Here is a 112,721-nt window from a genome sequence, read left to right as displayed (position 1 = left end):
GCCCTGATGAAACGCCAAGCTACTATCAGAACTTAGAGAGCCACTCTGCGCAGATTGATGCGAGTGTTGTGGCTTCAATGATCTCCAGCTATCGTTCTCAGTCAGATTTATCGCCGGTTACGGTTGATCCAGCTTTGATGCGCGTTGCTCAGGCACAGGCAGATGGAATGGCCCGTGCAGAGGATGTCAACGCTGCGCGCAAGGGTGATCTTAAGCTCGCCGTCTTGATGAAGGGGGCTGGGCAGGGCGATGCTCATGCGGTGGGCAATCTCAGTGCTGGTTATCGTCGATGGGCCGAAGCCTTTTCTGGCTGGCGTGACTCGCCAAAACATAATGCAGTGATGCTGGATGCAAATGGTACGCGTATTGGTGTTGCGACGGCTTATGCGCCTCGGTCAAAATACAAGGTTTTCTGGAGCCTTGTTGTAGCTGGACCGCGTTAACCCACTTTCCTTTGGAGGCTAAAAGAGCGACCAAAGGCCAGTATCTCGTTGTGCGCTGCAGCGATAAACTCTCTTCACTAATGAATTTGGGTTTAGGGGATTTCTGGTGTGCTGCCACCACTGACTTCATACGAGGAATTGCGAGCTGAGTTTCGCTGGAGTATTCCTGCGCGCTATAACATTGCGCATGATGCTTGTGATCGTTGGGCGGATATTGAGCCTAAGCGCACAGCTTTGCTGCATGTGCTGTCTTCCGGCGGTGTTGAAGCGTGGAGCTATGGTCAGCTCAAAGGAAATTCCTGCCAGCTTGCAAACTCGCTGCAGTCTTTGGGTGTAGCCCCGCGCGACCGCGTAGCTTTGTTACTGCCTCAAGCACCTGAAACTGCTATCTCTCATCTTGCGATTTATCGGCTCGGAGCTATCGCAGTTCCATTGGCTGCTTTGTTTGGTCCAGATGCGCTACGATACCGGCTGGAGAACGCTGGTGCGAAAGCGGTGATTACCAATCAGGCTGGACTTGAGAAACTTTCTACACTTCGTGAGCAACTCCCGCTTCTTGAGCATGTTATTTGTGTCGATGGTGCAGGAGATGGAGCTCTTGGCTTCTGGAGCTTGCTTGAGCAAGGCTCTGACAGCTTTGAGAGCTATGCGACAGGCCCTGATGATCCAGCTTTGATGGTTTATACCTCAGGCACAACAGGGCAGCCTAAAGGAGCGCTGCTGGCGCACCGTGTGTTGTTTGGGCATTTGCCGGGCATACAAATGGCACATGAGATGTTGCCGCAGGCTGGCGATGTATTCTGGACTCCGGCTGATTGGGCCTGGGCGGGTGGTTTGCTGAATGCACTGCTGCCTTCGCTGAAGTTTGGTGTGCCTGTGGTGACTGCCCGGATCGACAAGTTTGATCCGGAAGGTGCATTTGACTTGATGGCTCGGCATGGTGTTCGCAACGCGTTCATTCCGCCCACCGCACTCAAGATGATGCGCAGTGTTGATCATCGTAAGTATTCTGAAAAACTTCGGTTACGCTCTGTTTGTTCGGCAGGTGAGGCATTGGGGCGTGAAGCATTTGCCTGGTGCCACGAAGCGCTCGGTGTTGCGCCAAACGAGATGTTTGGACAGACGGAATGTAATCTCGTGCTCGGGTCAGGAGTAGGGATGGGAGTTTCCCGTGCCGGGGCAATTGGCAAAGCTGTACCTGGGCATGACGTTGCTGTTATCCGACCAGATGGATCTGTTTGCGAACGAGAAGAGCAAGGCGAGATTGCAGTTCGTCGTGGTACGCCTGTTATGTTCCTGGGGTATTGGCGAAAGCCTGAGGCAGATCAGAGCAAATTCCTTGGTGATTGGATGCTGACAGGTGACCAAGGTGTTGTTGATATGGATGGATATGTCCACTTCGTCGGTCGCAATGATGATGTCATTACTTCAGCTGGTTATCGCATTGGGCCAACTGAGATTGAGGATTGTCTGATCAAGCATGAGGCGGTTGGATTGGCTGCTGTGGTCGGCAAACCTGATCCCGTGCGGACGGAGATCGTAAAGGCTTATGTTGTGCTGAAAGATGGCTTCGAACCAAGTGAGGGCTTGGTTGATGATATTCGCCAATATGTGCGCGTGAGTCTTTCTGCTCATGAATATCCGCGGGAAATTGAGTTTGTCTCTGAAATGCCTTTGACGACCAGCGGAAAGGTTATTCGCCGGATTTTACGGAATAGAGCGCAGGAAGAAGCTGAATTGGTTGAAAGTTAGATTGCTATTTTCGACCAAGCAATTTCTTTATTTTGCTCTTTAATGCCGACTTTGCACGAGCACCTGCTTGCGCCTCCCACATTGCAAAGCGCGCTATTGAACCTTTGCCAATAAAAACCGTGGCATATGGGAACCTTGAGGTCCAGGCCTTGTTTGCCATCTCATTGTCTGGTGTCGAGAGGGAATCAGCACCTGAGAACTCAGGGTCATCGAGGAGTTTTTGGGTGCTGAAATAGATGAGCAGTTGACCGGGTGAGAATTTTGCGAGGTTCTCGTCGAAGGTTGTTTTCCAGCCAAATATGCGGCCTTGCTTGCGGAGCAGGATGTTGGTCGCAATCAGCTTATCGTCGAGCCACAACTGACCAATGCGAATGTTATCTGCTTCGCCTGACTTTGATACCAGCTCACGCGTGAAAGCGGCATCAGACGCTCTGGAAAGGAGTGCCGTGCCTTGCTTGCCTTTCCAGCCAGCTGCCTCGAGTTTCAGAAAGTCTTCAAGGCCTGCCTGAATGTCCTCTGAAGTTTCCAGCATACTAAAGGAAAGAGATCCTTCTTTTTCCAGCCGGCGCTGGTTTTTAAAGGCACCTTTCCATGAGGACCGTTTTTTGAGAGCGTCAAAGTCGGCGCGACCTTCACTGCCAGATAGTTGGAAGGCGCGATCTTCTTTAGAAGTAACTTGTTTATCCCATCCGTGGGCTTTAAGCGCGCGCTCAAGGCATTCATAGGTGGGGCCATCGCTTCCATGGAAAGGGAGAATTAGCGTCTTAGTCCAGCTTAAGTTACAGGCGGTTTCGAGCAGTTTGTTGAGTGTTGCTGGCGTCGCTTCCTCAGAAAGCAGCAGAGTGCCGAGTGGCCCATAATCGCCTGCTAAAGTGCTTGGCAGCTTGAAGAGTAGGCCGCGTCTTACCCTTATGACCGGCAGTGCCGCGAGCGCTTTTGTGCCGGAAGGATCGAGTGCCAATAACAGCTTGATTGAGCCGTTTGCCTTGTGTGCGTTGAATGCACTCACGAAGCTGCTGGAGAAGAACGGGTTGGGCTGCAGTGCCTGTTGAGACAGTTGTCGCCACAGGTGTTCCGCTGTTTTGTCTTTGCCGGGTGTCAGCAGTTTAATCGTGGTGCTATCCTGCTTCATTGACTGGAGTTTCCCGTCTCTTCAATGGCAATATGAATGTGTGCAGGCCAAGGCGCTTGTAGGCGCTGCGATAAAGAATGCATGCTTCAAAAAAGATGACTGATGTGGTCGCCAGAGCAGCTCCATACAGGCCGAAGGCTGGAATAAGTGCTGTGTTGAGAATGAGGTTTACGACAAAGACACTGGCATAGATCTTGGCGCAGGTGTTTTGGTGCCCTGAGAGGGTCAGCAATGCGTCAACCGGACCAACGGATGCACGGGCTAATACACCAATGACAAGGATGTAGAGGATTGGTGTACCTTGAGCAAAATCCTCTCCAAACAATGAGAGGAGGAATGGTCCGACTGCCATGACAAAGCCGCCCATGAGTAGTGTCGGCCAGAAGGTCATTTTAGCAGCACTTGCCACGAAATCCTTGAGACCATCTCTGTCACCAGAGTGGTAAAGACGTGCCATGCGTGGTGCGCTTGCTGCGCGTACTGCGTAATAAACAAAATGCATCAGTGCGAGGGTGCGTGATGCAGCAAAATAAATGCCGACTTGATCTGGTGGGAGCCAGAGGCCGATTAAGATGACATCAGAGCTGGTGATGAGTTGGAAGAAGCCATCAACTGCCAGCATGGGAACTGACACAAGCAGCCATGACTTTATCTGAAGTCTACGTGGAGTAGGATGGCGGACTTTGTTCAGCGAAACTTCCATCATGATCGTCTGAACGAAGGTGATGGTCCAGACGGCTGCGATGGTGACGATGCAAGCTGTGACGGCTGTTGGCGGATAGCCCAGCAACAGCGCGATCAACATGAATGCGAGCACTAGAAGGGGGCGGCCAATAAAATCTGGCAGCATTGCTTTGAGTTGCCAGTCTTGCGCACGGGCAATGCCTTCCAGCATACCGGTGTAGGTGTGCATGGGCAGGCAGATTGCGATGAGGTAAAGCGGCAGGATGTATGCGTTGCCAATGAAATCAGAGAAGGCCCAGGCAATGGCTACACTGATTACTGCAATGGTTGTTGAGCTGAGCAATACAAGGAAACGGGCACTGAAGAGCAAGCCATTGAGAAGCTCGTGTTGCTTCTTCTCCAGATACTCTGGAATGAAACGCAGAAGGGAAACAGAAAACCCGAGCCCTGAAAATACGCTCAGTATGATGACGACCGTCCAGACAACAATGAAGATGCCGTATTCAGAGGCGCCCATCCAACGAGCCAGAAAGACCTGCATGATGTAGGCGAGTGCTGCGCTCCCGATGCGTAAGGCAAAAACGATCAATGCTGAGCGTCGTGCTCCTCCAGCCTCGCCTTTGCTGAAGAGAGTGCCGAGTATTTTTCCAAGAAGCGGCAGCAGTTTTGCATGAGTGCTGCGAGGTAAAAGCACTGCTGACCATTTGAGGAGGAGTTCTTGCACGCGATACGCCTTAATTATTTCTGGTCAATTATTACTAGTATGAAAATTAATATTTTCGGAATGCTGTTTTGTGGTGTTGTCGTGTTGATTGGTCCTTGAGTTAAAACAGAGGCTTAGCTGGGCCTTGAAGGCTCAGAAGCTTTTGTTCTGATACTCTCGCAGTTTTTGATGCTTGACTCCTGTGCGATTTGACGGAATCAATATTAGAACATATAGAGAACAAAATGAAATTTACCGAGAGTGATATGAACGCGAAAACATCGCAAATTGCAGAGCTGCGCCACCGCCTCGCGGTGTTAGAGGGACGCCTCCCTTCTACCGTGCAGCTTGCGCCGGTCCCTGCATCCGCCCAAACTGAGCAGGGACCGGCTCCTCTTGGTGAGGTGCTGAACGCGCACGCTATTCAAAATGATGTAACTGCTCAGAGAATTTTACTAGGCATTCCTAAGTTGGATGGATTATTTGGAAGAAAAGGTCTTCAGTGCGCTTCATTGCATGAATTTTATGCCAGTGAAATGAGACTTTCCGGGGCATTATCCGGTTTTTTGTGTGCTCTCCTGAGTTTGATGAGCAGGCAAAGAGATGGTGCTGTGCTGTGGGTTATTGATAGGGCTGTTCAACGAGAAACTGGTATTCCACACGCTCCGGGACTTGCTCAATTTGGTGTTGACCCAGCTCGTATTGTCTTTGTGCGCCCCAGAAAAACTGAAGAAGTTTTATGGGCGATGGAAGAAGGGGCGCAGTGCTCAACGCTGTGTGCTGTGGTTGGAGAGGTTGCAGGTTCTTTTAGGAGTTTTGATCTGACGGTTACGCGGAGGTTGGTTCTACGTGCAGAACAAACTGGCGTGCCTGTGTTTTGGGTGCGGCATGGTGCCCAAGCTGACCCAAGTGCTGCTTTAAGTCGTTGGCATATTGCGCCTATAGCCTCTCGTTTCTCAGGGGCAGTTCGTGCTCGGAAGGTTATGCCTTCTCGTGCTTTTGTTGGTAATCCAGGCTGGCGGGTGACCTTGGAGAAAAACAGAGATGGCCAATTAGGCTTCTGTGACTTGGAGTGGAACCATGCAAAACGCTGTTTTAATGAAGCGTCAACGTATTCTATGCCTGTGGTTCGCCGAATTAGCAACAGACCGAATTTGTCGGAGAGAGATAGGCGAGTTATGGCTTTGCGAACATGCAGCTAAGCCAATTGTCGCTTACCACAAAATTAAAAATGGTTACCGGCTGAGCTGCGTGAATATTGCAGCGGCGCAGGCTGGTTTGTCTGTGGGAGAGGCGCTTAGTGATGCGAGGGCGCGTGTTTCCGATGTGCAATGTGAAGAGGATATTCCAGAAGCGAATGAAGCGTTACTATCAGCATTGGCTGACTGGTGTGATCGCTATACGCCATTCGTGGCTACTACTGATCCAGATACGTTGTTGCTAGACATTTCCGGCTGCTCCCATCTCTTCAATGGAGAAGAGGCAATGCTCGAAGATTGCTTTAGTAGACTGAGAGTAAAAGGCTTTACTGTGTCTGGCGCAATTGCTGATACTGTTGGCGTTGCATGGGCTATTGCCAGAAATGGGGGAGGTGTTATCGAGCCTGGAGGACAACGGAATGCTTTGGAAACTCTGAGTGTTGAGTTGTTAAGAGTGGAAGAAAGTGTTGTGGCTGCTCTTTCACGTGTAGGTTTAACTGTAATTGGTGATTTATTAGGCAGGCCGCGAGCGCCTTTAGCAAGTCGTTTTGGTACAGACTTGGTTAAGCGATTAGATCAAGCTCTGGGGATGGAAGGGGAGCCAATCTCTCCCAGGCTCTTTACGCCGGACCTTGTTGTTGAAAGACGGCTTTTGGAGCCGATTGGACAGGAAGACAATGTCATTGCCGTTATTCAGTCACTCTCAGAGAACCTGCAGAAGGCCTTAGAGAAGCGTGAAGAAGGAGGACGGGCCTTTGAGCTGGTGTTGTTTCGAGTAGATGGTGTCGTAAACCGTCTTTCTGTTGGAACAAGTGGTCCGATACGTGCACCTGCTCTTATTCTGCGCCTTTTTAAAGAAAAACTGAAGACGGTTGGTGATGAGTTAGATGCCGGATTTGGTTATGATCTTATTCGATTGAGTGTCTTGGAAGCCCAATCATGTTCTGCCGCACAACTGAATTTAGAAGGCCGAAGTAATCAAGACGATGATCTTGCTGAGTTAGTTGATCGACTTAGTGCGCGTTTGGGCATAACTCAAGTTAGCTGTTTCTTACCATGCAACGAACACTTGCCTGAGGTGCAAAGCGCCTTGGTACCTGCGGCTACCGTCTGTGAAAGTGCTCTTTATTGGGCTGAAGCTGAAAATGACTCGAATAGTGACGTTCCGCTAGAGCATCCTTTGAGGATGTTGCCTCATCGGGAGCCTGTCGAGGCTGTTGCTATGGTTCCAGAAGGCCCTCCATTGCGCTTTCGTTGGCGTAAAGCTTCCTATGAAATTTCTCAGAGTGAAGGACCGCAAAGGATTGCTCCTCCTTGGTGGCGTAGTGAAGCAGGCATTCGTGATTACTATCGCGTCGAAGATCGAGAAGGTCGTCGTTTCTGGCTTTACAGAGAAGGTTTGTATGGCGAGCAGAATGAAGTACCTCGCTGGTATCTACAAGGTTTGTATGCCTGAGATGTGAGGCTGTTGAACTGTCATCTTTTGAAGCTAACTTTATATGGTGTCATCATGAGATCTCCCTTGATGCGCAGTTCCGGATATGCGGAGCTTTGCTGCGTGACGAATTTTTCATTTCTACGAGGTGCCTCACAACCTGAAGAGCTTGTTTTTACCGCTAAAAATATAGGCTTAACAGCTCTTGGTGTGTGTGACCGTAACTCATTGGCTGGTGTTGTGCGGGCTCATGTGGCTGCTGATACTGCAAAACTTCGTATGGTTACCGGAGTGCGCCTGTGTTTTGTTGATGGCTCTCCTGAAATTCTGTGTTGGCCAGTTGATCGTCAAGCTTACGGCCGTCTGACTAAATTGCTGACTGTCGGCAAACGCAGAGCTCCGAAGGGAGAATGTTATTTGCGCCTTGAGGATCTTCTGGCTCAGGGAGCGGGTTTTGTTATTGCTCCTATTGTGAAACAGCTGAAAAATGAAGCCAATCTTTTGAAGCTTAGAGCAGTATTGAAAGCATTATTCTCTGTTTTCGGGGAACAGGTTCGTCTCGCCGTTGCATTGACATACGGTGCGAGTGATAGGCGGTTTTTGTTGCAAATGATGGAGCTTGCTAATGAATGTAACATCCACATTCTTGCAGTGAATGATGTACTTTACCATGAAGCTGACCGACGTCCATTACAAGACATTGTGAGCTGTATTCGCCTGCACGAAACGCTGGGGAGTGCTGGTCAAAAATTAGAATCTAACGCTGAGAGATATCTGAAAACTTATGAGGAGATGACATATTTGTTTCAGGATTGTCCTGAAGCTCTAACGGAGTCTTCGAGAATTCTAGATGAGATAGATTTTAGTCTTTCAGAGTTGCGATATGACTACCCCAAGGAAGAAATAGCTTCAGGATTATCTTCTCAAGGAGAACTTGCGCGCTTAGCGGAGGAAGGTGCGCAGAAGCGATATCCTGATGGCATTCCTAAAAGTATAAGAGAGTCAATCGATTATGAGCTGAACTTGATCGATGATCTTGATTATGCCCCATATTTTCTGACAGTTCATGATATTGTAGAGTTTGCTCGCTCTAGGGGTATCTTATGTCAAGGGCGAGGTTCGGCAGCAAATTCTGTGGTGTGCTTTTGCATTGGAATTACAGAGGTCGATCCTAAGCGAGCTGGCTTATTATTTGAACGATTTATCTCTCCGGAACGTAGAGAGCCTCCTGATATTGACGTTGATTTTGAGCATGAGCGACGCGAAGAGGTCATTCAATATATTTATCAGAAATATGGGAGAGAGCGAGCAGGGCTTGCAGCGACTGTGATTACATACCGATCTCGTTCTGCTTTACGGGAAGTCGCTAAGGTTTTTGGCTTGTCAGAGGATGTGGCAGGAACTTTGTCCGGCACGATCTGGGGACGCTCATCTGGGGGCGGTAAAGAAGAGCAAGTGCGTGAGGCTGGTCTCGATCCTCAAGAAGCCGTTGTTGCTCAAGTGCTTAAATATGCCAAAGAATTGATTGGTTTTCCGCGTCATCTTTCTCAGCATGTTGGTGGCTTTGTTATTACTCACGGGCGGTTGGATGAGGTCGTTCCGGTGATGAATGCGGCAATGGAAGATCGGACTACCATTGAATGGGATAAGGATGATCTTGAAGCTCTTAGACTTTTGAAGATTGATGTGCTCGCTCTTGGAATGTTGACTGCTATCCGTAAGGCACTGGATTTATTGAAGGAAAAATATAATCGAGATCTAACAATAGCGACTCTCCCTCCTGAAGAGACAGATGTTTATGATATGATTTGTCGAGCAGATACCCTAGGGGTATTTCAGATTGAGAGCCGGGCTCAAATGAGCATGTTACCTAGGTTAAGGCCGCGTTCGTTTTATGATCTGGTAATCGAGGTTGCAATTGTACGACCTGGCCCAATTCAGGGTGATATGGTGCATCCATATTTGCGGCGAAGGCAAAAGAAAGAAGCAGTTAACTACCCCAAGGAAGAGCTACGAGATGTATTAGATAAGACACTTGGAGTTCCGTTGTTTCAAGAGCAGGCAATGAAAATTGCTATCGTTGCTGCTGGATTTACCCCAGGGGAAGCAGATCGCTTGCGACGCGCTATGGCAACATTCCGCCGTGTCGGAACTATTCAGACGTTTCAAGACAAGATGGTCGATGGAATGGTTGCTCGAGGCTATGAAAAAGATTTTGCAGAACGATGTTTTAAACAGATTGAGGGATTTGGTGAATATGGTTTTCCTGAGAGCCATGCGGCCAGCTTTGCGCTGCTGGTTTATGCCTCTTGCTGGTTAAAAGCGCGATATCCTGATGTGTTTTGTGCTGCCCTGCTTAATTCTCAACCATTGGGATTTTATGCCCCGGCACAATTGGTGCGAGATGCACGTGAGCATGGTGTCGATGTGCGTGAGGTGGATGTCAATCTCTCTGACTGGGATGTTGTTTTGGAGCCTGATGTGCAGGCATGGAGGCGTTTGCATCCGCGACATAAAGAGATGCAGGGCACTATTAAATCTGATCACGCAGTGCGGTTAGGTTTTAGAAATGTCAAAGGCTTAGCCGAAGCTGATATGAAGAAGCTTGTAGCTGCACGAGGTCGTGGATATGATTCTGTGCGAGATCTCTGGTTGAGGACTGATTTGTCGCGTTCCGTCATTGCCAAGCTTGCTGAGGCGGATGCGTTTCGGTCGTTGGGCTTGGATCGACGAGATGCTCTGTGGGCTGCGCAAGGGCTAGAAGCTGGTGGAGCAGCTGAAAGATTGCCTCTTTTTGATCGTGCCGACCTGCATGAATTGCGGCTGGAACCCGATGTTCATTTGCCGCCGATGCTGCTGGGAGAGCACGTTATGGCTGACTATCAAAGCCTTACGCTCTCCTTAAAAGGTCATCCGGTCGGTTTCGTACGGAAGTCGCTTGTGCAGTCTTGCGTTATTTTGTGCGATGAATTGAAAGATTTACGTGCTGGATGCAAGGTTTCTGTAGCTGGGCTCGTTCTTGTGCGACAGCGTCCGGGATCAGCGAAAGGAGTGACCTTCATGACGCTGGAGGATGAGAGCGGCATTGCTAATGTGATTGTCTGGCCTAAATGTTTTGAGAAGTATCGTGCATTAATATTGGGAACGCGATTTATAAAAGTCACGGGCCGACTTCAAAATTCAGAAGGCGTCATTCATGTAGTCGCGGAGCATCTAGAAGACATGACAGATTTGCTTGGGCAACTTTCAGCTGCAAAGTTTGACGATGCTGGCCTTGCTCATGCAGATGAAGTTCGTCGTCCAGTGATTGAGCTTGCTGCGAAAATCCAACCTGGACGAGGTTTGGCGGAGCTGGTGCGGGAAGTGCCTGAAGTGGCAAAAGATTATGCTGAACTTGCGCAAAAAGTGCGACGTACTTTGCCGAAAGGTCGAAACTTTCACTAAGCTACTTATCCTCTTCGCTGAAAAAGGGGGTATTTATGGAGTGAGAGGATCTGACTGCTTAATATTTTAGGGATGAGCCAAGTCGTTATTCAGGAGTAGAAATCTAGTGGCTTATGATGAGGAACTTGGTGATCGGCTTCGTGAGGAGTTGGAAGGCATTATGGGGATTTCGGAGAAGTGGATGATGGGTGGCCTGTGCTTTTTTCTGGATGGAAACATGCTGGCCGGGGCGCATCGTATTAAGAGTGAAGAGGCTCGCTTCATGTTTCGTGTTGGAAAAGACAATGAGGCTGAAGCGCTCGGCCGAGAGGGGGCTGAGATTGTTGAGCTTGGTGGTCGCCGAATGGGGGGATTGGTGTTTGTGGCTGCTGAGGTGTGTGATCAGGCGGCGCTTAGAGAATGGATTTCGCTCTGTATGAGTTTTGTCGCTGGACTGCCAGCCAAACAGTTGAAAGGAAAAGGCTGACGCAGGTTGATCATAATCTGATCGCCTTCAATGTCAGCGCCTTCATATGAGCGTCACAGCTTTGTCGGTTGCTGTTCTTATAGACGCGGGTCTTCGCAAATTTGGACGTCGCCTTTTAGTACTTTTTTGATTTCGTTGAAGGCTCGTTTCATGGTTGTGCCCTTGATCCAGCCAACGACCAACAACCGTAACCCAGGGTTCTTAGGGTGCTTTCCTGCGATGACTTTAACAGCCCAATATCGCCGTCCTGCAAAGCCAGGTTCAACGAGTTTGTAGGCGCGGAACTGTAAGTACTGGATTTCTGATAGGTTTTTTTTAGAAAAACTTTGTAATAGTGTTGTGCAATCTTGATTGGGCTTGCTAATTAGGACTAAAGATCCATCGTTTAAGTGTAGCTCCTTAGTAGATTCATAAATTTCACATCCGGATCCTACAGTATTAGGTGTGTTTTGTATTAGTGATCTCCACTTCATAAACTCCATTCTGTTTGCGTGAACTACGTTCATTTAGATGTTTCCTGATCGATACTCATATTTGTGTGACATACACATATGTACCGATAGTTTGAAATAGTTTTTTTTCTAATTTTAATAAGTTTGGATGTAACGAGGCTTGTCTGAACCTTATCGGCGTTCCGCTAACCCGTTACGCGAAGGCGCCTTTTCCCTACGGAATGTGATTGTTAATGAAGCAACTTAAAGATGTGGGAAACTCGTGCTGACATACCGGGAGTATCGCAGGAATATATGGAAACGATGTTTTCTTGTGTTGGCATCTTATGCTGCTAGCTGATGCAAAATATCTTGGTAAGCCTCAGGTTAGGTTCAATCATTGGTATGATGAGCTGAAAAGGGCTTGTGTGCAGTCGGTGAATGATAAGTCTGAGATCTCTGCTTTTAGACTTTCACGGAGAAGTTTGCCGACCTGGGTGAGGATCGGAACTTGCTTGTAGGGGGAGGTAAAGCCTTATCTGCATCGTGATATGGTTGTTACTGATGTAAGGCGCAGAGAAGTTGACTGTTGCTCTCGCAGCAAGACTGTTTTTACGCTCAGTCGATTTTGGATCAGGCTGTGAGGTTTAGAGGCGGCTGCCTTCTGCCATCGGTTCAACATAATACCAGCGGCCCTTGCGTTTTTTGAAGAGGCTCAGTTCTCTCTGTTCTCCGACTTGGCCATGGGCGAGGTATTTGGCGCAGAAGAGGACGCTGCCTTTTGCATCACCTAGTTGCCCCTTATCGGTGCCCAGAATCTCAAGCCCTATCCATTGAGTTTGGGCAGCATATTCTGCGACCTCAATTGAACTGAAGGTTTTTTGGTAGCGGGGCCACAATGTGTCTTTCAGGTAATCAATGTTTTTTGTGGCATAAGCGCTGTAACGTGAGCGCATGAGCTGCTCTGCAGTCTCGGGTAGGGCCTTGCCTTCCAGAAAAGGCTGGCAACAGATTTCAAAGTCTCTTCCTGATTTGCAAGGGCAAGGTGTTGTCATTGAATACCATCCTTTAGAGCTTGGAAGGCAGCTAAACGACAATTTTAAAGCCAGGTCAAGAAGGGCAAACAAGCTCCTCCAAGAGTGATTAAAGTTCGCCTTACTGGTTCAACGCTCCAACAGCGTCTTTTGCATAAGCTTGCAACAACAAGCCCTGTGTACGGTAGGATGGTAATGCAAAGAGGACGCACTCTGATTGTTGGGGCAGGGCCCAGTGGGTTGACTGCCGCAATTGAGCTGAAGCGACGCGGCTTTACGCCTCGTATCATTGATAAGAACTCGCGCCCTCACGCTCAATCTCGTGCCCTTGCCATTAATCCCCGCACCCTCCAAATCCTGCAGCCATCTGGTGTGGCAGACAAACTGCTGCAAAAGGGATGGCGGATGAATCATGTCCACTTTTGTGGACCAAGTGATGAGCTTTTAGAAGTTGATCTCTCAGACTTAGATGGGCCTTATAATTTTATGCTGGCCCTGCCGCAATATGAGACTGAAACTGTTCTTGAACGACATCTGACAGAGCTGGGAATACCGGTCGAGCGGGAGTGTGAACTCGTCAAGCTAGAGCAGAAGGATGAGGTCGTCACTGCAGTTATACAAACCAGTAGCGGTGACGAAGAGGTACTTCACCCACCCATGGTGATTGGGGCAGATGGTGCACACTCAATTGTGCGTTCGCAAATGGGGTTCACCTTTTCAGGCAGTTCGTATCCGCAAGATTGGGGGCTGGCAGATGTGGAGTTGGAACCGACGCTGACGATGGATGGGCCGACGATGTTTGACAGGTCACCAAATATCTTCGGTGTCATTCCCTTTTCTGCGACACGGGCGCGCATTGTTGCCGATCACTCTGATCCACTTGAGACTATGCCGCCGATTTTGAAAGTTATCAAAGTCAATTGGAAGTCGTCTTTCCGGATCTCTCACCGATTGGCCAATCTCTATCAGAAAGGGCGGGTCTTTCTGGTGGGAGATGCTGCGCATGTGCACTCTCCCTTTGGAGGCAGAGGGATGAACTTAGGGATTGAGGATGCTGCGTGGCTGGCGTGGCAAGTTTCTACCGGGCATACGCATCAATATATGTTGGATCGACGACCCGTTGCTGCGGAAGTTTTGAAGACGGTTGATACCGGCACACGGTTTTTAGCGTCAAACAACACAGCGATCCGTCTGTTCAGGCAAAAGTTTCTGCCGGTGTTGGGACGCACGGATTATTTCCAGGCCCGGTTCATGAATATTATGTCTGCTGAGAACACACCATTTCCTCCTTGGCTTGAAGAGGAATAGTTCGCCTAAAGCTCTGATAGAAATGAAGAACTGCAGATAACAAAAAACCGCCTTGCGGCGGTTGTTTTGTTTTTTTGGAGCGGGCGAGGCGATTCGAACGCCCGACCCTAACCTTGGCAAGGTTATGCTCTACCCCTGAGCTACGCCCGCATATCCAAAAAATTCCAACTTCGCGAAAACTCAGTTTCTTAGAGAAACTGGAGCGGGCGATGAGATTCGAACTCACGACCCTAACCTTGGCAAGGTTATGCTCTACCCCTGAGCTACGCCCGCATCTGTTTCGCTAGAGCCGTTTGTTGCGGCCCCGTCGGTGAGGTGGGAGCTATATGACAAAAGCTCGGGGTGAATGCAACAAGGAATTTGAAATTCATTGTGGGGTTTCTCAGAGCTTGTGGATGTGGAGGTCGTGAAGTTCCTCATAAAAAATATTATATAACAATAAGATAGATGGTTTTTTAGAGTTGTTTGATCGTTGTGGAAATAATTGCACTCGAGTAAAATAACCTATGTGATTTACTCCGAGGTCGTGGATGGGCTGCATGAAACAGAAACAGGTTCCCTCATATATCTCAATAAGATCAGGAATTTTTTTAATCACATTCAGAATGAGCATTAGCGAGCGTGGCTAAGAACAACATCCAGACGTCGTCAAGATCACAATTTGTAATTGGGGGCAGTATGTCGCAGTCGTGTATTAGTATATTCTAAGAGAATGTTTTGAGGGTGAAGTACATGCCCTTGAGAAACGTAAGTTGCACGCGGTCAAAGCTCTCAATTTTTTGTCTATATTAGAGTTATTCTAAGTGTATGGAGGGACGCTTCGTGTATGTCTTGTGATTATAATTCTCGATATTTGTAGTATTAGTAAGTATCGGTGGAATTCGTATTTCAAGTATTTTTTGTATATCTCAATATATTAGATGATGACTTTGCGTTTTAAGCTGATGAAATTTTTGATATTACCATAGTAAATGTCAAGCGGTTGCATCAATGTGCTTTTGTTTGTAGTGATTCTAAACTCCATTATCTCGTGATGATGGAGGATTTCATGCGAGCAATAATTAAGACATTGATTGGCGCATCTGTTTTCAGCATGGCTGTTCAGGGAGGAGCTTTTGCTCAATCTGAGTTGCTGGAAGAGGCGCGTTCTTACTTCAAGCCGATCCCGCACGCTGTACCCAGTGTTAAAGACAACACGATTACCCGCGAAAAAATTGATCTTGGGCGACAGCTCTTCTTTGATCCGCGATTGTCGCTTTCGGGATTGCTGTCGTGCAACAGTTGCCACAATCTCGGCATGGGTGGGGATGATAATCTGGAAACATCCATCGGCCATGGATGGCAAAAGGGGCCTCGTAACGCACCCACCGTGTTGAATGCTGTGTTCAACCTTGCCCAGTTCTGGGATGGTCGTGCAGAGGATCTGAAAGAGCAAGCCAAAGGCCCGGTGCAAGCTGGTGTTGAAATGGCTAGCACGCCAGAGCGGGTTGAAGCTGTTCTGAACAGTATGCCGGGATACACTGAGCAGTTTTCAAGAGCATTCCCAGGTGAGGAGTTACCAGCGAACTTCGACAATATGGCGAAGGCAATTGAAGCGTATGAGGCAACTTTGATTACGCCTGCTTCCAAGTTTGATCTGTTCCTTGAGGGTAATGAAAATGCTCTCAATGCGCAGGAAAAGCAGGGACTGCAGGTGTTTATGGATACCGGGTGTGCCGCTTGTCATGGCGGTGTGAACATTGGTGGTGAGGGGTACTATCCATTCGGCGTGGTTGAAAAGCCGGGTGCAGATATTCTTCCAGTCAATGACAAAGGCCGGTTTGCTGTTACTCAAACTGCCGAGGAAGAATACGTTTTCCGTGCTTCACCGCTCCGCAATATTGATCTGACAGCTCCTTACTTCCATTCTGGCAAGGTTTGGGATTTGAAGCAGGCGGTTTCTATTATGGCCAGCTCTCAGCTTGGTGCTGAGCTGAGTGAAGAAGATATTGATGCAATTACTGTTTTCCTGAAGACCCTTACCGGAGAACAGCCAAGCGTTGAGTACCCAATTCTGCCAGTTCGGACCAACACCACACCACTCCCTGATCCGTCAGTCATGACGGCTCACTAAGCAAACTATTCGCCCTCGGTTTGCTAGAGGCAGGCGGTTCTTATGGACCGCTTGCCTTTTTCTATAGGTGGCTTAAAACGGTGCAGCATTTATGTGGCAAACACTTGGTTTGCCTCAGAGACTTGGGAGAGGTCGTTCTACATGCCAGCAAGCCGTTCACAACTGATATCTTTCTTGGAAGACTTGAACATTCCGGTTTCTACTATTGATCATGAACCGGTTTTTACGGTTGCTGAATCTGCTGATCTGCATGAGCGTATTCCAGGTGGGCACACCAAGAATCTCTTCCTTAAAGACAAAAAGAGTAATCTCTTTTTGGTCGTGGCCCTTCATGATGCTACGATAGATCTCAAGAAGATTTCGAGCATCATTGGTGCATCTGGTCGTGTTTCTTTCGGCAAAGCTGATCTTCTTGAAGAGGTGCTGGGTGTTACTCCAGGGTCCGTCACGCCGTTCTCTCTGATCAATGATCGGGAAGCACAACGCGTGTCCGTGGTGTTTGATGCAGATATGATGGAGCAGGAGGTTCTGAACTTCCATCCATTGCTAAATAACGCTTCAACGGCGATTTCAGCGGAAGGTCTGATGGTGTTTGCCAAGGCATGTGGGCATGATGCCAATGTGCTTGCGGTTTCTGCAGAGGCGCAGAAAGTCACTGAAGATCTATAAAAACTGGGTGATCGCCAATTGTAATTGGTCTCATCTAAGACCATTTTAGGCAGCAGTTAGAGATTTTGATATGAGGAGCGCTGGTATGAGCAGCTCCCGGTTCAGTAAAGGGTCAAAATAATGAGTGGATCCGGTTATTCCGTAGGTGGCAGCTTTGGTGGCTCCCTTGGCGGTGGATATGGCGGCGGTTATCAGACCAACACACAGGCTGGCGCGGCATCTCCATCTGCAGCTCCGGCAGCCAATGCTGCTGACTTGATTGTTGATACGACCACTCAAACCTTTGTGCAGGACGTAATTGAGGGCTCCCGTAATCAGGTGGTCCTCGTTGATTTCTGGGCGCCTTGGTGTGGTCCTTGTAAGCAGCTTACGCCGACGCTTGAGAAAGTCGTCAAGGAAGCGAATGGTGCTCTCAAGCTGGTGAAGATGAACATCGAAGATTATCCGGAAGTTGCCGGTCAGATGGGTGTTCAGTCGATCCCGGCAGTGTTTGCGTTTAAAGGTGGCCAGCCTGTTGACGGGTTTATGGGTGTGCAGACCGAAGGTGAAATCAAAAAGTTTCTCGATCGTATTGGCGTAAACATTGGTCCAAGTGATCTGGAAGTGATGCTTGAGAAGGCTGATGAGCTTCGTGATGCTGAAGGGTATCCAGAAGCTGCACAGCTTTACGGTAGCGCGCTTTCTATCGACGCTGGCAACGTGCAGGCGTTGTGTGGGCTTGCTATGTGCTATCTGGCGCTTGGTGAGAAAGACCATGCAAAACAGATGCTCGATATGATTCCGGAAGATGAGCAGAACTCCCAGCATTTTGCAGCAGCCAAGGCTGCGCTTGAACTCGCTGAGCAATCTGAAGGGCTTGATGACCTTGCAGAGTTGCGTGAGCGTGTAGAAGCCAATGCAGATGATCATCAGGCTCGTTTTGACCTTGCGCTCGCTTTGGGTGGCAAAGGGGATAAAACTGGTGCTGTTGATGAGCTGATTGAGATTATTCGCCGTGACCGTGAGTGGAATGAAGATGGCGCGCGCAAGCAGTTGCTGCAGTTTTTTGAAGCCTGGGGCTTCAAAGATGCAGGTTCTGCTTATGGTCGCCGTAAACTCTCCTCAATTTTATTCTCGTAATCTAGGCCTAATGATAAGAGCGGAGAGCACTTAAGTGGCCTCGATGACTGTTGGAAATGCGACCTACGCAGGTCTGGATGATCTGCCGCAGGTTGTGCCGTTGTTTGTTTTGCCGGGAGCTATCTTGCTCCCGCGCTCCCACATGCCTCTCAATGTTTTTGAGCCGCGCTATACGTCGATGATCGACAGTGCTTTGCGTACTGATCGCATGATTGGGGTAATTCAGCCGCAGTTTGAAACCAGTGATGATGAATTGGCCGGTAGGCCAAAACTTTGCACTGTTGGCTGTATGGGGCGCATTACAGGGTTTCAGGAAAGTGGCGATGGCCGCTATCTGATTACGTTGTCTGGCGTTTCTCGCTTTGTGCTTCGTGGTGAACTGGAAGAGCGTGCCCCGTTCCGTCGTGGTCACGTTGATGCGACCCGCTTTGCTGGTGATTTGACGACCGGTATCGGAGAAGATGATGTCGATCGAGATCTGCTGCTTTCAACGCTCAAAGAATATTTGAGTGTGAATGACCTTGAAGCGGACTGGGATAGCGTCAATTCTGCCTCGACCGAGGTATTGGTCAATGCGTTGTGCATGATGAGTCCTTATGGACCGAAAGAGAAGCAGGCTCTGTTGGAAACAGAGAATCTGAAAGTGCGCGCGGATACGCTCATTGCGCTGGCTGAAGTTGAGCTGGCACGTGGCAATGGTGGTACTGGCAGCACGCTTCAGTGATGCAGGTAACGACAAAAGATGAATGAGGGCTCTATGAGCGAATTTGAAGCGCCACAGCTGGACCGTCGGCTTTTGGAGCTGTTGGTTTGTCCTGTGACGAAGACAACGCTTGAGTACAATCCTGAGAATCAGGAGCTGGTCTCCCGCGCTGCAAAGCTGGCCTACCCAATTCGGAATGGAATTCCGATTATGTTGGAAGAAGAAGCGCGCAAGCTTGAAGACTAAAACGTATCCATGAGAACTGATGTGGGTTCTCTGATCGGGGTTACGTACAGAACTTATCTTTGAAGGCTAGGAGAGATGATCTTCTAGCCTTTTTTGCAGCTCTTGTGGTTCGCCGTGAACACGTAGTGTTTTTATGCGGGCGGTGGAACCTGCAATCACTTCTGCCGATGATTTGGGAACAGAGAGTGCTTTCGCAAAAAGGGTAGCAACGGCTTTGTTTGCAGCGCCTTTTTCTGGCACTGCGCGAACGCGCGCCATCACGAGTGGTCGGCCATCGGACTGCTCGCCTATCTTTTCAATTTGATCTTTGGAGGATCTGGGGGTGAGGCGGACGGTAATGAGAATTCCGTCAGCCTGCAGTTTCCAAGGGCGTTCTTGTTCAGCCACTACTTAAAATACGTAGGGATAAACGTAGAGGCCGATGATGCGCTCAATAAGGAAAATGCCGAGCAGCAGCACAATCGGAGAAAGATCCAATCCACCCATTGCTGGTAGGAACCGGCGGATAGGGCGCAGGAGCGGTTCGGTCAGATTGTAAAGTGTCTGACCGATCATCGCGATGAACTGATTGTTTGAGTTCACCACGTTGAACGCATAGAGCCAGGAGAAGATCACATTCGCAATAATGACCCACGTGTAAAGATTTAGGATGATGAAAACGACATCAAGAATAGCGCGCATGGACTGGTTAAACTCCAAGTTTGCGAAGATGAACTAGCTGAATTGCTTCCCTGAAGACAGAGCTTGGGAAACAGAGTTGTTCCTCATGTAACTTTGAACTGAGGCACCTGCAAGGTCCAGCATGCCTCATTTTTCTATATTTTGAGCTAATTTCACGAAGCGGTACCTGAAAAAGTACCAATTAGCAGGGGGCGTTTGCCCTGAAACTGATAGGGCAAACAATTTTTGTTCTTATCTCGCATGCTCTAGCCAAAATGGAAGGCTGGCTTAAAGCTCTCTGGCAAGTGGATTGTCTGGTCTTGTTCAGGGAACATTTCCTGCATGAGGCAGGCGGCTATGCGGTGAGAAATGGCATAGGAAATTTTGAAGCCACCAGTTGCCACCCATGTTTTGTCTTTGCCTGGAATGAGGCCGACCAAAGGGTCCCGTTTTTTACATTTTGGACGGATCCCTGCCCAACGGGTGAGGATTGGCGCGTCTTTCAATGAAGGGCAAAAGCCAACTGCCTTGGAGAGCATGGTTTGAATGTCTGCCTCTACTGGTTCTTTACTGGTCCACTCCTGCTCGGAGGTGGAGCCGATAGCAACAGTGCCATTGGCATGTGAGACAACATAAATTCCGTTGTCATAGATAACCGGGAGAGGTTTGTCGGCCTTATATTCGAGCAAAAGGGATTGACCTTTCACACCCATGCCGATGGGTTTACCTGCGATCTTACTGAGTGGTTCGAAACCTTCATAACCTGCTGACAAGACAACGCGATCAGCACTCAGGCTTTCACCATTGCCGAGTGAAACGGTGCCTGTAGTCTCATCAAAGCCGAGATACTCGGTGTGTTCCATGATGTCGATGCGTGTTTCCAGAAGGGTTTTGAGAGCTGCAGAGACAAGACGCGGATTGGCCCGTGCTGCCAAGGTGTCCCAGATGATGCCAAGTGGAGCGGCTTCTGGTGTGAGCCAGTCATTGAACGGTGTTTCTTTCACCACATTGAAGGTGAAGCCAGTTTCATCGCTTCTCCAGCGCTGCTTGCTTTCTTCAACGCGGGAGAGAGCATGTTCGAGCTTGGGTTCGGTGTAAAGCGGGATCAGGCGACCAGCACGGCTGTAGCCAACAGAAAGGCCCGTAGCCTCTTCCAGCTCTTCCACGATATCGGAGAGTTCGATCAGTGCATCCAGCTGGAACTGCTTCTTGTCATTCCATTTACTCGGTACATGGGGCATCAACGCACCAACAAGGCCAGCGCTGGCGCCCGATGCGATGGTGTTTTTTTCCAGAAGAGCGACTTTCAAGCCTTTTCCGAGTGCGGCTTTGGCGACGCTAAGTCCGAAAATTCCCCCTCCAACAACAACTATATCGTAGGTCATGTTTTTTTATTTCCCAGGTTGGGGTATAAGCCCAGACCGATTTTTACGTTAGAGATTTGGCTTAGACATATGACAGAGCGCCCAAAATTGGAATGGGATGATGCGAATGTGCCTTATGCGTCGCAGTTTGGAGATACTTATTACTCCAAAGCCGGTGGATTAGGCGAAACGCGCTACGTATTTCTGCAGGGTAATCAACTCCCTGAACGCTGGGTGGGTGCACAGTCTTTTACTATTGCTGAACTGGGATTTGGAACCGGGCTTAATTTTCTCGCCACGTTGGAATTACTTCTGAGTTTGCCGGAAGCAGAGCGGACCAAGCTGACTTACGTTTCGTTTGAGCTGTATCCGATGGAAGCTGCGGAGATTGAGAAAGCGCTGTCGCCATGGCCCGAGCTCAAAGGGCTTAAAGACAAGCTGTTGGCTGCATGGAAGCCTCAGCCGGGTTGGAATCCAATCACCATTGATGGTGTGCGACTGCTGCTGGGTGTTGGGGATGCTCGTGAGATGTTGCCAACCCTGTCTATACCCGTTGATGCCTGGTTCCTTGATGGCTTTAATCCGGCACGGAACCCAGAGCTTTGGGGGCGAGATCTTATGCTTGCTGTTGGAGAGAAAACCGCTATTGGCGGGACTTTCGGGACATACACCGCGGCAGGTTGGGTGCGCCGCAACCTGCAAACGGCAGGTTTTGAGGTTGAGCGTATCAAAGGCTATGGCACAAAACGCCAGATGATGGTGGGGCAGAAAACTGCCACCACCGCAACCTGAGTAATCAGCATTCTGGCAGGTTGACTGCCAGACCACCTTTGCTGGTTTCTTTGTATTTGTCGTTCATCTCCACGCCAGTCTGGCGCATGGCTTCAACGCAGTTGTCCAGCGGCATGTAGTGGGAGCCATCTCCACGCAGAGCGAGTGAAGCTGCTGAGACTGCCTTGATAGCGCCGAGGCCATTGCGCTCGATGCATGGCACCTGAACGAGGCCTCCGACCGGATCACAGGTCATGCCAAGGTGATGCTCCAGAGCGATTTCAGCGGCGTTTTCAATTTGCTCGTTGGTGCCGCCAAGAGCTGCGCAGAGACCTGCTGCTGCCATTGCTGCGGCGGAGCCAACTTCGCCCTGACAACCAACTTCAGCGCCGGAAATAGAAGCATTGTGCTTGATTATGCCACCAACAGCTGCTGACGTGAGCAGGAAGGTTTTGATGCCTTCATCGTTGCTGCCCGGACAATGCTCGCGGTAATACTTGACGGTTGCCGGGATAACACCTGCTGCACCGTTTGTTGGTGCAGTGACAACTTTGCCGCCCGCTGCGTTTTCTTCGTTTACGGCCATTGCATAGACTGAGAGCCAGTCGTTGGCGACGTGCGGCATGCTCATGTTATTGCCGCGTTCGTCTTCCAGCTGTTGTTTGATTGCAGCTGCGCGACGCTTGACTGTAAGGCCACCTGGTAGCTCGCCTTCAGTATTCAGGCCGCGCTCCATGCATGCGTTCATCACATCCCAGATCTGCCAGAGCTTGCTGTCCAGTTCTTGTGGATCCAGAGAGGTGATTTCGTTGGCGCGCTTCATCTCAGCAATGGTTTTGCCGGATTTTTGTCCCATCTCCAGCATTTCTTGCGCTGTAGCAAATGGATAAGGCATGCCTTTAATTTCGTCGGGAGCCTGATCACCTGACGCTTCTGCTGCTTTCAGGCGGTCCAGTTCTTCTTCGGTCAATACGAACCCGCCACCGATGGAATAGAATGTTTCCTGAAGGTGCAGGCGGTCTTGGGCATCGTAAGCTTCGATCACCATACCATTTGCGTGGCCTGGCAGGTTTTTCTCGAAATCGAAGATAACGTCTTTATCGGGATCGAAATCCAACTCTGGCAGGTCAGCAAGATGGAGCTTCTTTTCTGTTGCGATCTGTTTTTCGAGCGCCTCTGCTTCATCCGGGTCCAGAGTTTCAGGCGTGCAGCCTGCAAGTCCCAGAATAACAGCTCTGTCTGTGGCATGGCCTTTGCCTGTCCAGGCGAGTGAGCCATGAAGAGTGCAGCGCAATCTCTTAGGTGCACCTGCGCCGGGCCATATGCGCCGGCCGTCTCTCAATTCATCCAGGAAACGTGCGGCGGCGGTCATCGGTCCCATTGTGTGGGACGAAGACGGACCTATACCGATCTTGAAAATTTCAAAGACGCTGAGAAACATGTGTTTGGCACCTTTCAGATGGCTGGGGCGTTGTTTTTGTTTCATTAGGATAGAGAACAGCCACTATCACTGAATTTTCTAGGAATAATCGTCATAGCCTCTGAAACCAAGAGGATTATTTTTCCGGATATTTGAAATTGACGTTGCGTTTGTCCCGATACTGCAGAATTTATCTGTTCTGCTCGGAGGCTTATTGATTCAAAAAGATTTTTTTGGCACCGATTTACTGAAAGGATTGAAGAAAACGCTTTGGTTTCACGGGGAATTGATGGACTTGTTTTACTCAGTCAATGTGAATTGAGATGAAAAAACTACTAGTTGTTGAGTTTTATGATGCCAATGGGCAACAGTCTGTAGAAAACTCCTGAAACTGCAGGTCTCCAAAGTGACTTAAAACGTATATCATAGGTGGTAATTGCTTTTTCCCGATCAAGGCTGCACCTATGACCGCCTCTCTTCGTATTCTCGCAGGCTTAGCGCTTGCTTCCGTTTCCAGTCATGCGCTGGCAGAAGATAGTTTTACGCCTGGTGATTTGACTGAGGAGCAAGCCAGCAAGAGATATGTCGTTGATATTGGCGTGGCTGGTTTTGTGAATCCCAAGTATGACGGTGCGGATGAATACATAATCTATCCGCTGCCACTGATTGCGTTTTCGCGGTTTTACCTGCCGGGCTTCGGTCAGGTGAAAGAGGGCGAAACACAGGGCCTCTTCATCTATCCGTCTTTTGGTTTTGTGGGTGAGCGTAATCCTTCAGATTCTTCCTCTTTGACAGGGACAACTCGTGTGCCTTGGGCTGGTGAGGTTGGTCTTGGTGGTGGCTTCCGTCATGATTGGTTCCGTGCATTCATCGAAGTGCGCCACGGTTTTAACGGTCACCGCGGCTTTGTTGGGCGCGCTGGAATTGACGTGATCACCGAAGTTACAGATCGCTTGACGTTTGTATTCGGTCCGCGCGTTGATGCTGCTGATGGTTCATACATGAACACCTATTTCAGCGTTGCAGCAGGCACTCCATTCGGTCCATACACCGCAGAAGGTGGTTTCAAGAGCGTTGGTGGTGTTGCGCGTGCGAGTTATGCGCTGACTGACAGCATTGGGCTGCACCTACAAGGTGGCTATGACCGTCTGATTGGTGAAGCTGCAGATAGCCCGATTACGCAGAACGACAATATGTGGTCTGTTGGATTTGGTGCGACCTATCGGTTTGCTTGGGATATGTTCTAGGTAACCAGAGCATCGAATAGACTTGATGAATGAAGCCCGGAAGGATCTCCGGGCTTTTTTATTTGCTGCATGCACTGTGAGTTCTCATTGACTGTGCCGTGAATAAAGCAATGTTTGAAGTGAAGCTTTGTGTATATTCATGAATAACAAAGTATGCACGATGTATTGGTATTGAGAGTTATATTACCTCAGTATTGAAGTATCCCTTCTGTGAGATCGTTAATAATACCCTTAGAATAAGTCGATGACAGACTCCTGCGGGTGCGCATGCTAATTCACCTAAAGTATTGCGTTGAGTGAGGGGGCTTCAGTATGCGTACAATAATTACTATATCAGGACTTCTGTTTATCTGTTTATTGCTTATGGTTCCGGCCAAGGCATCCTCCACTAAAGTGTTGGCTAAGATTGATATTTCCGAGCAAAGGATGCGGATCTTCGTGGATGGGAAGGTTCAGCATTCGTGGCCTGTTTCGACGGCCCGGCGGGGATACAGAACGCCAGTGGGCACCTTTAAGCCAACGCGAATGCACAAACGGTATTTCTCCCGTAAGTATAACGGGGCACCGATGCCTTACTCTGTGTTTTTCTATAAGGGGTATGCCATTCATGGAACGGATGTGGTTAAGCGCTTGGGTGCGCCTGCCTCACACGGTTGCGTGCGGTTACATCCGAAAAACGCCAAGAGATTGTTCAGTTTGATTCAGGCAAATGGCCGATCAAACGCAAGGATTGTAATTGTGAATTAGTGAACACGCTTTACGTGCAGCGCTGAACATGATGTGATATCGGTCAAATAAGGCCCTTTACCCTTGCGAGCGCGTGGGTTCCTTACTAAATCAAGGGCTAAGAGATGTGCTTGAAGGCTTGTGAGCGGAAGAAGCAAGTCGGGTCGCAAACGCCTGCTCCTTCCGCTGTAGCGCTGAATACGCATAACTCAACAATCAGCGTGTCTTTCCTAACGCTAAAATCTTGCCAAAAGGTTGGCACGCTGATTTTTTTGAAAGACTTTTTTAGGGATAAAACGATTTTTTCTGAGAGTTGTGTGTCGGGAGGATGCATTGCCCAAAGAAAAAGAGGGCTTTGAATACACGCTCAAAAACCCTCTTTATATTCTCTAAAGCTGATTACGCAGTACCTTGATATCAGCTGCTTATTTAAAAGCAAAAGCTGTGCCAGTTTTGCGATAAATTTTTGGCACAATATCTGGGGTGGCTGCGCTTCGTCTCTCCAACATGCGGGTTAATTTAACAGGTTGCTTACCTATGCTGCGTCGCAATTTGCAATGCGGTTTGGGAGTGTTAACCTTTGCGTTCAGGTCTAGTTAAACTCGTGGTCCAGGTTCAGCGTGCTTCGTTTGCCAATGCTGTCGTAATTGTCGTGCGCCCACTTCTTTGCAGCCTGGCGCCCAATGTCGTGCAAAAGTTCTACAAATTCCCACTGGGCGTTTACCTTGGATGAAGCTCCGAAAGGGGCGAGATCTTTTGTTGCTTCTATTCTGTGCATGTAAACGCGGGTGTATTCGTTCGAATCAAGACGACCTTCATCAATGAGCCGTGTCACAAACTCAATTGCGCGAAGCTCGCGCAGCAGAGTTGAGTTGAAGGTGATCTCATTCATGCGCTCTGAGATTTCCTGAGCGGTGTGCGGAAGTTCAACTCTCTCAACCGGATTGACCTGAATAAGAAGTACGTCGGTAGAGCCACCGTGTTGGAATAGTGGAAACAAAGGCGGGTTGCCCATAAAGCCGCCGTCCCAATAGGCCTCGTCGCCAATTTCTACCGCTTGATACATATGCGGCAAGCAGCCTGACGCCATGAGTGAATCAAGGGTGAGTTCTTCCTTTGCAAAAACTTTGATTTTTCCGGTTCGAACATTGGTCGCGGCGACATAGACCTGCATCTGGTCGCAACTTCGCACACGTTCGAAGTTGATTTGCTCAGCAACGAGGTCGCGGAGTGGATTATAGTTGATTGGGTTTAGTTGGTAGGGAGACATGACGCGAGAAAGCAGGTCCCATGCCAGATATGTCGGAGAATTGTCCATGCTCCAATTGCCACAATAAACATCCATTGGGCTGCGTTGGAACGGACTGGTCTCTGCAGCTGCGCTGACGGATTTCCAAAAGCGGGCGAGGGCATCTCTTGCGCCTTGCTGCCCGCCTTCAACGAGGCCATCGGCCATGACGGCTGCATTCATGGCACCTGCGCTTGTGCCTGAGATGCCAGTGATCTCCCAATCTTCGTTTTCAAGGAGCCAATCCAGAACGCCCCAGGTAAAGGCGCCGTGTGCGCCTCCACCTTGTAAGGCCAGATTGATTTTCTTTCGTTCTTTTTTCGCTGTCTTCCGAGTAGTCGCCATATGGACCTCCATGGGCCGCTTGGAAAAGAAAACTCCGGGAAATCATCTGAGCGTTATTGTGCTGTCCAGCCGCCGTCCATTGGCAAGAGAGTGCCGGTGATTGAAGCGGCTGTATCAGAGCACAAGAACACGGCTAGGCCGGCAACCTGATCGACTGTCACGAACTCTTTGGTTGGCTGAGCAGCGAGCAGGACTTCTTTTTTCACCTGCTCCTCAGTCATATTACGAGCTTTCATGGTGTCAGGGATTTGCTTTTCGACGAGCGGTGTCCAGACATAGCCGGGGCAAATGGCGTTCACTGTGATGTTGTTTTCTGCAACTTCCAGTGCAACGGTTTTGGTTAAGCCAGCGATGCCGTGCTTTGCAGAAACGTATGCCGACTTGAATGGAGATGCTACCAATGCGTGAGCGGACGCGGTGTTGATGATGCGACCCCAGCCTGCTTTGCGCATGTAAGGCACGGCGGTGCGGATTGTGTGGAATGCGGAGGACAGGTTGATCGCGATGATGGCATCCCATTTGTCGACCGGGAAATGCTCAATGGCTTCAACATGCTGAATGCCTGCATTGTTGACGAGGACATCGACTGAACCGAGGGATTTAACCGCATCGTGGATCATTGCGTGAATTTCATCAGGCTTGGTCATGTCGGCTGATGAGTACACGCATTTTACACCGAAGTCGGATTCGATTGCAGCGCGCTCTTTCTCAATGGCATCGGCATCGCCAAACCCATTGATCATGATGTTGGCACCTTGCTCTGCCATTGCGCGAGCGTAAGCAAGGCCGATGCCTGATGTGGACCCAGTGATTACAGCGGTTTTTCCTGAGAGCATTTCGAGTCTCCTGCCCAAATGTATTGAAAAAAGAGTTGGTGTGAGCTTGCGCCACTTTTTAGTCTGGTTGCATTAGCAAAAAGCATAGTTGTTTAGCGTGCAGTGCAAAAAGGTCAAAACTGACCGCCGATCTGTCTTTTGTCCTTAATGGAAGGTTAGAGATGAATGCATTGCGTCAAAAGTCGCTGGCTATTTTCAGTAGGCTGATGATGGAGTGGACCTAGCATCATTCTGAGGAGAGGTTTATTGTGAAATCTTGGGGTGCATGATGGCATCTTGAGATGACATCAAACTGAATTGAGCGTGCGCTAAAAAGTTGACAGCGCGGGCTGCATGCTGCACTTGCTTGCCTAAAGATTTATCCCAGTGGAATGATCATGACTGACAAGAGCCAAACCTATATTTCTTCCCCGTTTCCGCGCCGTCGTTCTGTGGCTGTAGACGTTGGTGGGGTTATTGTTGGCGGCGAAGCGCCTGTTGTTGTGCAGTCCATGACGAACACCGACACCGCTGACATAGATTCAACGGTTGCGCAGGTTTCTGCTCTGGCGCGTGCCGGGTCCGAGCTGGTTCGTATTACGGTTGATCGTGATGAAGCTGCTGCAGCTGTTCCACGTATCAAAGAGCGTCTGGACCGGATTGGGGTCAATGTTCCGCTCGTCGGAGATTTTCACTACATCGGACACAAGCTGCTGGCAGATCATCCTGATTGTGCTGAAGCGCTTGATAAGTACCGGATTAATCCGGGAAATGTTGGCTTTAAAACTAAAAAAGACAAGCAGTTTGGCCAGATCATCGAAATGGCGATGAAGCACAATAAGCCTGTGCGTATTGGTGTAAACTGGGGCTCTCTGGATCAGGAACTGCTGACACACCTGATGGATAAAAACCAGGAGGAAGGCTCTCCGCTGACCGCGCAACAAGTGATGCGCGAAGCGATTTGCCAATCTGGTTTGTTGTCTGCTCAGCGTGCTGAGGAATTGGGGCTTGGTCGCGACAAAATCATTTTGTCTGCGAAAGTCTCACAGGTTCAGGATTTGATTGCCGTTTATACGGATCTGGCACAGCGTTGCGATTATGCCCTTCACCTTGGTTTGACTGAAGCTGGTATGGGCACAAAGGGCATCGTGGCGTCCTCTGCTTCCATGGGTATTCTGCTTCAGCAGGGCATCGGCGACACCATTCGTATTTCGCTGACACCTGAGCCGGGTGGGGACCGCACGCGTGAAGTGCAGGTTTCTCAGGAACTGCTGCAGACAATGGGTTTCCGCAGTTTTGTGCCTATTGTTGCTGCGTGTCCGGGGTGTGGACGTACGACCTCCACAGTCTTTCAGGAACTGGCTCAGGACATTCAGGCGCATATCCGCGAGAGTATGCCGAAGTGGCGTGAGCAATATCCGGGTGTTGAAGAACTCAACGTTGCTGTCATGGGCTGCATCGTGAACGGTCCTGGTGAGTCCAAGCATGCTGACATCGGTATATCTTTGCCCGGTACTGGTGAAACACCTGCTGCACCTGTGTTTGTTGATGGTGCTAAAACTGTTACTCTGCGTGGGCCGAACATTGCTGATGAGTTTAAGGCGATGGTTCTGGATTATATCGAGAAACGTTTTGGTACTGGCGTTTCATCTGAACACGAGATTTCCTAGATGTCGCTTGAGCGGTTTGTCAAAAAAGTAGAACACAAAATCAGAGAAAGCGCTCCGAAGGAAAAGCCTTCGGTTCTGGTGATCTCTTCACAGGTTGTCAGCGGATGTGTTGGCATGCGCAGTGCTGTTTTTGCACTGGAGCGCATGGGCTTTAATGTCTGGATGCTGCCTACGATTGTTCTGCCATGGCATCCGGGACAAGGTGCTGGTGAACGTATTTCGGCCAGTGAGGAAGCTTTCGAGCATATCGTTGAACAGATTTGCGCTAGTGATCGTTTGAGCACTGTGAAGGGTGTTATTTCTGGCTACATGGCAAATGCGGCTCAGGTTTCTGATGTTGCGAAGATTGTGCAGGAAGTGAAGGCTCGTAATGATGATGCGGTCTATCTGTGCGACCCGGTCATTGGTGACAAAGGTGGTCTTTATGTTGCCGAGCCGATTGCTGAAGCTATTCGTGACCAACTGTTACCGCTTGCTGACGTGATTACGCCAAACCGTTTTGAGCTCGCTTGGCTCAGCGGGTTTGGTACTGAAATGGAAAATGAAGCTGTTGCGGCAGCGCGGACGCTGCAAGTGGAGCGGACGATCATTACATCGTCGCCAGCAATCCGGCGTAATTCCATTTCCAATTTGCTGGTTGGGCCGCGTGGTAGCCTTGCGATTGAACATGCGGAAGTGCAGGGCGCACCGCATGGCACTGGTGACTTGTTGGCAGCGCTTTATCTGGCTCGCAGCCTGAGTGGGCAGAGTGATGAAGAGGCATTGAAGAAAGCGACAGCTTCAACGTTTGAGTTGGTCGCGCGCTCTGTCAAAGTTGGTTCTGATGATTTGCTTTATGCTGAGCACCAAGATCCGCTTATCCAACCTATGGCGCTTGTGAACACTCGCCGCGTGGTAGAGGCGCCTGAACGTGCCTGAAGCAGTGGCAGTTGATCCCGTCTGTGTGGCTGGGGTTGACGGTTGCAAAGCAGGTTGGATTGCCGTTTTCCGCTGGGTTGGCTCAAACCGTGCAGCTGAAGTGCAGATCTTTCCTCATTTTGCAGATTTGCTGGCCTCTGAGCATGAGCCGCATAAAATTGCGGTCGATATGCCGATCGGGCTGCCGGAGAAGATTGGCAGCAATGGTCGTGGGCCTGAGAAAGCAGTTCGTCCTCTTTTGGGTATGAGGCAATCAACGGTGTTTTCCATTCCCGCCCGGGCTGCGATCTATTGTGAGGATTATCGCGAGGCTTGCTCTGCTGCACTGGCGCATTCAACACCACCCAAAAAAGTATCCAAGCAAGCGTTCCATATCTTCCCAAAAATTCGGGAGATTGATCAGCTCATGACGCCTGAGTTGGAAGCGCGGGTGTATGAAGTTCATCCTGAGGTGGCATTCTGGCGCTTAAACGGGCAGGAGCCCATTGCTATTCCTAAGAAGGTCAAGGGAAGCAGCTATCCTGCGGGCTTAGATGCGCGGAGAGATTTGCTTGTGCAGTTTGGCTATGTAGCGAGCTTTTTGGACCAAAAACCGCCCAAAGGTGCCGCTCGGGATGATTTGATGGATGCTTCTGTGAATGCAGTTATTGCTGAGCGGTTGCTGTATGGCCATGCAGAGCCATTTCCGGCTGACTTCGGGCGAGATGAACGCGGTCTGCGCATGGCAATCTGGGCTTAGGTGTCGTCAGGTTCACGGCTTGCCAGTACGTCCAAACGTGGTTCATGGCCAACTCTCTTAAAGCTTTTGAACCCTTGCTCCTCCAGAAGGTTTTTGAGCATGTTTGGATCAGACCATCTGACATCTCTCTCATAGAAAATTGATTGAACTCGAGGAAAGAAGCTTGTCTTGATGAGCTCTTTAATCACGGTTTCTTCATGCCCTTCAGCATTGAGTTTGACCACGATGTCGATTTCATCGGTGATCATCTCATCTAACTGCTGGGCAGAGATGGTTTGAATTTCTTCGGTTTTTTCGTCTGAATGCACGGTGTTCTGGCTGAGGGATGCGCCGCCGCTATGGGTTTTGCTGAGGAATATCTTAGCTTGGCCAGTGTGGTCGGAGACTGCTGCCTGCACTGCCTTTATGCGAGATGTAGCAAGGTTTAGCTCAATGTTTTGTTCCAGTAATTGGAATGTGCTGGCAACAGGCTCGAAAGCTATGACTTGCTTGCAGTTCGTATTTTGAGCTGCAAGCAGGCTGAAGAGGCCTTGATTTGCGCCGATATCCAGCATGATGAAAGGTTTTTCATAGTCGACAAGATAGCTGGTGAGGAATGTGCCGTAACCACCTTCGCAGCACATGCGGAATGTGGCGTCGAAGACATTGGGTGTGAGTTCAACACCATACCTTGTCAGAATGCCAGAGGAGAGGCCTAGTCGCACACCCCAGGACATTGGAATGTACTTTATGTAATAGCCAAGGAGCCCACGTAAGTGGCGGCGTTCGTTGATGTACTCTTTGCTGTGGTACTTTCCAAAGAAGGTTTTTGAGCCTGGCATTTGCCTAACCTGACTTGTTGATCTTCATTGAGACCAGCGTACATAAGTCAGGCTAGGTTTCGATTAACACAACGTCACAATTGCGGTTTGATGCGTGGTGCAGGGGCGGCTGGGTATGGATTTACGACCTCTGCAACGATCTTCTTCTCTTCACCAACACGACTGTTAGAGAACAGGGATGTGAAGTAGCTGAAAGCACGTTCTGATTCAGAAGCTTTTTGCGGTGCTGGGGATGGTTCCTCAGATGCCAGCGCTAAAACTTTTGCAGCTTCTACATTCACAGGCGTTGCGTTTGGTGCTTCTGCTTTTGCGACGTCAGTTGTTGAGGTGCCACCAAAGAACGCTGCAATCTTTTCTTTGCGGCGTTTACTGCTTTCCATAGCGATCTGGATCTCAGCGGTTTCGCGTGCATCCCGGGTTTGCTTTTCTGCTACTGCCACCGCGATGTGCTCAGGCACTGTGTAGGCAGGGCAAGCGCCGCGTGCATTGAATTTGGTTCCGCGTGTGTCTGCCTTCGCGTTGAAGACATATTCTTTTTCACATACTTCAATGGATGGTGGGCGTTTGGTGACTTCAAAGTGATCATAGCCACGCTTCAGCATACGCCAGAATTCATAATGCTTGGAACTTGCGTTCTTGGCCATGTTGTCCGGTGTCATGCGGAATGGGAAGGCCTGAACCTGAAACTTTCTCTGACCGCCAAGGAAGCTATCGCGACCAAGAGAGTAGATATCTGCAATCTGCTCGTCCGTCATGGCGTAACACCCGCGAGAAGAGCAGGCACCATGGACCATCAAGTTTGAGCCTGTGCGGTCATGCGCGCGGTCAAACTTGTTTGGAAAGCCAAGATTGAATGCGAGATAGTAAGAGGAAAACGGGTTCATCAGGCCCGGAGTGACTTCGTAGAAGCCTTCTGGTGCCTGCCGGTCGCCTTCCTTAATCTTCGGGCCGAGTTTGCCAGACCATTTGCAGATCTCATAGGTTTCCAGCAAAGCATACTGGCCTGATTTGGTCTGTTTCCAGATCTCCAATTCAGACTCTTGCTTGAACAGACGAACCATGATTGGAGACTTGAGCTCCATGTCTTTGGATTTCATTCTGTTGGAAAGGCTTTTGCTCACAGGTTGCTGGTGCTTCTCAGCGCCAAACTCTGTTCCCTGACAAGCGGCTAGCGTTAAAGCCAGCGCAAGCGCAGCAGCACGCTTTACGTTCTTGCCAGTCTCTCCCTGAAACACTCTAATCATGTGCTTGACCCACCATGCTGGGGCTAGTTTGCCCGAACCCCAATCTCGACTCGATACTAAGACTATCTGGGTTAAGGTTGATCGAATCTTACCACAGATCATTCTCTCTGAGATTGTGGGGTATTCCCCAAGATGCACTTTCCCCCGAGTTTGATTGGATCAAACAAAAAAGGCATCAGATATACTTCTGATGCCTTTTATAAAAAATTTAGTGGATACCCACAATAAATCCTAGGTTCGAATCAGCCGAGTTCACGACCTATGCGTAAGAACTTCTCTCGACGCTGCTTCTTGAGCTCGTCTGCAGAGAGACCGGCCATCTTACTCAAAGCGGTTTCAATCGAGTTGCCAGCGCGATCAATTACGATCTCTTTTGCGCGGTGAGCACCACCGATTGGCTCTTTGATGATCTCATCAATGACGCGGAAGCTGGAAAGGTCTTCTGCAGTGATCTTCATGTTGGTTGCCGCGTCTTGCGCGCGGGTGCTGTCGCGCCACAAAATGGACGCGCCTGCTTCCGGTGAGATCACGGAATAGATGGAGTGTTCCATCATTGCTACGTGGTTGGTGGTTGCAATTGCAATCGCACCGCCTGAGCCACCTTCACCAATGACGATGGAGATGTTTGGAACGCCAAGGCCGAGGCACATGTCAGTTGAGCGTGCGATTGCTTCTGCCTGACCGCGCTCTTCTGCGCCGATACCTGGGTACGCACCTGCTGTGTCCACAAAAGAGACAACAGGGATGTTGAAACGGTTTGCCAGTTCCATGATGCGGACGGCTTTACGATAACCTTCCGGACGTGCCATACCGAAGTTATGCTTCAGGCGGCTTTCGGTGTTGTTACCTTTTTCTTGACCAAGAATAGCGACTGATTGTCCACGAAAACGACCAAAGCCTGCGATAATGGCGCAATCCTCGGAGAATTTGCGGTCGCCGGCAAGAGGCGTAAAATCTGAGATCAGGGTATTGATGTAGTCCAGTGAATGCGGACGGTCTGGATGGCGGGCCACCAGAGTTTTCTGCCAAGGCGTCAAGCGAGAATAAATGTCGCTGAGTGCTTGATCTGCTTTTTCCTGAAGACGGGCAATCTCGTCTTCCACATCAACCGCTTCCCCACCTTCAGCCAGGATTTTCAATTCCTGTACTTTACCTTCAAGGTCAGCAACTGGTTTTTCGAATTCGAGGTAACTGCGCATATTGGATATTCACTCGTAACAATCAGCGGGCTTGACCCGCCGACTAAAAGGCGTTGGACCGCGCTATAATTTTGGCGCGACACTGGCGACAGCTGGGTCATCTGTCAAGGCTTTGCATCACAAATGTGGGTGTTTGAACCCCTTCAGACAAGAAGGTTTGGGATTAAAGTGCAAATCCTATCTGGAAGCTGTTTTTTTGCGAAGTCCTGACGTTTGCGGCATATTGAGTTCTGCTGCTTCCAGAACAAGTGTACCTGTCGATGTCGGAATGGAGACCTTGTAAGGAATAAGAATACGGGTGTTTCCGATCGGTGCGAGCCATGTCTCAATGTTTGCGTTTTTGGCCAGATACTGAACAGCCTTTTTCTCTGGACGATGTCCCGCAACAGGCTCCCAGCGTGCGGTACAGACGACAACCGGACCGTTGTAGCCTTTGCCTGAGACTTCACGCACTTCTTTGAACTTCATATTGATATTGAAGCGCGCCCAACCATCATAAATTGGCAGTTTGCGATTACATACTGATGGATCAAGCACTTTTGAGCGGGACGGTGCGCGTACAATCGCTGCACTTAACGGGTCCATCGCATTGAGCTTGTGCTTGCCAGTGACCTTAACGCGTGTCTTGGACGGTTTGTATTTTGGAGTGACCTGGGTTGTACGGACATGGCCAGATCCCTGACCTAGATTGACATAGAAATCTCGGTTGGATGCACGAGAGGCCATGGTGTAAGTGCTTGGAAGGACTTTTGCGCCTTTCATCCACCCGGTCGCGTGTGCGCCGCCTTTGCCTGTGGAGAAGAGGGTTCCAATGCCAGCTGGCTCCATACCCACTTTTGCGGAATAGGCGTTTTCTCTGAGGATAAGCGATAAGGAGCCTTTTGCCACAGTGAAGCCTGCATAAGAAATATTGTAGACACCGCCTAGGCGCTCTGTTTTCCCCAGCGCAGCTGTGGATAGTGTGCTAAATGAAAGTGCTGCGACGGCTATTACGCTCGATTTGCCAAGAAAATTGCAAACCTTAGAAACTGTTACTCGCACGATACTGTACCTCCGCAGCCGCAGACATTCGCGCCTGACAGCCTGAGAACTCAGGAAACTGAACAAAAAATTCAAACTCATTGAAATATGAAACTACCTAAACATGGTAACACGGTGGTTAAGAGATGTGAGTTTGTTCGAGTTTTGATTGAAAAATGGGCTTCGAACAGGCAAATAGGCAGCAAAGCCTTGACGAATTCTGCTGTACTAATTATAGCAAGCCAACTTTTCCGTACAGGGCCGGAGGTGGTTCCGCGTGACCGTGGTGTCCGCGACCTGCCGGTTTTAACAGAATGCGCCCAAAAATGAGGGCGCCTACAAATTAAAAGGGTGACCCTCATGGCACGCCGCTGCGAACTTACCGGTAAAGACGTGATGACCGGCAACAACGTGTCTCACGCAAAAAACAGGAGCCGTCGTCGGTTCTTGCCAAACCTTTGCAATGTTTCCCTGATGAGTGAAACTCTCGGCGAAACTTACAAACTGCGTATCTCTGCACACGCTCTGCGTTCTGTTGAGCACCGCGGTGGTTTGGACGCATTCTTGGCGAAAGCAGTTGAAGCTGAGCTTTCTCCTAAAGCGCGTTTGCTGAAGACCGAAATCAAGCGTCGTCAGGCAGCTGCTTAATCACATCATTCTTGAAAGGGATTGAACGTGACTAAGTCGAATACTGCTCGACCACTGGCTCTTGCCATTATGGCAATGACCACAGTGGTCGTTGCTTCGAATTACCTTGTTCAATTCCCTGTTCAGGGAATGTTCGGGGCTGTTAATCTAGCAGACCTGCTTACTTGGGGTGCATTCACTTATCCAGTGGCATTCCTTGTAACTGATTTGATTAACCGACAGTTTGGTCCTGCTGCTGCACGCAAAGTTGTGTACGCTGGCTTTGCTGTTGCAGTTGCTCTTTCTATTGTTTTGGCAACACCACGTATCGCAATTGCGTCAGGAAGTGCATTCCTGATTGCTCAGTTGCTGGACGTGACTGTGTTCCATCGTCTTCGTGATGGTCGTTGGTGGAAGGCGCCTGTCGTCTCTTCTACACTCGGCACCATGCTCGATACTGCGCTGTTCTTTAGCCTTGCTTTTGCTACACAGTTTGCGTTCTTGGGTTATCACGATGCGTTTGCGGTAGAAGTTGCACCATTGTTTGGTGTGTTTGCTCTGGAAGTTCCTCGTTGGGTTTCCTGGGCGATTGGTGACTTCAGCGTAAAGATCATCGTCGCGATGAGCATGCTTGTTCCATACCGCATCGCATTGGGAGTAATCGGCGCGGTACCTGCTTCGCAGCGCGGATAAGCTGTTCGTTTGAAAAGAATTTTAAAAGGCATCGGATTTGGTTCCGGTGCCTTTTTTTGTTTTTGGGATTGAATGTCGGTGCAGTTCACAAAGATAGTCGTCGTTTACCGAGGCTTCGGTTTTGGCGCTGGGACGATCTTTGCCTCTTTGGGCGCACGAACGAATGGCTCTCTGAAAGGTTCGTTGTCCGTCAGGATGAAGCGCAGCAGCAAGGTGCGCTGTAGGAATGAGCGGTTATCATCTGACATGAGGGACAGGACTGTCTCTCCAAAAGCGTTCATGTGAACGCTCAGAGCTTCCATATTATCAATCTGATAACTGAAATCAGCGGTCAGGAGCGTTTTGCCTGTATGGAGATGATCTGGTCGCAGGTTGGAGCCATCCAGCTGCCTGATGCGCATCCCAAGGCCTTCTGAGAGGTTGAATAAACGCTCCAGGATCAAGAGATCGCCATTGGGAAGGAAGGCAGCATCCGTAACATCGTAGTTGCCTTGTTTTCCTATCCAGAACTTCCCCGGTCGCGGGCCACCGATGATCCACGCTGGTCTGTTGTGCTTCAGAGACTTCCCGCGTTCGGCAATAGTTATGATAGCGCCGGAGAGTGGAGAATTGGGAGGGGCGACGGCAACAGATTCAAGGCTCTTGTTCTTTGCCAAACCTCGGATCTCTTTGGGGATCAGAAGGTGCTTAGCGCGTTCTTCGCCTGTTTTCAGGTTAAGCGGGTATGTCATGATCCCGCCTTTTCCTTCATGGCTGACGAAAATGCGAGGTGTGTTGGCTGAGCCGCCAATGCTCAGACCTTCTGTGTCGGCCCTGTAGGTGCGTTTGAGCTTTCTGCCCTTGCTATCCAGCAGGGTTGCGGTTTCTGCGCCCAGCAGCTTGAGAGGCTTTCCTCGGCTGGTCTGGGATAGTTCGCCGCGCAGCCAATGGCCGCGATCTGAGATAGCAATGATGCCTGAGCCACTGTTGAGCGTCAGCAAGCCGGAATAGCCGCCGAAGCGACCGTTTGAGCTGCTGAGTTCAAGGCCACCAAGAAACATGAGGGGGCCGTATTGCTCTGCTCGGGTACCAGAGAACTTGAAGCGGTTGATTTCCTTGGAGCGGACTTTCATTGGCTGAAAGCCGCTCTGCTGTGCGGTGCTCTCGCTGAAAGGCAAAGAAGCAGCGACTGCGGTTGTTACCGCTGCCGCTGCTCCTGTTAGCAAAATGCGTCGTGTTAATTTCATCGGCGTCCGTGACGTCTACCGCGATCCTGACCGCTGTTTTCATCAAACAAATCAGCAAGCTGATCAGTCATCGCGCCAGCCAGTTCTTCGGCATCTACAATTGTTACCGCACGTTTATAGTAGCGGGTCACATCGTGGCCGATACCGATTGCGATCAACTCGACCGGAGATCTGTTTTCAATCTCAGCAATCACGCTGCGCAGGTGTTTCTCCAGATAGTTGCCTGGGTTCACTGAAAGCGTGCAGTCATCTACTGGTGCGCCATCGGAGATCATCATCAGGATGCGACGACGTTCCGGACGTGCAAGCAAACGCTTGTGTGCCCAGTCTAAAGCCTCTCCGTCGATGTTTTCCTTTAGCAGGCCTTCGCGCATCATCAGGCCGAGATTGCGTTTGGCGCGGCGCCAAGGGGCATCTGCGGATTTGTAGATGATGTGGCGCAGATCGTTCAGGCGTCCCGGATTAGACGGTTTGCCATCCTTGAGCCAAGCTTCACGAGATTGGCCGCCTTTCCACGCTTTGGTGGTAAATCCGAGGATCTCCACCTTCACGCCGCAACGCTCAAGTGTACGTGCCAGAATGTCGGCACATGTGGCTGCCACGGTGATCGGACGACCGCGCATAGAGCCGGAATTGTCGATCACCAGAGTGACTACGGTATCGCGGAACTCGGTGTCGTTTTCCCATTTGAACGCAAGCGGCTGTAGTGGATCTATGACTACGCGATGGAGGCGGGCACTGTCGATAATGCCTTCTTCCAAATCAAAATCCCATGACCGGCTCTGCTGCGCCATCAGTTTACGCTGCAGGCGGTTGGCTAGTCGGGACACCGCACCAGACAGAGAGGCCAGCTGCTTATCGAGGAAGCCGCGGAGACGATCCAGCTCTTCCTGATCGCAGAGGTCTTCTGCTGCAATGATCTCGTCGAAAGCTTGTGTGAAGATGTGATAGGCATCAGCAGACGGCTGATTGCTGAAGGGATGGTCCCGGCGTTCCTGTTCGCCCGGCTCTTCAGCCTGATCGGACATATCCTCTTCGGACATATCCTGCATCTCGCTGTCGACGCCTTCGGTTTCGCCGCTTTCCTGCTCTTCGCCGGAAAGTTCCATCTCTTCAGGAGCGCCTTCTTGCTCACCCTGATCTTCCTGCATGTCACCAGAGTTATCAGAGCGATCATCCTGGTCCTGCTGGCTTTCGTCGTTGTTCTCGTCGTCGTCCTCTGGTTCTTCTCCCAGCTCATCAGCCATATCGAGAGAGGTGAGAAGATCACGCATCTGCTTGGCGAACGCGATCTGGTCATCCATGCGGGTGACGAGTTTGTTCAGATCATGATCAGCTTTTTCTTCAACGAAAGGTCTCCAGAGGTCCACCATGCGCTGTGCGCTTTTGGGGATCTCGCGGCCCGTCAGACGTTCGCGTACCAACAAAGCGATGGCATCCTGCATCGGAGCTTCGTCTTTGGTGGTGACTTCTGCGAAGTTAGCTTTGAAGTAACGATCCTCAAGCATGGCGTCGATGTTGTCGCCAGCGCCCGGCATACGGACAGCACCAAGGGCTTCAACGCGGGCTTGTTCGACCGAGTTGAAGATAGCGCGTGCGTTTTCGCCTTGAGGAATGTGCTTGGTGTGAACAGCTGGATCATGACAAGCAAGGCGCAGAGCCATGGAGTCACCCAAACCGCGGGTAACGGCGACTTCTTCCTTTGTCATCGTGCGGGAAGGTTCCGGCAGACGGATGCGTCCGCTGGTCATTCCCGGTTTATCCGGTGAAAAAACAACCTCCAGCTCAGGCTCGCCTGCGATGGCTCTGACTGTAGAGCCCATCGCTTGCTTGAATGGCTGGCTGGCAGGTTTGTTCTTGGCTGAGGAGTTGCTGGTACCTGCCATGTAACTCCCCTTAACTCATGACGATGTTTGCCGCTGATTCAGGAAGATCTTCCCCGAAACAACGCTGGTAGAACTCAGAAACCAGCGCTTGCTCGGTATCGTCACACTTGTTCAGGAAGGTCAGGCGGAATGAGAAACCGATATCGCCAAAGATTTCAGCGTTTTCTGACCATGTGATCACTGTACGTGGGCTCATCACAGTGGAGAGCTCGCCGTTCATGAAAGCGCTACGGGTCATGTCTGCAACACGAACCATCTTGGAAACGATAGAGCGACCTTCTGCACCACTGTAGTGTGGAGACTTCGCCAGAACGATCTCAACTTCGTTGTCGTGAGGCAGATAGTTTAGCGTGGTCACGATAGACCAGCGGTCCATCTGGCCCTGGTTGATCTGCTGCGTACCATGGTAGAGGCCGGATGTATCACCAAGACCGACGGTGTTCGCGGTTGCGAACAGGCGGAATGCCGGATGTGGATTGATCACGCGGTTCTGATCGAGGAGGGTCAAGCGCCCGGAAACCTCAAGAACACGCTGGATCACGAACATCACGTCTGGACGGCCTGCGTCGTACTCATCGAAGACAAGCGCGACATTGTTTTGAAGGGCCCAAGGAAGGATGCCGTCCTTGAACTCGGTGACGGTGTGACCGTCCTTCACAACGATTGCGTCTTTACCAACAAGGTCGATACGAGAGATGTGGCTGTCGAGGTTTACGCGCACACAAGGCCAGTTCAGGCGGGCTGCGACTTGCTCGATATGAGTCGATTTACCAGTACCGTGGTAGCCGGAGACCATCACACGGCGGTTCTTTGCAAAACCTGCCAAGATTGCGAGAGTTGTTGCGCGATCAAACAGATAGTCTGGATCGATATCAGGAACATGTTCGTTTGCTTCAGCGAAGGCTTGTACTTCCATGTCGCTGTCGATGCCAAATGTCTCACGTACAGAAATTGTTTCGGTCGGCAGGGTTTGAGCGGTTTGCATCGTATCTATCATTTTTCCTCCGCGGCCCCACGTCGAAATCGGGGTAATGAAAATCTAAAAAATTCTAAGAGATCCGGGAACTGGTCAAACGTATGACCTAGCAATAACCGGATTTCTTGAGCACGTTGTAGGCCTGAATAATCTCGCGCAAGCGGTCTTCCGAAGAGCGGTCGCCACCATTGGCATCAGGGTGATGAATCTTTACCAGCTCTTTATAGCGAGTTTTTATCTCGGCGCCACGGGCGGTTACCCGAAGGTTCAATGTTTCAAATGACCTTTTCTCAAGTGCCAGTACCTTACGTTGCGGTTCCTGAGGTTGGCTGCGTGCTCCGGTGGCGCCAGCGAAGATGTTGTGCGGGTCGTTTACGTCTTCGCCACCGATGTTTGTACGGCTTCCATCGCGGGCATTCGCGGCGTCTGCCTGCGAGTTTACGCCCATTTTCCAGGTGGGGCGATGTCCTGTCATGCTATCGCGCTGGTAGCTGCGAACACTGTCATCGTCCATGCCGGAAAAATAATTATACGATTTGTTGTAGGCCTTTACGTGGTCTACGCAAAAATGAAAGTACTGGCCTTCCCGATCGCGACCTTTCGGTGCTTTATGGGTGCCGGGCTGGTCGCAACCGTCCCATTCGCACTTTGGGCCTTTTGAGCTTGTTGTGCGTTCTTTGCCGGGTTTTACGCGAATGCTGTCGAAAATGGAGGATGCTTGCTTCATTTTTCGGTTTTCAGTTGCCTTGCGATTGGGTTAGCACCTGCCATAAAGCAGGTAGCCGACATAAATAGAAAAAAGTGACCCTGTTAGGCAAGGCCTTGACGACGGTTTCCTACGTGAGAGATATAGAAAACATGAGCACAAGAGACATCATGATCACTAAACTGGAAGCCGCGTTTAAGCCGCAGCTTCTTGAAGTCACCGACGAATCCGAGAGCCACCGCGGTCACGGCGGCTGGCGCGAGGGTGGACAAACCCACTTCCGGATCAAGATCATATCCACAGCCTTTGAGGGTATGTCCCGCGTCGCTATGCATCGTGCAGTAAACGAATGCGTGGCTGAAGAGATCGCCGGAGGCATTCACGCGCTTGCCATTGAAGCCAAATCTCACACGTAATTGGTTCTTACAGTAATTGGTACATTGGCACAGCTAAATCAATGCGGCAAATGGCTAGTACGTTGCAGGCGCTCGTGTTTTACCCGTTTGCGTTGTTATGTGCGTTGATTTGAGCGTTTTACGATAATTTTGCGTTCTTTAAGGGACTGCAGAAAAGGAAATGGGCCCGGCTGGGCCCATTTTTATTTGCTGGCTTTTTTCGCATCCTGAAGCGGGCTGAGCGCCATCATGCGCAAGCGCGTGATGCGGTTCTTTTCCCGGCTCAGGACCGTGAAGCGGAATCCGTGGAAGGTGAAGATCTGTCGTTCCTCGGGGATCATTTTTGCTTCGTGAATAACGAGACCGGCGATGGTTGTCGCTTCGTCGTCTGGCAGGTTCCAATCAGTCGCTCTGTTGAGGTCGCGAATCGGTACGGAGCCTTCGACGATCACGGAACCGTCTGCCTGTGGTTTGAGGCCGGGCAGTTCGATGTCGTGTTCGTCTGCAATCTCACCGACGATCTCTTCCAGAATGTCTTCCAGCGTGACGAGACCCATCACTTCGCCGTACTCGTCTACCACGAGAGCGAAATGGGTTTTGCGCTTCAGGAAGGCGTTGAGCTGGTTCTGAAGGCTGGTGGTGTCCGGTACGAACCAAAGCGGGCTCATAACCTTATCCAGCTCGAACTTCTCCATATCGCCTTTGAGGTTTGCGATTGCACGCAGAACATCCTTGGCGTGGAGCAGGCCGACCATATTGTCGGGATCATCACGCCATAGCGGAATACGGGTGAACGGGCTGGCCAACACTTCTTCCACCAGCTCTTCCGGTGGCAGGTCGGCATTGAGTGCGAACAGCTTGGTGCGATGAACCATCACGTCAGACACTTCAAGCTCAACCAGATCCAGCAGGCCGCCAATACGGTCTTTATCCGCTTTGATCAGGCCGCCTTCTTTATGCTGAAGGTCCAGAGTGCCGCGCAGCTCTTCGTGTGCTGACAGGACGGCTGTGGAGTCATCAATGCGAATGCCGAAGATGCGCAGGACGAGGCGTACAATTACCTCGATGGCGGCAACGATCGGTCCAAAGACAATCACCAGTACGCGAACAACAGGTGCAACGCTGAGTGCGAATTTTTCTGCGTTTGCGATCGCCCATGTTTTTGGCAGCACTTCAGAGAAGATCAGGACCAGAAGAGTCATGACCAGTGTTGCGTAGGCGACGCCTGCGTCTCCGAAGAGCTTCAGGAACAAGGATGTTGCGAGTGCAGAGGCCAGAATGTTGACAAGGTTATTGCCGAGCAGCAGTGCGCCGATGAGGCGCTCTCTGAACTCGATCAGTCTTGCAACAATTAGCGCTCTTTTATTACCGGATTTGACCAGCGCATGCATACGGGCGCGTGATGCTGCTGTCAGGGCAGTCTCCGACCCGGAAAAAAAGCCCGAAAGAACGAGCAAAATTACAATAGCGACAACGGAAGCCCAGAAAGCGTAGTCCGTCATTTGCCGAGTTTCTCCTCAAGAAACGCGCGGAGGGGTTCCGCGCTTACAGTTTTATCGACATAGGAAGTGCCGATGCCTTTTGTAAGGATAAAAGTGAGCTGACCACGACTTACTTTTTTGTCCTGTGCAATCAAGTCCATAAAAGTGCCGATTGGTGGCAGCTGGCCGGGGATCTGATCAATACGCGTTGGCAGGCCGACGGCTTCCAAATGCGTGATAACACGTTTGGTGTCTTCCGCCGGGCACAGGCCAAGCTGCTCAGAAAATTCATGGGCCAATACCATGCCGATGGAAACGCCTTCTCCGTGCACCAGTCGTTCAGTCTCATAGGCAACAGCACCTTCCAGCGAATGGCCGAAGGTGTGACCGAGATTGAGCAGTGCGCGGTTGCCGGATTCCAGCTCGTCTGCAGCAACAACAGCTGCTTTGGCGCGACAGGAATGGGCGACTGCGTGTTCTCGTTCAGGCCCGCCAGCGAAGATACCTTCCCAATTGGCTTCCAGCCATTCGAAGAAGTCCGGATCATTGATCAGGCCGTATTTGGCAACTTCTGCATAGCCAGCGCGGAAGTCACGCGGGCTGAGCGTATCCAGAACGGATGTATCTGCCAGTACCAAGGCAGGCTGATGGAACACACCGAGCAGGTTTTTGCCATGGCGGGAGTTGATGCCGGTTTTGCCGCCGACAGAACTGTCGACCTGAGCGAGTAGGGTGGTTGGGATCTGAACGAACTTCATGCCACGGCGAACGACACCAGAAACGAAACCGGAGAGATCACCAACAACGCCGCCACCTAAGGCAACAACAGCATCGCCGCGCTCGAGGCGCAGGGCGAGGATATCATCGCAGAGGCGCTCGAAGATTTCGAAGCGTTTGGTTTTTTCGCCTGCTGGCACAACAAGTGTGCTGAACTCAACACCTGCGGACTGGAAGCTTTCTTCCAGTGCCTTCAAATGGAGTTTCTTGACGGTCTCATCTGTGATGATGACTGTTTTGGCACCTGGGAGGCGGGTGGAGACTTCTTCTCCAGCGCGTTTGATCAGGTTGCGGCCAATGAGGATTGGATAGCTACGGTCGCCCAGATCGACATTGACGAGCGTGGCGTTATTTTCTTCTGTCACTTTCCAACCTCGTTATTTTCAGATGCCTCATCAGAGAGAGGCGGTAGTCCTTTTTCCAGAGCGATCAGGATTTCTTCCATAACTGCTTCATGGGTCACATCACGCGACCAGATTGCCATGTCCGCTTCTTCATAGATCGGATAGCGCTCATCCATCAGCTTTTGCATGGTTGCCTCAGGATCCGCAGTCTGCAGCAATGGCCGGGTAGGGCGCTTGCGCACGCGGGTCATGATGACAGACAGCTCAGCCTTCATCCAGATGGAGATGCCCTTTTCCTTGATGCGGGAGCGTGTCTCTTCATTGATGAAGGCACCGCCACCTGTTGCGAGGACTTGTGGTCCTTCGTCCAACAGGCGTGCAATGACACGCTTTTCACCTTGCCGGAAATAGCTTTCACCGTGTTCAGCGAATATCTCTGAGATAGAACGATCTGCTGCTTTTTCAATCTCTGAGTCTGCATCAATAAAATTGAGAGCGAGATATTGAGCCAAACGGCGACCTACTGTGGATTTGCCACAGCCCATAATGCCAACAAGTACAATTGGCTTAGTGCCGAGGCGCTTCAAAATATCTTGCTGTCGTTGACGTTTTTTGTCTGACTTTGTGTCGTTTGCAGTCACGCCACGCCCTCGCCGATTCATCTACTCTTACTTACGCTTTGACATTATCACACCTTGTCCTGTCAAGGTTCTAGACCAAGAGTGTTTGCCAGCATTTAACTGCTAATTTTCTACAGAAACCGTAGGTGCCCCTTCACAGGCCTGGAGGATATCGCAAAATACGCGGTACACTGGGTGCCTTCGGGTTGAACCTTCACAGTGAAACGGTCTATTTTTGATTGTGAAGTATACTGCTACACCCCACCATCTGCGGGTGATTTAGGGGTATCCAGATTTATACGGGAGCATCCGGTTCTGCCATGCCAACATTGATGCGATTGCTGTCTATCATAGGTTTGATCGTTACTGGCGCTGTGCTGAGCATGTATCTGCTTGTCAGCTACGTTGAGCCGGAGCCACGCGAAATTATCGTCGAAATCCAAAAGGAAGGCTTCGAATAGGCTTTTTATGCGTCGAACTCTTGAGACTGAACGCTTTTTTGAAATGTTAAGCGTTGAGCGCGTCAGTGCGTTCAATACGTTGGAAAGCTACCGAACTGACCTGGAAGATTTTGATAGTTTCCTGAGTACGCAAGGTGTGGATCTGCTTGCTGTGCAGGTTACAGATGTCCGTGCCTATCTCTCTGACCTTACTGACCGCGGGTTTGCGGCCTCCTCTCAGGCACGGCGACTTTCGGCTCTTCGGCAGTTCTACCAGTTCTGTTATGCCGAGGATATTCGTGATGATGATCCAACCCGAACCGTTGCTTCTCCGCGTAAAGCCTCAACTCTTCCCGGTGTGTTGAGTGAGGAAGAGGTGGATCGGCTGATCGGCAAGGCAGAACAATTGGCTACTATCACGCATGATAGTGATGCAAAGCAGATCAGAGCTGCGCGTGTCTACACATTGCTGGAGGTGCTTTATGCGACGGGTCTGCGTGTTTCCGAACTTGTTTCCCTGCCAGTGTCAGCGGCTATTCGTGACAGCCGTCTTATCACCGTGAAAGGGAAGGGCGGTAAGGAACGGGCTGTTCCACTGTCTCCCCGCTCACAGAAGGCCATGGTTGAGTATGTGCGGCTGCGTGCATCTTTAGGGGCTTATGCGGACAGTGTTTGGCTGTTTCCCTCTCACGGCGAGAGCGGGCACTTTACGCGTCAGGCGTTTGGGCGAGACTTGAAGGCGCTTGCGTTGGAAGCGGATATTGACCGCAACAAGGTTTCTCCGCACGTGCTCCGCCACGCCTTCGCCTCGCACCTGTTGCAAAATGGCGCTGACCTGCGTGTGGTGCAGCAGCTGCTGGGGCATGCGGACATCTCAACAACACAGATTTATACCCACGTGCTGGAAGAGCGCCTGCAGAAGCTGGTAGAAGACCATCACCCGCTGGCGTGAGCTTCGCAGATAGCTCAAGACGCACGTGTAGCCTTGGATGAAAGCGCTTAAATTTTGGGGAAGAGAAGAGTGGTGCCCCCGGCCAGACTCGAACTGGCACTTCCGAAGAAACCGGATTTTGAATCCGGCGCGTCTACCAGTTCCGCCACGGGGGCAACGGTTGGTAAGGGCGGAATATATCGAGATGGGGTGCGACGTCAATATTTTGATTCAGCTAACCACAGCATTTGTCAGCCTATGCTTATATATATTTACGGGGGATAAGGGGGGTGAGGTCATATTTCCGGCCATAATCCTGTGATTGCTGCTGATGATTGAGGTAGGACTCCAGCGTGGGGCTGTTATTGAATGTTACCGCATTGCGAAATGAACCATATTCTTCGCTTGAATGAATGATTGTTTGGAGCATCGCTGACTTATGTTGCGTCGCCTTTATGACTGGACACTTTCCCTTGCTGCGGGACCACGTGCACCCCATGCGCTGAGCGCTGTCGCCTTTGTGGAAAGCTCTGTCTTTCCGCTTCCGCCTGACCTGCTTCTCATCCCGATGTGTGTGAGCAAACGTCAGCGATCCTGGTTTTATGCTGCGCTGTGTACTGTGGCTTCTGTTCTGGGTGGTTTGCTGGGGTATCTCATTGGTGCCGTCTTGTTTGAGGAAGTGGCGAAACCAATCCTCGCGTTTTACGGTTACATGGATAAGTTTGACCAGTTTAAGCAAATCTTTGAGGACTGGGGCTGGTGGTTTGTGTTTATCGCTGGTTTGACGCCATTTCCGTACAAAGTAATAACTATTGCGAGTGGTGTTTTTGCTCTGAATCTCCCAGTATTCATTGCGGCGAGCATCGTCTCCCGTGGAATTCGGTTTTTTGCGGTCGCAGGGCTTTTGTACCTGTTTGGACCAGTAATTCGGGATTTCATCGAAAAGCGGCTGGGGCTGGTGTTCACTGTGTTTGTGGTGCTGCTGGTTGGTGGTTTCGCTCTGATCAAGTTTCTTTAAAGCGGCTGTCGTTTCTTTGAGAATGGGACAGTTGCTTTAATCTGTTTTGTGGCGCGTGTTCTTTGGAGTGCTGGTTTGGAGCCTCGGGAATGCGCAGGAGAGGTTAACTGGAAATGCTAGGACGCTTTTTTGCGCTGCTTCTGAAAGATCCGCTCACCTCTGGTGCTGCGCTGGTGACACTGGGTAGTGCCACAGCGTTGGCGACCGCGTGGGGTTTTGAGCTTATTGGTGGTTTTAAGCCATGCCCACTGTGTCTCATTCAGCGTAATCCGTACTACGCTGGTCTGGTGCTGGGTATTCTGGCGCTGATCTTTACCCGGACCGAGAAGCTGCGCTGGGTTTCTGTGCTGGCACTGCTGGGTGCGGCTGGTGGTTTTCTGTATGGCGGCGGTGTTGGCATCTATCAGGCTGGCGCAGAGTGGGAACTCTGGCTTGGGCCGAATGATTGTGCCGCTGGTGGCAGCATGGAGCTGGGATCTGCTTCCAACATGCTGCAGAGCCTTGCGACCACTAAAGTTGTGAGCTGCTCTGTTGCACAGTTCCGCATCTTTGGTCTGTCGTTTGCCGGATTGAATGCGATTTATGCGAGTGTGATGGTGTTTATTACGTTGTGCGGTCTGGTGCTTCCCCGCAAGAGCTGAGGTTTCAGCGCTTTGTTTTGATATGAAAAAAGCCCGGGGCTCTACGCAGCTCCGGGCTTTTTTGTGTCAGTCACAAAGAGAGGGGTTTAGCCTTCTTCTTTGTTGTAGCGCTCGATGCTTTCTACGATCAGACGCTTAGCTTCGTCCGCACCATGAATGCCGGTGATCTTTACCCATTTGTTTGGCTCAAGATCTTTGTAGTGCTCGAAGAAGTGCTCAATCTGCTTGATGGTGATTTCAGGCAGGTCTTCGATGTTGTGTACGGATTCGTAACGACGGGTCAGCTTGCTGCTTGGGACAGCGATGATTTTCTCATCCTGACCGGACTCGTCTTCCATGACCAGAACGCCGATCGGACGGCAGCTCATGACGGCGCCTGGAACGATTGGGCGCTGGTTCACAACAACTACGTCGATTGGGTCGCCATCACCGCACAGGGTGTGTGGAACGAAGCCGTAGTTGCCCGGGTAACGCATAGGGGTGTAGAGGAAGCGATCGACGTACATTGCGCCGGATTCTTTTTCCATCTCGTATTTGATCGGCTCACCGCCAACTGGAACTTCAATAATGACATTGACGTCCTCAGGTGGGTTCTTACCGACAGGAATACGATCGATACGCATTTATGTATACTCCAATTTCATTTGCTGCCTGTATTACAGGGGCATCGGCCTGTTGCAAGATATATTTCGCAGTCGAGCTTGCGTAATTCGTTCAAGTAATTCCTGACGAATAACTCTGGGATAAGTGGGTGCTTAATGTTGAAGAATTTTCAGTTCCTCATTGTTGCCATGACCGGAATTTTTGTTTGCACCACCGCTTTGGCCGAGAGTGTTTATTCCACGCTGGATTTAAACGAGACATGTGAGCTTCAAGACACCCCCGAAAATGCAGTGGGCTCTGCTGTGTGGATGTGTCAGGGGTATAACGGTATCCCCGTTTACGTGGCTGAGGGTGATTTGCGGTTCTTCGTCAGTTATGGCGAGCAGGCGCGCGATGAACCTGCGGCGACACAAGGTCTGAGTCCGTGGAACCGGCTTGGCTCCACTATTGAGTGGGTGCTGGAAGGTGGTGAGCCTGTGGCGACCATTCTGCGGTGGCATACGGACATTCCAGCGGATGTTGCGGGGGATGATAAAGCGGATGCGGACGGGTTTTATCGTGGGCAGGTGCTGGTGATCACTCAGCTGGGGCAGGGTAAGACTTGTCACGTCGGTTACGTGGATGCCCGTGCGACCAAGAATGCCAATAAGCTGGCGCGGGATGCTGCGGGGCTTTTGGCTGGAATATGGGATTGTACCAGCCAGCCGAAACTACTTGGAGGTGGTGGCCTGTCCCTTGGTCTCACTGATTAAGAGCCAACGGTTTATCGCAGCGATAAGTTGTAGGGGGAAGCGGTTCGGTTCTCCTTCAGCACTGTGACGAGTGGGTCAACGGGGGGTAGGGGTGAGAGTCTTCACCACAGCTCCACAGAACCGAACCTGCTTGGGCAACAACGATAATTTGGCTGGCATTCGTGGCTCCTCAATGACCCAATTGGGGCGAAATAGAGAAACTACTGTGACAATTTTAGCGTGTACTCTTAATTCTCACGGGGTCCTTTGCCGGGCAGCAAAAGGAGGTTCCCTTGCGTTCTTTCAGGCTTTGCCGCAGGATGGGCGGATTATGTGGTAAAATGGGGTTGCCGATGGCTTAGCGTGCGTCGCGGATTTTCAAATTCACGCTGCGTGCTCAACCAGATTGCCTCGGCGCATTCGCGATGCGAGAGCCGATATTCTGCTTTCTCCGGGATGCCCAACCACAGGATCTGAACGCAGGAGGCCTTCATGAGTGAAGGGGATGATATTGCAATAGTGTCCGGGAGCGTTCGCTCTCTTGATGGTGGCGCCAACAGCGCAGCCGTTCAACAAAAACCGAACCTCCCGAAACCGATAGTTGCTTTTCATCGAACGGAACTCGATCAGATCCTCAGGCTGTACGGACGCATGGTTGCCAGCGGCGAGTGGCGTGATTACGCCATCGGCCATGGCACAGACAAAGCGATCTTTGCCATTTTCCGCCGTGCCAGCGAAATGCCGCTCTACCGTATTGAAAAAGACCCCAAGCTTGCCCGTAAACAAGGCGCCTACTGCGTCGTTGGCACCGGCGGCATGATCCTCAAACGCGGCCACGACCTAGCCAACGTGCTGAAGGTGCTTGAAAAGAAGAAGCACCTGCGCGTGGTGGAGTGAGTTGGCGGACGGTTGGTCCGCTGCTGGATAGCTCTGGTGAGTATCTGATGAATTTCAGAATGATGCTTTGCTGAATTGAAGCGCGAAAGGCGTGAAACGATGGGTTGGTCTCGAATTGCATTGCTTCTCCTTGTCCTTGTGGATGTTATGGGGCAAGGGCTGATTTTTCCGATCGTCAATAGCCTTGTGATGGTGCCTGGCAGCACCTTTGTTCCGCTTGGAGATTCTCTTGCAATCCGGGAGATTGATTTCAGCCTCTTGACCGGAGCGTTCTACATCAGCTGGTTTTTTGGTGGCGCCTATATCTCCAAGCTTTCAGATTACATCGGGCGCAAGAAGGCCATCCTTATTTGCCTGTTTGGTGCCTTGTTCGGATATGGGCTGGCAGTTGTTGCGCTGCTTTGGTCAAATCTGGCTTTGCTGGTGCTCGCGCGCGCAATTACCGGGTTCGCCGCAGGCAATCAGCCAATCGCACAAGCTGCTCTTGTTGATCTCAGCTGTACGGGCGCAGAAAGAAACCGGAATATGGGGTATGTGACAGCAGCCATTGCCATTGGCTTGATTGTTGGGCCGCTATTTGCGGGAGTGCTCAGTGATCCCTCCATCATGGGCAGTTATGCTTCGCTTGAACTGCCTTTTTATGCAGCGCTGGTGCTGATCCTGATCAACATTGTTCTGATCATTGTTTTCTTTGAGGAAACAAACCAGACACGCCGCAAGATAGATTTTGGCCTGTCAGAGGTTTTTCTCGTTCTTTGGCGGGCACATTCAAGGCCTACAATTTTGAAGCTGTGTGCTGTTTTCCTCTTTATAGAGGTCGGGCTGAGCGCCTTTTATATTTATCTCAATAACTACATGGTGTTGCGCTTTGGGTTCGATACGCTTCAAAACAGCATTCTCCTGATCATTTTTGGATCGGTTCTGGCTCTTGTAAGTGCGCTTCTGGTGGGGCCAATATCCCAACGATTTTCTAAGGTGGCGACGATTGCTGTGAGTGTGACTGTGATGGGAGTTGGGCTCCTGGCCTTTACGGTGAATGATGTGGCCTGGCTCTCCTATCTCCTGACAGTGCCAATCGTAGCGGCCTTTGCGCTTACCCTGCCTCTCATGTTTTCCTTGTTTTCTGCTGCTGTTGATGAGAGCGAACAAGGCTGGATCATGGGGATCACCATATCGAGCTCGACGGGAGCTCAGTTCCTGCTTGCTATTGCTGGTGCTTCTTTAATGACCGCTAACATTCATGGCGTGTTTATCGCGGGCATCGCCTGCTTTGCCATTGCGCTGGGGCTTATTTTCGTTCTGTGGCGCCAACCGGATATTCGAGCTTTGGATTAGGGATAGATGTTGGAATGGATTGAGAGGGAGGCGAGGATTGTGATGAGGATGGGGGAGACGGGCAGTCTGAGAAACTGCCCGTCGTGGATTGAATTCGTCTCTTAAGAGACCTGCTCCAGGGCTTCTGAGAAGGCCTGCCAGAGTTCCTCTACCGGCTCGCATCCCACAGATAAGCGGATGAAGGCAGGATCTACTGCGTCTCCCCATCGGGCGCGGCGTTCTGCTGAGCTATGAACGCCGCCAAATGAGGTGGCAGGGCGCAAGAGGGTGCATGAATTGATGAACTGTTCAGCCTGGGCTTCTGTTTCAAGCGTGAGGGAGATCAAGAACCCAAACCGTGTTTGTTGCGCTTTGGCCAATGCATGGGCTGGGTCCGTTTCCAAGCCCGGAAAACGAATAGACTTTACGGCTGGATGATTTGCAAAACGCTCTGCGAGCAGAGCTGCGGACGTACACATCCGATCATAGCGCACATCCAGCGTTTCGAGGCCTCGATGCAACAGCCATGCTTCTTGTGGGCCGGGGATGCAGCCGGAAAACTTTCGCCACTCTTCGACAGCTTTTAAAATCTCAGTGTTTCGGCTGGCGACATGACCCATAAGGGCGTCGGAATGGCCTGCCATGGATTTAGTGTCTGAGGAGACGACAAGGTCTACACCAAAATCTAATGGTCGCTGACCAAGCGGTGTCAGGGTTGTGTTGTCGCAAATCGTGATACCACCTGCGGCGCGTACAGCAGACGCAATTGCTGTTAGATCCAGCAGGTCGAGGCCCGGATTTGAAGGTGTTTCCAAGAACACAACGCTGAACCCATCAAAGCCGCCTGTGGTAAACTCAGCGGTGTCGCGCTCAACGACTTCAACGCCGAACTTAGCCAGAAACTGGCTGGAGAGGATGCGGGTTACATAATACCCGTCTGCTGGGACCAGCAGTCGATCACCGGCTTTAAGCGTTGCGAAGAGGGCTGCTGAAATTGCCGCCATTCCGGATGGAAAGCAAAGGCAAGGCGCTGCTTCGAGATGAGCGAGCGCATGTTCAAGCTGGGTCCATGTCGGGTTGCTGACACGACCATAGTTTGGAAAGTCCTCAGGTAATCCTGGAAGATGGTACATTGAGCTCTGCACCAAAGGTAACGCAATCGGTTCACCCTTAGACAGGTTCTGACCACGTAGATGCAGGAACTCGCCCATGTTTGGTGAAGTGCGTTGTGTCATGCGGAATCTCCCATTGGATCGTATCAGCGCGCGCTCCGCACTGAGATGTTGTTTATGCTGGCCTTTATGAGGGGGCTCAACGGTCATTACAGTGATGGTAATGTACGCGTAACGGAGATGTCTATCTTCCTATCAAATAGGAGAAAGTATCCTTTTGATGAGCAGCGTATTTTCAGCTTAACACATTACTTTTTGCATTAGAGGGCTCGCTTAAACACGAGGTGCTGAACGTTATGCCAAAGCGTTCTGCAGCCGTGTTGTAGCGATGAGTTTTGGCAGACGCCAGATGATTGGGAGGGAGATGAGGACTGCGATGAGGATGTAGTAGACGGGGGCGTAGTCTTTGCCGGTCTGGGTTACCAGATATGTGGCGACGATTGGGGTCGTGCCGCCGAAGAGGGCCATGCTTAGATTGTATCCGAGCGCGACAACGCTGCAGCGTAAGTGATCCGGCGCCATTAGGGTGAGGGCTGTGATGGAGAGCGCCCATCCGACTGTGCTTGTTAAGGTGAGACCGAACTGTCCAAGAAAAACGGATGTGATGTCCTCCTGGAGCATAAGCCACCAGCAAGGGCCCGCGAGGATGAAGGTTGCCAAAGCTCCAGCGAGAAAAGCTGGCCGCAACCCAAACCGGTCCGCAGCTAGTCCGCAAACCGGAATAAACAGAGCCATAACAATCAGGTTGAGTGTTGTGACATTGAGAGCCGTGGATGCGCCAAAGCCTGGCTCCGCGCTTAAATATGAGACCGCATAGACGTAAATTACAAAGTAAATCACAGCAGTTGGAATGAGCAGCAAAATCATTTGCCCGATCAAACCAGAATGATCCCGCAGGCTTTGCCAGACAGGTGATGAGTTATCTGCCGGGTCTTCGTCCAGCACTGTATCGGTGATGTTTCGCCTGATGACCGCGCTGAAGATTGCGACCAGCGTGCCGAAACCGAAAGCCAGACGCCATCCCCAATCCGCCATCTGTTCGGCTGAAAGAAGGAGGCTGATACCGGCTGGAACAGCCGAGCCGACGAGGCAGCCGGAGATCATTGCGCATGCAATCCATGCTCCCGTTAATGCCCGGCGTTCCGGCTCTGCTTGCTCCACCAGGAGGACACCGGAGGCGGTGTATTCTCCGGCGACAGCAATACCCTGAATGATCCTTACCAGAACCAGAAGTATGGCTGCGGCGATCCCAATCTGACCATATGTGGGTAGCAGGGCAATCGCGAGTGAACCTCCGCCCATCAACAGGACGGAGATCATCATGGCGGCCTTGCGGCCCACACGATCTCCAATATGACCAAAGATTACACTGCCGATAGGGCGCGCTGCATAGCCGACAGCCAGCACGGCGAATGCAGAAAGCAGTGAAGCCACTCTGTTTTCTAACGGGAAAAATTGGGTGGCAATTGTTGCCGTGAGAAAGCTGTAAACGGTGAAGTCATACCATTCCAGAACGTTTCCACTCGTCGCAGCGATGATTGAACGTGGTGTTAGCCTCGTTTGCGATCTGGACATTCAGCCACCCTTTGTTCCGAGAGCTCGAGGCCTTGAAGTGCGAGCACGTGACAGAGCAATGATTAGCAGCATTCTCTTACGGAAAAGGTATCGTGGGTGGTTGCCTGCCTTACTTCGCCAACATGGGGTAGGTGAAGAAGAAGATATGGGTGAGGTTGACGAGGAAGTGGACGCCTATGGCGGCTTCTACACGACCTGATTTCCAGAAGGTGGCGCCGTAGAACAGCCCGGCGACGAAGGCAAAGGCTGCGTAAGGCAGGCCGCCATCCAGATGGTAGTAGGCGAAGTGGAGTGAGGAGATTACGAGTGCCGCGGTGCCTGCCCAAAAGCTGCGCCCGAGCTTTTCCATCAGCTGGCCCATGATGAACTGGCGAAAGAAGACCTCTTCTGCCACGCAGGTGAACAGCAGGTTCGCAAAGATCCAGATTGGTAAGAAGGGCACCAGTTTCGGGTCGAACACCACTAGCCCTGCGGCGTAGGTTGCGCCGATCAGTACTGCCGCTGCCGGAATGAAGAACAGCAGTGTTATACGCAGGCTGCGGAGCCAATCTTTGGCTGTGCGGATGCGGGGGGCTGCGAAGAGAAACAGCAGGAAGCCCAAAGCTGCCTTATCGAAATTGAGGTAAAGCGAGTATGGCACAGCATCCGGGCTGGTTTTTGCACCAGACAGGACCTGAAGATTGTGAAAGCCGGGAGCTTCATGCGTCATCACCAGATGCCCTGCCAGCAACAGCTGACCAACCATCACATAATAAAGCCAGACAGGGTGCTTTTGCTGGAAGAGGACCGCACAGACCACAGCCCAGCTGAGAACGAGCAGGAGCCCGGTTGCATTCAGTACGCCTGCGGTGACTGCAAGAACCAGCGAGAGAGCGAATAAGGTGAGCGGCACCCATCGCTGTGTGATGAGCGGGACGCTTGCAATAGCTAACCCGAGACTAAGATAGGCACTCAATGAAAGCGGCATGATGAAACTTTGTGGGTGTCGCAATGGGCAGAAAAATGAACTCTCTGAAACTGTGAGGTAAAGCTGCCGCTAAGTCAAATGTGCAATGGTTGGGTTGCGCGTAAGGAAGCATCACCCGGCCTGAACTCAGCGGCCAGATACCGGGGGATGCGCGTTTAAATGCTCTGGAAAATAATCGGGGTGCTAAACCAGAATTTCCTCTTTCAGGCTGCTCACGAAACCAACGGTGTCGTTGAACTCAGCTTCTGGCAGGCTGAAAGCTTCCAGAGTGGCTTTCAGGTGGGCTAAAAATACGTCCCAATCTGCTTCGGTGATGCCCATGCCAGTGTGTGTGATCACCATGTCGCGGCCTGTGTAATACAAAGGTCCGCCGGCGCTGTTTGCCAGATAATCGATCAGGAGCTGCTTTTCTCTGGCAATCCCATCATCACCGCGGTTCTGCCAGAAGCGTCCAAGCAGCTCATCGCTCTGTAGGCGTGGGAGGAGGTTGTTGACGACTGCAGAAATCGCGTCATAGCCGCCGAGGCGTTCGTATAAAGTTTTTTCGCTCATAATTCAGACCTTTTGTCCTAGGGGGTTAAAGGGCTGAGGCTAAACAGCATTTAGGTAAATCTACTTGATGAATGTTAAGTCTGCATATTTCATGGATAAACAGGCTAAGGTCACTCATTTGGTTAGAGTAGATAGTATTAACCTATTGAAAATAAAGATGTTTTGTGTGTGAAAGAAGGGTGTTTTGAGGTGATATGAGCACCGATTAGGAAACAGTGGGCTCTTCACGCTATTTCGCAGTGTTTTGAGATTTTGGGATTGATTACAATGAGGTAGCTTTGTTGCCATCCTCATATGTGGTTGCTAGACACTTTGATGTGATCGCTTTTATGATCATAATGATTTTGACCTTGTAAACCGAGAGAACTCCTATGATCCGTTTTGTTGCATTGCTCGTTTCGCACACCATAGTGCTTGTTGTTGGCTTTGCGCTTGGGATCTACTTCCTGCCTATCCTGACTGCACCGGATTCTCCTGAGACCGCCGTACTGGAGCAGAAAGCTCAGAACGCGCAATATTCTGCGGAGTTTAACCGCGACCTGCGTGGCAGTGACTTCCTGCATTGGGGTGAGGGCAAGGTGAGTATCTCTCCAGAGATGATCGTTCATCAGGGGCGTCTCGCACCGGGTCCGGATTACAAGGTTTATCTGGTCCCTGAGTTCGTTGAGCATGAAGATGAGTTCCTACCAATCAAAGACAACTCGGTTCTGATCGGTGACGTCAAAACCTTCGACGGCTTCCTGCTGAATGTGCCTGAGGGCGTTGACATTGAGACCTACAACACCGTGCTGGTGTGGTGCGAAACCTTTGGTGAGTTTATCTCTGCTGCGAAGTATCGGTGAGACGGAGTGAGGCCGTGCGCCTTAAGGGCCATGGTAAGATTTTGTGCTCGAGCAGCAGATAAGCCTTGCGTGCTTGCTTCAGACCGGTAGAGATTAGGAAAGACCTCTCAAATCCCTTTAGGTAAGTGCTGCTGCTCATGACCCTCGCGCAAGATATTGTTGCCTCGCCACATGATGTTCTGAAAAAAATATTTGGCTATGACGCGTTTCGCGGCAATCAGCAGGTTGTGATTGATAGCGTAATGGCTGGTGAGAGCTGCTGTGTTCTTATGCCGACGGGGGCGGGTAAGTCGCTGTGCTATCAGGTGCCTGCCTTGTGCCGCCGTGGGGTGGGTGTTGTCGTTTCTCCGCTGATTGCGCTGATGCAGGACCAAATTGCGACACTGCGCGAGCTTGGGGTGCGAGCGACGTCTATCAACTCCGCGCTTTCTCGTGAGGACATTCAGGCCGCTTATCGGGATCTTCGGGCTGGGGAGCTGGATCTGCTTTATGTGGCGCCGGAACGGTTGGTGCGGCCTGAGTTTGTTGGTTTGCTGGAAGAGCTGAACCAGCGCGGATTGATTGCGCTGCTGGCGATTGATGAAGCGCACTGTATCAGCCAGTGGGGCCATGATTTCCGCCCTGAGTATCGTGAGCTGACCAATGTGCGGGCGAAGCTTGAGGGTGTGCCTTGTCTGGCAGTGACCGCAACGGCGGATGAACCGACGCGGAAGGACATTCAAGAGCGCCTCAATCTGCCGCGCCTGATTTCCTCCGGGTTTGACCGGCCCAACATCACCTACACCGTGGGCATCAAGAGTAATCCGAGGCAGCAGTTGCGGCGTTTCCTGAAAGATCGGCCAGCTGGCGAAAGTGGCATCATCTACTGCCTGTCGCGCAAGAAGGTGGAGGAGACGGCTGCTTGGCTGGTTGATGAGGGCTTTGATGCGCTGCCTTATCATGCGGGTTTCGACAGTTCGGTACGTGAGGCCAATCAGGATCGCTTCATCAAGGAAGAAGGCATGATCATGGTTGCCACGGTCGCGTTTGGGATGGGCATTGATAAGCCCAACGTGCGGTTTGTGGCGCATTTGGACCTTCCGAAGAACATTGAGGCTTATTATCAGGAGACGGGCCGCGCTGGGCGTGATGGCCTGCCGTCTGAGGCGTGGCTGGTTTATGGTATGCAGGATGTTGTGTTCCTGAACCAGATGATTGACCGAAGTGAAGCGCCAGAGAGCCAGAAGCAGATTGAACGGCAGAAGCTGCGGTCTTTCCTCGCTTACTGTGAGACGGCGACCTGTCGGCGCTCTGTTCTGCTGCGCTACTTTGGCGATGAGTGCGAGCCTTGTGGTAACTGCGATACCTGTTTGAATCCGCCGAAGACTATGGATGGGACTATTGCCGCGCAGAAGCTGCTCTCCTGCATTTTGCGCACGGGGCAGAGCTTTGGGGCGAACTACGTGATTGATGTTCTGCTTGGTAATGCGAGTGAGCGGATCATCTCACGTGGGCATGACCAGCTGTCGACGTTCAACATTGGCGGTGAGTTCGACAAGATCAAGTGGAACGCCATTGCCCGGCAGCTGCTGGCTGCTGGCCTGATCTATGCTGATCACGATGCTCATGGGGCTTTGAAGATGACGGCGCTGGGCATGGAGTTCTTGAAGGAACGCCGGACCATTGAGTTGAAGGTGGACCAGCTTGCCAACTCTGCGAAGATGGAGCGCCGGACTAAGACGCCAGCGCGGGATCAGATTGATGACATTGCGGATCAGGAGCTGTTTGAGAAACTTCGAGCGCGGCGGATGGAACTGGCGCGAGAGCGGAATGTGCCTCCTTATGTGATCTTCAATGATAAGACCCTGATTGAAATGGCCGTTGAACGTCCTCAGCGGCTTGAAGAGATGCTGGAGATTTCTGGTGTTGGTGAGTCCAAACTAGAACGGTTTGGCCCAGACTTCCTGGAGATCATTCGAGATTAGAAATCAGCCGCTACTTGTTGCGACTTGAGATTACCTCGATTATCAGCTCAAGTTAATTGAGACTCTGCTGAGACTGGACATAACGCTGAGAGAATGAGCTGACCAGTTACGGGCATTTCTGATAAATGCCCAAATAGTACGCTACGCTAGAATGATCTCGACATCTTTTGCCAGAATCGAAGTATCTATCCTTCACCATGCATGATGTTATCATGCCCTACTGGTTGCTCGGCAGGCTTTAAAATGGTTTTCACAGGATGGCGATAATGTATTTTTTGAGAACTGATGGCAAAATTAAAAATGGTGCTAGGAAAATTTTAATAGCACTTGTCATCGGTGCTAGTTTTGTAGGTGCCCGCGGACTAGTTAAACAGTTTTGGGCAAATAGCTCAGACCAACAGTTAGAAGCGGCCATTTTGAAAAGTCTACAGCCCGCATTTGAACAAATGCCTATGAAGGTTGATGAATATACCATGTGGGTGGGCGCTGATGTAAACGCAGCCAAAAAAACGCTGACATACAGATACACGCTGGATACAGGTGGCGAATGGTTTGTGCTGACAGAGGAGGACAAAAACTCTTTAAAACAGCCGATTGTACAAGTCATGTGTAGCCAGCCCATTGTCCAAAAAGCCAAGTTCACCTTAATCTATCATTACACAGATCTGAAAGATAACTTCATGGGTGATTTCACTATGAATCGTCACGACTGCCAGTAAACGAGACCCCACTGTGGCTCTACTTAGGTGCAAGGCAAGATCGTACGCAATCGACCAAGGAAGTTTGCTCGTAAGAAGCGTGGTAAGGGAATGGGGAGACAACCCATGCCCCTTACAAGAAAATATTAGATATATGAAACAATCTCGCGATGATTTTCTCAACGGGTTTTCTTATGCTTAGCCAGCATTGTTCAGGCGTGTTTCTCGATCGCAAGAATAATGTAGGTTTGTCTTGTCAGCGTGCTCCTGATTTGCGCTGTATGTCATCGGTGGCTTAATTTAAGTTTCTAATCTTGAGGGCGAAAATTTGTGCGGCTTCTAATCTTAAGCCCCCCACTAACCTGATTGTTAGTAGGGTCTGATCTGCGTGAGTTGCAGGGTTTTTGAGGTTTCTAGGGTCAAAAGATCAGCGAATAGAGTACGCCTGCGCTGACGGCCATTCCCAGGATCACGACCAGGAAGGCGGCGATCATCTGGTTTTTGAAGAGGGATTTCAGCAAGATTACCTCTGTCAGGCTGGCACCTGCGCTGCCGATGATGAGAGCCATGATTGCGCCGAGGCCCATGCCTTTGCCTGCAAGTGCTGCGGTGAGGGGGATCACGGCTTCTGCTCTGATGTAGAGCGGGATGCCGATGATAGCGGCCACAGGGATTGCGAGTGGATTGTTTTCACCTGCCCAAGAGGACACCAGATCTGTTGGCATGAAGCCATAGATCATTGAGCCGATGGCGATGCCGCCGATGAGGTATGGCAGGACTTTTTTGAAGTCTGCCCATGTTGAGTTCCATACCCTTGCCCATTTGCTTTGAACTGGCGCACTTCCGCTGCAGCTGCTGCCGCATGAAGAGGTGGATGGGGCAGCGTAGGCTTCTGGTTTCACAAACCTCTCGAAGCCAAGCTTTTCAAGCGTGTAACCTGCGATGATGGAAACCGCCAATGCGATGGTGAAGTAGAACACTGTGACACCCAGACCGAAAGTCACCGCGAACAGGCCGATGATAATCGGGTTAAGCAGTGGGCTGGCGAATAGGAACACCATCATGGTTCCAAAGCCAGCGCGGGCACGGAGCAGGCCTTTCAGGAACGGGATGGTGGAGCAGGAGCAGAATGGGGTGATGACGCCAAGCGCTGCTGCTGTGACATAGCCTTTGCCGTTTTGACTGCTGAGGATCTTCTGCACGCGGCTTGGCGGAATGTATTCCTGCAAGATGCCGACGAAGTAACTGATCGCCAGAAAGAGGATCGTCAGTTCCACAGCAAGCACTGCGAACATTTCCAGGCTGCTTATGAGCATTTCAGAGGACAGTGACATTGGGTATGATCCTTATTACGACATTTCCGGATTTGTCGAAATAATAGAATAATAGGTTTTCATGTCAAGATATTTCTAGTAATGTCGAAATATAGAAAATTCTGGTGAATGAGATGGATATCGAAAAAACTGCTAAGGCCTTGAAAGAGCTTGGACATGTAACGCGTCTTGCAATTTATAAGCGGCTTGTAAAAGCTGGCTATAAAGGCCTTGCCGTGGGTACATTGCAGGAAGAACTGGAGATTCCGGGCTCAACACTGTCGCATCATTTGTCTGGTTTGGCCTCTGCAGGCTTGATCAAACAGCGGCGCGAGGGGCGGGTGCTTTACTGTGTTGCTCAGTTTGAGCAGTTGGATGAAGTTCTGCAGTTTTTGCGAGCTGAGTGCTGTATCGACGACAAGTTCTATACGGATGACGATGGCCTTAAAGAGCTGAAGCGTGGCTGATCTTTGAAAGAGGCATAGTTGAGTTTCTCTGACTTGATGGTCAGCGCGGAGGAGTTACAGTATCTGCATTTCACAATTGCAGGCATTTGAAGTGGTTGATCAGATTGAGTTTGTGCAGGCTGTAGCGGAGAGCTCCAGCTTGCAGGAGGCCGCACAGAAAGCGGGCGTGTTGTTCTCCAAGTTTCCCGGTTACAAGTTGTTTACGCTTACGGTGACGCATCCTGACGGGAGCCATGTGGTGCGGTTGTTTTCCAGCGCGGAAGGCTCTTATGGCACCTCTGGCACCAAGCCGATTGAAAAAGAAGGTGGCTGGTATGAGCGCGTGCTTGTGCAGCAGAAGCCGTTTCTTGGGTACACCATTGAAGATGTGAAGGACTACTTTCCCGATCATGAGAAGATCGCGGCCATGGGGCTTGGTGCAACGCTAAACCTGCCTGTGGTGGTATCTGGCGAGGTGATTGGCACGGTGAACCTGCTGGATGCAGACCATGCCTACACGGAAGCAGATGCGGAGAAGAGCTTTGCGTTGTCGCAGGCGCTGGCGCCGCTCTTTTTGAAGGCACGGGAAGAGCTGGCTGCGGTTTGATTTCAATTCATCTGTTTTCGCTTAGTGGGCCTTTACCTTAAGGCTCGAAACCTTCCATTTTCGCCGAGTTTCTCCCGATTTGTTTCTCTCAGGGTAACCATGAATGGGGCATGAAAGATGCTCCATTCCGTCCGCGTTCTGCGCTGGCACCATGCAACCCCTGAGAGACGAGCGGTACAGGCTATGGCTTCTGGTGGCGAACATGAGCAATTCGCTGGGCATCTTCCTATCTTCATCACTGCACCGGGCAGTACAGATGTTTTGATGGTGGTCACCATCTTCATCGCCATTGGTGCGGTGTTGCTGGCGGGTGTCTTTTACTTTTCCCTGCATGCCCTGCCAGAGAAGATGGCGCACAAGTATGGGCGGTCGCATATGCAGATCGTGGCCCTACTGGCGGTGTTGGCGTTGTTCACGCACAACAACTACTTCTGGATTGCAGCGCTGCTGCTGGCTGCGATTAACCTGCCGGATTACGAGACGCCGCTGAACACCATCGCCAACTCTTTGCGCAAGACGATAAAGGGGAAGAAACAGAATGATTGAGTTTCTTCTTTGCTCGCTCGTGACGATCCTGCCGGACTACCTGTTTCGTCGCTACAAGCAGGGTAAGCGGATCGGGCACGAGATTACGTTTTTTACGGTGTGGTATGAACTGCGCTGGGGGATTACCGGGGCGCTGATGCTGACCATTGCGCTGATCACGCTGGTTTTCTTCTATCACCCAACCACGTCCAACGTGCTGTCGCTGTATCGCACCGTTTCCATCCTGCCGGAAACGGCGGGGCGGGTTGATCTGGTGGTGGTGGAGAACAACCAGCATGTGAAGGCCGGGCAACTGCTGTTTACGCTGGATTCCTCTACTGAGAAAGCTCAGGTGGATACGGCGCAGAGTGAAGTGGATGAAATTGATGCTGAGATTCAGCTGGCGAACTCTGAGCTGATCAGTGCGGAAGCCATGATCTCTCAGGCGCAGGGCGCCTATAATCAATCCGTCAGTGAGTTGGAGCGGACGCTGGACCTGCAACGGCGTAATTCTGATGTGGTGACGCAGAAAGAAATTGATACGCGCGAAAATCAGGTGGTTGTGCGCAAAGGGCAGCTGGATGCGGCTGTTGCTAACCGGGATATCGTGCAGACGAAGATCACCGTGAGCCTGCCTGCACAGCGGACCAGTGCGATTGCGCGGCTGCATCAGGCGGAGTCCGCCTATCACAAGAAGTTTGTTTATGCTGGCGTTGATGGTGTGATCACGCAGTTCATTCTTCAGCCGGGTGATATTGTAAGCCCGATCCTACGTCCTGCTGGTATTCTCGTGCCTTCTACGACGGGGTATGGGCGGTTTCAGGCGGGCTTTGGGCAGATTACTGCTACTGTGATCAAGGTTGGCATGGCGGCAGAGATCACCTGTGCGTCGCGACCGTTTGAGGTTATTCCGATGGTCGTGGTGGATACACAGGACTTTATCTCCTCAGGTCAGTTTCGCCCGACGGATCAGCTGGTGGATGCGCAGGATGTTGCGCGTCCGGGAACCTTGCTGGTGATCATGGAGCCGCTTTATCCCGGTGATACGAATGGTATTCCTCCCGGCAGCAAGTGCATTGCCAATGCCTACAGCAATTATGGTGAGCAGATTGCAGCGGGTGAGTTTGGGTTCTGGGGCGGCCTTTACTATCACATGGTGGATGCGACCTCGATCATGCACGCGTTGATCTTGCGGTTCCAGGCGTTGGCTTTCCCAGTCAAGGTGTTGGTGTTATCCGGTCATTAAAGCAGTTCGCATTTAAGTTGAAACACCTGAACTGCTTTAGTCTTTGTTTTTGCGTATCTTTATCCGAAAATCGGTTTCCATTTTTCGGAGATACGCTGTAGAGCGTGTGGGGCGCTATTTTCGAGCGCCCACAAAGATGCCGGTGAGCACCATGCCGACCAGGCCGATGACGGTGGTTGCAGTGCTGCCTACGAGGAACTCCAGTACGCTGTCGGCCAGATTGAACGAGTTGCCATAGACATTTTTGAAGCCTGCCAGCACGAGGATGAGGGCAACTGTGCCGCAATACACGCACATGAACCAGTAGGCTTTGCCTGCGTAGGGTTTGATGAGGGCGTCCAGCTCCTGCTTGGTCGCGAGCCGTGACTTAAGCTCCATCAGCTCGTTCTGAAGCAGGGTGTTGTCGTCAGAAAGGGCCTGACGGTCTTTCAGCAGCTGCTCGAACCCGATCTTGGCGGGAGGATCCACCTCAATAGGGAGCTTGGAGACGGCTGCGTCAATGTCATCCACAGTGAGTGGCTTTTCGAGTGTGTCCTCGAATGTATCGTTAGGCGGCATTGATCCGACCCGCTGTTTGTATGGACTGCTCTTCTTCTGCGTGAGAGCGGCCCGCTAAGGCGAGTTTGATGTAATATTGTCGGGTGCGTTCTGTATCGATTTCTGCGTTTCTCCCTTTTTCGAAGTAGGCATGGGCCCATGGAGAATTCGCTTGATGGGTGAGATCTGACAGTTGCTGTGGTGTGTAGTTACGGTACTTCTTCCAGACGTGATCAATGATGTCTTGCTCACTACCATTGATGCGACCAGTGACGATCTGGCCGGTGACGGGATCTGCAATTTCACAATTGGGGCCTTTGTGCCCACCTTCCTTTATGAAATCCCATATCTGCCGAAATACTGGGCCATTTTTCCAAGCTTGGGGAGCTGAGTTCACTAATGGCTCGCCGTTGATTGCGAGGTTCCAGCCGTTGGCGATGGCAACGAGTTTTTGAATGTACATCTGAGATGGGTATTCAGAGCTGCCTCGGCGTCTCAGAAATTCATTGGCGATGGCACAAGGCGAGTGTCTTGGCATTTTTTGCCCCTACAAATGCTGTTGGAACAAGCAGAAAATTGCTTAGAAAAACATATGGTACGCTACGTTAAGAAAATAAAACCTCTTATTGATCTTGGCTAGTGAAATTTGGTTGTACCCCTGAAAACTAAGCGGTTACGTTGTGGTTATCTGTGCGTGTTGGATGCATTTAACTGGCTATAAATCAGGGAATACAGCTTTTACGACTGCGAATTGTAGCTGGTGATGTTTCCAGTGATTTGAGTCGGCGTACCATCGCTTACTCGGGAATGCGGAGTTGTAAACGTCGTTTCGTTTCTCTTTGGCCCGATTGATTATGTAGCTAAGTGGGGACTGCAAAACATAGGCAGTTCCTGCAGGTATCAGCAGAACTGGCAGGTAGATGGCGGCGGCGATAGTGGCGATGACAGCCACAATGCTTGCGATCATATGGTAGCGCTCGGCCATGGTTGGGTGGGCTTTGTGAAAGTCCCTGAACTGGAAAACCTTGCGTTCATACCAATGGAACAGTGAGAGCGGTCCGTACATTTGGTGTCCTGCAGTGTGACTATGTTTCTGATGCCAGCTTGAAGCCTATATCTGCAGTGTCACTTGGCCAAGAAAAAAGCCCGGGGCGGGTGCCTCGGGCTTTTTCTGATTTGTATGCCTGATGGCTGCTGCGATTACTCGCGGTTGCCGAACAGGGACAGAAGCATCATGAACAGGTTGATGAAGTCCAGGTACAGACGCAGCGCGCCCATAATGGCTTTCTTGCCTGCTACTTCGCTGTCATCAACAGCTGCATACATTTCCTTGATCTGCTGGGTGTCGTAGGCGGTGAGGCCTGCGAATACCAGAACGCCAACCACGGAGATTGCGAACTGCAGAGCAGAAGACGCAAGGAAGAGGTTGACCACAGACGCGATGATGATGCCGATCAGGCCCATGAACAAGAAGGAACCCCAAGCGGAGAGGTCTTTCTTGGTGGTGTAGCCGAACAGGCTCAGCGCGCCAAAGGAAGCTGCAGAGATGAAGAATACACGAGCAATGGAGTTGCCAGTGTAAACGATGAAGATCGATGAGAGAGAAACACCCATCAAAGCTGCAAATGCCCAGAAGGTCATTTGTGCGGCGGATGCGCTCATCTTATTGATCCGTGCGCTCAGGAAGAACACGAAACCAAGTGGAGCAAGCATAACAACCCACTTCAGCGGGCTACCATACAGTGCAACACCAAGGCTGGTGAGCAAAGTATTACCCATCTGAGCTGCTGCCATAGATGGATCAGTCGTCGTCGCCATCATTGAGGTGAGCAGTGCGAGCACACCGGTGATTGCAACACCGACTGCCATGTAGTTGTAAACGCGAAGCATGTAGGCGCGCAGACCAGCGTCAAATGCGGCTGCATTGGCATGAGAGCCAGCCATTCCATACCGCGTAGAATTATTGCGGTCGAAGGTCGCCATGTGGATCCTCTCTCTTGTTAAACACGTGTTTGCTGTTGGTCATACCAAACAGCACGGGTGACTGACCCGAGTTACATATCAGCAAATATGGTGGGAAAAAGGGCGTAAGACAAGAGTGCACCCTGCCGATTTTTGTAAAATCGCCCCTTAAAGCAAGGTCTTTTGGTATAAACTTGGTAAAACCGGACCCTATTATTAACCAGTTGTAATGTTGCTGGCGGTGCAAGACCTTAGCCGGAAAATAGAAGAGTTGGTCTGTTAACTCATAATTCTGAGAGATGTGGACTGCATCTGCGTTGATCAACGCTTTTTTACTTGATGCAGTCCACGGAGTTTTACAGATTTCGTAAAACGGGTGCAGGTTTTTCTCCCAACACTCTCCAAGTGCCCAGTAAACCGAAGCCTACTGTGAAGATGAGAGCGCCGATAATGGCGGTGATGGCCGTTACGGGCAGAAGGGTGAAGCTGCCTTCCATCACACCTGTGATGATGAAGTAAGCCGCCAGTGAGCCTGTAAAGAGGGCGAAGATTGCGGTGGTGCCACCAAGGATCAGGTATTCCAGAATGTATGCCTTGATGAGACGTCCGCGTGTGGCGCCCAGTGTTTTCAGGATAACTGCATCATAGATGCGGCTTTGATGGCCTGCTGCCAATGCACCTGCCAAAACCAGCACACTTGCGAGGAGTGTGATGGAGGAGGCGCCACGGATGGCCCATGCCAGCTGACCGACAAGGTCATTTACCTGTGCGATTGCATCTTTCACTCTGATTGAGGTGATCGTCGGGAAGGCTTGTGTGACTTCCTTCAGTAGATCAAGCTCTTGTTGCAAGGTGGCTTCGCCTGGCCATCCAACGGTGGCCAGATGGGTGTGCGGTGCGCCTGCGAAAGTGTTTGGTGAGAAGATCATCACGAAGTTGATGGACATGCTTTCCCAGTCCACCGTGCGGAAGTTCGCAATTTTCGCGGAGATCTGACGCCCAAGCACGTTGACGGTGATCTTATCGCCAACACTCAAGCCCAGCTCGCGGGCGTTGTCGTCAGAGAAGGATACGAGCGGTTCACCGGTGTAATCCTTCGGCCACCATTCGCCTGCTGTCACAACGGAGTTTTCAGGCAAGGTTTCAGAATATGTGATGCCACGGTCACCGCGCAGGATCCACTCCGCTTCTGGTGGAGCGGGATAGTCTGAGGCAGGGATGCCTTTCAGTGCGACGATGTTTCCGCGCAGCATTGGAACTGCGTTGAACTCTGTGCCCGCAGCTTTTTCAATAACGAGAGCTTCGAAGGCGTCTTTTTCGTGGTTTTGAATATCGACGAAGAAGAAGCTTGGAGCCTGTTCCTGAGCGGCCTGATTGAGCTCACGGCGTAGGTTGCCATCAATCAGTGCCAAAGCAACCAGCAGTGACAAGCCGAGGCCGAGTGAGAGCACGACGGATGGTGTTAAGGCGCCGGGGCGGTAGATGTTGGTGATCGCCAGACGCAGCTCTGTAGAGCGGACTGTTGGCACCTTCCGCGCTGCGGCCATGATGAGGCGGGCCACGACGAGCAATAGCAGATATGTGCCGGTACATGCGCCGATGAAGATGATGGCGATGGTTTTGTCGTAGGCCATGACAAGGGCAAGGCCAGCAAGCAGAACCAGTGTCACCGCAGCACCTGCGATATACAGCGGCTTTGGATAGCGGCTGCGGGTGCTGACTTCATCCCGGAACAAGACGGTTGGTGCGATGTCATGTGCTCTGCCGAGTGGCCAAAGGGCAAAGGCGAGGGCGGTGAGATAGCCGTACGCCATGCCAAGCAGCAGCTGAAGCGGATAGACCGCCTGTACTGCGTTGATTGGCAGGATGGATTGCAAGGCTGCCATGGCGACAAGTGGAATCAAGGCGCCCAGTGCCATGCCGATGATAATGCCGATAGTGGCCAGCACCATCATCTGAATAAGGTAGACCTTGAAGACAAAGCCACCTGATGCGCCGAGGCATTTGAAGCTGGCAATGACTTCCCGGCGGGTATCCATGTAACTGCGCACAGCGTTTGCCACGCCAACACCGCCCACCACGAGGGACGTGATACCGATGAGCGTGAGGAACTGGGCGAAGCGCTGAATGTTCCGTTGCAGGCTTGGGGCTGCTTCCAACTTGGAGCGGATACGCCAACCAGCATCAGGGAACTGACTGTTTGTCCGGTCAATGGCTTGCTGGAGCTGATCTTCCGGCACGTTGTCGCCCATGCGGACGCGGTACGTGTAGTTGACCAATGAGCCGGGGCGGATCAGGCCAGTGTCTTGCAATGCTTCCTGAGAGATGAGGAGGCGAGGACCGACTGTCATGCCAGACGAGAGTTTGTCCGGTTCCAGCTCAATTGTATCGGCGATGCGGAACTCGGTTTTGCCGACGGCAATCTGGTCACCAACTTCCAGACCAAGGCGTGCCAGTAGGGCAACTTCAGCCACAGCATTGCGCAGGCCTTCTGTTCTGCCGTTGATGGTCGCTTGCAGGTCCTTGCCAGAGGAGAGGTCGAACTCACCAATCAACGGGTAAGGATTATCAACTGCCTTTAGCTCAACCAGTGTCTGGTTACCTGCGGTGTCGGTACGGGCCATCGCGCGCAGGCTGGAGATTCTGGAGATGTCGCCCATACTTTGCAGGTGGGCGAGCTGATCTGGTGTTGCTTCTCGGTGAATGAGAGAGAATGCGAGGTCGCCGCCAAGGATGGCCTGACCTTCTGCTGAAATGCCTTCTGTCAGCGCACGGGAAAAGGAGGCAACGCCAGCAATGGCGGCCACGCCCAGTGCGATACAGGCGATGAAAACGTAAAACCCTTTGAGGCCGCCCCGCATTTCACGCAGGGCAAAACGGGCAGCAAGGCCAAAGCCGGGCTGGAAACCGTTTGAGTTGCTTTGGCTCATTGGGCGCGTACCTCACGCACAGCAGGTGTTTCTTCCTCAACGGTGCCGGAATGCACCCGGATCTTGCGTTGACAACGGTCTGCCAGAGACGGATCGTGGGTGACGAGAACCAGTGTGGTGCTCTTGCGCTCCTGCGCATTAAACATCAGCTCGATGATTTGCTCACCAGTAGTTTCGTCCAGATTGCCTGTTGGCTCATCTGCGATCAGAATTTCAGGGTTGGTGACGAGGGCACGGGCGACGGCAACGCGTTGCTGTTCACCGCCAGAAAGCTGAGTTGGGTAGTGATTGAGGCGGTGGCCAAGGCCAACGGCTTCCAGCTCTTCCTTCGCACGATCAAATGCTTTGAGGTCACCAGAAAGCTCAAGAGGTACAGCGACATTTTCCAGAGCGGTCATGTTTGGGACCAGGTGGAAGGATTGGAAGATGATGCCGACGTTCTGACCACGGAAACGGGCGAGTTGATCCTCGCTCATTGCGCCGAGTTCCTGCCCTGCGGCTTTGACGGTGCCTTTGTCTGCGCGTTCCAGACCTGCCATTACCATGAGCAAAGTAGATTTGCCTGAGCCGGATGGTCCAACGAGGCCGACGCTTTCGCCGGTGCTGATAGAAAGATCAATACCTTTGAGAATATGGGTGCGGCCTGCGCCATGGCCCAGGCTGAGGTGAACGCCGTTTAAGTCTAATGCGGGATTACCTGTCATTCTTCTACCTTGATGTGCAGGCGATGCAAATCTCTGAATTACATCTTATAATAAATTTGTTGGCGGCTCTTGTCGCAGCCGCACTTGGGAAGCATATGGGTAGGGTGGATTGCATCGTCCAGCTCGGTTTGAAAAAATCTAAGGTATTTGAATGTCTGGATCACGAAAAGTTGAAGCTAAATCTGGTGTGCTGCGTTTTTTCAGTGGTGCTGTCGTTGCGCTGGGCCTTGTGTTTGCAAGTGCCTCAAGCGGAATGGCGCAGGATGGAGCCGAGCCGGTGAAGCTGGTTGCCTTCGGTGATAGCCTGACGGCTGGTTATCAATTGCCACCTGAAGATGCCTTTCCCGTAAAGCTGGAGAAGGCTTTGCAAGAGCGGGGCTATAACATCACCGTGGTCAATGCTGGCGTATCTGGTGATACCAGCTCTGGTGGCCTTTCGCGGCTCGACTGGTCCGTGGGCGATGACGTAGACGGAGTGATCCTTGAACTGGGTGCAAACGATGCGTTGCGCGGGCTGGATCCGTCAATAACGCGCAAAAACCTGGATGCAATGCTGGAACGGTTGGGATCACGCGATATTCCGGTGCTGCTTGCTGGTATGATGGCGCCGCCTAATCTGGGTGATCAGTATGGTCAGGAGTTCAACTCCATCTATGGTGATCTTGCGCAGAAGCATGATGCGTTGCTTTACCCGTTTTTTCTGGACGGTGTGGCAGCGGAACCTGAGCTAAACCTTGGTGATGGCATGCATCCAACGGGTAAAGGTGTTTCGATCATTGTCGAAAAAATTCTGCCTTCTGTTGAACTGCTCATCGAACAGGCTAAATCATAAGAGCTGATACTCTTCCTTTTCAGGCTGGAACGCAGAGTCTGCTTTAAAGTATTGACTTACTGCGCCTTCCTGTCGGAAAAACACATCCTACTTTTCTAAGATGTGCTTGGTATGCTTACCAGACCACTTCCTCTGCCCACCTCCATCCATGAGGCAGATTTAGCAAAACAGAATTCGGGGCATGATCCGTTGTCTTTGGACGAGGCTGGATCTTTGTCCTTTATGTCCAATTAGGGCGTGAGAATGAAAAGCAGCTTGGGGCTGCAAATGGGGAATACATGGAATTTCGTAAATTGGGGCGTACAGACCTCAACGTTTCCAGCATCTGTCTTGGTACGATGACATGGGGTGAACAAAATACCGAAGCTGAAGGCCATGCTCAAATGGATTATTCCTTAGAGCAGGGCATCAACTTCTTCGATACTGCAGAGCTTTATGCTGTGCCGCCGAAGCCAGAGACCAAAGGCCGTACTGAAGAAATTATCGGAACATGGTTCAAGAAATCCGGTAACCGCGACAAGGTTGTTCTGGCAACCAAGGTTGTTGGCCGTTCTGCTCAGGACTGGCATCGTGAAGATGGTTCCACAAGCCAGCTCTCCCGTGCGCAGATCATGGAAGCAGTGGATGCCAGCCTGAAGCGTTTGCAGACAGACTATATCGACCTTTACCAGTTGCATTGGCCAGATCGTAATGTGTCCGGCTTTGGTTCTGTCAGCACCATCTGGCAGGATGCGGACCCGGCAGAAGACGAAAATGCGATCCATGAGACTCTTGAAGTTATGCAGGAGCTCGTGAAAGCAGGCAAAATCCGTCATTTCGGTCTTTCCAACGAAAGCCCTTGGGGCACCATGAAATTTGTGCAGGAATCTGAAGCGCGTGGATTGCCACGGGTTCAGTCTATCCAGAATGCTTACTCTCTGGTGAACCGCTTGTTTGAAGTGGGTGGCGCCGAGATTGCACAGCGGGAGAATGTTGGTCTGCTGGCATACTCTTCTCTGGCACAGGGGTATCTGACTGGTAAGTACCGGAATGGTGCGTTGCCAGCTGGTGCGCGTAAAACACTGTTCAAGCGCCTTGGCCGTTATGAGAACCCGTTTGGTCAGAAAGCTATTGATGCGTATTGCGACCTGGCAGAAGAGTTGGGTGTTGATCCAGCAGTTATGGCGCTTTCGTTTGCTCATTCCCGTTCATTCGTGACCTCTGTGATCATTGGTGCGACGAACATGGAGCAGCTGGCGACAGATATTCGTGCAACAGACTTTGAGATGACTGACGAGGTTGTGGCACGGATTAATGATATCCATCTGCAGTACTCCAATCCATGTCCGTGATTGGCAGATAGTTCTCTTTTATCTGTAGAGACAGAATTGTGCCGGAGCCTTGTGTGGGCTTCGGCATTTTTTGTTTTAAGGGATGGAAAGAAAATCCCCAGATGTTCGTAGAGCTGTGATTTTCTGCTTGTACTCTGGCGTTAAACGTGAGCTAATTTATCATCTGCATTAGTGGAGGGTCCTGATATGCCTCGCCTTTTCACTGGCCTAGAGCTGCCTTCGGGCACAGGGATGATGTTGAGCCTTATGCGCGGAGGGCTGCGCGGCGCTCGATGGATCGACCCAGAAAACTACCACATCACATTACGGTTTATAGGCGATATTGATGATCGCATTGCTGACGAAGTTGCCTATGAGCTGGCACGGGTGAATCGTGCTCCGTTGACGATCAAGCTGACCGGGCTGGGATCGTTTGGGGGAGCCAAACCACATGCGCTTTGGGCACGTGTTGAGCCCACTCAGGAGCTAGCTGAGCTTCAAGCTGAGCAAGAGCGCATCTTGCAGCGGCTCGGCCTGCAAGCAGCTCGGCGCAAATATACGCCGCATGTGACATTGGCTCGGTTGAGGGGGACATCCCCTGCAGAGTTGGCACATTGGCTCGAGATGCGTGGTGAATTCTCAGCGCCTGCATTCACCGCTGGGCGGTTTGTGCTCTTCTCAGCAAAAGCGGCAGTGGGCGGCGGACCGTATTTGGTGGAAGAAAGCTATCCGCTGGCTGCCTGACGTGATGAGTTGATTGGGAGAGAGATGCCGTACTGGTGCACGCGTCTCTGCGGGTAGGACCGCTTAGGGCAGGTAGGAGGAGACGTTCTCTACTATCTGACTGCTCTGTCTCTCCAGCCGCCATGAGGTTTGGTGTACTAAGCCTGCTGCTGAGTGGGTTCCTGTCAGCTGATAGATGTCCTTGTTCAGGAAGGCGAGCAGTTCGTCTAGTTCCTGACGCGGGACATAACTGAGGGCGCCAGTTACATGCGCGTAGGCCAATGATGCTGGTTTAGTTGGAATAGTGTTAGCCGCTGTTTTCACTCGATATCGGATCAGCTTTGATTTGGGCTCAAGCCGTACAAGCTTTGATTTTGCTTTGAGCGGTTTCAGAGAGGACTTTGCTGGATAGCGTATGAGTTTGCTGGTGGTGGAAATTGGTTTCAACGCATTTTTAGAGGGGGCATTGATTTGGGTAAGGCCCGGGCCAACGGCGCGGGTCTGGGTTAGTGCCCAGGTGCTACCAGCTAATGCCAGTGCTGAGCCCACGATAAGACTTGCAAAAATAAGAGGCCGCAACATCGCGCTCTCCAGTTCGGTATAAATTAAATAAAAATTTAACTAAAATGTACCGTGCAAATTGCATAATGCAACCGGAGATGGTGAATTTGTTACTGTAAAGTTAAAATCGATAATTTGGTCCGATTGTAAGTTAATTGTATTCAGCAAAAAAATTTAGAAAAATTGCATATGAACATGTTGCAGCCACAGTCATCAGAGAAATTGATCTAAGAAAAACAAAGGATAGAGGTCTGTTTATGGGAATGGATCGACTAATCGAGCAACAAATTCGCCGATCACAGATGAATGGTTCTATGGATCACCTTGAAGGTGCGGGAAAACCTATCCCCAGAAGGTCCGGGACAAATTTCGCTCAGAGCGCACAAATGAGTGTGGTGAATGGAGCTGGTGGTAGCATTCAGGGAGAACTGACTCTGCGCCGCGAGATCTCCACATTGGAAGATCAGCTTAAAGCTGCGACCAAGACTGACGAGCGATTTGAAATAAGAAAGACGCTTATGGATAAGCGCCTTGAACTCTCAGTTTATGAAGAAGCGCGACGGAAATAGTCGCGCTTCCTGTTCTTTTCGGGAAAACGCTTTACAGCTCGGTTTCATCCAGCAAACGGCGTGCGATAACTTGCGCCTGAATTTCTGCTGCCCCCTCAAAGATTGAGAGAATACGTGCATCGCAGAGTACGCGAGAGATCGGGTATTCCTGTGCAAAGCCGTTGCCGCCATGGATCTGCAATGCGTTGTCTGCTGCAGCCCAGGCCACGCGTGCGCCCAGTAGTTTCGCCATGCCTGCTTCCAGATCACAACGTCGGCCACTGTCTTTCTCCCAAGCAGAGAAGTAGGTGAGCTGGCGGGCGATCATGGTTTCGCAGGCGATGATGGCGAGCTTGTCAGATACACGCGGGAAGTTGATGAGTGACTTGCCAAACTGGACACGCTCTTGCGCATAACGCAGGCCAAGGTCCAGAGCACATTGAGCGACGCCAATTGCACGGGCGGCAGTTTGAATGCGGGCGGACTCGAAGGTTTGCATGAGTTGTTTGAAGCCCTGACCTTCCACCTGACCCAGCAGGTTCTCGTCTTTGACTTCAAAACCGTCAAACGCGATTTCGTATTCCTTCATTCCGCGATAGCCGAGAACTTCAATCTCGCCACCTGACATGCCTTCAGCCGGGAATGGGTCTGCATCTGTTCCGCGAGGCTTTTCCGCGATGAACATGGACAGGCCTTTGTAACCAGGCTCTTCCGGTTTGGTGCGGGTGAGCAGGGTCATGATGTCGGCACGGACCGGGTGGGTGATCCATGTTTTGTTGCCGGAGACCTTCCATGTGTCGCCGTCTTTAACTGCGCGTGTTTTTAGTGATGCGAGATCTGAGCCGGTGTTTGGCTCGGTGAAGACTGCGGTTGGCAGAGTTTCACCAGAGGCGATGCGTGGGAGCCACTTGGCTTTCTGTTCTTCCGTACCGCCGCCGAGAATGAGTTCTGCTGCAATTTCGGAGCGGGTGCCAAGGGAGCCAACACCGATATAGGCGCGGGAGAGTTCCTCTGAGACCACGCACATGGATTCTTTGCCAAGACCCATGCCGCCGAACTCTTCAGGAATCGTCAGGCCGAATACGCCCATCTCTGCCATCTCATTGATGATCTCAAGAGGGATGTATTCGTTTTTCAGGTGCCATTCGTGAGCAAACGGAGTGACCTTTGCTTCGGCAAACTTTCGCATCTCTTCGCGAATTTGCTCGTAGGTCTCGTCCAGTCCAGTTGCGCCAATGGTGGATTGACCTTCTGCGTGCTGCATGAGTTCTGCAAGACGCGTGCGCAGAGCTGGTTGGGTGCCGTCTGCAATGACTGCTTCAACAGCTTCTGTGTGATGGCTGTTTGCTTCACTGCGGCTGATGCCCAAATCAGAGAGACGAAGGATTTCGCCCTGACTCATTGGCAACCCGCCAAAGACTTGTGCGGTGTATTCTGCAAGGCCAATGCGCAGGATCAGGCTTTCCACTTCGCCGAAAGTGCCTTCGGTTTCCAGCCGTTCGCCATATGCGTTCAGCTGCTTGAGGGCTTCCACATAAGTTGCAAGCCAGGCAAGACCGTGGGTGGCGCGCTGTTCCTGCTCCATGAGAGCGGAGGCGATGCGGCCATCTTTCAATACGCGCAGTTTTACGTTTTTGCGCGCGATGCCAAGCAGAGCTTCAAGAGATTTTAGCGCCTGAGCACGTGTTTCTTTCGATGGTGCGACTGCTTGTTCTATTGTATTCACCGTTTCCGACACGGCTTGCCTCCCTCAATCCACTCGGTCATTGTGCACTGCAAACTTAAATGGGATGTGTATTTGTGCAATGCCCTAAAGGTGGGAGCTTTCTTCATGAATATTTCTTGAAGTCCCGTCTATTATCTAACTTGAAACTTACAGAGAGACAGACCAGATCAGTTTTATGAAGAAACGTGGCCTTTGGGGAAAATTGTATCAGGTGCTTGCAGATGCTCTCGGGCATTTCAACTCTGATGATGGCTATGCAGTGGCGAGCCATGTGGCTTTGTCATCGTTGATGGCTCTGTTTCCATTTTTGATATTTGTGGCGGCGTTCTCTGGTTTTCTTGGTCTGAACTCGGTTGCACAAAGTGCGACGGAGTTGATCTTTGATGTCTGGCCCGAACGCGTGGCTGGTCCGGTTTCCGGCGAAATCAAAGCTGTTCTCACTCAGCCGCGTGGTGATTTGCTTACCTTTGGTGTGGTCGTCACGCTGTGGTTCTCGTCCAATGGAGTTGAGGCCATGCGAGTCGGGTTGAACCGTGCTTATCGTGTTCGAGATAATCGCAGTTGGTTCTTCTGCCGAACACAATCCATTCTGGCGGTTCTGATTGGAACAGCTGTTTTGATGGTTTCAACGTTCCTGATCGTGTTTGGTCCGCTGGCTTGGGAATGGGCTGTTCATCTGGCACCGGTTATGGAGCAGTTTAGCTACAAGGCGAATATTGTCCGTTATGGCATCACATCTTTGTTGCTGATGTTTGCACTGCTGGCAGCTCATATGTATCTGCCGGCTGGCCGTCGTAGCTTCTTTGAAGTGTTGCCTGGTATTATACTGACCATGATCCTTTGGATTATCGCTGGTACAGCTTTTGGTGCTTATTTGGCGCGGTGGGCGAACTATGTGTCTTTGTATGCTGGTCTAGCTGGTATCATGACGGCCATCATCTTTATGTATCTGACAGCCGTCATCTTTATTTTGGGCGGCGAGTTTAATGCGGCGCTTATGCGTGTTCGCCGCGTGAACCAGCGTGTTGAGGCTGGTCCTTGTTCTGATGCAGAAGGCTGAGCTTAAGCTTTCTGCTTTGGCCGACAAACTGCGATTGCTACCACAACGATTGCCATGCCAATCAGCTGAATGAAGTTGAGCGTCTCTCCGAAAAGGAAGTAGCTTTCGATAGCCGCTGCGACGGGTGTCAGGTAGAACAGCGTTGCTGTTGTTGACGCGGCTCCATGCTGGAGCAGGTACATGAGCAGCAGGACTGCCCCCACAGACAACACAATGACCAGCCATGCCAGCGCGAAGATCAAATCCCCTGACCAGGTGATGACCCAGCTTTCTGTCATGGACAACGGCAGCGTTATGAGCAAGGCGCCGAAATACTGGTAGAAGATGCCTGTAACCAGATCAGTATTCAATGGCTGACGCTTTTGCCATGTGGTGCCGAAGGCGATGCCAAGGGTTGCCACAAAGGCGGCTGCTACAGTCCAAAGAGGGATCTGCGCAACGCCGCTTCCCATCTTAGGCAGGATCACCAGCACGATACCAACAAACCCGGCGGCCAGGCCGATCCATTGGCGCGGCGTCACATCTTCTTTCAGTAGGAAATATGCAAGTGTGCCGGTGATGAAAGGCTGCAAACCAGTGATGAGAGCGGTTACGCCTGCTGGCATCCCGTTGTCGATGGCCCAGAAGACCCCCGAGAGATAGATGCCATGGACCAGCATGCCTGTGATGACGGCATGGAGGACCTGCTGGCGCGTTAAAGCAAAGCTTCTGCCAGACAACCAGATGATGATGCCCATCAACGGCAGGACGAGCAAAAAGCGGAGACTCAAGAACGCAAAAGGCTCTGAGTAGGGCGCTCCAAGGCGGGCACCGATGAAACCGGTGGACCAGAGCAAAACGAAGATAATGGGAACTAATTTGGTAAGCGAGAGCAATGGTGTGTCTTATTTTTATGCGTCCTTAGCACATGACGCTGGGTGGGGTGAGCAACAAAATCATTTGTGCGATGCATTATTTGTAATCTTTAAACGATTTGAACCTATACCTGTGAGGAATAATTAAAAATACTATTAGTAATTTTATCGGTCTAGGGGTCTCCGATGCGAGTAAATTGGAAGCAGGCTATTTCTTCTACGGGAAATAAAGTTTTCTCGTTAACTCGAAATGTAAGTATTCGGTTTCGGGCAATTGCTCTTGGTATTCTGACACTTATCGGATTTGGTGGTGTTGGCTTTGTTTATCTTTGGAGCCAACAGCAAACGGAGGCTGCCTTTCTGCAGTCGAAAGAATACACCGAACTTGCTGAGCTGAGCCAGACAATTGCAATTACCGCAGGTGTGCTGCAATCGACTCAGAAAGATTATGAAAATGTGCCGAGTGACAGTCTGAAAAGTCGATTCGACACGTTGGTTGGTGAAGCGCAGACTGAATTGCAGGAGTTAAATGCGCTCCCGGTTGCCATGGATTATTTCCTTGAGATCTCTGATGCACGGGACACGATTGATGCAATCAGTGGTGCCTTTGAGATGTTGCATGGCTACCAGTCCACGCTTGGATATGATGCGGACCGTGGCTTGCAGAAAGAGCTGTCCGCCGCGCTTTCTCAGGCAGAATCCGCTGTTAAACAAAAGCACAGACGTAGCAAAGACCCTAATACGCTGAAGCTGATGCATACGTTTAGTGATCTGGCGCGTGCGCAACTGGACTATGCGCTTACGGGTAGCCAAAATTCTCTGGGTGCGTTTGAAGTTGCATTCTCCCGTTATGAGCGCACCGTGCCGCGAGCACAAATTGACCCGGCTGTTGCTGAGAAGGTCAAAACCAATATGCTGGCCTACAAGAAGGCGTTTGAGGCTTACTCTAAGGCCTTTGATAAGCGGGCGACGAGTTCTGAGCTGCTGGCGAATCTGTTTGACCTTCTACCGCCACGGCTTGATGAGCTGAAAAACTCTGCAGTGCAGGGCGCGAATGATGCGCAGGCGCGTCTGACAGAGACCACACAGCAGACAAACCTTTATCTGGGTATTGCAGTTGGTGGTATTGCACTAACGCTGTTCATTCTTGGCTCTCTCCTGATCTTCGGTATTTTGCGTAATCTGAATGCGTTGCGTAATGCTATGGCATTGCTGGCGAAGAATGATTTGTCAGCTGTGATCCCTCTCAATAAAGGCGGTAAAGAAATTTCCGCGATGGCGCAGACACTTCAGGTGTTCCGCGACAATATTGAGGAGCGCCGGATGCTACAGGATCAGCAAGATCATGAAAATGCTGAGAAACAGGCCCGTGCCGAGCAAGTCGACAATCTCATTGTTGGTTTTGAGCAGACCGTTGCTGAGGCTTTGAATAGTCTGCACAGCGCTGCAGATGGGCTTGGGAAAGCCTCTAATGATGTGGGATCTGCTGCAGACAACGTATCGAAAGAAGCCGTATCTGCTGGTCGTGCCGTTGAGAGTGCTGCTGAGAATGTTTCCAGTGCATCTGCTGCAACGGAAGAGCTGGCCATGTCTATCAACGAGATTGCTGGACAGGCTGAGCAATCAACGAGTGTTGCAGACCGTGCGGTTGAAGGTTCCAAGGCAACTGCTGAAACCATGAATCTGTTAAGTGATGCCGCAAACCGTATTGGTGAAGCTGTTGGGCTCATTCGTGATATTGCGAACCAGACCAACCTGCTTGCTTTGAACGCGACCATTGAAGCGGCCCGTGCAGGTGAGCACGGCAAAGGCTTTGCTGTGGTGGCATCGGAAGTGAAGATGCTGGCAAACCAGACTTCTCAGGCAACCGAAGAAATTGCACAACAGGTTGGTTCCATTCAGGAGGCCTCAGCGGAAGCGGTTGGTGCTATTGGTGATGTGAGTGATGTTATTCACGAAATGAGCCAGATCGCAGCGGCTGTTGCGGCATCTGTTGAGCAGCAGAACGCAGCTATTCAGTCGATTACTGAGAATGTGGCGAATGCGACGCAGAGCTCTCAGGAAGGGGCGAGTGCAATGCAGATGGTTGAAAATGCATCCAGCAATGCACGTAGCACTGGCGGGACAGTGTCTGATCTTGCCGACGCGCTTTCTCGTCAGGCAGATCACATCAACAATACTGTTGGTGCATTCCTTGAAAAAGTGCGTGCTGCCTAAAGCAGTTTGCTTTCGTTTCGACGGCTTCAAACTGCTTTAGGGATTTGCCTGGCGTATCTTTTTCTGAAAACCGCGAGGCACTTTTCAGAGATACGACCTTAAGATCTTCACAAATTTTCATTTTAAATGTGGCGCTTGCTCTGGTTTTTGCCAGAGCTAAGCGCCACATTGCTTTTGCGGTACGGGTTTGTTGAGCAAAGCAGACAGCACGGATCTGTTGTGGTGTTTTTCTGCGGCTAATACGGGTTTTGAGAATGATAAATAAGATTGTTGTGGTGGGTGCTGGACAAGCAGGTGTGCAGGCCGCGCAAACTCTTCGGCAAAAGGGATATGAAGGTGAGCTTGTGATGCTTGGAAACGAGCCTCAGCCGCCTTATCAACGCCCACCGCTCTCCAAGAAGTTTCTGAGTGGAGATGTGGAGCCGGATGCGCTGTTTATTCGTCCTGAAGCGTTTTATGAAACCAACAATATCGATCTGAAAGTCAATGCGCATGTCGAAAGCATTGATCTGGAAAAGAAAAGTGTCACGCTGGCAAGCGGTGAAGAGCTAAGCTGGGACAAGTTGCTGCTTGCAACCGGAACCCGCGCTCGCGACCTGCCATTGCCGGGTGCTGAGCTGGAAGGCGTTGTGACGCTTCGCTCTATTGGTGATGTTGAGCTCATCAAGCAACTCTTTGTACCGGGCAAGAAACTGGTTGTTATCGGTGGTGGTTATATCGGTCTGGAGGTGACGGCTGTTGCAAAAAACATGGGGCTTGATGTTGTTGTGCTGGAAGCGCAGGAACGCCTGCTGAAACGTGTGGTTTCGCCTGACATCTCATCGTTCTTCCATGGTTTGCATTCCGGCAACGGAGCAGAGCTTTTTTGCGGGACCGGCGTGACCAGTATTGAAGGGGCTGACGGCAAGGTTTCTTCCGTGAAACTTGCTGATGGCAGTGTAATTCCCTGTGATTTGGTGCTTTCTGCTGTTGGCGCCGTGCCGAATGCGGAGCTTGCTGAAGCAGCTGGCCTGGATGTGGATGACGGTATTCTGGTTGATGGAGCAGGGCAGACCTCCCACGAGGATGTTTATGCCTGTGGTGATTGTGTTCGCTTCTTCTCAGAGCGCTATGGACGTAGCATTCGTCTGGAGAGCGTTCAAAATGCGATTGATCAGGCAAAAGCAGTTGCTGTTGCATTGACTGATCCAGACCATGATCACAGTCATGATTATGATCCTCTGCCGTGGTTCTGGTCTGACCAGCACCATATCAAACTGCAGATTGCCGGATTGTCTAATGGATACGATGAGGCTGTGCTTGTTGGGGATACAAGTTCCGACAGCTTCTATGTCGCGTATCTGGAAAAGGGCAAGCTGATTGCGGTTGATAGTATCAACCATCCGCGTTCTCACATGATGGCGCGTCGGGTGATTGGGCAGGAGTGGAAAGACGGACTGCTTCCACCAGCTTAATCCAGTGATTTTAAAAGCGTGCCAGAGAGATCTCCGGCACGCTCTTTTTGTCAAAGCCCAGCACTAAGGTGGGATGTTGGCTTTAACGGGTGTTCTCCAGAATTAGCCGGATCACTTCCTGTGGGATCTCCATGTGAACCATGTGGCCGACACGATCGAAAACGTGGCAGGCGATTGGTCCTGGCAGTTTATGGCATTGGCGGGTTGGCAAGATCTTGTCCTGCGTGCCCCAGACCACCTTGATTGGCATTGGCATTTCGCCGAGTTTGCCAGTTGGCAGTACGCCCTGACTTTCGCCTTCCAGAATAAGTCCTGATACAGCTTTGAGTGCTTCAGCAGCGCCCGGAGTGGAACGCTGTGTGGCAACATACTCTGCCAGTTTTCTTGGAAGTTCGAATTCAAGACCGACAAACTGTTCCAGCAGGACCTGTTGTTCTACTTCGGTTTGGCCAACTGCGTAACGGCGCAGAAGCTTTGCATTGATCTCTGGACCGAATCCGCCCGGAGCAAGCAAAGTGAGGCTTGCGATACGTTCTGGACTGCGCATGGCGATCAGTGTTGCAATTGCACCGCCCATGCTGTGACCGACTAGGTGGACGCGATCAAGTTTCAACGCATCGAGAGATTTCACCACGGCTTTTGCTGAGCCCACAGCATTGCATGGCTCAAAATCGGCCAGTGCACGTCCGTGAGCAGGAAGGTCAAACGCTATTGTGCGACGTTTGTTTTCTAACTGGACTTGAATATTGCGCCATGTGCTGGCGTCGCCGCCAAAGCCATGGATGAAAATAATTGGTTCTGCGCTTTCAGGGCCAAAGGCGGTGAAAGGCAGGCAGGTTACATCTTGGATACTATCGATATTCATATAAGGCCTCCCATTGGCCGTATTATATGCCCCTTTCATTCAGAGGTTTACCTGTGACTTAGGCTAAGGCAGGATTTTTTTTATCAGCGGACGAACCGATAGAATTGAGCGAAAATTTTGCTTGGCATGAGGAAAATTGAAAAAAGTGAAACAAATGACCCGCGGAAGTGAGGTTTTGCTTGGATATCGATTATCAGATGTTGATAATCAGTCTCAATTTGAAACATATGGAAACTCAGAGGTCCGAGAATTTTTTTTGGTAGAGTTTGTTCTTTCTCGGCGCTGACTTATTTTTAAAATTCGACAGGTCCCGCAGGGTCAGGGGCTATCGCCAATTTCAGGGGGTGACGATGCGAGGACATCTTCGCAAGGGAATATTTGCTGTCATTTGTACGTTGGTTAGCTTTGTGTTTGTAGCACCGGCAAGCGCGGGCAAGCTGTGGAATCCAGACACACGCCAATGGGACATCTTCCCAGATTCTCCTGCTATGGCATCCAACTCAGCTCGCCGTAAGTTCAAGCGTAAGCTGATCACGTACCGCACTAATGAGAAGCCAGGTACCATCATCATTGATACCGAAGAACGCTATCTCTACCACGTGCAGGAAAGCGGCAAAGCGATGCGTTATGGCATCGGTGTTGGCCGTGAAGGTTTTGAGTGGAATGGTACCGAGCGTATCACTCGCAAAGCAAAATGGCCGGGTTGGACACCGCCGGAAGAAATGCGCCGTCGTGAAGCGAAAAAAGGCCGTACTCTTCCACGTTACATGAAGGGTGGTCCAGACAACCCATTGGGTGCGCGTGCGCTGTATCTGGGTGCTACCATCTACCGTATCCACGGTACCACTGAGGACTGGAGCATCGGTCGTGCTGTTTCATCCGGATGTATCCGCATGTTCAACGAAGATGTTTCCTATCTTTATGACCATGTTGATATTGGTGCCAAGGTTGTCGTGAACTAAGTCACGAATGACAGGCTAAGAGCATTAAACCCGGGGTGACCCGGGTTTTTTATTGGGCAGCTGGATGCGGTTTAGCGATAGCCATCTGAGACTGGCCTGCAGCACCCTTTGAGGGTCACTGGTTTTTGTCCAGGCTGTGTGATGGTGGCGACGGCCTCTCCCCAGACGAAAGAGTCCAATGGGGTGAAAGTGCATTGCTTCTCGGAGATAGTCATTTTTAGATCGATGCTTTCATTCCCTGCCTGAAGTAATGTGGCGTTCTTGTCTGTCTCAGCCTTTACTGACTGAAACGGGACGCGATGGAGCAGTCCGGTGATGTTCGAGTAAGTTACGACGCTGGAGTTCCACTCAATGCTCCAAGACGGCTCAGTTCCTCCGCAGACACCCAGAACTGGCAGATTTGTCCCGGTGAATGGGACGGGTATGGCGGCTTTCAGCTTTTGGGCTTCAACCCAACCCTCTATCTCTCCGAGGCTGACATGTTGCCAGCGTAGATCGTCAACCTGCTTTTGTTCACCGTCGGAGTTGAGGATTGTATCTCCCGGCAGTTGAACAATAACAGCTGCATCGTCTGATGGTGCATCGTAGATGGAGAGTAGAACGCCGAGGCTTTGGTCTACCTGACTGTAATAGCCGGGGGGCACTTTGAGTGCCTGGGGAGTGGCTGGTTGCTCAGAGGCCGTGCCTGAGACTGGTGCCTTATCTTTTTGCGAAGAGGGTGGGGTTTCTGATTGTGCCGTGGCTGGCCGTGAGAGCATTCCCATTGAAATGCTGCTCACTAACATCAATGTTAGAAACTTATGAAATGCATTCCCAGAGAAATCTGAGGTCATCTTTTGCTCCTGAGACGCGGATGCTAACATCTCCGCTGCCGCTCGTTTTGTTTTCTCAGGATAGTAGCGGAGTATCGCCTAGGAATTCTTAAGTTGTAAGGTGCTGTTGTTTCTCGTCTTTTGGTTTAATGATGCTTGCAATTCTTTGTCGAGCCCGAGATGGAAGTTTGAAACAGCACCTAGATCACAGGTTGCCTGATGACCGTTTTTCTCTTTTCCGGTGCTGTTCGGGTTGGGTCATTAAGGTAGATTTCGTGATGATGTCCGTTAGGTTTCAGAGAATGTTCCGGGAGAAACTCCTGATGAAGTTTTGCGCAAACATTGCGAAGATCCTCATAAGGACCCTTGTGAAGGATCTGGACTGAACGGCCTTCTGTCAGAATACCTCTTTGCAATGATGCTGGTTTTTCTCCGAGACGCTCTATTGCAGTTTCCACGCCTTGAGCGAAGAGGGTGTCATCGGTCCAGTGAGGCAGGACAATCATCAAACGCCACTTCAACTTATCTTTGTTGCCGGCGACGAGATCGATCATATCGTCGGCCCACCACAGACACTCCAAAGGTGGTTCCACAAAGCGCTTGCCAAGTCGTTTCTTTGTGTCGAGCTTGATGGGGTAGATCACGGTGAAAAGCCATTTGATCGCCTGGGCGAATGCTTCTCCTTCCGGATTGCCATGTCCATCAATCATAGCGAATTGCATGTCGGGAACATCGACAAATGTAAAACGGTCGCTTGGTGGTCGATATAACTCATAGAGTCTGTCTCTGAAATCGGTTGTCGTCATAGCTATGTCCTCATGTGTTCCATGGTTTGCAGGTCATGTAGTCCAGAGTTTTCTGAAGCCAGTCGGCCTCTGATTTGAGCTGAGCGATGGAGTAGTCAAAGAGGGCTTCGACGTGATCAGGCAAAGGTTGTTGGTCTAATTGGATGTTTCCAATTCGGGAGATGTCTTTTTGTATTGCTTCGGCACGCTCGCTTAAAGCGTTAAGGGCTTGGTCTCGTTGCAGCGTCGGCCAATGGATCATGCCCAAGAGGAGGGATGAGTATGTTGGACGAACTGTTGTGATAGCTGAGAGGGTTTGTGCGATGAGAGCTTGGTGGCCTGCCTCTGTCATGAGGAAGCTCTTCTTAGCTTTGGCACCAGTGGGCTTCTCTGAGGTGACGAGGCCTTTCTTTTCCAACTTGCCCAGCACGAAGTAGATGGAAGAGAACCCGATTTGCGTCCACTCGCGCATGCCTCGCTGCTCTATGACCTGCTCCAGCTCATAGCCATGGCGGGGCATCTCGGAGACAAGGCCGAGGACGAGCAGTTCGCTGTCAGTGAGGCTTTCAGACATACTATTCTAGCCTTAGAATAAAATTATATTCTAGTACTAGAATAGGTAGTGTTGAGTCGTCAACGTCTGGCTTTTCAGAGGATGATGCGTGGGGAGGGTTATTGTTTGCGGGTGATCATGACGAGCATGTTGTCGCGTAGGCTGACATGCTGGCGATAGAGCAGGAGGCAGCGGCAGCTGAATTCACTTTCCCGCTTTTGGAAATACTCGGCATAGCGATGAATGTCGTGCCGGTTCACATCCTCGATCATGTAAACGCCATTGCTTGCGAGCAGGTCTACAATGTTCTCGAAGAAGGCAATCCCCGCTTCGTAATGGTGGAGGCCATCATCGATGATCAGGTCGTAGGGCTCTGGCTTTGCGGTGGTTTTGAAGCTTGAGATGCTTTCCGGGCTGGTCTGATCCACCTGATATGTCTGAATGCGAGAATCAGAGAACAAGCATTTTTCGTCGATGTCGAGGCCGGTTATCACAGCATTGGGGAAATAGTCTCTCCAGACGCGAAGGGAGGCGCCGGGCTTACCTTCTTTGCCCATGTTCGAAAGACAGCTGGTGTCATTCGTACCGATGCCGCATTCGAGCACGTTTGCGATCTTGTCGCGACAATGATCGAAAATCATGCTGTAGAAATCGGTGTAGGTGTGAGGCTCCCAGTTGAACTGGGTGGTTTCCGGGCAGTTGGTGCCTTTATCGCTGCCGTACGCATCGCAGAGTTGAGCCAGATAGCTGTTTTTTGTAGGTGCGTAGAACGCTTCAATACGCTGTCCGAGATGCACTTCAACGGATGCTCGTGTTCTTTCCAGTTTGGTTTTTGGGGTGAGCTGTCGGAGGACCTTGTTAAAATCGAGCGTGCTTGAAGTGTTCATGTTTTGCCGCTTCTTACAAATTAGAGCTGAAAGAAGCGTAGATTAACATTCTCAGGTTCTGGGAATACTCCCGCCTTTCTGGTGCAGATTTCCTTGGTGTGAAGCGGGAGGTCGTCTGTAATAAAAAAGGGCCGCCGAAGCAGCCCTTTCTTGAACTTGATTAATGCCGGATCAGACAAGTGCACCGTGGCAATGCTTGTACTTTTTGCCAGATCCACATGGACAAGGCTCATTCCGACCTACACGACCCCATGTTTCGGGATCATCTGACTCACGACCGTCTGGTGCAGATGCTGCACGTGCTTCAGCCAGTTGGCGGTCCGCTTCCATCATCTCGTCTTCACCAGTCATAGGATTGGTGTGATGTGCTTCCATGTGGGAAGGCATCTGCGGTGTTTCCGGAGCCTGCTGCTGAACCAATTCAACCATCATCAACTGTGATGTGGTGGTCTGGCGCAGGGTGCTCAGCATGTTTTCAAAGAGAGTGAAGGACTCCGTTTTGTATTCCTGAAGTGGATCACGCTGTGCGTAGCCACGCAGACCAACTGCAGAACGCAGGTGATCAAGGTTCGCCAGATGCTCACGCCACAGGTTGTCGATGGTTTGCAGAAGAACTGCACGCTCGATCTGACGCATAACGTCTGGACCGTAGTTTGCAGCCTTACTCGCCATAACCTGATTGGCTTCCTTCTTCAGGCGCGCGGTGACTTCTTCGTCTGCAATGCCTTCCTCGTTTGCCCACTCAATAATTGGCAGATCGAGGTTCAGCTTTGTGCGTGCTTCTTCCTGAAGGCCTTCTGTGTCCCACTGCTCAGGGTAAGCGCGTTCTGGAATGTGTGCTGCGACGAGATCTTCGACGAACTCTTCGCGCATTTCCACAACAGCTTCCTGAGTAACTTCAGGGTCCATCATTTCGAGGCGCTGATCGAAGACGACTTTACGCTGGTCGTTCATCACGTCATCGAACTTCAGCAGGTTCTTACGAATGTCGAAGTTGCGAGCTTCCACTTTCTGCTGAGCTTTTTCCAGTGCTTTGTTGATCCAAGGGTGAACGATTGCTTCACCGTCCTGCAGACCAAGCTTCTGAAGCATGGAGTCCATGCGCTCAGAACCGAATATGCGCATCAGATCATCCTGAAGAGACAGGAAGAACTTGGAGTGACCAGGGTCACCCTGACGGCCAGAACGACCGCGCAGCTGGTTGTCAATGCGGCGGCTTTCGTGGCGCTCGGTTGCGACAACGTAAAGGCCACCAGCCTGAAGAGCTTTTTGCTTGAGCGCCTCAACTTCTTTTTTGATGGCGTCTTCTTTTGCAGTACGCTCAGCGCCCTCAGGCATGTCGCCCAGTTCGTTCGCGATACGCATTTCAACGTTACCACCGAGCTGGATATCTGTACCACGGCCAGCCATGTTGGTTGCAATGGTCACAGCACCAGGCACACCTGCCTGCGCGATGATGCTTGCTTCCTGCTCATGGTAACGTGCGTTCAGAACTGCAAAGACCTTCTTTTTACCTGCATCCTTGCCGGTGTACATGCTTGCAAAGCCGAGCGGGTCTGACACATCGATCTGAGTGTAGCCGTTCTTGATGAGCAGATCGGCGAGCATCTCGGATTTTTCAATGGATGTTGTGCCTACCAGAACAGGCTGACCGCGTTCATGGCAGTCATCTACGAGTACCTGAATGGCGTCGTACTTTTCGGCAACTGTGCGGTACACTTCATCGTCGTCATCGACACGCTGAACAGCAACGTTGGTTGGAATATCCACCACGTCTAGGCTGTAGATGTCCATGAACTCTTCAGCTTCCGTCATTGCTGTACCGGTCATACCAGCCAGCTTGTCGTACATGCGGAAGTAGTTCTGGAATGTGATGGACGCGAGTGTCTGGTTCTCTGGCTGGATAGCAGCTTTTTCTTTTGCTTCCAAAGCCTGGTGGAGGCCCTCAGAGAAGCGACGGCCCGGCATCATACGGCCAGTGAATTCGTCAATAATAACGACTTCGTCGTTGCGGACGATGTAATCTTTATCGCGTTGGAAAAGCTTATGCGCTTTCAGACCCTGCTGAAGATGGTGAACAGCTGTCACGTTCTCCACGTCATAAAGCGATTCGCCCTTTAGAAGATCTGCTTCTGTCAAGAGTTGCTCAAGCTTCTCGTTACCTGCTTCGGTGAAGGTTGCGGAGCGAGCTTTCTCGTCGAGTTCAAAGTCCTCTTCAGTCAACTGAGGAATAAATGTATCGATGAGATTGTAGAAGTCTGTGCGATCTTCCAGCGGGCCGGAAATAATCAGAGGGGTACGAGCTTCATCCACGAGAATGGAGTCGACTTCATCCACGATTGCATAATGATGCGGGCGCTGGCACATGGACTCGCGATCATACTTCATGTTGTCACGAAGATAATCGAAGCCAAATTCGTTGTTGGTGCCGTATGTGACGTCTGCTGCATAGGCGGCTTTGCGCTCTTCATCAGAGATGCCGTGGACAATCAAACCAGTTGTCAAACCGAGGAACCGGTAAACCTGACCCATCCATTCGATATCACGTGTTGCCAGGTAGTCGTTCACAGTCACAACGTGAACGCCCTTACTTGTCAATGCGTTAAGGTATACTGGAGCCGTCGCAACAAGGGTCTTACCTTCACCGGTGCGCATTTCGGTGATTTCTCCAGCATGGAGAACCATACCACCGATGAGCTGCACGTCGTAGTGACGAAGACCAAGGACGCGGCGGGAAGCTTCCCGCACGACTGCAAATGCCGGGACCAAGAGGTCGTCCAGCTTAGCGCCGTTTGCCAGTTGCTCGCGGAACTCGTCAGTTTTGGCTCTCAGCTGTTCATCTGTCAGAGCTTCCATTTCCGGCTCCAAAGCAGAAATAGCGTCTACTGTGGGCTTGAGTGTCTTAATCCGACGGTCATTTGCTGAACCAAATATCTTACGAGCGAGTGCGCCGAGCCCCACCATGTGGCGGTCCTTCCTACTTTGGGCGCGCCGGTTTTTTCACGTCGCGGTCGGGCCCTAAAAATCTTCACATTCGTGATCTAACCAGTCAAAACTCTGTGAGTCTGATCTGGGTCACAGCATATTAAACACCTGCGAGTAAAAAAGCAGGCGACAGAGAGATAAGAGTGGGCCGAAAGGTTGTCAACGGCAGTTGCCGTCGCAATATAGTGCTTTGTTGTTTTGCAACTCTTTTTAAACTCTCCATAAACAGGAAAGAAAGTGATCTTATGCTTCGTAAATTTACAGGGATCCTAGGTAGTTCAGTTGCTGTTGCTGCTCTGGTTATTGGGCTGAGTGCAGCGCAGGCACAGGATGCTGATGCGGCTCCAGATCTGGACAAGCCAGTTGCGAAGGTTGGCCAGAGCGTTATTACCGAAGCTGATCTTGCTTATGCAGCTCAAGATTACGCGCAGCAGCTGCAGCGTGTTCCACCAACCGAATGGCGCAAGGTTTTGACCGATGTGTTGGTTGAGATGAACCTGCTTGCAGAAGCCGGCGCAGAAGAAAAACTTGCAGAAACTGATGATTTTAAACGCTTAATGGCATTTGAGCGCACGCGTGCACTTCGCAATGCGTATTTCCAGAAGTACATTCAGAGCGCTATCACCGAAGACGAAGTTAAGGCTGCTTACGAGGCTGAGTATGCCAACTATCAGGGTGCTCCAGAGATCAATGCAGCGCACATCCTTGTAGAGAAGGAAGATGAGGCGAAGGACATCATTAAGCAGCTCGAAGGTGGTGCAGACTTTGCTGAGCTTGCAAAGGAAAAGTCCACTGGTCCTTCCGGCCCTAGCGGTGGTGACCTTGGTTTCTTCGGAAAAGGCCAGATGGTCCCTGAGTTTGAAACAGCTGCTTTTGCTCTGAAACCGGGTGAGTTTACAAAAGAGCCTGTGCAAACACAGTTCGGTTATCACGTAATCCTGAACAAGGAAGCACGCACACAGTCCGCTCCAGCCTTTGAAACGGCTGAAGGTCAGATCCGTCAGGAGCTGGTTCTGACGAAATTCCGTGAAGTGCTTGAAGAGCTGAAAGCCAAGAACACTGTGGAAATCATCGGTGCCGATGCTGATGAAGCGAAAGCTGAAGAAAGCAAATAATAGGCTCGTTCTTATTAGCTCTGCTGATTATTGAAATAAAACATCTTGTTTTTGTAGCCTCGGATGGCTTAGGCCTTCCGGGGCTACTTTTTTGCAGTACAGACACAGTTTTCTTCGGGAGGTTTTCATGTCCGCGACCATTTCTCCACTCGCACCCAAGTCCTATCCAGAACTTCCGGAAGTTAAGGGCGTTCGAATGGCAACTGCTGCAGCTGGTCTGAAGTATGAAGGACGTACTGACGTTCTCCTGGCTGTGTTTGATGAGCCTGCTCAGATTGCTGGTGTGTTCACGACATCTAAATGCACGAGTGCTCCGGTTGACTGGTGTAAGCAGAACCTTTCCAAGGGTGTTGCGCGTGCAATTATGGTCAACTCCGGGAATGCGAATGCGTTTACGGGCAAGAAGGGGCTCGCATCTGTGGAGCTTTCAGCGGACATCCTTTCAAAGGCGAGCGGGTTTGCTGCGGATGAGCTTTATCTGGCGTCTACCGGGGTGATTGGCGAGCCGCTGCCGGCTGAGAAATTTGCTGGTGTGGCTGGTGGCCTGGTGGCTGATGCTGTCGCTGACAAGTGGATGGACGCAGCCAAAGCGATCATGACCACGGATACCTATCCTAAGATGAGCACACGTCGTGTGAAGTTGGGTGATGTGACGGTTACGTTGAATGGTATTGCAAAAGGTGCCGGTATGATTGCGCCTGATATGGCGACCATGCTTGGCTTCTTGTTCACTGACGCTCCGATTAAAGCGCCTGCTTTGCAGAGCTTGCTTTTTGAGTGTGTGGGCGGCTCTTTTAATTCCATCACGGTTGATAGTGATACGTCCACCTCAGACACTGTGCTGTTGGCAGCTACTGGGTCTGCTGGGGGTGACTGGATTGAAAGTGCTGCGGATCCGCGTCTCGCGGAGTTCCGTGAAGCTCTCTCCAGCATGATGCTTGAGCTGGCTCAGATGATCGTTCGTGATGGGGAAGGTGCGACCAAGTTTGTTGAAGTGCGAGTGGAAGGTGCTGAGAGCGATACTTCTGCAAAGCGGATTGCTATGGCGATTGCAAACTCTCCATTGATGAAAACTGCATTTGCTGGCGAAGATGCGAACTGGGGCCGTGTCGTGATGGCTGTTGGCAAGGCGGGTGAGCCTGCTGACCGTGATAAGCTTGCGATCTGGTTTGGCGACATCCGTGTTGCGGTTGAGGGAGAGCGTGATCCTGACTACAGCGAAGAAGAAGCGTCTGCTGTCATGAAAGAAGACGAGATCATCCTGAAGGTTGATCTTGGTATTGGAAGTGGCGGTGCGACTGTCTGGACTTGTGATCTCACCAAGGAATATGTGGCAATCAATGGTGACTACAGAAGCTAAGCGAGTTCAACCTCGCCAACCGAACTGCGATCTGGAAACGGTGTTGAAGCTGGAGCAGGCAAATCTGAATTGCTTTCCCAGCCTCATGGCGCATCATGATGGGAGCTGGATTTCCCGTCTCTCACCGGGGGGCAGTGCGCGCCGTAATAACTCTCTGAATTTTTATGATGCCCAAGACGGTGATGAAGCCGAGAGCCGATTGGATTCTGCGCGAGCACGCTTCAAACGGCTTGAGACGACGTTCCATGTTCGCTGGACACCTTTGGTTCCCACAGATGTGGATCAGGTGCTGACCTCTCAGAAGTATGCTCGTGTTGATGAGACTCTGGTGCTGTCACGATCCATCTGGGGGCTTGGCGATACTGATGTGCCTAAAGGGTACAAGCTCTCCGAAGTCTCACTGAATGAATGGATTTCTAGTTACGCGCAGGTTGACGGTGCAAAGCGTGGGGAGCCTCTGAGTGAAACAGAGCAGGCACTTCATGATGTGCTTTCAAGAGTGACTGTCGAACTGATCGCGCTGGTGCTTGAAACTGAAGATGGTGTCCCAGCAGCTGTTCTGCTTGGTGTGGTGGATGGCGATCTACTCGGCATCTTTAGTGTGAAGACGGCTGAAGCGTTTCGTCGTCAGGGGCTGGCTTACGCTTTGATGTGCGAAGTACAGAGTCTTGGGGCTAAGCGCGGTGCGGAAACTGCCTGGTTGCAAGTGGTGGCAGATAATACTGCTGCTGTAGAGCTCTACGATTCCCTCGGGTATCGAGAAGCCTATGCTTATCACTATTGCAAAGATGCCCAGCCTTAAGAAAATCAGTAAAATTTCACTCGGGACCTTTGGTATGGTTTCCAAAAGGTTTTCAGAGTGGTCCTTTGTGAAACGGGAAAATAAATGAAAATTGTGATGGTTGCGGCGTGCGCCTTGATTGATGCTGATAACCGCATTCTGCTTGCTCAGCGTCCTGAGGGCAAATCAATGGCAGGTTTCTGGGAGTTTCCGGGTGGAAAGATCGAAGCTGGTGAGACCCCAGAGGACTGTTTGATCCGTGAATTATCTGAGGAACTGGGAATTACAGTTAAAAAAGAGTGCCTTGCTCCCCTAAGTTTCGCGAGCCACACTTACGAAGATTTTCATCTGCTGATGCCACTTTACGTTTGTAGGCGCTGGTCGGGCACACCTCACGGGGCAGAGGGGCAAAACCTGAAATGGGTACGGGCAGTGCGTTTACGTGATTATGAAATGCCACCAGCAGATGAGCCGCTGATCCCGCATCTAATCGACCTTGTGTCTTATTAGCGGGAGATCACGGAGAACAAGAGGCAGTAATGGCGTTGAATGAGAAAGCGTATCACAATCAGAAATGTGGATTTACGATTGCTCATATGACCGAAGACGAGCGCGGAGCCGCTGCAGTTGAATACGCCATTCTTGCCGCTTTGATTGTTCTTGCCATTGCCGCTAGCTTGACTGCAATTAGCAGCACGATCTCGGATAACTTCCAATTCATCTCAGATACTTTGCTTGCCGCGATTTCTGGCTAATCAGGACTTAATTTCTTTTGTTCCAAGAGCTTCGGCCAGACTGTGCTTTGCAGAGCCGGGCTTTAGAGGTTTTTGCTGAGATTCATGTGGTGCCCAGCCGGACAGGGATGCGAAAGTGAAGGTTGCACGGATGCGTCCATCTGCATCTGAGTAATCCTGTGCATAGATCTCTGCCGCTTTCATGAAGACCTTCTTGCTTGTCGGTGACTTCAAGCGATCTTTCAAAGGGTTCGTTGCGCCCATTGCGCGCAGATCTCTGATCAAGTCAAACATGGTGTCGTATCTAACGGTTAACCGATCTATGTCGGTTACTGGGAGTGCGAAACCTGCGCGTTGGAGAAGGCCGCCAAGATCTCTGGTATCTGCAAATGGGATAACGCGTGGTGATACGCCTTCACTAACTTCCATCTCGGCGCGCATCAGACAGTCTCTTAACTCCGCAAGGGTATCAGTCCCTAATAAGAGGCCGAGGAAAAGGCCATCTGGTTTCAATGCACGTTTGATCTGGACAAGTGTTCCTGGAAGATCGTCGAGCATCTGCAAGTTAAGTGAAGAGACAATTAGGTCCAGACTTTCCGGTGCGAAAGGCAGGACGGCATCATCTACAATCAAATCAGGATCAGACAGGTTTGAGTCTGCACCGAACAGATCGGCTCGCAGCAGGTGTTTGACTTTTCCTGACGTCTTTAGTGCTTCAAAGATGTGGCCGGTGTGACCGCCGAGATCTACTCCGCAGTCAAACTCTCTGCTGATGAGTTCCAGACGATCTTGCAAATCTGCGGCAGCTGCCTTCATCAGGAAGTCAGCGCCGTCTTGCGCTCTCTTCAATGCAGTCATGCGACGTTGTGCAATGAGTTTACGATCAAAGAGAGTGTGTTCGCTCATGAGGGCGCCTTTGGCCAGATTGTGCTGTGTGTGCACTATTGGAAATTATAACCCCATTGAACATGGAGTGATGTTCGACGGAGGCTTTGTTAGCTTATTTCTTCTGCAGATATATACGGTGAGCACAGATGAGCGACAAGTTTTCTTCTCTGGAGTGGTTGCCTGATGCAGTGGATAGAGCTGAGCAACCGCTTAAACCCAGCTTTCTTGATATGAAGGTGGCCTCTCATTTAAGGCGAGGACTGAACTTTGCTCTGGATGCTCTGTTTCCTCATAGCTGTCCGATTTGTAACGATTTGGTTCAAGGTGAAGGTGGTTTGTGTCTGCCTTGTTGGCAGACACTGGAACTGATATCGGCGCCTTATTGTGAGCGGCTTGGTGTTCCTCTGCATTATGAATTGGGACCGAACGCCTGGAGCGCTGCTGCTCTTGTTAATCCGCCTGATTATGACCGAGCCCGGGCCGCAGCCCTCTACAACGGGCCCGCGCGCGAGCTGGTGAAGCGGTTTAAGTTTTATGGAGAGATCCGGTTATCGAAGTTTCTTGCCAGGTGCATGCTCAATGCAGCGGCAGAACTTGTCGCTTCTGAGAGTTTTCTTATTCCAGTTCCTCTCCACAAGTCGCGCTTACGTGAGCGCACCTATAATCAGTCTGCTTTGCTGGCGAACGACGTTGGGCGTCATTTAGAGGGGCAAGTGCTTCTTGATGGCTTGGTTCGAACTCGGCGTACTAACCAACAAGTCGGCCTCAAGCGAGGGGCACGGACAGCTAATGTGAAAGGTGCCTTTGCAGTTGCGGATCATTTCCTGTCAGAGGTATCTGGTGCTCATGTGGTGCTGGTTGATGATGTGCTGACGACAGGGGCAACTGTTGAAGAATGTGCGCGGGTTTTGAAGGCTGCGGGTGCGGAACAGGTTGATGTACTTGTTTTTGCTCTGGTCGATCCTGAAAATATGTCTGATGATAGTGATTGAGTGTTGTTGAGGGACTGTCTTAGCCTATGCGATATAACGAAGTGATCAACTTGAGTTGAGGTGGACTTGCGGTTTACTTGGACGTGAGCCATATAGACTTCAGTTTTGATGGCTGAATTTCTATTGGCCTTCGCTGTGTATCCAAAGGACAAGAATATGGCTCAAGTTACTATCTACACCCGTGATATGTGCGGTTTCTGTGCTCGCGCAAAAAGACTTCTTGATGAGAAGGGTGTTGATTATAAAGAATTTAACTACAGCGAAGATCCAACGATCCGTAAGGAAATGATTGCCAAAGCAAATGGTGCAAACACATTCCCGCAGATCTTTATCGGATCTGAGCATATTGGTGGTTGTGATGACCTGTTTGCATTGGAGCGCCGCGGACACCTTGATGGTCTGCTGAGCGTTGGTCTTTAAAGAAGCTTAGGAGGCGTATTGCAAACTACGCTTTGAAAGTGAGAATTGATGACAAGTTTTGTGGCTGCATGTGTCCAGATGAGAACGGGACGAAACCCGCTCGAAAATCTTGATGTCTGTGAGGCGTTGATAAGAGAAGCTGCTGCTGAAGGCGCGGTTTATGTGCAAACGCCTGAGATGACCAATGTGCTGGAACGTAGCCGCAAAGCGCAGCTTGCTGCCTCCAGTTTCGAAAATGATGATCCGTTTTTGAAACAACTGGGTTTGCTTGCTGATGAGTTGAATATCTGGGTCCATATCGGATCTCTGGCAATTCGGCTTGAAGGTGACAAGCTGGCCAACCGCGGCTTTATGATTTCTCCTCAAGGAGAGATCACCGCTCGTTATGACAAAATCCATATGTTTGATGTGGATTTGCCAAATGGAGAAAGCTGGCGCGAGTCTGAAAGCTACAGTGCAGGCAATGTGTCTCCTGTTATTGATCTTGGTGTGGCCAAGCTTGGAATGGCGATTTGCTACGATATTCGTCAACCAGCGTTGTTCCGCGAGCAATCAAAGGCTGGCGCACAGGTTTTGACTGGTCCGGCTGCTTTCACCAAGCAAACAGGTGAAGCGCATTGGCATGTGCTGCAACGCGCGCGGGCGATTGAAAACGGTGCCTTTGTTGTGACTGCTGCGCAAGGTGGAACACATGAAGATGATCGTCAGACCTATGGTCACAGCTTAATGGTTGACCCTTGGGGGCAAGTGATCGCAGAACTTGATCATGATGCACCAGGTGTTTTGTTGGGTGAACTTGACATGGCTAAAGTGGATGAAGCACGTCGGCGTGTTCCAGCCATCAAGAATGCGCGTGAGTTTTCCGTAGCAACTGTTTCCCTCAATGGGGAGATGGTCAGTTGATTAACTATTCACTTGCCTGCGATGATGGGCATGAATTTGATGGATGGTTCCGGAATTCTGGCGATTACGAAAAGCAGAAAGAATTAGGTCTGGTCACGTGCCCGTTTTGTGACAGTGCATCGGTCCATAAACGCTTGATGGCGCCGAATGTTTCTACATCGAGAAGCCAGAAGAAGGCTCAGGTTGAACATCAGGTTTCGCAGGCCGTTGCTGCTGCTCAGGCAAAAGCTACAGAAAAGGCCACGAGTGAACCAAAGCCCGGCGGTGGAACTGCGCCAGCAAGTTCTGAGCAATCTGTTGCTACGACAACTCCAGCTGTTGATCTGCAGAAGGTTCCTGAGAAAGCAAAGGAGCTGGTGGAAGCTCTGCGAGAGTTCCGCAAACAGGTTGTGAGCAACTCAGAGTATGTTGGCGACAAGTTTGCTGAGGAAGCACGCAAGATCCACTACGGCGAAACTGAAGAGCGTGGGATTTATGGAGAAACTACTCCCGATGATGCTCAGGAGCTTTTGGAAGAGGGTATTGAGCTGATGCCGCTGCCGGTGCTGCCAGAAGACCGCAACTGAATTTTTATGCTGTCATGATGGCAGAACGAAAGGCGCCTCGTTTAGCAGGGCGCCTTTTTTGTTCTGTTACTCAATCAGGCTGACACGTCTTTTCTGCCAGGGGCTCGGGGGGCGGAAGGCTTATCTGCGCTCTTTGCCCGGCTGCGTGTGCTTGTTGACTTGCGAGGCACTCTACGGCGAGGTTTAGCCGGAACTTTTGTTGGTGCGGCCTGTGCCATTGCCTTCAAATCATCAATGCTCGTCAAAGCTTCTGATGTTGCCTTCTGTGTTTTGGAAACCGTGCCCTTCATTGTAGAGGACATCTGGTTCATCTGGCGGGCGCCTTCCTGACGGCAATCTTCAAAAGCTTCCTGCATGAAGTCGCTGGCAAGTTTTGAGAATTCAATGCCAGTTGGACAATCCCAGATCTCCTGAACGAAATCTGTGTTGGCTTTCATGCGCTTGTTAAAGAAGGACATGTTTGCGTGCATGATTGCCTGATAGTTCTCAAGCATGGACTTGTTGTTGGAAATTGCGTGCTCCAACGCTGTGTTGGAAAGTTGGTCTCCGCCCTGTGCCCAAAACCAGCCTTGCCAAGGCAGTCCATCTGTCGCAACGGTCCAGCGGTCCATTGCTTCTTTCATTTCTTTGTCGATGTTTAACATCGTGTCTCCTCCGGACTTTGATCAAGTTCTCGGGCGGCGATCTAGGTCTTGAGACAATATTCTTCGAGCGATCAGGGAGTTTGGAAGAAGCTCGTTTGCCGGTAACTTACGCCGCGTACACCCTCTTGTTTATAGGCGCTAATATTGGCAAAATGATATTCTGGATTCTAAGGGATTTCAGCGGCTTTTTTCTGAAGAACTAGTTAAATTTGTAGGCGTAGCTACGTATCCAGCCAGTCCTGAATGAGTTCGCTGGTGTGGACCGGGTGTTCCAGAGTAGAAAGATGGCCGCAATCCGGGATGATGTGAAGTTTGCTATTTGGTATTGCATCATGCATTTCGCGGCATCTGTCTAGCGGTAGTAAGCTGTCTTCTTTGCCTGCGACGATCATCGTCGGGCACTGGATTGCCGGAAGGTCGGGTCTTTGGTCTCGGCGGTTGATGATTGCATTTTGCTGCTTCAGGAAGTTATCAGCGCCAATATCAGCAGCCATGTCGAAAACCACTTGCCGAAGCGCTGTGTCGTCGTGGCGGGCAGGGTGGACAAGTTGAGGGTATTGCATGGAGGCGATTTTGTGGAAGCCTCCCTTCCTCGCAATCTCCATCTGCGTATGGCGAAGCTGCGTCTGGGCCGCAGTGTCGTCTCTGGCATTGGTGTTTATGAGGGCAAGACGGCTGACACGATTAGGGGCCAATCGAATCACCTCCAGAGCGATGTAGCCACCCATGGACATGCCGAGGAGAGCGAATTTTTCCGGGGCATGTTCCAGCAATCTCTTTGCCATGGCTTCAATGGAATCCATGTCGCAGGTTTCAGCAATGATGATTGGACGCTCTTTCATAGAGTTGATCTGAGGGCCAAATAAAGCGCCGGTGCTGGTAAGGCCGGGAATGAAAACGACAGTTTCGGCAGGTGCTGTTTCTGGCATTTTCATTCTCCTTAGTAATTGAATGCCAGCTGCTACTCTGGCTTTCGAGCTATTACCATGTAGTTTACATTCAGATCGGTTGTTCTGGACCAGCTGTCTGTCAGCGGATTGAAGCTCACACCGCAGCGCTCGTAAATGTTCATGCCGGATTCATTGAGGGGTGCTTCCAGTTCTTCCGGGCGAACCAGCTTCTCATATTGGTGGGTGCCTTTCGGCAACCAGCGGAGAACGCGTTCAGCTGCGACAATCGCGAGGGCATAGGCTTTCAGAGTTCTGTTGATAGTTGCAACGAACATCATTCCACCGGGACGCACAAGATCTGCACAGGAGTTCATGAACAGTGGAACGTCGGCAACATGCTCCACGACTTCCATGTTGAGCACGATGTCGAATTGCTCGCCTGCCTCAACCAGAGATTCAGCGGTTTGTGCGCGATAGTCGATGTTGAGGCCGGATTGCTGTGCATGAAGTGTGGCGACTTTGATGTTGGTTTCAGATGCATCTGCTCCGACAACGGTTGCGCCCATGCGAGCCATTGGCTCAGCGAGTAGGCCGCCACCGCAGCCGATGTCCAAAATCCGTAGGCCTTCTAGTGCCTTAGGGGATGTCTCGTCTCGACCAAAGTGGTCACAGGCATACTCCTTAATATAGGAGATGCGAACTGGGCTGAATTTGTGGAGAGGGCGAAATTTTCCAGTGGGATCCCACCATTCCGATGCAATTGATGAGAAATGCGCAACTTCCGCTGGGTCGATTGTGGTTTGTGCCGGGTTTTTGGCGGCGTTGCTTGGTTTTTGCGCGGTGCTCATAGCTCAACTCTCCACTTTCATCCCGGTACTGGTGGGTCTAATCGTGGTTTTTGTCAAGCCGCTGGTTGCGATAGAAGGGCGCTAGTTGTATGGATTAGCGCCGTTTGTAGTGATGATCGGTTCATCACAAAGGCCCTCGGAGGAATTTGGGAAGCGATGGCCCGTTTGGTTATGAAGTTTGGCGGCACCTCCGTTGCCGACCTAGAGCGTATTAGAAATGTTGCGCGGCATGTAAAGCGTGAAGTGGAAGCAGGCAACCAGGTTGCTGTTGTCGTGTCCGCTATGGCTGGCGTGACGAATACCTTGGTCGGTTATACAAGAGATGCTGCAGCGCTGCATGATGCGCGTGAATATGATGCGGTTGTTGCCTCCGGTGAGCAGGTAACTTCTGGCTTGTTGGCGATTGTGCTGCAAGATATGGGTGTGGAAGCGCGGTCCTGGCAAGGATGGCAGATTCCTATCCGTACGAACGAAGCCCATGGCGCAGCGCGTATTGAGAGTATTGAAGGTCAAACTCTCATTGAACGCCTGGAGCGTGGACAGGTTGCTGTGTGTGCCGGTTTCCAGGGCGTCGCCCCGGACAACAGGCTTGCAACGCTTGGACGTGGTGGATCTGATACCAGTGCAGTGGCAATTGCTGCTGCAATTCAGGCAGACCGCTGTGATATCTACACGGATGTGGACGGTGTTTATACCACTGACCCGCGTGTGGTGGCCAAGGCAACCCGTTTGGAACGTGTTGCGTTTGAAGAGATGCTTGAAATGGCTTCTCTTGGTGCAAAGGTTTTGCAGGTCCGCTCTGTTGAGATGGCGATGGTTCACGGCGTTCGTACGTTTGTACGTTCCAGCTTTGATGATCCAGATGCCCCGCAGATTAGCGCTGACGGAACACCTGTAGGTACACTTATTTGCGACGAGGACGAGATTTTGGAACAACAAGTCGTCACTGGCATCGCTTACTCAAAAGACGAAGCACAGATTTCTATCCGCAACGTTGCTGACAAACCTGGCATTGCGTCCAGAGTGTTTGGCCCGTTGGCTGAAGGCAACATCAACGTAGACATGATCGTCCAGAACATCTCACCAGATGGGAAGACGACTGACATCACCTTTACCGTTCCAGAGAGCGATTACGAGCGTGCGCGCAAGGTAATTGAGGAGAACGTCGAGGAAATTGGCTTCGAGAATATCGAAGGCGCGACTGATGTTGTAAAAGTTTCCGTAATCGGCATGGGTATGCGTTCGCATGCCGGTGTTGCAGCCCAGTGTTTTGAAGGCCTGGCTGAGAAGGGGATTAACATCCGCGCGATTACGACATCTGAGATTAAAATCTCTGTTCTGATCGATTCCGCGTATACGGAACTTGCGGTTCGTACTCTCCATTCGCTATACGGACTTGACGGCTAGGTTTCCTACTGTCGAGAATATTGTTGTGTCTTGGACAGCTTCCAAGGCACAACGTGGCCTGTTAAAAAGGCCAGCAGAATTATAGGTAGGGCGGAGCATGCGCAGCAGCTTGGCCGGACCGCGCGTACTCCTCCGTAAGCTTCGTGAAGTGATGGCGGAGCCGATTAATGCGCAGGAACGGCTCGACAAGATTGTACGTCTGATCGCGGCAAACGTGGTTGCGGAAGTGTGTTCCGTGTACATTTTGCGCGCGGATGGGGTTCTTGAGCTGTATGCAACAGAGGGCCTTAATAAGGACGCGGTTCACCATACTTCTCTGAAGGTTGGTGAGGGTCTTGTTGGCTTGATTTCCTCTGATGCCAGACCGCTGAACCTACCAAATGCGCAGGCGCACCCGGCGTTTGCCTATCGTCCAGAGACGGGCGAAGAGAACTACAACTCCTTCCTTGGCGTGCCGATCCTGCGTGCGGGACGTACGCTTGGCGTGCTTGTTGTCCAGAACAAAGACCATCGGACCTACTTTGAAGACGAAGTGGAAGCCCTGCAGACCACCGCGATGGTTATCGCGGAGATGGTCGCAGCTGGTGAGTTGGAAGCAATTGCACAGCAAGGCACAACGATTGATGTGATCCGTCCGATGCATCTGAAGGGCGTCGCCCTTGCTGATGGTATTGGTCTTGGTCACGTTGTTCTGCATGAACCTCGTGTGGTTATCACCAATTTGATTGCCGAGGATGCGGACACTGAAAAGAAGCGCCTCGAAGAATCTGTCACGCGCTTGCGTCAGTCGCTTGATCATATGTTGGCAAGTGGTGAGTTTTCCCAGCACGGTGAACACCGTGAAGTTCTGGAAGCTTACCGGATGTTTGCCTATGATCGCGGCTGGATCCGGAAGATTGATGAAGCGATCCGCAATGGTTTGACGGCTGAAGCTGCTGTTGAGAAAGTTCAGAGCGATACACGTGCTCAGATGCTCCGGCAGACAGATCCGTATTTGCGTGAGCGCTTGCATGATCTTGATGATCTGGCGCACCGCCTCATTCGCGAGCTGATGGGCAAGAACCACAGCGGCGAAGATGATCTGCCGAAAGACGCCATCATCATTGCGCGTAACATGGGCGCCGCTGAGCTGCTGGATTATGATCGGGATCGTATTCGAGGCCTCGTTCTGGAAGAAAGCGGCCCGACAAGTCACGTGACCATTGTTGCGCGTGCGCTTGGCATTCCGACAGTTGGGCAGGTTGAAGACATTGTTTCCCTGGTGGAAGCGACTGATGCCATCATTGTGGATGGTGAGATCGGTCAGATCTTCCTTCGTCCAGCCAATGATGTTGAACAAGCTTTTGCAGACAAGGTGCGTCTACGTTCCAAGCGTCAGGAAATTTATCGCCAACTTCGTGATGAACCGACCATTACCAAAGACGGTGTGGATGTTAAGCTTCAGCTGAATGCTGGTCTGCTGGTTGATTTGCCAAGTATGGAAGACGCCGGCGCTGATGGTGTTGGGCTTTTCCGTACTGAACTGCAATTTATGGTGGCCTCTGCTTTCCCAAGAATGCAGGAACAGCACACACTGTATTCCAAGGTGCTGGATGCAGCTGGTGACAAGCCAGTTACCTTCCGCTCTCTGGATATTGGCGGTGATAAAGTTCTGCCTTACTTGCGTCTGGCACAGGAAGAGAACCCGGCCATGGGCTGGCGCGCGATCCGCTTTGGGCTTGATCGTCCGGGTTTGCTGCGTACTCAGATCAGAGCAATGTTGCATGCAGGGGCAGGGCGCTCCTTGCGCATCATGTTCCCGATGGTGGCAGATGTTTCTGAATTTCAGCAGGCGAAGGATTATGTTGAGCGCGAACTAAAGCATCTGCGCCAGCACGGTCATGATACGCCTAAAGAGCTGAAACTTGGTGTTATGCTGGAAGTTCCGGCGCTGCTTTACCAGCTTGAAGAGATCTACAAGGAAGTGGATTTCGTCTCTGTTGGCTCCAACGATCTGTTCCAGTTCTTCTATGCGGTTGATCGAGGCAACACGCTGGTTGCGGAGCGGTTTGAAGCTCTGTCTCCTAGCTTCCTACGCGCATTGCGTAAGATCGTTGTTATTGGCGATAAGATGGATACGCCCGTCACCCTTTGCGGTGAGCTTGGCGGCCAACCCCTTGCTGCGATGGCTTTGCTGGCGATCGGATATAGAAATCTCTCTATGTCTCCGGCTTCTATTGGCCCTGTTAAGGCGATGTTGCGCTCTTTGGATCTATCAGCACTTTCAGAAGAGTTGCTGAAACAATTGGAAGCGGGTAAAGGGACGGACGACATTCGCGAGTTCCTGGCGAACTTTGCATCCGAAAATAATATTCCGGTATAAGCAGCGTATATTTCGATTGCCGCAGACCCGAGAGGCTGTCGCGCTTTTAGATTAGCTGACTAACGCTTGAGGAGTTGCCGCGAAATGCTGGCACCAGAAAAACTAGACACACTGCTAGCACGCTTTGAAGGTATTGAGGCCGAGATGGCATCTGGTCCTGCACCGGATGTTTATATCAAGCTTTCAAGGGACTATGCGGAACTCGATCCAATTGTGAAGTCCATTCGTGAACTTCGCAAAGCCGAGGGTGATCTGGAAGGTGCGGAAGCACTGTTGGCAGACCCTGAAAGCGATGCGGAGATGAAAGAACTTGCGCAGCTTGAGCGTGATGAGCTGACAGGCGTTGTCGAAGAGCTGACCCAGCAAGTTCGCATTGGGCTTTTACCAAAAGACAAAGCGGATTCTCACGACGTTATTCTTGAAGTGCGTGCCGGTACAGGTGGTGACGAGGCTGCGCTGTTTGCTGGTGATCTCTTCCGTATGTATCAGCGCTTTGCAGACAATAATGGCTGGAAAGTTGAAGTAATGTCCTCTTCTGAAGGGGACATGGGCGGTTTCAAAGAAATCGTGGCGGCTGTAACTGGTCAGGAAGTGTTTGGTAAGCTGAAGTTTGAGTCCGGTGTTCACCGTGTGCAGCGTGTGCCTGAGACTGAATCCGGTGGCCGTATTCACACGTCCGCAGCGACCGTTGCGGTTCTTCCGCAGGCTGAAGAAGTGGACGTTGAGATCAACCCTGCTGATTTGCGCATCGATACATACCGTGCATCAGGTGCAGGTGGTCAGCACGTAAACACGACTGACTCCGCTGTTCGTATTGTGCACAATCCAACCGGGATTGTGGTTGCCGTGCAGGATGAGCGCTCTCAGCATAAGAACAAAGACCGCGCGATGAAGTTGCTGCGGGCGAAGATCTACGATGTGGAGCGTGAGCGTGCTGCGAATGAACGGACCGAGGCCCGCCGTGTTCAGGTTGGTTCCGGTGATCGTTCTGAGCGTATCCGTACCTACAACTTCCCTCAGGGTCGTGTGACTGATCACCGTATTGGTTTGACGCTGTATAAGCTTGACCAGATGATTGCAGGCGAAGCTACGGGTGAAGTGATTGATGCTCTGATTATGGACCATCAAGCGAACTTGCTCGCCGATGAAGGACTTTAATGTCCGGCCTCTTCGATAACTTCGACCTCAAAAATGTGCAGGCTTTGTACCTAGCGGTGCGGAGCCTGTTTCGTGATGCAGATCTGGCTGACGCAGATTTGGATGCACGTGTCCTTGTTGCAGAAGCCCTTGAAATTGAGCCGAGAAACTTGATCCTTCAGTATGATCAGGTGATCAAGCCAGAGACATTGGCGGTTGTTTCCCGATATGTGGAAGAACGCCTTGCTGGAAAGCCAGTGGGACGTGTTCTGGGTAAGCGGGAGTTTTGGGGGCTGGAGTTTTCGTTATCTTCGGCAACATTGGAGCCGCGACCGGACACAGAAACGCTGGTTGAAACTGCGATTGCGTTTTGTCAGGCCCATGGCGGCTTGGAAAAAGAATGGGTTTTTGCAGATATTGGAACTGGCACAGGAGCGGTTGCGATTGCACTCCTGACTGAATTGCCCAATGCAATCTGTCTTGCTGTTGATATCAGTGAAGAGGCTTTGGAGACTGCGCGACAAAACGCAGCAAACAACAAGGTTCTTGACCGATTTATCCCTGTTCGCGGTTCTTATCTGGATACACTGAGCGGATCTTTTGATTTTATTGTGAGTAACCCGCCGTACATTCGCAGCTCTGTAATTGAAGGACTAAGCCATGAAGTTAAGCAGCATGACCCTATGCTGGCGCTTGATGGTGGAGTGGATGGTCTTACTGCCTATAAAGAATTGATAGGCAACGCTAAACGAGTTCTTAAGAGAAATAGTGGACTTCTTATGGAGATCGGGTTTGATCAAGCCGATGAACTTTCAACTCTTGCGAGGGAACTCGTAGGATTGGAGGCTTGTTGTGAACATGATCTGGCCGGTCAACCAAGGGTGATTGTTGTAGTTTTTCCATGATTGGCGAAGAATTCAATTATCTGGAAAAAAGCCCTTGGAAAATACGTCGGAACGAGATAGTTTCATCTCGCCGACAAGCGATACCAGCTAAAAGCTGAAAACGATGGGGATGGGCACTCACTGACTGTGAGACGAGCCTGGCAGAGACGTCGGTTGATAGTTTCAAAGCAGATAGTTGAGCAACCCCTCGTATCGTTGAACTGAGAGAGCAATGCATTTGTATTGCTGCGATCAGATGTCGGATATCGCATTGAAGCAGTTATACGATCGAATGCGATTGCATTTCGATGTTGATAGCCTTTGTGCTCATCAACACGCAGGCTTATTAACGGCATTTGGAATCCGGGAGATCTTACTCCCATGAACCTCACAGTTAGGTTCGATTGCTATTCCGGAAAGTTAACGGCAGAATGAGACCAGGAAATCAGAATAACAAGCGCATGCGTGGACGGGGGCGTAAAGCTCCAAATCCATTGACACGTACTTTTGAGTCAAATGGACCGGACGTTAAGATCCGAGGTACCGCATTGCATGTTGCTGAAAAGTACCAGCAACTTGCGCGTGATGCTCAGGCCTCCGGGGACCGTGTAACCTCCGAGAACTACTATCAGCATGCAGAGCATTACCAGCGCATCGTCGCTGCGGCTCAACCCCAAAGCACACAGACTGCTGCTCCTTCTGCGCGTACAGAAGATGAAGCTGCACCTGCTGCTGTTGAAACACCAAACGCTGTGGCAGCGACTGAAGAGCAAGAGGTTGCGGTTGCAACCCCTCAGCCTGTGATCGGTCTGGATACGCCTCAGCCGTTTATCGAAACAGCTCCAGCGGCTGACGAGAATGCAGAGGCTTCGGGAGACGCATCTGCACCAGCTGACGAAGATGATGGCAAAGCACGCCGTCGTGTTCGTGGCACTCGTGGTCGTGGTGTTCGTCGTACGCCTTCCTCATCCTCCGCAAGTGCAGCAGCGCCAGCTGAGGCACCAGAGGGTGGTGAAGATGATGCAGCTTCTACGAAGCCACGTCGTACGCCTCGTGCTCGCACACCTCGTGCAGCTCGTTCACAGCGTACCCGTACAGCTCGTGTTCCTGCTGAGGATACACCTGCATCTGCACCAGCACCTGCGGCTTTGGAAACAACCGGAGACGGTGAAAGCTAAGCACGTCTGATGATGTGCTTGCTGGCTCACTGGTTTGCCGGAGATCTATGAAAAACCCCGCTCAAAAGGCGGGGTTTTCTTTTTGCTGACTGGCAAATAGTTCGTTGTGGGTGCTGGCTTACTCAATGATGAGTGTGTCGCCGACGGAAAGTGTGCCGTTGTTGAGCACTTCAAGATAAATACCAACATCCATATGCCCCAGTGAGCCATGAAGCGCCTTGTTGATGTTGGTGTCGCGCTCGGCTGTGACTGGATTTACATCTACGGCAGCACAGCGGCGGGTGCGTTTCGCGAATTTGAACTCTACGCCTGAGCTGGACCGGATTTTCTTGTCGGCCCAGTCAAACTCCTCATAGGCTGCCAAGCCTTCAACATAGATGTTTGCGCGAAAGCGTCTTGGATCAATCTCCACGCCCAAAGTCTCAGAAAGCGCTTTCACGCTGGCGAGATTCACGACATGTACGAAATTCTCAGCAGTATCCGTGAAAGCATGGTCGTCTGCGTGGCGGACTTTGAGCGGGCCAGCGGCTTTCTCACCCATGTGTGCTGTGAAGTAGGCTGCGAGTGCATCCTGTCCTTCAGCTGTTTCCAGCGGTAACGTGATGTCTTCACTCTCTGGCTTGGACAGAGTGATGCTTTTGTTTTCCAGATCGTATGTGCATTTGACCTGCGCCACGTCTTCATAACGAACCAGCACTAGAAACTTGCTCTTTGAAATGTGCTGAGGGGCTGCTGGATCGAAACCGCATGGACCATTTTCAATCGCATAGGCACGATCCAGCGGGAAGACAGCTCCGGCTTCTACTGTGGTGGTCTGAAGTGGATGAGCCGTTAAGCCTTTAACTGGATGTGTTGCGAGTGCGGTGATATGCGCAGGCGAAAAAGTCATATTAAATTCCGTTGTTTAAGCTATTCGAAACTATGAGGAACAAAGGATTGTGGCAAGATCTTGCGAGGACCCTCTTTTGTCGGCAGTTTGAACTACTATATGAAGAGTGCAGGGGGAAGTCTCCTGCTTCGGGTGCTCTTTATGAGGCTCGGATCCTCCCAAAATGCTTCGTCATGCTTCGGGTGACACGGCACATAGGAGTTATATATGGACTTTGAGAAATACACCGACCGTGCGCGTGGGTTCATTCAGTCTGCGCAAACATACGCTCTGGGACAAGGGCATCAACAGTTTACTCCCGCACATATTTTAAAGGTCTTGCTGGATGACAGCGAGGGCATGTCTGCTGGTCTAATTGAGCGAGCCGGAGGACGTGTGCAGGATGTCCGTCTACAGATTGAGACCGATCTGGCTGCGCTTCCTAAAGTGAGTGGCGGCAATGGGCAGCTGTACCTAGCGCCTGAAACCGCTCGTCTTTTTGAACAAGCCCAGAAAATTGCAGAAAAAGCAGGCGACAGTTATGTCACCGTTGAGCGGCTGCTGCTTGCGCTTGCTATGGATAAAGACAGCAAGGCAGGTAAGGCTCTCGCTCAAGGTGGTGTCACGCCAAACGCACTGAACGAGGCTATCAACGAAGTGCGTAAGGGCCGTACTGCGGATTCCGCATCCGCTGAAAACCAATATGACGCCCTGAAGAAGTTTGCTCAGGATCTGACTGAAGCTGCCCGCGACGGTAAGCTCGATCCTGTGATTGGCCGTGATGAGGAAATTCGCCGTGCCATTCAGGTTCTCTCCCGCCGTACCAAGAATAACCCGGTTCTGATTGGTGAGCCAGGCGTTGGTAAAACCGCAATTGCTGAAGGCCTTGCGCTGCGCATTGTCAATGGTGATGTGCCGGAGAGCCTGAAAGACAAGGAACTGCTTGCGCTGGATATGGGCGCACTGATCGCTGGTGCGAAATATCGTGGTGAATTTGAAGAACGCCTGAAGGGTGTTTTGAATGAGGTGCAAGCTGCTGCTGGTGGCGTGATCCTCTTTATTGATGAAATGCATACGCTGGTTGGGGCTGGGAAAGCAGATGGAGCGATGGACGCTTCCAATCTTCTCAAGCCTGCGCTGGCGCGTGGTGAGTTGCACTGCGTCGGTGCGACCACGCTTGATGAATACCGCAAGCACGTTGAGAAAGATGCGGCGCTGGCCCGTCGTTTCCAACCTGTGTTTGTAAGTGAGCCAACGGTTGAAGATACGATTTCTATTCTGCGTGGCATCAAGGAGAAGTATGAGCTTCACCATGGTGTACGCATTTCAGATAGTGCGATTGTTTCTGCGGCCACGCTGTCGAACCGTTACATTACAGACCGCTTCCTGCCGGATAAGGCGATTGACCTTGTTGATGAAGCCGCCAGCCGCTTGCGCATGCAGGTGGATTCCAAGCCGGAAGAACTGGATGAGTTGGACCGCCGTATCATTCAGCTGAAGATTGAGCGGGAAGCGCTCAAGAAAGAGGATGATGACGCCACGAAGGATCGGCTTCAGCGCCTTGAGAAAGAGCTGGTTGATCTGGAAGAAGAATCCAATGCACTGACACAACGCTGGCAATCTGAAAAAGATAAGCTGAGCGGCGAGCAGAAAATAAAAGAGCAGCTGGATGAAGCACGCACCGAGTTGGAGCAGGCGCAGCGTATCGGTAATCTGGCTAAAGCGGGTGAGTTGGCTTACGGCGTTATTCCTGATCTGGAAAAGAAGCTCTTGAATGCCCAGACAGCGGAAGATGTCGATAACACCATGCTCAATGAGACCGTGAGCAGTGAGAGTATTGCTCAGATTGTGTCTCGCTGGACTGGGATTCCCGTCGACAAGATGCTGGAAGGCGAACGAGAAAAGCTGCTTCGTATGGAAGATGAGCTGGCCAAGCGTGTTGTTGGGCAGCAGGAAGCTGTTCATGCTGTGTCTACTGCTGTGCGCCGGTCTCGTGCCGGGTTGCAGGATCCGAACAGGCCAATCGGTTCGTTCATGTTCCTCGGCCCAACTGGCGTTGGTAAAACAGAGCTGACCAAAGCGCTCGCCAGCTATCTCTTTGATGATGAGACAGCCATGGTGCGCGTGGACATGTCTGAGTTCATGGAAAAGCACAGTGTTGCTCGTCTGATCGGCGCGCCTCCGGGTTATGTTGGTTATGAAGAAGGCGGCGTTCTGACAGAAGCAGTGCGCCGTCGGCCTTATCAGGTTGTGCTGTTTGACGAGGTTGAAAAAGCTCATGGCGATGTGTTCAACGTTCTGCTTCAAGTGCTGGATGATGGCCGTCTGACGGACGGGCAGGGCCGGACTGTGGACTTCCGCAATACGCTGATCATCATGACGTCGAACCTTGGTTCAGAATTTTTGGCTTCCCAGGGCGAAGGTGAAGATGCTGATGCTGTTCGCGGGCCGGTGATGGATGCGGTGAAAGCGCACTTCCGTCCTGAGTTCGTGAACCGTTTGGATGAGATTATCCTTTTCCATCGCTTGCAGCGGACTCAGATGTCTCGGATCGTCGAAATTCAGCTAGCCCGTTTGCAGAAGTTGCTGGACGATCGGAAGATGGAGCTTGAGCTGGATGATGGTGCTATGGGCTGGCTTGCCGAGAAGGGGTATGACCCGGCTTATGGTGCACGACCGTTGAAGCGCGTTATTCAGAAACAAGTGCAGGATCCATTGGCAGAAATGCTGTTGGCTGGATCAATCTCTGACGGTCAGGCCATCCGGGTCTCTGCGGGAACGGACAGACTGCTTTTTGAAACGACCTGACAGGTTGGATCATGAGTTAAAGAAGAGGGCCGGATCTTCCGGCCCTTTTTTGTGCCTTGTGGACATACCCTGAAACATAAAGCGACTGTTCGAATGTGTGCTTTTAGTGTCTAGTCATGCTGACTAAAACTTGAGTGTTCGTTAGGGGGCAGGGCATCGGGTATGAGACACGTTGATATTGCAATATCGCTTGTGGTTGTCAGTTATCTCTGGCTTGCCGCGACTGTTGTCATTGGCGGGCAGTTTTATCCAGATTACGATCATATATCACAGTTCATGAGCGCTCTTGGAGCAACCGGCGCTCCGTTTGGGCCTGCCGTGAATTATTGGGGTTTTGCGGTTGTGGAGCTGCTACTGCTGCCATGCCTCGTGATCTGCTTTGCTTATCTGATGCGCAATCGTGCAGAGCGTGTTGGCTTGATGATTTTTGCAGGCTATCCGCTGCTTATCGCTGTTGCTGCGTTCTTTCCGTGTGATTTTGAATGCAGCATGGATGATCCGACACGCAGCCAACTCATGCATACGGCTGCTGGCTTTCTGGCCTATTTCTGCGCTGTTGTGGGATTGTGTTTGTTGTCTCATGCCAAAGCTGAACGATCGTTTTGGGTGGCGCCTGGGCTGATCTTGCTGGTGATGCTCTTCAGTCTATCTATGGAAACCGCTTTCAGTGGTCTCATGCAACGTGCGTTGGAGACTGGTATTTATCTTTGGTTTTTCGTGATCCTGATGCGCAAGCGCTATCATAAAGAGCAAGTAGTTTGACGCTATTTGCTCTTTAATTGTGAGATCCCTTTGATGAACTGAGGTCAGTTCCGTAGTGAAGCGACGCGCTGGCTTGGACGGCCTGTTTCCATCAGAGCATTAATGCGGTCGCGTTCGCGCTTGAAGTTCTCAAGAACCTTAGCTTCAAGGATGCGGCCTTGCGGTACCTTGATCTTCAGGGAGTTCACGAAGCGACCATTCACTTTCACTTCGTAATGGAGGTGGTTACCCGTTGAAAGACCGGTGGTCCCAACATACCCAATAACGGAACCCTGTCTGATTTTCTGGCCTTTTTGAATGCCTGAGCCAAAGCGGGTCATGTGGTTATATGTGGTGACATAGCCGTTGGCGTGTTTGATCTCGACGCGTTTTCCGTAACCGCCTGACCAAGCGGCTTTTTGGATCACCCCATCGCCAGCTGCAAAGATTGCGGTGCCGCGAGGAGCGGCCCAGTCCGTGCCGGTGTGCAAACGGCGGGTTTTCAAAACCGGATGTCGGCGCATGCCGAAGCCAGATGTAAAGCGGCCAGCTGCGATTGGTTTACGGAGCAGGAACTGCTTTGCGCTTTGACCGTTCTCATCATAATAGTCGACGACACCATCGTCCGGTGTGCGGAAACGGTAGAAACGATGTGAGCGACCATTTACGGTGATGGATGTATAAAGAATTTCAGAGGTGCCAGTGGTCTGGTCTGCATCAAGGCCATAGAAGACGCTCATCTCATCACCGCTTTTTACGGAGGCGTTGAAGTCAACGCTATAAGAATAGATGCGAACGAGTTCTTTGATGAGGGATGTTGGGACGTCGTTATCAAGACCAGTCTGGTAGATCGAGTCATAATAGGTGGCGCGAGGGCCAACGGAGTTTTGCTGCTGTGATGCAAACGCGTCTGCGGCCATCTGTGTGGACGGCTCAGGTGCAACGACAAACTCGCCTTCATCGTTTGGTGCGATGGTCCCTACATGACGTTGATCTTCATAGATGCTGACACGTACAAGAATTCCGTCGTCCTCTTCGATCTCGTCCGTGTTGAGGGACAGGCGGAAGATCTGACCAGCTTTGATTGTGTCGATGCCAAAGTTTTCGGTAAATGCTTTGATGTAGCCTTCCGCTTCTTTCTCAGAAGCCTCACCATCCAGCAGAATGTCAATAAAGTCAGTCTGGGTCAGGATTGGAACTATGCGTTCTTCGATCTGATTGGCCTGGGAGATTTTACGGGACTTGGGCTGGAAGGAAACGTTTTCTTCTGTAATGCGGACTTCGATGTTTTCAAATGACTGTTCTGAAAGTGGAGCAAAGCCTGCGTTGAAGTCTTCGAGGCTCGGCACAGCCGCAATGTCAGTGGAATTATCCAGCATGAACATCGCTGCTTTTTTGACCTGCTCCTGAACGGCCTCTTCTTTATGATCGGGAAGAGCGACCATACTCATAGCTTCCAGTGGGAAGTCGCGCTGAGAAATGGAGACTTCGCCTTCAATGTCGGCACCGTAGATTGCATCACTGGCGACCTGTAATGGAGCAACCTGTTCTCCCTGATACATAGTGATCGGGTCGAATGGCGGAATGTCTGCAGCTGTTTCCTGTTTCTTGATATTCTCAAGGCTTGCGCTAACGAGCGCATATGGCTTGGCTTTTACGTGGTCACGGCCATCGCTGCGGGTCACTGTATTTACTTCAATGATCTGCCGATTGGAGAAGCCGTCGGTTGCGGAGCTCAGGCGGTCGCCTTTTCCGCTGGAATTACGCTGTGGTGTCAGGTCTGTTGAAGTGCTCGCGGGGGCTTTCGCTGTCTTATAGGTGTACTGGCCATCAAGCGCAGCCATCAAGGCACCACCCATTAATACAATGGAGGTCATGCCGGTCAGGATCGTCCCGATCAACCAACGGCCATTAAGCCGTGCAGGCTGGTCAGACGAACTTGCAAGGCTGTCCACCATCAAAGCAGGTTCATTGCCAAGATTGACGGAAGGCCTTCCATTAGTATGGAACCTACCAGAATTCATCGAGCTACTTATCTTTCCCCAAATCGGCAGAGATGCCATCTGCAGCAGAGTTCTGCATTACGTGTTTACGATTGATAGACAATGCTGAAGATAGGGACAACTGATGAAAGACAAATACGGCTGGATTTTGTCCCTGATACTATGAAAAATTATAGAAAAAATGGAATTGGCGAGAAAATAATGAATTTGGCTGGCAAACCACGATTTTAAGCACCATATAAATACAGGGTTTGCGATTATTGAAAAAGTTTCCCCAGTCCTGTGAAAATTTTGAAGTTTTCTCTCAAGGCTCGTTGACAGGGTCAGCTCATATCCCTATAACCCGCTTCACGCCACCGGGGCGGGCCACTGAGGCGCGGTTCTGGAGGCACAAAAACAGAAGGATTTACGGGGTTTTTAAGAGGTCTTGTAAGTCTGGATATTGAGGCGAAAGTCTCTGTTCATTGACAATTGAATACGGAAGAAGAAAGAGAAACGTGGACGGCGGTTATTCGCGAGTGTCTTGGTAACAAGACGCTGTTACGGAATAGCTGACTTAGTTTACGTTTTTCAGAACACCAAAG

Annotated in this window: 107 protein-coding genes and 3 tRNA genes (1 of these 110 running past the window's edge); 59 read left to right on the top strand and 51 right to left on the bottom strand. The window is 51.1% G+C overall.

From position 1 onward, the window contains the following. Together PsAD46_RS00550 and PsAD46_RS00545 are read left to right on the top strand one after the other, a co-directional pair. Positions 1 to 443, top strand: the 3' portion of a protein-coding gene (locus PsAD46_RS00550) for a CAP domain-containing protein (RefSeq protein WP_063305929.1). The gene continues 70 nt to the left of window position 1, outside the view; only the last 443 of its 513 coding nucleotides appear in the window; its start codon lies beyond the left edge, outside the window; it ends in the stop codon at positions 441 to 443. 108 nt (positions 444 to 551) lie between these two features. Further along, positions 552 to 2,195 (top strand): AMP-binding protein, encoded by a 1,644-nt coding sequence (locus tag PsAD46_RS00545; RefSeq protein WP_063305928.1) that lies wholly within the window; start codon positions 552 to 554, stop codon positions 2,193 to 2,195. Positions 2,196 to 2,199: 4 nt separating this feature from the next. On the opposite strand, the gene PsAD46_RS00540 is transcribed toward PsAD46_RS00545, so the two are convergent. Then, complete coding sequence (locus tag PsAD46_RS00540; RefSeq protein WP_063305927.1) at positions 2,200 to 3,327, bottom strand: GNAT family N-acetyltransferase; 1,128 nt, start codon at positions 3,325 to 3,327, stop codon at positions 2,200 to 2,202. Next, positions 3,314 to 4,735: an oligosaccharide flippase family protein gene (locus PsAD46_RS00535; RefSeq protein ID WP_063291138.1), complete on the bottom strand. Its 1,422-nt coding sequence runs from the start codon at positions 4,733 to 4,735 to the stop codon at positions 3,314 to 3,316. Before PsAD46_RS00535 ends, PsAD46_RS00540 begins: the two co-directional genes overlap by 14 nt. A 224-nt stretch (positions 4,736 to 4,959) precedes the next feature. Between PsAD46_RS00535 and PsAD46_RS28500 the strand changes: the two genes are divergently transcribed. The 4 genes from PsAD46_RS28500 (at position 4,960) to PsAD46_RS00515 (ending at position 11,258) form a co-directional block, all read left to right on the top strand. After that, positions 4,960 to 5,916: a hypothetical protein gene (locus PsAD46_RS28500; RefSeq protein WP_063291139.1), complete on the top strand. Its 957-nt coding sequence runs from the start codon at positions 4,960 to 4,962 to the stop codon at positions 5,914 to 5,916. Further along, positions 5,813 to 7,369, top strand: a complete 1,557-nt coding sequence (locus PsAD46_RS00525) for a DNA polymerase Y family protein (protein WP_244272058.1) — start codon at positions 5,813 to 5,815, stop codon at positions 7,367 to 7,369. Before PsAD46_RS28500 ends, PsAD46_RS00525 begins: the two co-directional genes overlap by 104 nt. A gap of 69 nt (positions 7,370 to 7,438) precedes the next feature. Further along, complete coding sequence (locus PsAD46_RS00520) at positions 7,439 to 10,792, top strand: error-prone DNA polymerase (protein WP_063305926.1); 3,354 nt, start codon at positions 7,439 to 7,441, stop codon at positions 10,790 to 10,792. 106 nt (positions 10,793 to 10,898) lie between these two features. Further along, on the top strand, positions 10,899 to 11,258 hold the full coding sequence (locus PsAD46_RS00515; RefSeq protein ID WP_063291141.1) for a TfoX/Sxy family protein: 360 nt from the start codon (positions 10,899 to 10,901) through the stop codon (positions 11,256 to 11,258). A gap of 77 nt (positions 11,259 to 11,335) precedes the next feature. On the opposite strand, the gene PsAD46_RS00510 is transcribed toward PsAD46_RS00515, so the two are convergent. Further along, positions 11,336 to 11,764 (bottom strand): hypothetical protein, encoded by a 429-nt coding sequence (locus tag PsAD46_RS00510; protein WP_063291142.1) that lies wholly within the window; start codon positions 11,762 to 11,764, stop codon positions 11,336 to 11,338. Between the two features lie 572 nt (positions 11,765 to 12,336). Further along, positions 12,337 to 12,816 carry a YchJ family metal-binding protein gene (locus PsAD46_RS00505; RefSeq protein ID WP_208981591.1) on the bottom strand — a complete coding sequence of 160 codons (480 nt, stop codon included), beginning with the start codon at positions 12,814 to 12,816 and terminating at the stop codon, positions 12,337 to 12,339. 102 nt (positions 12,817 to 12,918) lie between these two features. Between PsAD46_RS00505 and PsAD46_RS00500 the strand changes: the two genes are divergently transcribed. Then, positions 12,919 to 14,031: an FAD-dependent monooxygenase gene (locus PsAD46_RS00500; protein WP_063305925.1), complete on the top strand. Its 1,113-nt coding sequence runs from the start codon at positions 12,919 to 12,921 to the stop codon at positions 14,029 to 14,031. 75 nt (positions 14,032 to 14,106) lie between these two features. Here PsAD46_RS00500 and PsAD46_RS00495 read toward each other — a convergent pair. Both PsAD46_RS00495 and PsAD46_RS00490 read right to left on the bottom strand, forming a co-directional pair. Continuing rightward, positions 14,107 to 14,181, bottom strand: a tRNA-Gly gene (locus PsAD46_RS00495). 48 nt (positions 14,182 to 14,229) lie between these two features. Further along, positions 14,230 to 14,304, bottom strand: a tRNA-Gly gene (locus PsAD46_RS00490). Positions 14,305 to 15,124: 820 nt separating this feature from the next. Here PsAD46_RS00490 and PsAD46_RS00485 point away from each other — a divergent pair. The 5 genes from PsAD46_RS00485 (at position 15,125) to PsAD46_RS00465 (ending at position 18,881) form a co-directional block, all read left to right on the top strand. Next, positions 15,125 to 16,144, top strand: coding sequence for a cytochrome-c peroxidase (locus tag PsAD46_RS00485; protein WP_244272059.1), 1,020 nt, complete (start codon positions 15,125 to 15,127; stop codon positions 16,142 to 16,144). A 141-nt stretch (positions 16,145 to 16,285) separates the two neighbouring features. Next, entirely contained in the window at positions 16,286 to 16,813 is a 528-nt protein-coding gene (locus PsAD46_RS00480) for a prolyl-tRNA synthetase associated domain-containing protein (protein WP_063305924.1), read from the top strand. A gap of 120 nt (positions 16,814 to 16,933) precedes the next feature. Continuing rightward, positions 16,934 to 17,932, top strand: a complete 999-nt coding sequence (gene trxA, locus PsAD46_RS00475; protein ID WP_063291146.1) for a thioredoxin — start codon at positions 16,934 to 16,936, stop codon at positions 17,930 to 17,932. A gap of 43 nt (positions 17,933 to 17,975) precedes the next feature. Then, entirely contained in the window at positions 17,976 to 18,656 is a 681-nt protein-coding gene (locus PsAD46_RS00470) for an LON peptidase substrate-binding domain-containing protein (RefSeq protein ID WP_063291147.1), read from the top strand. Positions 18,657 to 18,689: 33 nt separating this feature from the next. Then, positions 18,690 to 18,881 carry a Trm112 family protein gene (locus tag PsAD46_RS00465; protein ID WP_057463533.1) on the top strand — a complete coding sequence of 64 codons (192 nt, stop codon included), beginning with the start codon at positions 18,690 to 18,692 and terminating at the stop codon, positions 18,879 to 18,881. 66 nt (positions 18,882 to 18,947) lie between these two features. Here the strand turns inward: PsAD46_RS00465 and PsAD46_RS00460 are convergent, their stop codons facing one another. The 3 genes from PsAD46_RS00460 to PsAD46_RS00450 all read right to left on the bottom strand — a co-directional run bounded on the left by PsAD46_RS00460 (position 18,948) and on the right by PsAD46_RS00450 (position 20,926). After that, positions 18,948 to 19,268, bottom strand: coding sequence for a DUF167 family protein (locus tag PsAD46_RS00460; RefSeq protein ID WP_063291148.1), 321 nt, complete (start codon positions 19,266 to 19,268; stop codon positions 18,948 to 18,950). Between the two features lie 3 nt (positions 19,269 to 19,271). Continuing rightward, the gene (locus PsAD46_RS00455) at positions 19,272 to 19,562 is read right to left on the bottom strand and encodes a YggT family protein (RefSeq protein ID WP_057463531.1); all 291 of its coding nucleotides are present in this window, start codon (positions 19,560 to 19,562) and stop codon (positions 19,272 to 19,274) included. Positions 19,563 to 19,807: 245 nt separating this feature from the next. Next, positions 19,808 to 20,926 carry an FAD-dependent oxidoreductase gene (locus PsAD46_RS00450; protein WP_063291149.1) on the bottom strand — a complete coding sequence of 373 codons (1,119 nt, stop codon included), beginning with the start codon at positions 20,924 to 20,926 and terminating at the stop codon, positions 19,808 to 19,810. A gap of 69 nt (positions 20,927 to 20,995) precedes the next feature. On the opposite strand from PsAD46_RS00450, the gene mnmD reads away from it, so the two are divergent. Beyond that, positions 20,996 to 21,697 carry a tRNA (5-methylaminomethyl-2-thiouridine)(34)-methyltransferase MnmD gene (gene mnmD / locus PsAD46_RS00445; RefSeq protein ID WP_063291150.1) on the top strand — a complete coding sequence of 234 codons (702 nt, stop codon included), beginning with the start codon at positions 20,996 to 20,998 and terminating at the stop codon, positions 21,695 to 21,697. 4 nt (positions 21,698 to 21,701) lie between these two features. On the opposite strand, the gene PsAD46_RS00440 is transcribed toward mnmD, so the two are convergent. Next, entirely contained in the window at positions 21,702 to 23,117 is a 1,416-nt protein-coding gene (locus PsAD46_RS00440) for an L-serine ammonia-lyase (protein ID WP_063291203.1), read from the bottom strand. A gap of 443 nt (positions 23,118 to 23,560) precedes the next feature. Between PsAD46_RS00440 and PsAD46_RS00435 the strand changes: the two genes are divergently transcribed. Both PsAD46_RS00435 and PsAD46_RS00430 read left to right on the top strand, forming a co-directional pair. Continuing rightward, positions 23,561 to 24,343, top strand: a complete 783-nt coding sequence (locus PsAD46_RS00435; protein WP_063286087.1) for a MipA/OmpV family protein — start codon at positions 23,561 to 23,563, stop codon at positions 24,341 to 24,343. A 312-nt stretch (positions 24,344 to 24,655) separates the two neighbouring features. Beyond that, a complete protein-coding gene (locus tag PsAD46_RS00430) occupies positions 24,656 to 25,090 on the top strand; it encodes a L,D-transpeptidase (protein ID WP_063291151.1) in 435 nt (144 codons plus the stop codon). Between the two features lie 571 nt (positions 25,091 to 25,661). On the opposite strand, the gene PsAD46_RS00425 is transcribed toward PsAD46_RS00430, so the two are convergent. Both PsAD46_RS00425 and PsAD46_RS00420 read right to left on the bottom strand, forming a co-directional pair. Next, the gene (locus tag PsAD46_RS00425) at positions 25,662 to 26,702 is read right to left on the bottom strand and encodes a patatin-like phospholipase family protein (RefSeq protein WP_057463525.1); all 1,041 of its coding nucleotides are present in this window, start codon (positions 26,700 to 26,702) and stop codon (positions 25,662 to 25,664) included. A 53-nt stretch (positions 26,703 to 26,755) separates the two neighbouring features. After that, positions 26,756 to 27,538 carry a 3-hydroxybutyrate dehydrogenase gene (locus tag PsAD46_RS00420; protein ID WP_063291153.1) on the bottom strand — a complete coding sequence of 261 codons (783 nt, stop codon included), beginning with the start codon at positions 27,536 to 27,538 and terminating at the stop codon, positions 26,756 to 26,758. Between the two features lie 377 nt (positions 27,539 to 27,915). Between PsAD46_RS00420 and ispG the strand changes: the two genes are divergently transcribed. Genes ispG through PsAD46_RS00405 form a run of 3 tightly spaced genes read left to right on the top strand, consistent with a single transcriptional unit; the run spans position 27,916 to position 30,844 of the window. Then, entirely contained in the window at positions 27,916 to 29,187 is a 1,272-nt protein-coding gene (gene ispG / locus PsAD46_RS00415) for a flavodoxin-dependent (E)-4-hydroxy-3-methylbut-2-enyl-diphosphate synthase (RefSeq protein WP_193757845.1), read from the top strand. Next, positions 29,188 to 30,105 carry a pyridoxal kinase gene (pdxY, locus tag PsAD46_RS00410; protein ID WP_082596893.1) on the top strand — a complete coding sequence of 306 codons (918 nt, stop codon included), beginning with the start codon at positions 29,188 to 29,190 and terminating at the stop codon, positions 30,103 to 30,105. After that, entirely contained in the window at positions 30,098 to 30,844 is a 747-nt protein-coding gene (locus PsAD46_RS00405) for a DUF429 domain-containing protein (protein ID WP_063305076.1), read from the top strand. Before pdxY ends, PsAD46_RS00405 begins: the two co-directional genes overlap by 8 nt. On the opposite strand, the gene PsAD46_RS00400 is transcribed toward PsAD46_RS00405, so the two are convergent. The 4 genes from PsAD46_RS00400 to PsAD46_RS00385 form a co-directional block, all read right to left on the bottom strand. Then, on the bottom strand, positions 30,841 to 31,665 hold the full coding sequence (locus PsAD46_RS00400; RefSeq protein ID WP_063291156.1) for an FkbM family methyltransferase: 825 nt from the start codon (positions 31,663 to 31,665) through the stop codon (positions 30,841 to 30,843). The genes PsAD46_RS00405 and PsAD46_RS00400 overlap by 4 nt on opposite strands. Before the next feature lie 74 nt (positions 31,666 to 31,739). Next, on the bottom strand, positions 31,740 to 32,909 hold the full coding sequence (locus tag PsAD46_RS00395; protein WP_063291157.1) for a murein L,D-transpeptidase family protein: 1,170 nt from the start codon (positions 32,907 to 32,909) through the stop codon (positions 31,740 to 31,742). A 242-nt stretch (positions 32,910 to 33,151) separates the two neighbouring features. Next, positions 33,152 to 34,108: an acetyl-CoA carboxylase carboxyltransferase subunit alpha gene (locus tag PsAD46_RS00390; protein WP_063286077.1), complete on the bottom strand. Its 957-nt coding sequence runs from the start codon at positions 34,106 to 34,108 to the stop codon at positions 33,152 to 33,154. 177 nt (positions 34,109 to 34,285) lie between these two features. Then, on the bottom strand, positions 34,286 to 35,149 hold the full coding sequence (locus PsAD46_RS00385; protein ID WP_084404293.1) for a DUF3108 domain-containing protein: 864 nt from the start codon (positions 35,147 to 35,149) through the stop codon (positions 34,286 to 34,288). A 339-nt stretch (positions 35,150 to 35,488) separates the two neighbouring features. Here PsAD46_RS00385 and rpmB point away from each other — a divergent pair, with 339 nt between their 5' ends. Then, positions 35,489 to 35,776 carry a 50S ribosomal protein L28 gene (gene rpmB / locus PsAD46_RS00380; protein WP_057463517.1) on the top strand — a complete coding sequence of 96 codons (288 nt, stop codon included), beginning with the start codon at positions 35,489 to 35,491 and terminating at the stop codon, positions 35,774 to 35,776. A gap of 69 nt (positions 35,777 to 35,845) precedes the next feature. Further along, the gene (locus PsAD46_RS00375; RefSeq protein ID WP_057463516.1) at positions 35,846 to 36,448 is read left to right on the top strand and encodes a VUT family protein; all 603 of its coding nucleotides are present in this window, start codon (positions 35,846 to 35,848) and stop codon (positions 36,446 to 36,448) included. A 104-nt stretch (positions 36,449 to 36,552) separates the two neighbouring features. Here the strand turns inward: PsAD46_RS00375 and PsAD46_RS00370 are convergent, their stop codons facing one another. The 4 genes from PsAD46_RS00370 to PsAD46_RS00355 all read right to left on the bottom strand — a co-directional run bounded on the left by PsAD46_RS00370 (position 36,553) and on the right by PsAD46_RS00355 (position 41,263). Beyond that, positions 36,553 to 37,674 (bottom strand): esterase-like activity of phytase family protein, encoded by a 1,122-nt coding sequence (locus PsAD46_RS00370; protein ID WP_063305923.1) that lies wholly within the window; start codon positions 37,672 to 37,674, stop codon positions 36,553 to 36,555. After that, entirely contained in the window at positions 37,671 to 39,560 is a 1,890-nt protein-coding gene (gene cobT / locus PsAD46_RS00365; RefSeq protein WP_057463514.1) for a cobaltochelatase subunit CobT, read from the bottom strand. The genes PsAD46_RS00370 and cobT overlap by 4 nt, the downstream gene beginning before the upstream one ends. Positions 39,561 to 39,570: 10 nt before the next feature. After that, on the bottom strand, positions 39,571 to 40,557 hold the full coding sequence (cobS, locus tag PsAD46_RS00360; protein ID WP_063286074.1) for a cobaltochelatase subunit CobS: 987 nt from the start codon (positions 40,555 to 40,557) through the stop codon (positions 39,571 to 39,573). 85 nt (positions 40,558 to 40,642) lie between these two features. Continuing rightward, on the bottom strand, positions 40,643 to 41,263 hold the full coding sequence (locus PsAD46_RS00355; RefSeq protein ID WP_057463512.1) for a DnaJ domain-containing protein: 621 nt from the start codon (positions 41,261 to 41,263) through the stop codon (positions 40,643 to 40,645). A 131-nt stretch (positions 41,264 to 41,394) separates the two neighbouring features. Between PsAD46_RS00355 and PsAD46_RS00350 the strand changes: the two genes are divergently transcribed. Beyond that, a complete protein-coding gene (locus PsAD46_RS00350; RefSeq protein ID WP_057463511.1) occupies positions 41,395 to 41,658 on the top strand; it encodes a BolA family protein in 264 nt (87 codons plus the stop codon). A 182-nt stretch (positions 41,659 to 41,840) separates the two neighbouring features. Here the strand turns inward: PsAD46_RS00350 and PsAD46_RS00345 are convergent, their stop codons facing one another. From PsAD46_RS00345 to PsAD46_RS00335, 3 genes are read right to left on the bottom strand one after another with little or no spacing between them, the layout of a single operon-like run. Beyond that, a complete protein-coding gene (locus tag PsAD46_RS00345; RefSeq protein WP_057463510.1) occupies positions 41,841 to 43,139 on the bottom strand; it encodes an HlyC/CorC family transporter in 1,299 nt (432 codons plus the stop codon). Next, positions 43,136 to 44,260, bottom strand: a complete 1,125-nt coding sequence (gene aroB, locus PsAD46_RS00340) for a 3-dehydroquinate synthase (RefSeq protein WP_063286073.1) — start codon at positions 44,258 to 44,260, stop codon at positions 43,136 to 43,138. Before aroB ends, PsAD46_RS00345 begins: the two co-directional genes overlap by 4 nt. Further along, complete coding sequence (locus PsAD46_RS00335) at positions 44,257 to 44,880, bottom strand: shikimate kinase (protein ID WP_057463564.1); 624 nt, start codon at positions 44,878 to 44,880, stop codon at positions 44,257 to 44,259. The genes aroB and PsAD46_RS00335 overlap by 4 nt, the downstream gene beginning before the upstream one ends. A 299-nt stretch (positions 44,881 to 45,179) precedes the next feature. Between PsAD46_RS00335 and PsAD46_RS28030 the strand changes: the two genes are divergently transcribed. Beyond that, positions 45,180 to 45,320, top strand: a complete 141-nt coding sequence (locus PsAD46_RS28030) for a hypothetical protein (protein ID WP_167550253.1) — start codon at positions 45,180 to 45,182, stop codon at positions 45,318 to 45,320. Between the two features lie 7 nt (positions 45,321 to 45,327). Continuing rightward, positions 45,328 to 46,251, top strand: coding sequence for a site-specific tyrosine recombinase XerD (locus PsAD46_RS00330; protein ID WP_057463508.1), 924 nt, complete (start codon positions 45,328 to 45,330; stop codon positions 46,249 to 46,251). Between the two features lie 70 nt (positions 46,252 to 46,321). Here the strand turns inward: PsAD46_RS00330 and PsAD46_RS00325 are convergent. Continuing rightward, positions 46,322 to 46,406: transfer RNA gene (locus PsAD46_RS00325), tRNA-Leu, on the bottom strand. Between the two features lie 263 nt (positions 46,407 to 46,669). Here PsAD46_RS00325 and PsAD46_RS00320 point away from each other — a divergent pair. Together PsAD46_RS00320 and PsAD46_RS00315 are read left to right on the top strand one after the other, a co-directional pair. Beyond that, the gene (locus tag PsAD46_RS00320; RefSeq protein ID WP_063305922.1) at positions 46,670 to 47,248 is read left to right on the top strand and encodes a VTT domain-containing protein; all 579 of its coding nucleotides are present in this window, start codon (positions 46,670 to 46,672) and stop codon (positions 47,246 to 47,248) included. 113 nt (positions 47,249 to 47,361) lie between these two features. Further along, positions 47,362 to 47,889, top strand: coding sequence for a disulfide bond formation protein B (locus PsAD46_RS00315; RefSeq protein WP_063291163.1), 528 nt, complete (start codon positions 47,362 to 47,364; stop codon positions 47,887 to 47,889). Between the two features lie 86 nt (positions 47,890 to 47,975). Here the strand turns inward: PsAD46_RS00315 and ppa are convergent, their stop codons facing one another. After that, positions 47,976 to 48,512, bottom strand: a complete 537-nt coding sequence (gene ppa / locus PsAD46_RS00310; protein WP_057463505.1) for an inorganic diphosphatase — start codon at positions 48,510 to 48,512, stop codon at positions 47,976 to 47,978. A gap of 135 nt (positions 48,513 to 48,647) precedes the next feature. Here ppa and PsAD46_RS00305 point away from each other — a divergent pair, with 135 nt between their 5' ends. From PsAD46_RS00305 to PsAD46_RS00295, 3 genes are all read left to right on the top strand, one after another. Next, a complete protein-coding gene (locus tag PsAD46_RS00305) occupies positions 48,648 to 49,244 on the top strand; it encodes a hypothetical protein (protein WP_063305921.1) in 597 nt (198 codons plus the stop codon). 471 nt (positions 49,245 to 49,715) lie between these two features. Beyond that, positions 49,716 to 50,120 carry a DUF2794 domain-containing protein gene (locus PsAD46_RS00300; protein ID WP_057463503.1) on the top strand — a complete coding sequence of 135 codons (405 nt, stop codon included), beginning with the start codon at positions 49,716 to 49,718 and terminating at the stop codon, positions 50,118 to 50,120. A 99-nt stretch (positions 50,121 to 50,219) separates the two neighbouring features. Continuing rightward, entirely contained in the window at positions 50,220 to 51,455 is a 1,236-nt protein-coding gene (locus PsAD46_RS00295) for an MFS transporter (RefSeq protein ID WP_063305920.1), read from the top strand. Positions 51,456 to 51,556: 101 nt separating this feature from the next. Here the strand turns inward: PsAD46_RS00295 and PsAD46_RS00290 are convergent, their stop codons facing one another. From PsAD46_RS00290 to PsAD46_RS00275, 4 genes are all read right to left on the bottom strand, one after another. Beyond that, positions 51,557 to 52,669 carry a cystathionine gamma-lyase gene (locus PsAD46_RS00290; protein WP_063305919.1) on the bottom strand — a complete coding sequence of 371 codons (1,113 nt, stop codon included), beginning with the start codon at positions 52,667 to 52,669 and terminating at the stop codon, positions 51,557 to 51,559. Between the two features lie 231 nt (positions 52,670 to 52,900). Continuing rightward, entirely contained in the window at positions 52,901 to 54,181 is a 1,281-nt protein-coding gene (locus PsAD46_RS00285) for an MFS transporter (protein ID WP_063286066.1), read from the bottom strand. Positions 54,182 to 54,290: 109 nt separating this feature from the next. Continuing rightward, on the bottom strand, positions 54,291 to 55,148 hold the full coding sequence (locus PsAD46_RS00280) for a CPBP family intramembrane glutamic endopeptidase (protein ID WP_063305918.1): 858 nt from the start codon (positions 55,146 to 55,148) through the stop codon (positions 54,291 to 54,293). A 183-nt stretch (positions 55,149 to 55,331) separates the two neighbouring features. Continuing rightward, the gene (locus PsAD46_RS00275) at positions 55,332 to 55,700 is read right to left on the bottom strand and encodes a group 1 truncated hemoglobin (RefSeq protein WP_063286064.1); all 369 of its coding nucleotides are present in this window, start codon (positions 55,698 to 55,700) and stop codon (positions 55,332 to 55,334) included. Between the two features lie 371 nt (positions 55,701 to 56,071). Between PsAD46_RS00275 and PsAD46_RS00270 the strand changes: the two genes are divergently transcribed. From PsAD46_RS00270 to PsAD46_RS00260, 3 genes are all read left to right on the top strand, one after another. After that, positions 56,072 to 56,542 carry a DM13 domain-containing protein gene (locus PsAD46_RS00270; protein WP_063305917.1) on the top strand — a complete coding sequence of 157 codons (471 nt, stop codon included), beginning with the start codon at positions 56,072 to 56,074 and terminating at the stop codon, positions 56,540 to 56,542. Positions 56,543 to 56,679: 137 nt separating this feature from the next. Continuing rightward, positions 56,680 to 58,506 carry a DNA helicase RecQ gene (gene recQ / locus PsAD46_RS00265; RefSeq protein WP_208981590.1) on the top strand — a complete coding sequence of 609 codons (1,827 nt, stop codon included), beginning with the start codon at positions 56,680 to 56,682 and terminating at the stop codon, positions 58,504 to 58,506. 266 nt (positions 58,507 to 58,772) lie between these two features. Next, positions 58,773 to 59,225, top strand: coding sequence for a hypothetical protein (locus PsAD46_RS00260; RefSeq protein ID WP_063305064.1), 453 nt, complete (start codon positions 58,773 to 58,775; stop codon positions 59,223 to 59,225). Positions 59,226 to 59,623: 398 nt separating this feature from the next. On the opposite strand, the gene PsAD46_RS00255 is transcribed toward PsAD46_RS00260, so the two are convergent. Further along, entirely contained in the window at positions 59,624 to 60,538 is a 915-nt protein-coding gene (locus tag PsAD46_RS00255; protein WP_063294446.1) for a permease, read from the bottom strand. Positions 60,539 to 60,651: 113 nt separating this feature from the next. Between PsAD46_RS00255 and PsAD46_RS00250 the strand changes: the two genes are divergently transcribed. The 4 genes from PsAD46_RS00250 (at position 60,652) to PsAD46_RS00235 (ending at position 63,341) form a co-directional block, all read left to right on the top strand. Then, on the top strand, positions 60,652 to 60,984 hold the full coding sequence (locus PsAD46_RS00250; protein WP_063286436.1) for a metalloregulator ArsR/SmtB family transcription factor: 333 nt from the start codon (positions 60,652 to 60,654) through the stop codon (positions 60,982 to 60,984). Between the two features lie 91 nt (positions 60,985 to 61,075). Beyond that, positions 61,076 to 61,570 carry a GAF domain-containing protein gene (locus PsAD46_RS00245; protein WP_208981589.1) on the top strand — a complete coding sequence of 165 codons (495 nt, stop codon included), beginning with the start codon at positions 61,076 to 61,078 and terminating at the stop codon, positions 61,568 to 61,570. A 117-nt stretch (positions 61,571 to 61,687) separates the two neighbouring features. Then, positions 61,688 to 62,116: a hypothetical protein gene (locus tag PsAD46_RS00240; RefSeq protein WP_208980968.1), complete on the top strand. Its 429-nt coding sequence runs from the start codon at positions 61,688 to 61,690 to the stop codon at positions 62,114 to 62,116. Next, positions 62,109 to 63,341: a biotin/lipoyl-binding protein gene (locus PsAD46_RS00235; protein WP_063286059.1), complete on the top strand. Its 1,233-nt coding sequence runs from the start codon at positions 62,109 to 62,111 to the stop codon at positions 63,339 to 63,341. The genes PsAD46_RS00240 and PsAD46_RS00235 overlap by 8 nt, the downstream gene beginning before the upstream one ends. 114 nt (positions 63,342 to 63,455) lie before the next feature. Here PsAD46_RS00235 and PsAD46_RS00230 read toward each other — a convergent pair whose 3' ends face one another. From PsAD46_RS00230 to PsAD46_RS00205, 6 genes are all read right to left on the bottom strand, one after another. Next, positions 63,456 to 63,899 (bottom strand): hypothetical protein, encoded by a 444-nt coding sequence (locus PsAD46_RS00230; RefSeq protein ID WP_057463491.1) that lies wholly within the window; start codon positions 63,897 to 63,899, stop codon positions 63,456 to 63,458. Continuing rightward, a complete protein-coding gene (locus PsAD46_RS00225) occupies positions 63,889 to 64,416 on the bottom strand; it encodes a Panacea domain-containing protein (protein ID WP_208980967.1) in 528 nt (175 codons plus the stop codon). Before PsAD46_RS00225 ends, PsAD46_RS00230 begins: the two co-directional genes overlap by 11 nt. Before the next feature lie 177 nt (positions 64,417 to 64,593). Continuing rightward, positions 64,594 to 64,944, bottom strand: coding sequence for a hypothetical protein (locus PsAD46_RS00220; protein ID WP_063286057.1), 351 nt, complete (start codon positions 64,942 to 64,944; stop codon positions 64,594 to 64,596). 134 nt (positions 64,945 to 65,078) lie between these two features. Next, entirely contained in the window at positions 65,079 to 65,861 is a 783-nt protein-coding gene (locus PsAD46_RS00215) for a Bax inhibitor-1/YccA family protein (RefSeq protein ID WP_057463488.1), read from the bottom strand. Positions 65,862 to 66,196: 335 nt separating this feature from the next. Then, positions 66,197 to 68,770, bottom strand: coding sequence for an ABC transporter permease (locus PsAD46_RS00210; protein WP_063305914.1), 2,574 nt, complete (start codon positions 68,768 to 68,770; stop codon positions 66,197 to 66,199). Continuing rightward, positions 68,767 to 69,474, bottom strand: coding sequence for an ABC transporter ATP-binding protein (locus tag PsAD46_RS00205; protein WP_063291175.1), 708 nt, complete (start codon positions 69,472 to 69,474; stop codon positions 68,767 to 68,769). Before PsAD46_RS00205 ends, PsAD46_RS00210 begins: the two co-directional genes overlap by 4 nt. A 253-nt stretch (positions 69,475 to 69,727) precedes the next feature. Here PsAD46_RS00205 and PsAD46_RS00200 point away from each other — a divergent pair, with 253 nt between their 5' ends. The 3 genes from PsAD46_RS00200 (at position 69,728) to thpR (ending at position 72,360) form a co-directional block, all read left to right on the top strand. Beyond that, entirely contained in the window at positions 69,728 to 70,306 is a 579-nt protein-coding gene (locus PsAD46_RS00200; protein ID WP_208980975.1) for an arylesterase, read from the top strand. A gap of 278 nt (positions 70,307 to 70,584) precedes the next feature. Further along, the gene (locus tag PsAD46_RS00195; protein ID WP_063305058.1) at positions 70,585 to 71,637 is read left to right on the top strand and encodes an aldo/keto reductase; all 1,053 of its coding nucleotides are present in this window, start codon (positions 70,585 to 70,587) and stop codon (positions 71,635 to 71,637) included. A 186-nt stretch (positions 71,638 to 71,823) separates the two neighbouring features. Continuing rightward, on the top strand, positions 71,824 to 72,360 hold the full coding sequence (thpR, locus tag PsAD46_RS00190; RefSeq protein ID WP_063305057.1) for an RNA 2',3'-cyclic phosphodiesterase: 537 nt from the start codon (positions 71,824 to 71,826) through the stop codon (positions 72,358 to 72,360). A 63-nt stretch (positions 72,361 to 72,423) separates the two neighbouring features. Here the strand turns inward: thpR and PsAD46_RS00185 are convergent, their stop codons facing one another. Beyond that, positions 72,424 to 72,921: a hypothetical protein gene (locus tag PsAD46_RS00185; protein WP_063305913.1), complete on the bottom strand. Its 498-nt coding sequence runs from the start codon at positions 72,919 to 72,921 to the stop codon at positions 72,424 to 72,426. Between the two features lie 236 nt (positions 72,922 to 73,157). On the opposite strand from PsAD46_RS00185, the gene PsAD46_RS28495 reads away from it, so the two are divergent. Beyond that, positions 73,158 to 73,469 (top strand): DnaJ family domain-containing protein, encoded by a 312-nt coding sequence (locus PsAD46_RS28495; protein ID WP_208994694.1) that lies wholly within the window; start codon positions 73,158 to 73,160, stop codon positions 73,467 to 73,469. Between the two features lie 31 nt (positions 73,470 to 73,500). Here PsAD46_RS28495 and PsAD46_RS00175 read toward each other — a convergent pair whose 3' ends face one another. Then, positions 73,501 to 75,186, bottom strand: coding sequence for an acyl-CoA dehydrogenase family protein (locus tag PsAD46_RS00175; RefSeq protein ID WP_206599607.1), 1,686 nt, complete (start codon positions 75,184 to 75,186; stop codon positions 73,501 to 73,503). Positions 75,187 to 75,349: 163 nt separating this feature from the next. Here PsAD46_RS00175 and PsAD46_RS00170 point away from each other — a divergent pair, with 163 nt between their 5' ends. Next, positions 75,350 to 76,234, top strand: a complete 885-nt coding sequence (locus tag PsAD46_RS00170) for a YihY/virulence factor BrkB family protein (protein WP_057463480.1) — start codon at positions 75,350 to 75,352, stop codon at positions 76,232 to 76,234. 2 nt (positions 76,235 to 76,236) lie between these two features. Here PsAD46_RS00170 and PsAD46_RS00165 read toward each other — a convergent pair whose 3' ends face one another. Next, positions 76,237 to 77,109 carry a DMT family transporter gene (locus PsAD46_RS00165; RefSeq protein WP_208981588.1) on the bottom strand — a complete coding sequence of 291 codons (873 nt, stop codon included), beginning with the start codon at positions 77,107 to 77,109 and terminating at the stop codon, positions 76,237 to 76,239. Between the two features lie 165 nt (positions 77,110 to 77,274). Here PsAD46_RS00165 and PsAD46_RS00160 point away from each other — a divergent pair, with 165 nt between their 5' ends. Both PsAD46_RS00160 and PsAD46_RS00155 read left to right on the top strand, forming a co-directional pair. Further along, positions 77,275 to 79,305, top strand: a complete 2,031-nt coding sequence (locus tag PsAD46_RS00160) for a HAMP domain-containing methyl-accepting chemotaxis protein (protein WP_063305912.1) — start codon at positions 77,275 to 77,277, stop codon at positions 79,303 to 79,305. Positions 79,306 to 79,559: 254 nt separating this feature from the next. Beyond that, positions 79,560 to 80,759, top strand: coding sequence for an FAD-dependent oxidoreductase (locus tag PsAD46_RS00155; protein ID WP_063305911.1), 1,200 nt, complete (start codon positions 79,560 to 79,562; stop codon positions 80,757 to 80,759). Between the two features lie 82 nt (positions 80,760 to 80,841). Here the strand turns inward: PsAD46_RS00155 and PsAD46_RS00150 are convergent, their stop codons facing one another. After that, positions 80,842 to 81,624 carry an alpha/beta fold hydrolase gene (locus tag PsAD46_RS00150; RefSeq protein WP_063291181.1) on the bottom strand — a complete coding sequence of 261 codons (783 nt, stop codon included), beginning with the start codon at positions 81,622 to 81,624 and terminating at the stop codon, positions 80,842 to 80,844. Positions 81,625 to 81,974: 350 nt separating this feature from the next. Here PsAD46_RS00150 and PsAD46_RS00145 point away from each other — a divergent pair, with 350 nt between their 5' ends. Beyond that, positions 81,975 to 82,586, top strand: coding sequence for a L,D-transpeptidase (locus PsAD46_RS00145; protein ID WP_057463476.1), 612 nt, complete (start codon positions 81,975 to 81,977; stop codon positions 82,584 to 82,586). A gap of 71 nt (positions 82,587 to 82,657) precedes the next feature. Here the strand turns inward: PsAD46_RS00145 and PsAD46_RS00140 are convergent, their stop codons facing one another. From PsAD46_RS00140 to secA, 5 genes are all read right to left on the bottom strand, one after another. Further along, complete coding sequence (locus PsAD46_RS00140) at positions 82,658 to 83,419, bottom strand: hypothetical protein (RefSeq protein ID WP_063291208.1); 762 nt, start codon at positions 83,417 to 83,419, stop codon at positions 82,658 to 82,660. Positions 83,420 to 83,598: 179 nt separating this feature from the next. Continuing rightward, entirely contained in the window at positions 83,599 to 84,204 is a 606-nt protein-coding gene (locus PsAD46_RS00135) for a GyrI-like domain-containing protein (protein WP_063291182.1), read from the bottom strand. Positions 84,205 to 84,214: 10 nt separating this feature from the next. Beyond that, a complete protein-coding gene (locus tag PsAD46_RS00130; RefSeq protein WP_063291183.1) occupies positions 84,215 to 84,757 on the bottom strand; it encodes a PadR family transcriptional regulator in 543 nt (180 codons plus the stop codon). Between the two features lie 98 nt (positions 84,758 to 84,855). Continuing rightward, entirely contained in the window at positions 84,856 to 85,623 is a 768-nt protein-coding gene (locus PsAD46_RS00125; RefSeq protein ID WP_208981587.1) for a class I SAM-dependent methyltransferase, read from the bottom strand. A 171-nt stretch (positions 85,624 to 85,794) separates the two neighbouring features. Further along, entirely contained in the window at positions 85,795 to 88,587 is a 2,793-nt protein-coding gene (gene secA / locus PsAD46_RS00120; RefSeq protein ID WP_063291184.1) for a preprotein translocase subunit SecA, read from the bottom strand. A gap of 266 nt (positions 88,588 to 88,853) precedes the next feature. Between secA and PsAD46_RS00115 the strand changes: the two genes are divergently transcribed. The 5 genes from PsAD46_RS00115 to PsAD46_RS00095 all read left to right on the top strand — a co-directional run bounded on the left by PsAD46_RS00115 (position 88,854) and on the right by PsAD46_RS00095 (position 92,619). After that, positions 88,854 to 89,723 carry a peptidylprolyl isomerase gene (locus tag PsAD46_RS00115; RefSeq protein ID WP_063291185.1) on the top strand — a complete coding sequence of 290 codons (870 nt, stop codon included), beginning with the start codon at positions 88,854 to 88,856 and terminating at the stop codon, positions 89,721 to 89,723. A 127-nt stretch (positions 89,724 to 89,850) separates the two neighbouring features. Then, complete coding sequence (argJ, locus tag PsAD46_RS00110; RefSeq protein WP_063291186.1) at positions 89,851 to 91,083, top strand: bifunctional glutamate N-acetyltransferase/amino-acid acetyltransferase ArgJ; 1,233 nt, start codon at positions 89,851 to 89,853, stop codon at positions 91,081 to 91,083. Next, the gene (locus PsAD46_RS00105; protein WP_063291187.1) at positions 91,064 to 91,885 is read left to right on the top strand and encodes an N-acetyltransferase; all 822 of its coding nucleotides are present in this window, start codon (positions 91,064 to 91,066) and stop codon (positions 91,883 to 91,885) included. Before argJ ends, PsAD46_RS00105 begins: the two co-directional genes overlap by 20 nt. Before the next feature lie 84 nt (positions 91,886 to 91,969). Further along, positions 91,970 to 92,374 (top strand): 8-oxo-dGTP diphosphatase MutT, encoded by a 405-nt coding sequence (mutT, locus tag PsAD46_RS00100; RefSeq protein WP_063286043.1) that lies wholly within the window; start codon positions 91,970 to 91,972, stop codon positions 92,372 to 92,374. Between the two features lie 29 nt (positions 92,375 to 92,403). Next, positions 92,404 to 92,619 carry a Flp family type IVb pilin gene (locus tag PsAD46_RS00095; protein ID WP_057463468.1) on the top strand — a complete coding sequence of 72 codons (216 nt, stop codon included), beginning with the start codon at positions 92,404 to 92,406 and terminating at the stop codon, positions 92,617 to 92,619. Here the strand turns inward: PsAD46_RS00095 and PsAD46_RS00090 are convergent, their stop codons facing one another. After that, positions 92,620 to 93,504 carry a methyltransferase domain-containing protein gene (locus PsAD46_RS00090; RefSeq protein ID WP_063291209.1) on the bottom strand — a complete coding sequence of 295 codons (885 nt, stop codon included), beginning with the start codon at positions 93,502 to 93,504 and terminating at the stop codon, positions 92,620 to 92,622. Between the two features lie 128 nt (positions 93,505 to 93,632). Here PsAD46_RS00090 and PsAD46_RS00085 point away from each other — a divergent pair, with 128 nt between their 5' ends. The 4 genes from PsAD46_RS00085 (at position 93,633) to PsAD46_RS00070 (ending at position 96,367) form a co-directional block, all read left to right on the top strand. Next, positions 93,633 to 94,478: a ComF family protein gene (locus tag PsAD46_RS00085; RefSeq protein ID WP_063291188.1), complete on the top strand. Its 846-nt coding sequence runs from the start codon at positions 93,633 to 93,635 to the stop codon at positions 94,476 to 94,478. A gap of 156 nt (positions 94,479 to 94,634) precedes the next feature. Then, positions 94,635 to 94,898, top strand: coding sequence for a glutaredoxin 3 (grxC, locus tag PsAD46_RS00080; protein ID WP_057463560.1), 264 nt, complete (start codon positions 94,635 to 94,637; stop codon positions 94,896 to 94,898). A 48-nt stretch (positions 94,899 to 94,946) separates the two neighbouring features. Beyond that, complete coding sequence (locus PsAD46_RS00075) at positions 94,947 to 95,801, top strand: carbon-nitrogen hydrolase family protein (RefSeq protein WP_063291189.1); 855 nt, start codon at positions 94,947 to 94,949, stop codon at positions 95,799 to 95,801. Then, positions 95,798 to 96,367, top strand: a complete 570-nt coding sequence (locus PsAD46_RS00070) for a DUF1178 family protein (protein ID WP_057463466.1) — start codon at positions 95,798 to 95,800, stop codon at positions 96,365 to 96,367. Before PsAD46_RS00075 ends, PsAD46_RS00070 begins: the two co-directional genes overlap by 4 nt. Positions 96,368 to 96,441: 74 nt before the next feature. On the opposite strand, the gene PsAD46_RS00065 is transcribed toward PsAD46_RS00070, so the two are convergent. From PsAD46_RS00065 to ubiG, 3 genes are all read right to left on the bottom strand, one after another. Continuing rightward, positions 96,442 to 97,011, bottom strand: a complete 570-nt coding sequence (locus tag PsAD46_RS00065) for a phasin family protein (protein WP_057463465.1) — start codon at positions 97,009 to 97,011, stop codon at positions 96,442 to 96,444. Between the two features lie 221 nt (positions 97,012 to 97,232). Continuing rightward, positions 97,233 to 97,940: an alpha/beta hydrolase gene (locus PsAD46_RS00055; RefSeq protein ID WP_208981586.1), complete on the bottom strand. Its 708-nt coding sequence runs from the start codon at positions 97,938 to 97,940 to the stop codon at positions 97,233 to 97,235. A gap of 32 nt (positions 97,941 to 97,972) precedes the next feature. Continuing rightward, positions 97,973 to 98,749, bottom strand: a complete 777-nt coding sequence (gene ubiG / locus PsAD46_RS00050) for a bifunctional 2-polyprenyl-6-hydroxyphenol methylase/3-demethylubiquinol 3-O-methyltransferase UbiG (RefSeq protein ID WP_063305909.1) — start codon at positions 98,747 to 98,749, stop codon at positions 97,973 to 97,975. A gap of 156 nt (positions 98,750 to 98,905) precedes the next feature. Here ubiG and PsAD46_RS00045 point away from each other — a divergent pair, with 156 nt between their 5' ends. The 5 genes from PsAD46_RS00045 (at position 98,906) to PsAD46_RS00025 (ending at position 105,717) form a co-directional block, all read left to right on the top strand. Further along, the gene (locus tag PsAD46_RS00045) at positions 98,906 to 100,156 is read left to right on the top strand and encodes an aspartate kinase (RefSeq protein WP_057463461.1); all 1,251 of its coding nucleotides are present in this window, start codon (positions 98,906 to 98,908) and stop codon (positions 100,154 to 100,156) included. Between the two features lie 97 nt (positions 100,157 to 100,253). Beyond that, positions 100,254 to 102,518 (top strand): phosphoenolpyruvate--protein phosphotransferase, encoded by a 2,265-nt coding sequence (gene ptsP / locus PsAD46_RS00040; RefSeq protein WP_063305908.1) that lies wholly within the window; start codon positions 100,254 to 100,256, stop codon positions 102,516 to 102,518. Positions 102,519 to 102,602: 84 nt separating this feature from the next. Then, entirely contained in the window at positions 102,603 to 103,676 is a 1,074-nt protein-coding gene (prfA, locus tag PsAD46_RS00035; protein WP_057463460.1) for a peptide chain release factor 1, read from the top strand. Next, entirely contained in the window at positions 103,676 to 104,560 is an 885-nt protein-coding gene (gene prmC / locus PsAD46_RS00030) for a peptide chain release factor N(5)-glutamine methyltransferase (RefSeq protein WP_063305907.1), read from the top strand. Before prfA ends, prmC begins: the two co-directional genes overlap by 1 nt. 410 nt (positions 104,561 to 104,970) lie before the next feature. Then, positions 104,971 to 105,717, top strand: coding sequence for a DUF4167 domain-containing protein (locus tag PsAD46_RS00025; RefSeq protein WP_208981585.1), 747 nt, complete (start codon positions 104,971 to 104,973; stop codon positions 105,715 to 105,717). 118 nt (positions 105,718 to 105,835) lie between these two features. Here PsAD46_RS00025 and PsAD46_RS00020 read toward each other — a convergent pair whose 3' ends face one another. Further along, on the bottom strand, positions 105,836 to 106,606 hold the full coding sequence (locus PsAD46_RS00020) for an MOSC domain-containing protein (protein ID WP_063286036.1): 771 nt from the start codon (positions 106,604 to 106,606) through the stop codon (positions 105,836 to 105,838). 207 nt (positions 106,607 to 106,813) lie between these two features. On the opposite strand from PsAD46_RS00020, the gene clpB reads away from it, so the two are divergent. Together clpB and PsAD46_RS00010 are read left to right on the top strand one after the other, a co-directional pair. Then, on the top strand, positions 106,814 to 109,393 hold the full coding sequence (gene clpB / locus PsAD46_RS00015) for an ATP-dependent chaperone ClpB (RefSeq protein WP_057463457.1): 2,580 nt from the start codon (positions 106,814 to 106,816) through the stop codon (positions 109,391 to 109,393). A gap of 162 nt (positions 109,394 to 109,555) precedes the next feature. Then, entirely contained in the window at positions 109,556 to 110,155 is a 600-nt protein-coding gene (locus PsAD46_RS00010; protein WP_063305906.1) for a DUF998 domain-containing protein, read from the top strand. 44 nt (positions 110,156 to 110,199) lie between these two features. Here the strand turns inward: PsAD46_RS00010 and PsAD46_RS00005 are convergent, their stop codons facing one another. Then, positions 110,200 to 112,158, bottom strand: a complete 1,959-nt coding sequence (locus PsAD46_RS00005) for a M23 family metallopeptidase (protein WP_063291194.1) — start codon at positions 112,156 to 112,158, stop codon at positions 110,200 to 110,202. Positions 112,159 to 112,721: the final 563 nt, after the last annotated feature.

The organism is Pseudovibrio sp. Ad46 (genome assembly GCF_001623065.1).
Lineage (GTDB): Bacteria > Pseudomonadota > Alphaproteobacteria > Rhizobiales > Stappiaceae > Pseudovibrio.
Note: the sequence above shows the minus strand (reverse complement) of the source record. Positions and strands in the feature narration are given on the sequence as shown.

Excerpts from the sequence above, each read along its gene's own strand:
- PsAD46_RS00540 (WP_063305927.1), bottom strand. The coding sequence starts at position 3,327 with ATGAAGCAGGATAGCACCACGATTAAACTGCTGACACCCGGCAAAGAC.
- PsAD46_RS28500 (WP_063291139.1), top strand. The coding sequence starts at position 4,960 with ATGAAATTTACCGAGAGTGATATGAACGCGAAAACATCGCAAATTGCA.
- PsAD46_RS00525 (WP_244272058.1), top strand. The coding sequence starts at position 5,813 with ATGAAGCGTCAACGTATTCTATGCCTGTGGTTCGCCGAATTAGCAACA.
- PsAD46_RS00520 (WP_063305926.1), top strand. The coding sequence starts at position 7,439 with ATGCGCAGTTCCGGATATGCGGAGCTTTGCTGCGTGACGAATTTTTCA.
- PsAD46_RS00510 (WP_063291142.1), bottom strand. The coding sequence starts at position 11,764 with ATGAACGTAGTTCACGCAAACAGAATGGAGTTTATGAAGTGGAGATCA.
- PsAD46_RS00500 (WP_063305925.1), top strand. The coding sequence starts at position 12,919 with ATGCAAAGAGGACGCACTCTGATTGTTGGGGCAGGGCCCAGTGGGTTG.
- PsAD46_RS00485 (WP_244272059.1), top strand. The coding sequence starts at position 15,125 with ATGGCTGTTCAGGGAGGAGCTTTTGCTCAATCTGAGTTGCTGGAAGAG.
- PsAD46_RS00480 (WP_063305924.1), top strand. The coding sequence starts at position 16,286 with ATGCCAGCAAGCCGTTCACAACTGATATCTTTCTTGGAAGACTTGAAC.
- trxA (WP_063291146.1), top strand. The coding sequence starts at position 16,934 with ATGAGTGGATCCGGTTATTCCGTAGGTGGCAGCTTTGGTGGCTCCCTT.
- PsAD46_RS00470 (WP_063291147.1), top strand. The coding sequence starts at position 17,976 with ATGACTGTTGGAAATGCGACCTACGCAGGTCTGGATGATCTGCCGCAG.
- PsAD46_RS00465 (WP_057463533.1), top strand. The coding sequence starts at position 18,690 with ATGAGCGAATTTGAAGCGCCACAGCTGGACCGTCGGCTTTTGGAGCTG.
- PsAD46_RS00455 (WP_057463531.1), bottom strand. The coding sequence starts at position 19,562 with ATGCGCGCTATTCTTGATGTCGTTTTCATCATCCTAAATCTTTACACG.
- PsAD46_RS00450 (WP_063291149.1), bottom strand. The coding sequence starts at position 20,926 with ATGACCTACGATATAGTTGTTGTTGGAGGGGGAATTTTCGGACTTAGC.
- mnmD (WP_063291150.1), top strand. The coding sequence starts at position 20,996 with ATGACAGAGCGCCCAAAATTGGAATGGGATGATGCGAATGTGCCTTAT.
- PsAD46_RS00440 (WP_063291203.1), bottom strand. The coding sequence starts at position 23,117 with ATGTTTCTCAGCGTCTTTGAAATTTTCAAGATCGGTATAGGTCCGTCT.
- PsAD46_RS00435 (WP_063286087.1), top strand. The coding sequence starts at position 23,561 with ATGACCGCCTCTCTTCGTATTCTCGCAGGCTTAGCGCTTGCTTCCGTT.
- PsAD46_RS00430 (WP_063291151.1), top strand. The coding sequence starts at position 24,656 with ATGCGTACAATAATTACTATATCAGGACTTCTGTTTATCTGTTTATTG.
- PsAD46_RS00425 (WP_057463525.1), bottom strand. The coding sequence starts at position 26,702 with ATGGCGACTACTCGGAAGACAGCGAAAAAAGAACGAAAGAAAATCAAT.
- PsAD46_RS00420 (WP_063291153.1), bottom strand. The coding sequence starts at position 27,538 with ATGCTCTCAGGAAAAACCGCTGTAATCACTGGGTCCACATCAGGCATC.
- ispG (WP_193757845.1), top strand. The coding sequence starts at position 27,916 with ATGACTGACAAGAGCCAAACCTATATTTCTTCCCCGTTTCCGCGCCGT.
- pdxY (WP_082596893.1), top strand. The coding sequence starts at position 29,188 with ATGTCGCTTGAGCGGTTTGTCAAAAAAGTAGAACACAAAATCAGAGAA.
- PsAD46_RS00400 (WP_063291156.1), bottom strand. The coding sequence starts at position 31,665 with ATGCCAGGCTCAAAAACCTTCTTTGGAAAGTACCACAGCAAAGAGTAC.
- PsAD46_RS00395 (WP_063291157.1), bottom strand. The coding sequence starts at position 32,909 with ATGATTAGAGTGTTTCAGGGAGAGACTGGCAAGAACGTAAAGCGTGCT.
- PsAD46_RS00390 (WP_063286077.1), bottom strand. The coding sequence starts at position 34,108 with ATGCGCAGTTACCTCGAATTCGAAAAACCAGTTGCTGACCTTGAAGGT.
- rpmB (WP_057463517.1), top strand. The coding sequence starts at position 35,489 with ATGGCACGCCGCTGCGAACTTACCGGTAAAGACGTGATGACCGGCAAC.
- PsAD46_RS00375 (WP_057463516.1), top strand. The coding sequence starts at position 35,846 with ATGGCAATGACCACAGTGGTCGTTGCTTCGAATTACCTTGTTCAATTC.
- PsAD46_RS00370 (WP_063305923.1), bottom strand. The coding sequence starts at position 37,674 with ATGAAATTAACACGACGCATTTTGCTAACAGGAGCAGCGGCAGCGGTA.
- cobT (WP_057463514.1), bottom strand. The coding sequence starts at position 39,560 with ATGGCAGGTACCAGCAACTCCTCAGCCAAGAACAAACCTGCCAGCCAG.
- cobS (WP_063286074.1), bottom strand. The coding sequence starts at position 40,557 with ATGATAGATACGATGCAAACCGCTCAAACCCTGCCGACCGAAACAATT.
- PsAD46_RS00355 (WP_057463512.1), bottom strand. The coding sequence starts at position 41,263 with ATGAAGCAAGCATCCTCCATTTTCGACAGCATTCGCGTAAAACCCGGC.
- PsAD46_RS00350 (WP_057463511.1), top strand. The coding sequence starts at position 41,395 with ATGAGCACAAGAGACATCATGATCACTAAACTGGAAGCCGCGTTTAAG.
- PsAD46_RS00345 (WP_057463510.1), bottom strand. The coding sequence starts at position 43,139 with ATGACGGACTACGCTTTCTGGGCTTCCGTTGTCGCTATTGTAATTTTG.
- PsAD46_RS28030 (WP_167550253.1), top strand. The coding sequence starts at position 45,180 with ATGCCAACATTGATGCGATTGCTGTCTATCATAGGTTTGATCGTTACT.
- PsAD46_RS00330 (WP_057463508.1), top strand. The coding sequence starts at position 45,328 with ATGCGTCGAACTCTTGAGACTGAACGCTTTTTTGAAATGTTAAGCGTT.
- PsAD46_RS00320 (WP_063305922.1), top strand. The coding sequence starts at position 46,670 with ATGTTGCGTCGCCTTTATGACTGGACACTTTCCCTTGCTGCGGGACCA.
- PsAD46_RS00315 (WP_063291163.1), top strand. The coding sequence starts at position 47,362 with ATGCTAGGACGCTTTTTTGCGCTGCTTCTGAAAGATCCGCTCACCTCT.
- ppa (WP_057463505.1), bottom strand. The coding sequence starts at position 48,512 with ATGCGTATCGATCGTATTCCTGTCGGTAAGAACCCACCTGAGGACGTC.
- PsAD46_RS00305 (WP_063305921.1), top strand. The coding sequence starts at position 48,648 with ATGTTGAAGAATTTTCAGTTCCTCATTGTTGCCATGACCGGAATTTTT.
- PsAD46_RS00300 (WP_057463503.1), top strand. The coding sequence starts at position 49,716 with ATGAGTGAAGGGGATGATATTGCAATAGTGTCCGGGAGCGTTCGCTCT.
- PsAD46_RS00295 (WP_063305920.1), top strand. The coding sequence starts at position 50,220 with ATGGGTTGGTCTCGAATTGCATTGCTTCTCCTTGTCCTTGTGGATGTT.
- PsAD46_RS00290 (WP_063305919.1), bottom strand. The coding sequence starts at position 52,669 with ATGACACAACGCACTTCACCAAACATGGGCGAGTTCCTGCATCTACGT.
- PsAD46_RS00285 (WP_063286066.1), bottom strand. The coding sequence starts at position 54,181 with ATGTCCAGATCGCAAACGAGGCTAACACCACGTTCAATCATCGCTGCG.
- PsAD46_RS00280 (WP_063305918.1), bottom strand. The coding sequence starts at position 55,148 with ATGCCGCTTTCATTGAGTGCCTATCTTAGTCTCGGGTTAGCTATTGCA.
- PsAD46_RS00275 (WP_063286064.1), bottom strand. The coding sequence starts at position 55,700 with ATGAGCGAAAAAACTTTATACGAACGCCTCGGCGGCTATGACGCGATT.
- PsAD46_RS00270 (WP_063305917.1), top strand. The coding sequence starts at position 56,072 with ATGATCCGTTTTGTTGCATTGCTCGTTTCGCACACCATAGTGCTTGTT.
- recQ (WP_208981590.1), top strand. The coding sequence starts at position 56,680 with ATGACCCTCGCGCAAGATATTGTTGCCTCGCCACATGATGTTCTGAAA.
- PsAD46_RS00260 (WP_063305064.1), top strand. The coding sequence starts at position 58,773 with ATGTATTTTTTGAGAACTGATGGCAAAATTAAAAATGGTGCTAGGAAA.
- PsAD46_RS00255 (WP_063294446.1), bottom strand. The coding sequence starts at position 60,538 with ATGTCACTGTCCTCTGAAATGCTCATAAGCAGCCTGGAAATGTTCGCA.
- PsAD46_RS00250 (WP_063286436.1), top strand. The coding sequence starts at position 60,652 with ATGGATATCGAAAAAACTGCTAAGGCCTTGAAAGAGCTTGGACATGTA.
- PsAD46_RS00240 (WP_208980968.1), top strand. The coding sequence starts at position 61,688 with ATGCTCCATTCCGTCCGCGTTCTGCGCTGGCACCATGCAACCCCTGAG.
- PsAD46_RS00235 (WP_063286059.1), top strand. The coding sequence starts at position 62,109 with ATGATTGAGTTTCTTCTTTGCTCGCTCGTGACGATCCTGCCGGACTAC.
- PsAD46_RS00230 (WP_057463491.1), bottom strand. The coding sequence starts at position 63,899 with ATGCCGCCTAACGATACATTCGAGGACACACTCGAAAAGCCACTCACT.
- PsAD46_RS00225 (WP_208980967.1), bottom strand. The coding sequence starts at position 64,416 with ATGCCAAGACACTCGCCTTGTGCCATCGCCAATGAATTTCTGAGACGC.
- PsAD46_RS00220 (WP_063286057.1), bottom strand. The coding sequence starts at position 64,944 with ATGTACGGACCGCTCTCACTGTTCCATTGGTATGAACGCAAGGTTTTC.
- PsAD46_RS00215 (WP_057463488.1), bottom strand. The coding sequence starts at position 65,861 with ATGGCGACCTTCGACCGCAATAATTCTACGCGGTATGGAATGGCTGGC.
- PsAD46_RS00210 (WP_063305914.1), bottom strand. The coding sequence starts at position 68,770 with ATGAGCCAAAGCAACTCAAACGGTTTCCAGCCCGGCTTTGGCCTTGCT.
- PsAD46_RS00205 (WP_063291175.1), bottom strand. The coding sequence starts at position 69,474 with ATGACAGGTAATCCCGCATTAGACTTAAACGGCGTTCACCTCAGCCTG.
- PsAD46_RS00200 (WP_208980975.1), top strand. The coding sequence starts at position 69,728 with ATGGCGCAGGATGGAGCCGAGCCGGTGAAGCTGGTTGCCTTCGGTGAT.
- PsAD46_RS00195 (WP_063305058.1), top strand. The coding sequence starts at position 70,585 with ATGGAATTTCGTAAATTGGGGCGTACAGACCTCAACGTTTCCAGCATC.
- thpR (WP_063305057.1), top strand. The coding sequence starts at position 71,824 with ATGCCTCGCCTTTTCACTGGCCTAGAGCTGCCTTCGGGCACAGGGATG.
- PsAD46_RS00185 (WP_063305913.1), bottom strand. The coding sequence starts at position 72,921 with ATGTTGCGGCCTCTTATTTTTGCAAGTCTTATCGTGGGCTCAGCACTG.
- PsAD46_RS28495 (WP_208994694.1), top strand. The coding sequence starts at position 73,158 with ATGGGAATGGATCGACTAATCGAGCAACAAATTCGCCGATCACAGATG.
- PsAD46_RS00170 (WP_057463480.1), top strand. The coding sequence starts at position 75,350 with ATGAAGAAACGTGGCCTTTGGGGAAAATTGTATCAGGTGCTTGCAGAT.
- PsAD46_RS00160 (WP_063305912.1), top strand. The coding sequence starts at position 77,275 with ATGCGAGTAAATTGGAAGCAGGCTATTTCTTCTACGGGAAATAAAGTT.
- PsAD46_RS00155 (WP_063305911.1), top strand. The coding sequence starts at position 79,560 with ATGATAAATAAGATTGTTGTGGTGGGTGCTGGACAAGCAGGTGTGCAG.
- PsAD46_RS00150 (WP_063291181.1), bottom strand. The coding sequence starts at position 81,624 with ATGAATATCGATAGTATCCAAGATGTAACCTGCCTGCCTTTCACCGCC.
- PsAD46_RS00145 (WP_057463476.1), top strand. The coding sequence starts at position 81,975 with ATGCGAGGACATCTTCGCAAGGGAATATTTGCTGTCATTTGTACGTTG.
- PsAD46_RS00140 (WP_063291208.1), bottom strand. The coding sequence starts at position 83,419 with ATGACCTCAGATTTCTCTGGGAATGCATTTCATAAGTTTCTAACATTG.
- PsAD46_RS00135 (WP_063291182.1), bottom strand. The coding sequence starts at position 84,204 with ATGACGACAACCGATTTCAGAGACAGACTCTATGAGTTATATCGACCA.
- PsAD46_RS00130 (WP_063291183.1), bottom strand. The coding sequence starts at position 84,757 with ATGTCTGAAAGCCTCACTGACAGCGAACTGCTCGTCCTCGGCCTTGTC.
- PsAD46_RS00125 (WP_208981587.1), bottom strand. The coding sequence starts at position 85,623 with ATGAACACTTCAAGCACGCTCGATTTTAACAAGGTCCTCCGACAGCTC.
- secA (WP_063291184.1), bottom strand. The coding sequence starts at position 88,587 with ATGGTGGGGCTCGGCGCACTCGCTCGTAAGATATTTGGTTCAGCAAAT.
- PsAD46_RS00115 (WP_063291185.1), top strand. The coding sequence starts at position 88,854 with ATGCTTCGTAAATTTACAGGGATCCTAGGTAGTTCAGTTGCTGTTGCT.
- argJ (WP_063291186.1), top strand. The coding sequence starts at position 89,851 with ATGTCCGCGACCATTTCTCCACTCGCACCCAAGTCCTATCCAGAACTT.
- PsAD46_RS00105 (WP_063291187.1), top strand. The coding sequence starts at position 91,064 with ATGGTGACTACAGAAGCTAAGCGAGTTCAACCTCGCCAACCGAACTGC.
- mutT (WP_063286043.1), top strand. The coding sequence starts at position 91,970 with ATGAAAATTGTGATGGTTGCGGCGTGCGCCTTGATTGATGCTGATAAC.
- PsAD46_RS00095 (WP_057463468.1), top strand. The coding sequence starts at position 92,404 with ATGGCGTTGAATGAGAAAGCGTATCACAATCAGAAATGTGGATTTACG.
- PsAD46_RS00090 (WP_063291209.1), bottom strand. The coding sequence starts at position 93,504 with ATGAGCGAACACACTCTCTTTGATCGTAAACTCATTGCACAACGTCGC.
- PsAD46_RS00085 (WP_063291188.1), top strand. The coding sequence starts at position 93,633 with ATGAGCGACAAGTTTTCTTCTCTGGAGTGGTTGCCTGATGCAGTGGAT.
- grxC (WP_057463560.1), top strand. The coding sequence starts at position 94,635 with ATGGCTCAAGTTACTATCTACACCCGTGATATGTGCGGTTTCTGTGCT.
- PsAD46_RS00075 (WP_063291189.1), top strand. The coding sequence starts at position 94,947 with ATGACAAGTTTTGTGGCTGCATGTGTCCAGATGAGAACGGGACGAAAC.
- PsAD46_RS00065 (WP_057463465.1), bottom strand. The coding sequence starts at position 97,011 with ATGTTAAACATCGACAAAGAAATGAAAGAAGCAATGGACCGCTGGACC.
- PsAD46_RS00055 (WP_208981586.1), bottom strand. The coding sequence starts at position 97,940 with ATGCCAGAAACAGCACCTGCCGAAACTGTCGTTTTCATTCCCGGCCTT.
- ubiG (WP_063305909.1), bottom strand. The coding sequence starts at position 98,749 with ATGAGCACCGCGCAAAAACCAAGCAACGCCGCCAAAAACCCGGCACAA.
- PsAD46_RS00045 (WP_057463461.1), top strand. The coding sequence starts at position 98,906 with ATGGCCCGTTTGGTTATGAAGTTTGGCGGCACCTCCGTTGCCGACCTA.
- ptsP (WP_063305908.1), top strand. The coding sequence starts at position 100,254 with ATGCGCAGCAGCTTGGCCGGACCGCGCGTACTCCTCCGTAAGCTTCGT.
- prfA (WP_057463460.1), top strand. The coding sequence starts at position 102,603 with ATGCTGGCACCAGAAAAACTAGACACACTGCTAGCACGCTTTGAAGGT.
- prmC (WP_063305907.1), top strand. The coding sequence starts at position 103,676 with ATGTCCGGCCTCTTCGATAACTTCGACCTCAAAAATGTGCAGGCTTTG.
- PsAD46_RS00025 (WP_208981585.1), top strand. The coding sequence starts at position 104,971 with ATGAGACCAGGAAATCAGAATAACAAGCGCATGCGTGGACGGGGGCGT.
- PsAD46_RS00020 (WP_063286036.1), bottom strand. The coding sequence starts at position 106,606 with ATGACTTTTTCGCCTGCGCATATCACCGCACTCGCAACACATCCAGTT.
- clpB (WP_057463457.1), top strand. The coding sequence starts at position 106,814 with ATGGACTTTGAGAAATACACCGACCGTGCGCGTGGGTTCATTCAGTCT.
- PsAD46_RS00010 (WP_063305906.1), top strand. The coding sequence starts at position 109,556 with ATGAGACACGTTGATATTGCAATATCGCTTGTGGTTGTCAGTTATCTC.
- PsAD46_RS00005 (WP_063291194.1), bottom strand. The coding sequence starts at position 112,158 with ATGAATTCTGGTAGGTTCCATACTAATGGAAGGCCTTCCGTCAATCTT.